Consider the following 115,343-nt stretch of genomic DNA (forward strand, 5'->3'; position numbering starts at 1 on the left):
TGCTCTTCATCGATGGAGCTCGACTTCCAGGTGAGCTTGCCCGAGGGGTCCAGCGCGATGGCGTAGGACTCCGCGCCGCGCCTGGCGATGAAGTCCGTCCTTGGAATCGGCTCCCCAGCCTTGCGTGCCGGGACCTTCGCCTTCCCCGCGTAGGGCTCCATCGAAACCCGGCCAATCATCCAGGCATCGGCGTCGAACGTCTCCGCCGTCCGCTCGTACTCGGCCATGGCGCGCGACGAGAGCTTCCAGCCCTTCGTGACGATGCGCCCATCCAGGGACGGCACCATGTGGCAAATCACGTAGGGGCGCTTCGCTCCGCTCATCTGCGGTCTCCTCGGAATGTTGACGGGCTCGACCGTGAGCCGGCCCGTATTGAACGCCAGTTGGGGCCTTCCCGCGACGGAATCCGCCTCCTGTGCTTCCTTACGGCCTGCTCCCGTACTGGGCGTCCGTGACCTTCTCCATCCACTCGACATTCTTGCCATCGAGCACCTCCTGGATGGCGATGTGGGTCATCGCCGTCTCTGGCGACGCGCCATGCCAGTGCTTCTGCCCTGGCGGAATCCGCACCACATCACCTGGGCGAATCTCCTCCATCGCGCTTCCCCAGAGTTGGACCCTTCCGAGGCCGGCGGTCACGATGAGCGTCTGGCCCAGCGGATGGGTGTGCCATGCCGTGCGGGCGCCGGGTTCGAACGTGACGTAGGCCCCAGAAGCGCGCGCCGGAGCGTTGGGTTGGAACAGCGGATCGACCCGCACGGAGCCCGTGAAGTTCGCGGCGGGTCCCTTGCTGGACGGCTGCGAGCCGTTCCGCTGGATGTCCAAGCGCCGCGAGCTCCCGCCAGGTTCCGCCGCGAGCGCGCTCGACACGACGGGGGTACCTCCCCGGCTCAAGTGGGAAATCGCCAGCACGAGCGCAGGAAGCGATACAGCGACAGCAATGGGCAGCTTCATGTTCAACCTCGATTTCTGTGGGATGGGTGTCCAGCGTGGCCACGTGGTTCAGGCACACGCCGTGTCGATGAGAAACCAGGCCACCTCAGCGGCCCGTGACCTTCTCCAGCGCTTCGGGGTAGCGGGCACCCTGAACGGTGACTTTCGACGCCGCGTCGTCGATTTCCCGGAGGTCTTGCGCGGTCAGTTCGATGTTGGCCGCGTCCAGGTTCTCCTCGAGTCGGCTCAGCTTCGTGGTGCCCGGAATCGGTACCATCCAGGGCTTCTGAGCGAGCAGCCACGCCAGGGCCACCTGCGCGGGCGTTGCCTCCTTCTTCAGGGCGACCTGGTTCAACAGCTCGACCAGTGACTGGTTCGCCTTCCGAGTCTCCGGCGTGAAGCGCGGGACGATGTTTCGGAAGTCGTTACTGGCGAAGGTGGTCGTCGCGTCGATCTTCCCCGTCAGGAAGCCCTTGCCCAGCGGGCTGAATGGAACGAAGCCGATGCCGAGCTCCTCGAGCGTCGGCAGCATCTCCTCCTCTGGCTTCCGCCACCACAGCGAGTACTCACTCTGCAACGCCGTCACCGGCTGGACCGCGTGCGCGCGACGCACGGTCTGCACACCTGCTTCGGAGAGGCCGAAGTGCTTGACCTTCCCTTCACGAATCAGGTCCTGCACCGCCCCCGCGACATCCTCGATGGGCACGTTCGGGTCCACACGGTGCTGATAGAAGAGGTCGATGGCGTCGACCTTGAGCCGCTTGAGCGAGGCCTCGGCGACCGCCTTGATGTGCTCGGGCCGGCTGTCGAAGCCGCTCCATCGTGCTTCGCCCGGCGTCGTGGGCGTGAAGCCGAACTTCGTGGCGATGACCACCTTCCCCCGGAACGGTGCCAGGGCCTCGCCCACCAGCTCCTCGTTCGTCCAGGGGCCATACACTTCGGCCGTGTCGAAGAAGGTGACACCTCGCTCCACTGCCGTACGGATGAGCTGAATCATCTCCTGCCGGTCCGCGGGCGGGCCGTAGCCGAAGCTCATGCCCATGCAGCCGAGTCCGATGGCGGAGACCTCGAGATTGCTCTTCCCAAGCTTGCGCATCTGCATGTCGGTTCCTTTCAAAGCTCCTGCTTCGTGGGCCCCAGCAGGATTTTGTTGATGTCCACATCGGCGGGTTGCTCGATGGCGAAGGCGATGGCCCTCATGGTGGCTGGGGAGGAGATGATGACCGTGCAGATGGCCCCAGCCGTCTGCTGCCTCAGTCCCTCGAAGAGGGCGGGCACCGCGAACCGGGCGCTCGCCCGTCCTCCTCCTCGCTCGACGTCCGCCACCCGGCGGCAAGGCCGTCCGTTCGCCGCACGCCGGGGAACAGCTTCGCCCTCCTGGCTTCGAGATGCTTCGCCCTGCATCCATGAAGAGAAGTACGCGCCTCCGCCGCCCGCGACTACAGGCCAATGCGGCGATAGGCCTTGAAGGCGCATTGAACAATCCGCTTCGCGCAGCCCGAAGCCCTGGTTGCCTGGCGAAGGGCGCGCGTCATGGATGCAGGTGGACCGTGGGCAATTCCACATCCGCGGCATCGCATGCGCCTGGAGACTCCGCGCAGTTCCTGCACGTGCAAGTGACGACTGGCGAGTTCCACTCAGCGTTCGTGCGGCGCGGCGACGGAGTCCAGGGGACTGGCGGCGCGCACAACGACATTCGAGCCGGCGCTGCTGACGCGGGTGAAGGACGGCTTGTTCCCGAGCCTGCGTCCGTGAGCCCATGCGGCCGCTGGTACCGTCGTACGCGAGGTGCCGCCACGACGCGAGAATCTGGCCGGCTTCAGCGGTCGGAAACCGAGCTGGCGAGTCCGAGTCCCTCCATTTCGAATGGACCGGGCACCGAAGCTTGTAGCCCTCCCCAAGTCGTGCCTCACAATCGCCGGCCAGAACGCCAGAGCTCGCCGTACGGGAGGTTCGGAATGCGTGCGCCATTGTCGATGAATGGGTCACGCGGGGACGTCGACCCCTGGCTGGGGTCCGAGATGCAACGGGCGGACTCGGCGCGGCGGCCGAGCAATGTGATGCCTACAGGAGCGTGGCGATGAGCAAGCAACCGCATGCGGTGGTGATTGCCGGTGGTGGTCCGACCGGAATGATGCTGGCGGGCGAGCTGGCGTTGGCGGGCGTCGACGTCGCCATCGTCGAGCGGCGTGCGAGCCCTGAGCTCATCGGCTCTCGCGCGGGGGGCTTGCACTCACGTACCATCGAGGTTCTCGATCAGCGCGGCATCGCCGATCGGTTCCTCTCGAAGGGCCAGGTGGCGCAGGTCGCTGGCTTCCACATGGTCCCGCTGGACATCAGCGACTTTCCAACCCGGCACAACTACGGCCTCGCACTCTGGCAGAACCACATCGAGCGCATCCTGTCCGAGTGGGTCGAAGAGCTGAACGTGAGGCTCTATCGCGCGCGGGAGGTGACCGGGTTCGTGCAGGACGACACTGGCGTCGACATCGCTCTCTCGGACGGGCAGTCGCTCCGGGCGAAGTACCTGGTCGGATGCGACGGCGGCCGCAGCCTGGTTCGAAAAGCTGCCGGCATCGAGTTTCCAGGGTGGGAGCCAACGACGAGCTGGCTGATCGCCGAAGTCGGAATGGCCGAGGAGCCGAAGTGGGGATTTCACAAGGATGCGCTCGGCATCCATGGCATCAGCCGGGTGGAGAACGGTGGGCCCGTGCGGGTCGTCCTGACCGAACGACACATCGGCCCCGCCAGCGAACCCACACTGCGCGACCTCAGGGAGGCACTCATCGCCGTCTACGGAACGGACTACGGAGTCCACACGCCCACCTGGCTCTCCAGGTTCACCGACATGACCCGGCAGGCCGCCGCCTACCGTGACCGACGGGTCCTGCTGGCCGGGGACGCTGCGCATGTGCATCCCCCGGTGGGTGGGCAGGGCCTCAATATCGGCGTGCAGGATGCGGTGAACCTGGGATGGAAGCTGGCCCAGGTGGTCAAGGGGACAGCACCCGAGAGCCTCCTCGACACCTATCACGCCGAGCGCCACCCGGTCGCGGCCCGCGTCCTGCGCACCACGATGGCGCAGATGGCCCTTCGGCGTCAGGACGAACGCACCAAGGCCCTGGGCGACACCGTCTCCGAGCTCCTCGGCATGGACGGACCTCGAAAACGTCTCGCCGCGGAGATGTCCGGTCTGGGCATTCATTACGACCTCGGCGAGGGGCACCCGCTGCTCGGTCGCCGGATGCCCGATCTCGACCTGGTCACCGACAACGGCCCGCTGCGGGTCTTCACGCTGCTGCACAGTGCCCGACCGGTGCTCCTCAACCTCGGTGAGCCCAGCGGCTTCGACATCACCCCGTGGGCAGATCGCGTTCAGTGGGTCGACGCCCGCTATGAGGGTCCATGGGAGCTCCCTGCAATCGGAGCGGTCACTGCGCCTACCGCTGTGTTGGTTCGGCCCGACGGCTATGTGGCCTGGGTGGGAAACCGAACCCATGTGGGGCTTGCTGACGCGCTGACCACCTGGTTCGGACCGCCTGCTGCGACGTAGCGCACCGGCTTCGAGCTCATTCTGTTCACAGCCTGGAGACACTTCCCAGGCGCCGGTGGCCACATTGGCATTGAAGCTGTACTGGATGTTCGGCTGCCGCCCCCGCATGTCAGGGACTCACGCGATGAAGACCGCGCTTCTTCCTCAGCTCCAGACCTTCCTCGTGGTAGCGCGCCTGCGCAACTTCAGCGCGGCGGCTCGTGAGCTGGGGCTTTCGACCTCCGCGGTCAGCCAGTCCGTGCGTCAGCTCGAAGCGCAGCTCCGCGTGGTGCTGCTGACCCGGACCACGCGTAGCGTGTCGTTGACCGAGGCGGGCAGGAGGCTGGTCGAGAAGGCGGGCCCCGCCCTGGGGCAGACGCTCGCGGCCCTTACCGAGGTCTCCGCGAGGCCGGGCGAACCCGTGGGTCAGCTCCGCCTGTCGGTACCCCGGTCCGCGGTGCCCTTCATCATCACGCCCGTGCTGCCGGCCTTTCGCGCACGTCACCCGCGTGTGCAGGTGGAGGTGGTCGTCGAGGACCGCTTCGTGGATGTTGTCGCCGAGGGCTACGACGCGGGCGTGCGGCTGAGCGAGGCTATCGAACGGGACATGGTGCAGGTGCGGCTCACGGACGCCTTCCGCTTCGTGGTGGTGGGCGGGCCCGGCTACCTCGAACGCGCGGGCACGCCACAGCGGCCCGAGGACCTGCTACGCCACGAGTGCATCACCTTCCGCATGCAGAGCACAGGGACGCTCTACGCCTGGGAGCTGGAGCGCGGCCGGAGGAACTGGCGTGTGCCGGTGCGCGGGGGAATCGTCACCAGCGACACCGAGCTGAGCGTCATCCTGGCGGAGCAGGACCTGGGCCTCGCCTACACCCTTGAACCGATGGTTGCCGAGCGGCTCCGTACCGGGCGGCTGCAATGCGTGCTCGAGCCCTATGCCCCCAAGGTACCCGGCTTCTTCCTCTACTACCCCAGCCGCGCCCAGCGCTCCGAGCCACTGCGCCTCTTCGTCGAAACGGCGAGGGAGATGGCCATGCGCACCTTTGGCTAACGCAGGGTGCCAGTGGGCGCCTGCGTCGTGTACCTGCCCACGGACAGCCCCGACTTCAATCCCATCGAGCTGTGGTGGGCGGACTTGAAGCGTCAGCTTCGAAGGCATGCTCCTCGCGCGCTCGCCGAGCTGGCCCGAACCGTGCGGCGACTCCGCTCGCGAAGCTCGCCGCATGGTTCCGCCACTGCCTCTGCTTCCTTCAGCTCAACTGCTTTCCGCGTCAAGGCACGGACGGCTTCGAACGCCCGGTTCTTGCTGCCGTGGTCGTTCGGGCGCATGCTGAAAAGGCGGAAACGCGAGCGCCAGAAAGCGAGAGAAAGCAGATGGCGACATCACTCTACGACCTCAGCGTGCCCACCTTCCTGCAGACCGTGAGGGCCGTCGCAGGCTTTCTCGACCGTGCGGCCAGGCACTGCGCTGAGACGGGTGCTGATCCCGACGACTTCGTGAACGCGCGCCTCTTCGACGACATGGCGCCCTTCCACTTTCAGGTCGAAGCCACATGGCACCATTCCGTGTGGGGGGTGGAAGCCCTCAAGACCGGAGTGTTCGCCCCGCCGGCCTTGGTCGGACCGGTCCCTTTCGCCGACCTGCAGGCGATGATCGGCAAAGCGGAAGCGGCGCTGGAGGCGTTCACGCCCGACGAGATCGACCAGTGCGCGGGCAAGGATCTGGACCTTCAGATCGGGCCGCGGAGGCTCGCCTTCACGTCGGAGACGTTCATTCTTTCGTTTTCCCTGCCGAACTTCCATTTCCACGCCGTCACTGCCTACGACATCCTCCGCTCGCGCGGTGTCCCGCTCGGCAAGCGTGATTACGAAGGCCAGCTGCGCATCAGATCAACCTGAGCCGGAAGTTCGTTGTGGAGGCTGGCGGCGGGTGTTGGCGTACGCCTCAGCTCCCGCCAGCCAACTCGCGAGCGAGTGCCACGGGCACCGCAGTCCCCCTGGCATCGCCAATCGCAGCCTGACTTCCCACGGTCAGCTCCTCACTTCGAAGCTCCCGCGGATGAGGAAGGATGGCCCGGTCAAGAGGCAATGTCTCTACCTCCCGGGGAGTACGGACTCCCCCGTTCTGTCGCCGCCGTCGGGCATGAGCGCCGAGAAGCGTTCCAGCGTACGGGTGGGGATGTCATCGAGCGCGGCGATGAGCGGCAGCGTGAATCGGTGCAAGCTCGCGTCATAGAGAGGCTCGGAGATGAACCGCGCGCCCATGTTCCGTGCGACGAGCGCCGGCGAGCGCGGCAGCCGCAACGTGTCCCACCACCCTTCCAGGGCGCGAGCCCGCTCCTCGGGCGCGTAGAAGGGAGCGCTCGAGACGACTGGCGTCACGAACGCACCCGGCGTCCTCACCCTCCAGAGTGGGCTCAGCCAGCCCCGGTGGGCGATGGCCTGCTGGATGAGCCGCGCATCCACCTCCGAGTCCGTCTCCAGGTTCGCGGCAGCCAACCAATGCGTGATGCCCCGGCGCCGGCTCTCCTCGTAAAAGGCTGCTTGCAGCCTCACCACGGCGTCGGTGTGTCGCCACGGCCGACGCACGCAGAAACGCGCAGCCTCCGCGACGACCTGCCCGGGCCCTGCCAGGTCGGACAGGTCCAGCCGCTGCTCCATCTCGACGCCCAGCTCGCCGCCGCTCGCATGCGCCACCTCTGGATTGGGCAACAGCACCCGCACGGTGGCCACCGGCTCGCTCGCGGCGTAGACCACCAGGTGGAAGGTGGTCGGCAAGGTATCGAAGCCGTTCACCTCCCGCTGGGTCGGCGGAGCCCGCCCGGGCATCAACTGCAACTCTTCTCCGAAGACAGCCCAGCGGACACGAAGCGCGTCATCCAGCTCGCGCTGGGTCGTGACAACACGGCAGTACATGGACGTCATGGGGCACCTCGTAGGTGGGGTTCGGCTCCGGCATCGCGCCGTCCTGTCCACACCATTCGCTGCCCAGGCTCCAAGTGCGCCGCAGCGTGTTCCAATCAGCGCCCCGCCACGCCAGACGTCGTGGAATGACGGCGGCGCCTGTGTGGCCTCTCGCCGGGAGCGGGCCCGGCGAGCGCAGCTGCACGTCGCGCTCCCTGGACGGCAACCTACTGGAGCGCGTTCATCAGCGCGGACTGGAGGGTCCTCCGGTTCTCGGGGAAGCCCTGGTTGGGATACGGCCGGGCTCCGTCCAGGAACGCCCGGTACTGCTGATACATCGGGTCCGAGAGCGCGGGCTCCTGCTGATAGAAGGCCTCGCTGGCCTGCAGGAGGTAGCGCGGCGACGTGCCCTGCGGGGCATCTCCGCTGAAGGCGATGAGGCTGCGCACCGCCGGGTCCTTCATGAAGTCGGTGAACGCCTGGGCATCCTCGGCACAAGTGCCCGTGCACCGCGCGCTGACCACCAGCGCGTCCACGAACACCGCCGGCGCGGAGCCCGTGCCCAACGGCACCGAGATGACCCCCGGAAGCGCCATGCTCGGGTTGGCCCTCCGGGCGAAGAAGAGGCGCTCCGTGTAGCCCATGAAGCCGTTGGCTTGCCCCGTGGCGAAAGCCTCCTCCGGCAGGGTGTTGTCCGCGAAGGTGCCATCCAGACAGGGGTTGGCCCCCGCGTGGAGCTCGCAGCTCTTCACCACCTCCTCGAAGGAGTCCAGGGCCGTCGCGTCCAGGGGCAGCGAAAGCGCCTGGGACAGCTCGCCCTCGGGATTCGTGTCCGCCCAGGCATCCAGGTACGACGAGGGCAGCGTCCAGCTCCCACTGTAGTTCGCGGCCAGCGGGCGCACGCCGGGCGCCACGTCACTGAGAACCTGGACCAGGGACGCGCCATCGCTGGCGAAAGCCAGGTTCGCGCTGTGTGAGTAGACGACATAGCTGCACAGGTAGGTTGGAACGCCGTAGCTCTGCCCGGAGATGGAGACGGCTTCTTCCGCCGCAGGATGCGCCGCGCCGGACTCCAGTGCCACCGGCTGTACCCAGCCCTTCGCGACAAGGGCTCCCAGAATCAACGTGTCAATCTCCACCACCTGGGCGGCCCCGGCGCCTTGTCCGAGGAGCTGGTTCAGCACCCCACCCTCTTCCAGGTCATAGACGTCCAGGTTGGCGTCGAACACGACGTCCAGGTCGATATCCGGGTGGTCTCGCTCGAAATCCGCTTCGAGCCGCTGCTCGAGGCTTGCGAACCCATCTCCCGCCGCGTCCGGAATGTAGGGAAAGAGGACGGCCTTCAAGGGCCTCCGGTCCTGCGGCTCAGGGTCCGAAGGCTCCGAACAAGCGCCCAGGCACAGGGCGAGGACGCAGGGCAACGCTCTCCAATCCATGACGTGACTCCAATGGGCTGAGGGGGACCGCCCCGCACGGGTGCGGGCGCGGCATGAATGAGCAGGCTACCACGCCACGCTCTCAGTCCGTGCTTCTCCGTTTCGCAGCCATTGGGATTCACCACCGCGTCTCACAGCCTCCGGGGACCGCCCGTGCACGTCAAACAACAGAGCCTCTGCCAACGTCGAAAGCCAGACAGGCAGAACTTGAGCCAGAATCAAAACAAGCCGCATAACAACAATGCCATCACCAAGCCGTATCAATCACCCGGGCCCCTGGATGGCGCACATCCACTCTTCTCACGAGTGACGGAGCGGAGTTCCAAGAAAAAGAGAGGGGCCACCCCAATAACAAACACACACCCATCACCTGGAGCAAAGTCATGCTTGGAGCCCTCACCCGAATCATGGGACTCGCCACCCTGCTCTTCGTGGCCAGCAACGCGGACGCCGCTGTCGAAAAGAAGGTCATCCACATGACCGTCTACAGCGAGACCGGCGAGAGCGCCGCGTTTCGCGCCATTGACGGCCAGCCCGTGAGCGCCACGAACGACACGCTGAAGCTGTCCTACCGGATCGTCCCGGAAGTCATCGGCGAAGACACGGTCCGCTACACCATCTACAACGGCTACGACCTCGAGTCCGCCGCCCCCATCGAGGTCATCGAAGCGCGGGCCGATGGCAAGGTCCACCACGGCCTCCGCGCGGCCTTCAAGGTGGCCGTGACGACCGTCGAGGCGCAGTCCCTGGACGTCAACCCGCTCGAAGCTCCGTCCGCCGACGACAAGGCCCGTTGTTGCGTGACGTGCGGTGGGTGGCGCTACTGCTGCACGCCCGCCTCCGGCTACTGCTGCACCATCACGACGTCCTGCCGCCGTTGCCGGGTCTGCAACTGAGGCCCGCTGCCGCACCTTCGAAGGACGAAGACCTCCGCGCGAGCGCCGTCGGCTCACGCGGAGGTCTGCCCTCGGCGCCGCCACCGGCCCCCTCGCGCCCCGAAGAAGCCCGTTCGCGCCTGCGACGGCGTCATGGTCAGGAAATCAGCGGCCATTTCGTCCGCGGCTCCGGACCGCGAGGAGAACACCGCCACATGGAGCTTTCCGCTAGCGAAGTCGAGCAGTTCGTCGAGGAGGGATTCGTTCGTGTGGACCACGCCTTTCCGCGCGAGCTCGCGGACGCGGGCCGAGCGTTGCTCTGGCGTGACACGGGCTGTGCCCCAGACGACCCCACGACGTGGAAACAGCCCGTCATCCGGCTCGGCGACTATTCACAGGAGCCCTTCCGGCTCGCGGCCAACACGCCTCGGCTGCGCGGCGTATACGACCAACTCGTGGGCGCCGGACGCTGGCTCCCACGCGGAAGCCTGGGCACCTTCCCCGTCCGCTTTCCCAGCGCGGACGCGCCCGGAGACGACGGCTGGCACGTCGATGCCAGCTTTCCGGGGGAGAACCCGAGCGACTTCTTCACCTATCGGGTGAACGTGGCCTCCCGAGGCCGCGCCCTGTTGATGCTGTTCCTGCTCTCGGACGTGGGCGAGGACGACGCTCCCACTCGCATCCGCGTGGGCTCGCACCAGGACATCGCGCGCGTCCTCGAACCCGAGGGCGAGGCCGGGCTGTCCTTCATGGAGCTCGCCAGGAAGCTGGACGTGTCCGCACACCGCCCGCTGGCCTTCGCCACGGGCGAGGCAGGCACCGTCTATCTGTGCCACCCCTTCCTGGTCCACGCCGCCCAGCCGCACCGGGGAACCCGGCCGCGCTTCATGGCCCAGCCGCCGCTGCTCCCTTCGGGCGCGTTCGAGCTCCAGCGCCCGGACGACAGCTACTCCCCGGTGGAGCGCGCCATCCGGCGGGCGCTGGGGCACGACAGCCGCCAGGGGTGAGCAAGCCCGCGGGCGCCGCCTGCAGCCGGACACGGAAGTTGGCTGGCTTTGCACCTTTCCGCTGGTAGAAGTCGGAGGAGCCCCCGGTCGTATCGATGCCCCGGCCCTGCGTGCTGGAACGGCAGCACGTCTGACATTCACGCCACGTCCAATCGTCAACGTTTGGGGCCGGACCAGGCTGCCAGCTTATTCCGGCTTTACCAATTCCCATACAGTCCTTGTGGCTCCGGGCTCCGGAGCCAGGCCTCCGCAAACCCTCTCGCGGAGCGCCCGCAATCCCCTCTTGCGCAAGGAGCAAGTCATGTCTGGCAGTTTCATATCCCGTGGTCTGACCCTGCTGGGAATCTGTGGTGGCCTGAGTCTTCTGGGCGGATGTGGTGACGCGGACCCCATGCCCGCCGCGCCCGAGCCGCTGGGCCAGGTGGAAGGCGCCGCCATCGTCAGCAACATCACCGAGGGCACCTATGTCATCCGCTCGGTGGCGACTCAGAAGTGCATCGACGTGGCCTCGTCGAGCACGGCGGATGGAGCCAAGGTGCAGCAATGGGACTGCAATGGCACCAATGCCCAGCGCTTCCGCATCACGCCCACGTCCGGTGGCTACTTCAGCATCATCAACGTGAACAGCAACAAGGGGCTCGACATCACCGGCGGGAGCACGGCGGAGAACGCGCGCGTCCAGCAGTGGACCTACAGCGGCGGCAACAACCAGCAGTTCCGCTTCCAGAACCGGGGCGGCACCGAGTTCAGCATCCACGCACGCCACACGGACATGGCCGTGGACCTGTACTGGGGCAACTCGGCGAACGGCACGGAGCTGGTGCAGTACCCCTATATCGGCGGCACGAACCAGCGGTGGACGTTCGACCGGATTGATGGCGGGGGCAATGGCGGCACGGGACTGGCTGCGATTCTCAGCGAGTCGATGTTCAACAGCATGTTCCCGAACCGGAACCCCTTCTACACCTACAGCGCCCTGATTGCCGCGGCGAACACCTTCCCCGCGTTCGCGAACACGGGCTCCCTGGACACGCGCAAGCGTGAGGTGGCGGCCTTCTTCGCCAACACCGCGCACGAGACGGGCAACTTCGTGTACGTGGAGGAGATCAACCGCGGCGAGTACTGCGGAAGCTGGGGCCCGCCGGGCTGCAACTGCGTCGCGGGCAAGCGCTACTACGGCCGTGGCCCCATCCAGCTCTCGTGGAACGGCAACTACTGCGCCGCCGGCACTGCCCTGGGCCTGCCGCTGCACACCAACCCGGACCTGCTGGCGCAGGACCCGAACGCGTCCTGGCGCTCCGCGTTCTGGTTCTGGACCACGCAGGCCGGTGCCGGCTCCATCCCCGCCCACCGCGCCATGGTGGAGGAGCGGGGCTTCGGTGAGACCATCCGCGCCATCAACGGCGCGCTGGAGTGCAATGGCAACAACCCGGGCCAGGTCCAAAGCCGCATCGACAACTATCTCCGGTTCACGAACATGCTGGGCGTGAGCCCCGGCGCCAACCTGGGCTGCTGAACCCATACGCAGGTGGGGAGGGATCGCACCTTCCCCAGGAGCCGGGCGGGCCTCGTGCCGCAGGCCCGCCCGGCTCCGCCACGCCATTCCCGCGCCCACGCCTCTGGAGCCGCGCAGTCTCCCGCGCCCGCTCGAGTCGTGATGCCAAGACGTCCCCCCCGAGCCGTCCTGGGGCGCTCCGGACCACGCCCGTCATTCCCTACGCAAGATGCCGCCTCGTGGATTCCCTGTCTTTACCACTGTGGGGGTATGGGCACTGGCCCTCATGGCGACACACGCCGCGCGTGGCATTCAGACGGACCGCGCCAATCAGCTCTCCCGTATGATCAACCGGCTCCGAACAAGGAGAGGCAGGTAGCGGCACGCCGACAAGCGAATCGCCTCGTCTTCCAAGGACAGGCGTTTACGTGAATTCAAGCTGCACAGACGTTCATTCCCATACCACTTGGGAGGTACAGACACTCGGATCGACTCGAAGGAACCATCTGGGGAGCTACAGAGGTGTGTCTCCGTCGAACTCGCCAGGATGGCTCCGAAGGAACACACAAGCGCACGTGAGCAAAGCGCGAATGGAAACTTCCGATGAGGAGTCAGGATGGGAATTCCAACGCCGGACGAGGAGAACGCACTGCATGCGCGCATCCTCCAGAAGGAGTCGGTGGCACATTCAGAGGCTTTTGAGGTCCTCATGGACCCAATCATCGCGGCGGTCACGCGTGCTCGAAGGTGCGCGTATGAAGAGGCGCGCGATGCAGCCATCGACGCAGTCATCGACTACCTCGAAGCTCCCGAGCGATTCGACCCTCAGCGGGGCCGCCTCCTTGCATACTTGACGCAATCCGCCAAGAACAGGGTCACCGACTGGCAGCGCTCCACCTTCAGGCGAGTCCTGCGCGAAGAAAAGTTCGGATGCCTGTTCGAACTTCTGGGGATGCCTCCGAAGGACAGTTTGGAGAACGCGTTGGAGGCGCGCCGCATCGTGGAACGCATCGAGAAATCCAACCTCGGGGTGGTCGATCGGGCATTCCTCGAACTCATGCTCCTCGGAGAGCGGTCCACCCAGCGGTTTGGTGAGGTACTCGGCTTAGGCCCTCTCCCGGCGGTCGATATCCAGCGCGAAGTGAAGCGCAACCGAGACCGCATCACGAAGTGGTTGGAGCGCTTTGGAAGGGAGGTCATCGGTGTCAAGTCATGACTGGCTCGAGGCTGCGGCGAAACGGAGCACAGGTGAAGCCTGGATGCTCGGTCATGCGCTTGAGCGCTACCGCACGATTGAACGCATCACCCCCACGGCACTCGCGACCGAACTGGGATGCACGCTTGAAGCACTGCAGTGGATGTCGTTGTGCCGGCGCCCCGTCGGCGCTTCGTTCGCCGAGCAGACCGCTGCCGTCGCACAGCGATTCTCCGTGGACCGACGATGCCTGGTCCGAGTGCTCCGTCGCGTCGAGGTCATTGATGCCCTGACGATGGAGTCCGAAGAAGAAATGGATTCGGAAGACAGCGCCATCCTGCTGGCGGCACGGGATCGCACCCGAGAAGACGAGAACGACTCATGATGGGCCACTGGCTGGATGTGGCAATGACCAGCAGCGGACTGCGACGGGACACAACCTTCCCTCGGGATATCGCGACCGAAGCGCAAGACGCGCTCTCCGTCGAACTGATCCCCATCCCCATGCTGACCACCAGCCACGTCACAGACTGGCTTCGGTACCGCGGGGTTCGTCGTTCGGCCTCGGACACGGAACGAGAACTCTACGGGTGCATGGTCGCACGGGCGGGCTCAGCGTTCCTGTTCCACGACACAGGAGACACGGAGGCCGAGCAGCGCTTCACCATCGCGCACGAAGTCGCGCACTTCGTGTTGGACCACCTCCTCCCCCGAGAGCGCGCCATCCATCATTTCGGCGAGGGAATCCTCCCTGTCATCAACGGGCAGCGGCGGGCCAGCCTCGAAGAGCGGCTGTCCTCCGTTCTCGGGCAGGTGCCACTTGGGGTCCAGATCAAGCTCATGGATCGAAACCCCTCGGGCCACCTCCCATCCGGAGCCATTGCAGAGGCCGAACGGCGCGCGGATCGACTGGCGTTCGAGTTGCTGGCCCCGGCGGAGCATGCCCGTCCCCTCCTGCAGTCCGCGCCTGATGAGGAGGGCCCAGCATTGCTGGCGCGACACTTCGGCATCCCTGAGGACAAAGCCCGTGGTTACGCCCGCTTGCTGAAACCACAGAAGCGGACACAACCATTCTCGATCATCCAGTTTCTCGGGGAGGAGAGGACATAGGTATGGCGGGAGGTTACGATGACCATGAGGGTGCTGACCTCTTTGGTGACGACGACTTCTTCGATGCATTTGGCGAAGACCTGCTGAGCACCCTCGACCTCGATACGTGGTCACAGGGGCTCGATCTCGCGAGCGTCATGGCGCGCTTTCGAAAGGAGATCGCCAATGCCGTGGACAAGGAGAGCGTCGTCAGGACGATCATCCGGCAGCAGGTGCTCCCCAAGATCTCGGCCAACTCAGGTGGCGGAGCCGAGGAGGCCGGAGTCTACAAGGCCACGCCTGAAGAACTGGCAACGGTTCATCAGAGCCTGTTGTTCTCCGGCAAGGTGGAGGCAGTCAACGGCATCTCCACGAGTCATGAGAGCCTGCCGCTAGGCATCACGCAAATCGGCATCGCGGCCGTCAGCTACGGAGGGACCACCGGCACGTTCTCCCAGCGGCTTTTCCGCAAGGAGATGTCGGACCAGAGCGCGGATCCAGTGCGGGATGCAATCGCGTGTATCAACCTCCGGATGGAGCGTTCCGCCAGCCCGCGCAAGGAATCGCTCTCCAAGCTGGCCCGTCGTGGCATCAGGACCTATGCGGAACGAGCCGTGCTGGTAGACAAGTCCGAAGCTGAATGGCGAATCGGACACGGCAACCCCTGTGCCCACGAACTGATTACGGGTTCAGGCTACATGAGTCTTCTTCGAGCATCACTCGCCGTACTCCGTCGCCTCATCCAACAGCACAAGAAGTTCGTCTTCGTCCCGAGCGCACTGGAAGAGCGAGGCATCCTGACCATCGGCCATGCACTCCAAGCGGGCGAGTACATCATCTTCGAAACGCTGGAGCGCTTCGGGAAACGCGTCGTCGAGCATTGGAAGTACGGTGACAGGAGCCATCGCCTCGCGGCCAATTTCGTACGGGAGTGCTGCCCAGACGTGATTTCGGGCGTATTCCGTGCCTCGGATCGCACACCTCCCCGCTCGTTCTATGCCCACCGCGAGCATGTCCACCTCGCCGCACGCATTGCGATGGCGGACAGCATTCTCCGGCCCGAGCGAGGCTTCCCCATGCTCCTCGACGTCGCGGAAGCATCTTGCCGCAGTGCCTTTGGCGAGGACGGATTCATGGGGCTGGTTCACGACGCCTATGCGCAGGCAGGCGCGAACCTCCAGTTCTTCAACGAGCACACCAAACGCCATTAGGTCAGGAGCGTCATGAGCATCACTGACGACGGCAGGGGCCATCGCTCGCCAGGGGCAGGAGCACTCCGGGGGCAACCTTCTTCACAGGGCCACGCTCCTACAAGGCCCCCTCACGCGGCGGAGGACCCAGGGAACTGGGGTGAACCTCCCCCTGGATATCGTGGAACGGGTCCAGGCCAGCCAAAGGCACCTGCTGGGGCAAATGGGCGGCCAGCAGCACCCGCCCGCTCCGGAAGCGCCAATCCTCATTCCACCCTGCCCGCTCCGGCGCAAACCGGTGAGGTCCGAGCGTCCCCGCCGCTGGGTGGGCCCAATACCTCCGCCCCCCCGCGTCATGCCGCCACGGTGAACATGACAGCGGGTAGGCCACCGCCAGCGGCCTCGGACCCACGTCCCGTCAACGGCAATGGGCATCCACCGGCGGGAAAGAACGGCCAGTACAGGCCCGTCCCTGTTTCAGCCGCGCCCATGATGAACGGCAAGGGGCATGGCCCCACGGGACCTCATGCTCCACGCAATGGGGTCGTGCAGCCGACACCAACATCCGCCCTGAACGAGCTGGACGCCCTGAGGCAGCAGGCGAAGTCCGGCCCCCAAGCGGACCCCGAATTGGAAGCTGCGGTGGGTTTCACGCACTTCGACGTGTCATCGAGCCAGGACAACCTCATCACGGTGCTGCTCACGCGCGACGACCTGCACCTGCTCGCGTCGCAGACACTGGTCCGGGTGAAGTCGAAGGAAGACCAGCGCGCCTACCTGGGCGTCGTCGTGCGTGGCCCCTTCGCCGAACCCAATGCCGTGCCCGCCAACTCCACCATGGCCATTGGTGTCGTCACGCATGGAAAGAAGCTGGCGTACACGTTCGACTACCACGGACGCGCGGAGATCGAGATTGTCGGAGAGGAAGTCGATGGCGCGCTGAAGCCGCCGCGCTTCCGGCCCCGTCCCCAGAGCCCTGTCTTCCTGCTCGATGACGAAGAGAGCGCACGCGTGCTGGGCACGGGAGGCGACCTCTGCCTGGGGCTCGTCGTCGGCTACGAGCAGATGGAGGCCCGGCTCAATCCCCGGGACAAGTCCATCCTTCCGCGCCACACCGGCATCATCGGAACGACGGGCGGCGGCAAGTCCACCACGGTGGCCACCCTCATCCACCGCGCACAGCAGCAGGGCATCGCCACCATCGTCTTCGACGTGGAGGGAGAATACACGCACGTGGACAAGCCCACGGACCAGGCCGCCATGCTCGAGGCGCTCCGACGCCGGGGCCAGAAGGCAGAAGGCGTCAGGGACCTTCACATCCACCATCTCATCGGCCGCGCCAGCCTCAATCCGCGCCACCGGAGCAAACACGCCTTCTCTCTCAAGTTCTCCAGCCTGTCGCCCTACGCGCTCGCCGAGATTCTCGACATGTCGGACGCGCAGCAGGAGCGATTCCTCAAGGCCTACGACGTCACCAAGCTCTTGCTGGAAGACTTCAACATCTACCCGCAGACCGAGCAGGAACGCCGCCAGGTCCTCGACGTGGACGAGCTGTCGACGGGCTATCCGCGCATGACGATCGACCACGTGCTCGATGTCGTCAGCGCGTACATCTACAGCCTCAGCGACGAGGGCAAGTCGGAGACGCGTGGCAAGTCGCGGGCAGTGCCCCGTAAGCAGGCCTCGCTGCTGGAGGACCCCGAAGAGCAGGAGGCCGATACGGACGCCACCGCCAAGGCGCCGTCGCGGGGCCTCGTGCTGCGCACCGAGTTCCGGAACAACTTCAGCCGGGTGATGGCCCGGGTCATGGCGCAGAGCAGCCGTAATGAAATCAGCTGGAAGGCCCTGGCCAGCAAGCTGCACCGGCTCCGGCGCCTGGGCATCTTCGACGTCGGAAACGCGGCGGGCGTGGACTATGACTCCATGCTCACGCCGGGCCGCGTCTCCGTCATCGACCTGTCGGACACGGACTCACCACAGCTCAACAACCTGGTCATCGCGGACATCCTCCGCGGTCTCCAGGAAGAGCAGGAAGCCCGCTACCAGCGGGCCAACGCACAGGACGCGGCCATCACCCCGGTGCTCATCATCATCGAAGAGGCCCACGAGTTCCTGTCCGCCAACCGCATCTCCCAGATGCCGGTGCTCTTCGAGCAGGTGGCGAAGATTGCCAAGCGGGGCCGCAAGCGGTGGATGGGGCTCGTCTTCGTCACCCAGCTTCCGCAGCACCTGCCCAACGAGGTGCTGGGCCTCATCAACAACTTCGTCATCCACAAAATCGCGGATAGCTCCGTCATCTCCCGCATGCAGAAGACGGCGGGCAGCATCGACGAGAGTCTGTGGAACCGGGTGTCGCGACTCGCCCCGGGCCAGGCGCTGGTGTCGTTCAGCAACTTCACCCGGCCGCTGATGGTCGCGGTGGACCCCGCACCGGTGAAACGGCTGCTGGTGGAATGACGCGTGCCCCGCCCTTCATCCCCCCTGCCCCTCGGGGGCGGGGGGACCGGGCGTATGAGACGCCTGCTCAGCGGGCCCGGGGGCGAACGGCGTCCCGGGCGTCTGCCAGGAACGGACGCGTCCGCTCCCTGGGGCCAACGGCCTACTTCTTCTCGTCGGAAGACTCCGACTTTCGCAGGCCCTCCTTCTTCCGGTAGCCCCAGGTGGAGCTCCACATGCCGGGCCCGGTGAAGAGCACCGTGATGAGCGTCATCACCGCGGCACCAATGAGAATCTCGATGAACATTCCGCGCACTCCCCTCCGCACACAAGCCGTGCGGTAGGCCAGGAACCCACCGCACGCCATGTCATGCCGTAACGAACCTCCAGAAGCAATGCGCGTCAGGCCATGAGCCCTTCCGCGAACACCGTGCTCGCCTGCCCGGCTGCGCGGACGCCGCGTTGGGGTAGTCTGCCGGCCGCATGCCTCCCGCCTCTCCTCCCGCGCCGTGGCGTTTCACCCGCGTCCGTGCTCTCGCGCTGCTGGGTGCCTTCCTGTCGCTGTCCGGCTGCGACGGGCGCGGGACGCCGCCAGAGGATGATGCCCCGTGCGTGGGCTCGGACTGCGGCGAGCCCAAGCCTCCCGATACGGCGGTCGAAGGCAGCGTGCGCATCGCGGCCTTCAACGTGCAGCGCTTCTTCGACACGGTGTGCGACTCCGGAGCCTGTGGCGGCAACAACTACGAGGCCCTCCCCACGCCCTCCGAGTTCGGCATGCAGGCCGACCGGCTCGCGTCCGCCATCTCGCGGCTGAATGCGGACGTGGTGCTGCTCGCGGAGGTGGAGACGCAGGCCTCGCTCGATGCGCTCACGTCCCGCCTCCCGCGCTTCGCCTATTCAGAGCTGGGCGAGACCGGAGCTCCCGCCTCGGTGGACGTGGCCGTCATCTCCGTCCACCCCATCACCCAGGTCCGAGGCCATCGCGACCGTGTGCTCCAGCGGCCGAACGGGACGCAGACGTACTTCTCCCGCGAGCTGCTGGAGGTCCACGTGGAGGTGAGCGGCAAGGAGGTCATCGTCTTCGCCGCGCACTTCCGCTCCAAGTCCAACGATGACCCTGGCCGCCGTTTCGCCGAAGCCGAGGCGACGCGTGAAATCGTCACGGCCGCGGCGCAGGCAGCCCCGGATGCCCTGGTGGTCCTGGGAGGAGACCTCAACGACGTGCCGGGCTCGGAGCCGATTGTGGCGCTGGAGCGCGGTGGCACGCTGCTGCGCGTCGCCAGCGACCGGCCGGACGACGAGACGTGGACCTACACGTTCTACGGTGAGCGTCAGGCCATCGACCACCTGTACCTGGCGCGGGGCGGCGGCACGTATGTGCCTGGCTCATTCCGCACCGCCAAGGACCCACGGGGCGGCTATGGCGGTTCCGACCACGCCGCCGTCTACGCGGACTTCATGCCCGCGCCCTGAGCGCGGAGCCCCACGCCGGGGCTCCGGCATCGGCAGCGGGGTTCAGGCCGCGGGGATGGCCTGGATATCCAGCTCGATGTCGATCTTCTCGCTGACGAGCCACCCGCCGTTGTCGAGCGTCTTGTTCCAGCGGATGCCGTAATCGGTGCGGTTGATGGTGGTGCGCGCCGAGTAGATGAGCCGCGTGTTGCCCCACGGGTCCTTCGATGTGGCGGTGTGCCGCGCCTCGAAGGCGACAGGCTGGGTGACGTTGCGGATGGTGAGGTCCCCCAGGAGCCGGAAGCTGGCGCCCCCCGTGGGTTCGACCTTGGTGCTCCGGAAGATGAGCTTGGGCGCGGCCTCGGCGTCGAGGAAGTCCGGGGAGCGCAGGTGCGCGTCCCGGTCCGGCGAGCCGGTGTAGATGCTCCCTGTTTCCACGGTCATGTCGACTTCGCCCTGCACGGGCTGCTCGGGATTGACTCGGAGCGTTCCAGAGAAGCGTTCGAAGCGGCCGTGGACGCGCGCCACCACCATGTGACGGGCAACGAAAAGGACGGAGGAATGGGAGGCGTCGATGTTCCAGGTGCTGACGGACATGAGAGGTCGCTCGGCGGAGAAGATGCGGGGGGGTCGAAGCGATGCGAGCTCGTGGATGGGGCAAGCAGGCCCTGAATAGATAATGACCCACTCACTGAAATTCCATGCACACGGCGTGACGAGGCCGAATGCACGGTGAGTGGCGTTCGAGGCCTGACAGTCTGGAACTCACGACGTCCGCTCCGGACACGAGGGTTGAGCATGAGATTCGCGGTTCGCGCCGCTGTCATGCTGCTCAAGCCGTGAAACCGGCGGAGCCGGAATCCAGGCGTTCCACGCGTCGCAGCTCCGCCTGGGCCCCAATGGCGGCGAAGATGTCCCTCGCGCGGGCCAGGAGTGCCGTGCGCCGATGCGGAAGCGCCGCCGCCGCGTCCAGGTAGGCCACCCCGGTCTCCCAGCGATTGGGCGTGGCCTCGAGCACGGCGAGCGCGCGGTCGAACAGCGGCTCCGCGGCCTTCGCCCCCCGCTTCAACGCCTTCGCGCGCGCCATCACCCGCATCGCCGGACCGCGCAGATACGGATAGAGCACCCCCAGGGCCCGCGCCTTGAGCGCGCAGCGGCGATAGAGGGCCCAGAGCTGCTCGCGCGGCACGGAGACGGCGCCCTGCTCCAGCGCGAACAGCGCCCCCTCCGCCGCGTCCACCAGGCCCACCTGAAGGAAGGGCACCAGCACGTGGTAGCGCCGCAGCGCCTCGTCGGCGCGCACCGCCAACCGCGCAGCCTCCTCCACCTGGTGCTCGCGCACCGCCACGTTGACCAGGTGGTTCAGGCTGGCGCACTGGTTGGCCAGGTCCTGCACCTCGATGCTGATGCGCAGGCCCTCCTCCAGCTCCGCGCAGAGCTCCCCCACGTCCCCATCGCCCCGCAGGTAGCGGCACAGGGGCACCCAGGCGTGGGACCACCCCTGATGCCTCCGTGCGTTCAGCTCGACGCCCACGCGCCCCATCTCCCGGTACGCGCGCTCTGCGTCCTCGAAGCGCGAGAGCAGGAACTGGCTGGTGGCCAGCATCATCAGCCCCGTCTGCACCTCCCACATGTCCCCGACCTGCCGCAGCAGCGGCACCGCCTGCTCTGCGTACACCATGGCCTTGGCCGGCGCGTTGGTGAAGATGGACTGGGCGGCCAGCCGGCTCAGGGCCACGCCCTCCGCGGCGGCGTCCCGTGAGCGGCGGGCATACGCCAGCGCGAGCTGGCACCAGTACCCGGAGCGCCCCACCAGGCCCGCGCCGAACAGCAGCGAGCCGTAGGAGCTGGTCGCCAGGCTCAGGCCATACTCGCTGCGCGAGCGCTCCGCGAGCATCCTGGCCACCAGCGTGGCCCAGGTGAGCTTCCCGAGGTCCGCGAAGTAGTAGATCTTGATGAGCGCGATGAGCGTGGACAACCGCATCTGGTACAGCGGCAGCCGGGCGCCCAGCGGGCGTGACTGCCAGGGGAACAGGCCGTAGAGCAGGTGCTGCCCCATGGCCAGCGCCGAGCGCACCGCCAGCGCCGGCAGGCCCCGCGGCATCCCGTGCCCCATGAGCTCCAGCGCCGTCTCCAGCTCCTGGATGGCGCGCTTGGACTCGCCCTTCTCCTGGTGGGCGCGGCCCAGCCCCAGGTGAATCTCCGCGCGGCGCGACACCTGCTCCTCGTCCGCCAGGCACTGCTCGAACATGTGGATGGCGCCCGCGTAGTGGCCCGCGTTGAGCAGCGTCTCCGCCAGCTCCTGCATCACCGCGCGCGTCTTGTGCAGCACCTCCTCGGGGTCCAGCGCCACCGTGCCCCCGAGAATCTCCATGGCGCGGTTGTAGTGGTGGATGGCGTCGTCGTTGGCGTACTGCTCGCGCGCGCTTCGCGCCGCCATCAGCGTGTACTCCAGGCCCTTCACCTCGTCGTTCCCGGCGAGCGAGTGATAGGCCAGGATGCCCGCGGACTTGACGGGGTTGTCGCCGGCGCGCGCCTCGATGAAGCGCGCCATCCGCCGGTGCAGGTCCTCGCGCGCGGACACGAGCAGCGTGGTGTACGCCACGTCACGGATGACGATGTGCTTGAAGATGCAGGTGAAGGGCTCCTCCATCTCCAGGAGGATGAGCCCCAGCCGGGTCAGCGTGTCGAGGGCCTCGCGGATGCGCTCGTGCGACACCGAGCCGGGCGCCAGCGCCGCCACGGCCTCCAGCGTGAAGATGCGCCCCACCACGGAGGCCACCCGCACCACCAGCTTCTCCGTCTCGGTGAGCAGGTCGATGCGCGCCAGCACCACGTCCTGGATGGAGTCCGGCAACTCCAGCCCCTGGAGTCCGCGCTTGAGCTCCATCCGTCCCGCGCCGGGCGCCACCGGCCCCAGGTAGCCCTTCTCCACCAGCCCCTGGACGATGGACTCGATGAAGAACGGGTTGCCTTGCACCTTGGCCAGGAGCAGCTCCTCCAGGGCCGTGTCTGGCGTTTCCATGCGCAGATGCAGCCGCAGCAGCGCCCGCGCCTCTTCGTCGTCCAGGCTGGACAGGTCCAGCCGGTGCAGCCCCGGCAGCCCCTTGAGGCTCTTGAGATGCTCGCCCGGCCGCATCGTCACCAGCAGCGCCAGCCGCAGCGGAGCCAGCCGCGCGGCGACGTACGCGATGAGGTCCACGGAGATCTTGTCCGCCCAGTGCAGGTCCTCGAAGAACAGCAGCACCGGCGTCTGTCGCGACCGCTTCTCCAGGAGCTGGAAGATGACCTCGAAGACGCGCTGATTCTTGCGCCGGGCATCCAGGTCGCGCGTGAGCGGGGACTCCTCCACGGGCAGGCCGAGGATTCCAGCGAGCACCGGCACCCACTCCGGGCCGGTGTCCTCCAGGCCCGTGAAGCCCTGACGCAGGCGCGACACCTGCGTCTCCACGTCGTCGCCTTCGTGAAGGTCGAAGAGCTGAACGAGCACCTCCTTCCACGGGAAGAAGGGGGTGAACATCTCGTACGAGTAGCAGACGCCGTACAGGATGCGCGCGCCCCGCGCCTCCGCGAGCTCCACCACCTTCGTGCCCAGGCGCGACTTGCCGATGCCCGCCTCGCCCGACACCACACAGGCGCGCCCCTTGCCCTCCAGCGACGCCTCCACCGCCTGCCGCAGCGTCTCCAGCTCGCGCTCGCGGCCGACGATGTCCCCCCTTCCTCGCAGGAAGAGCCTCCGGCGCACCTCCGCGGTGAGCCGGTAGACGGGGACGGCGCGAGAGACGCCCTTGAGCCGCGCATCCTCCACGAACTCGGTGGCGAAGCCGCCCTGGTGCAGCTTGCGCTCCGTCTGGGCGTCGATGTGGATGCCGCTGCCCTGCCCGTGCGTCATCAGGCGGGCAGCCATGTTCACCACCTCGCCCAGCGCGGAGTAGCCCTTGCGCCGGGGCGCGCCCATGTCCCCGCAGTAGGCCGGCCCGGTGGCGATTCCAATCTGCAGCGCGTTGACGAAGGGGAAGAACTCGCGCTCCCGCATGAGCTTGCACGCCAGCCGGCACGCCAGCACCTCCTTGCTCTGCAAGGCGGTGGGCGCGCCGAAGAGGACGTAGAGGACGTTCCCCTTGTCCGTGAAGTCCGTCATCAGCAGCACGCCGCCATGGTGCGCGCTCTCCCGCTGGACGTACTCGTAGAAGGCGTTCAGCTCGCGGGTGAAGTCCTCCGTGCTCCGCGAGGCGCCATCGGTGTCGAAGCGAAGGAAGAAGCAGGTGACGTCGCGGAAGTCACCGCTGAACTCCTGGTGCGCCGTCGTAATCTTGGTGAAGAGCACCGGGTGCAATAGCAGGGAGCACCGGGTCACCATGTCCGGCCCCGAGGGCAGCACGAAGATGGGCGCTGGCGGCGCGTGAAGCGGCGCGGACGGGTCCAGGTGCCAGGCGCCATCGCGATCCCCCCCCTGGCGGGAGGCCTCCGGCAGCGCGGCCCAGGCTTCCGGGCTGAGCCACACCTCGCCCCCGGCGGCGCGCTTCTCCGCCGCCACCGCCTGCGCCAGTGGCGGGCCGATGAGCGCGGGGTGCATCCACAGCCCCGTGGCGCCCAGCACCACGCGATGGGCCTCTCCAAAGCCAATGCCGATGCGCGACGACACGCTGAAGCGCTGGCCCAGCAGCTCCAGCCGGGAGAAGTGCGCCAGCCGCGCCTGGACATCCAGCGCACAGCGCGCCGCTCGCTGCACCGCGCCGCTGGCCCCCGTCTCCGCCTCTTCCTCGAAGCACGCGAGGATGGAGTCACCGGCGAACTGGTAGATGTCCGCGCCGTGGTCCTTCACGACGTCGACCATCTCCGTGTAGTAGCTCGTCAGCAGGCGCTGGAGCGCATCGATGCCCCGGGGCCCCGCGCCGCTCAGGCTGACGACGATGGGCGTGAAACCCGCGATGTCGAGCAGCAGGATGGCGCCACGCACCGCCTCCACGAGAGGCAGGGCATGCGCCTCCGTGTGCGCCAGGCGCCTAAGCACCGCGCCCGGAATGTAGGGCGCCAGCGTCGAGAGGATGGGGTCGAGGTCCACCGGAGGCATGGGGGAGGCTCAGGACAGGGCGTTGAAGCGAATCCTCAAGGAGAGGAGAGGACGCCTACCACCGCATCGAAGCCCACCGCCACCGTCTCCGCCACCGGCCGCGCCTTCTTCAAGGCGCCCCAGACGTGGCCCCCCACCTTCCCGCACGCGCCCAGCTGACGACGTCGACCATGGCGGGCCCTCGGACGGAGCGCGGCGCGCGTCGACGCAAGGGGGATGGCCAGCGCCACCGCCGCGCATGAGGGCAGCCAGGACGACGTGCCGCTGCCACGCCGCGACAAGACGGCACGGTCCGCGCAACGCAGCGTGGGGGGGCCAGCCGGGTGAAGTGCCTCCGCCATGACGCGCCAGGTCGGCAGCGTCCGCGGACCGCCGCGCGAGGAAGCCAGCCCGAGCGACACGTCGCCGCTACGGCGCGGTCACGCGGAGCGGCTCACGAACCGCCGCGCGGAGGAACTCGGCGACGCGCTCCAGCGAGTCCGTCCGCTCCAGCTCCGCCGGGAAGCGGCGGAAGGAGTCGGTGGGCCCGTAGAGGATGACGGGCTTGCCGTAGCGCAGGGCCAGCGCGGCCTCGGCCACGGTGCCCGCGCCTCCGGGCAGCGACACCAGCGCGTGCGGTGTGAGGACGTTGATGTGATTGCGGCTGAGCGGATCCGTGCCCTGCTCGCCGCTGAGCGGCAGGTGCGTGTAGATGGCCAGCTCCACGTTGGGGTTGGGATAGCCCGAGCGCGGCTTGTACTCCCCACCCTCCACTGTGCCGGGAACGATGCCAATGGAGATGCCGTGCCGGCCCTCCACCTGGACGAAGGCATCCGCCGCGGTCCGCATCACCCCACTGCCCGCGCCCGTGAGCAGGTCGAACCCCGCCTCGGCAATCCACCGCACCAGCGGGACGACCCGCTCCGCGTGGTCCTCCTTGCCAGAACCGAAGACGCCGATGATTCGCCGTTGCCTGCGCATGGGCTTCGCTCCTTCCCCCGGTAAGACGGGCCCCTCCACCAGCTTGCTCCAACCCCGCGCGCGCGTCTTGTCACCACGGTTCATTGCCCCACATTCCCCGCTCGGGACGTTCACGGATGGAAGCCTTCGCCACCGGAGCGTGACGGACTGGACGCTTGGCCTGTCAGACCCCTGCTCTACCTTCACTCGCATGCGCCTGGAGGTCGTCCATGTTCGACTGTTGTGGAGGATGTGAGCGCCGCGGGAGCGCCGGTGAGGTCTTCGACTGGTGCGCCAACTGCGAGCTGTCGCTGTGCCCCCGCTGCATGGAGCGCGGCTGCTGCGACAGCGAGCCGGCCGTGTCGGGGCACTCGGCGCCGCGGTGCCTCCCGGAGCCCCCGGAGGACGACGAAGCCGAGGCGCTGCCGGAGCACTTCGGTGGCCGGTGCTGCACCCAGGCGCGCGCCGTGGCCTGCTCCTGCGCCTTCCACTGGGTCTGCGCCCATCACGGCGATCAGCACATCGGCACGCACGACTGAGGTCCTCCGGAGCTGTCACACGCCGGCGTCCGCTGGGAACGGATCGCCCGGTGCCGCGCCCGGACACGTCGAAAACCTGACTTCGTGAAACGGAAGTTTCCGGGCCGAGGGTAATTGCTCAGTTCCTAAGAGGATGTGAGGATGTGCGTGAGACACGTTTTCGTGTCTCACCCTGGCCTTGCGTCCCTCCGAGGAGCCCCCCGTGAGTCCCCCCTTCGCGCGTCCCCGCGAGCTGGCTGTCACCGTGGAGGCATCGCTTCCCACCACCCTTCCCGCGCATGCCCTCGAGGTGGACGTGGGGGTGGCGCTGCCTGTCGCGTTCGGTGGATTGCGGAAGGTGCTCCGCGCCTGTGAGGACGCCGCCCCCGAGGCCGTGCGCGCCCTGTCTCTCGCGCATCCGTCCGAGTGGAACCGGCTCTTTCCCGGCGCCATCGACGGGGTGCCGGACCTGAGTGACCTGGCGCTAACGCCCTCCGAGCGGCGGCTCCACCGCGAGTCCGAGCAGATGTTCTGGGTCCTCAACGTGGCCGCGAAGGCCATCGTGGAGACGCTGCGCGCCAGCGGCCGCCCGCTGGTCCTCCACGGCGCCGGCGAGTGCGACCTGGTGAGCCTGCGCGCGGTGATGCGGGCCGCGGAGTGGAGCCGGCTGGAGGGACTGGACGGCACCCTGCTGCTGACCGGGTGGAACGTGCGCCGCCCTCACGGCGCGGTGGCGTTCGAGGCCCGGCGGCAGGCCTACCTGGACGCGCTCTGCGACCGGCTGCGCGCCCCGCGCGTGCCCACGCCGGGCCCCGTGTCCTCCCGGGCGCTGGAAGCCCCCGTGGACCTGGAGGGGCGCTACCTCCAGCTCGCCGTGGACCCGGCACAGGCGCCCGAGACGCGCGTGGCCGCGGCCATCCTCGCCATCCGGAGCTGCTTCTTCACCACGAACTACGAGGGCGCGATGCTGGCCGCCGAGCAGGGGCTGGCGGCGCTGGCGGAGGGCCAGGACGCGGCGCTGCCCGCGCGCGTGCTCCAGGCCTGGGACTCGCTGGACACGGGCTTCACCACCCCCGCCATCGAGATTGACCGCGCCAGCCTGGGAGACGCCGAGGAGCTGCGAGCCCTGTTCGCCCGCAGCATGGGCGTGGTCCACGTCTACACGGGCGCCCACGACGAGGCGATGGAGGCCTTCGGCCGGGGCCTGGCGTGCCGGATTCCGCCCGAGCTGGTGGCGCGGCTCCACATGTTCCGCGCCCTCACGCTGACGAAGCGCTTCGGGCAGCTCCCCAACGCACGGACCGAGGTGGAAGCCGGGCTCGCCGCCCTGGAGCGCAGCACCGCGGCTGACCGCGCGCTGCAGGAGGGCTGGCTCCGCAACGTCTGCGCGCTCACGTGGTTCCTGGAACGCAAGCTGGACAAGGCGCTGGTGGAGGAGAAGCTGGCCATGCGCTGCGTGGGCGACCTGCACGACGCCAGCGCCACGCACCTCAAAATCAACCTCATCTCCAACGCCAGCTATCTCCAGGAGACGGCGCGGCAGTACGGCGACGCCATCTCCACGTGGCGCCGGTTCGAGAAGATCAGCGAGAGCTGGGGCGTGAACTTCGCCAAGCACCACCGCTACCGGCTGGCGGGGCTGGAGCTGGCCGCGGGCGAGCGAGACGCCGCCGTGGCCCACTTCACCGAGGCCTTCGCGAACGCCGACGCGCTGGGGGACTCGTTCCACCGGCAGGTGATTGCCGCGGAGCTGGGTCGGTTGTTCCTGGACGAGCAGCAGCCCGCGTCCGCCATCGACTGGTTCGCCCGCGCCGAGGAACACGCCCGTGCGATTGGAGACCCGCTGAAGACGGCGGAGAGCCTGGCGGGGCAGGCCCTGGCCGCCGGGCGCTCGGACTGGACGCAGGCACTGCGCTGCGCCGAGGCGGGCACCACCTGGCCCCAGCAGACCGCGGCGCTGAGGGAGGCCCTGGCGCGGGGCGACGCGAAGGCCATCCACGGCGCGCTCCCCCGCGCCCGGACCAAGCTCAACCGCCCGTTCGACTCGGTGAACCTGTACTGACACGCGAGGGGGCAAAGGGCTCGGCGGCGGCGCTGTGGCCTCGCGCGACGAGCTCCGCGAGCAGCGCGCCCGTATGGGCACCGGTGAGGATGCCCTGGCCCCCCAGGCCCGTGGCGATGAACGTGCGCTGCATGTCCGGGTGGCGGCCGATGTACGGGCGACCATCCGGCGTGGCCGCGCGCAGCCCCGCCCAGGCCCGGACGAAGCGCGAGTCGCGCAGGCGCGGCGCCAGCTTCGCCACGGTGGCGCTGAGGTGGAGCAGCCCCGCGGGCGTCACCTGCTCCACGAAGCCCGCGTCCTCCTCCGTGGCCCCGACGACGATTTCGCCCGAGCGCCATGGCGCCAGGTACGTGGGCCCGGAGACCACGCGCGTGAGCCGAAGGCCCGGCTGGTGCACCACCAGCATCTGCCCGCGCACGGGCTTCAGCGGCAGCGTGGGCATCCCCGCCACGGTCGACGACCACGGCCCGGCGCATACCAGCAGTTGGTCCGCCCGGAGCGTCTCCGCTTCCGTCTGGACCTCGACGCCGGTGGAGGTCTCCGTCACGCCGCGCGCGGCCACGCCCCGCCGCACGCTCACGCCGACGCGCGCCGCGTCCTTCAGCAACGCGTCGACATATCCATCCGTGTCCACGAGGTGGCCTTGCCCCGTCTCGAAGGCGCCGAAGAGCGGCGTGCCCTCCAGCGCGGGCTCGATCGTCACGAGGCTGGCGGCGTCCCGCCACGTCCCGAGTCCCTCCGCGTCACCCTCCGCCTTCGCGGCCAGCGCGTCGCGGGCCTTCGCGTCGGGGACGATGCGGAGGATGCCGTTGCCACGCCGGAGCCGGTCTCCTTCCGGCAACGTGGCCAGGTCCTCCGCCAGCGTGGCACGGCCAGCCCGGGCGAACGCGAGCATCACCGGGTCATCGAACAGCCGCACCGAGGGAATGGCGACACCGGCGGCGGCTCGCGAGCCCCGGCCTCCGGGGTCCGCGGCGTCGAGCACGGTGACCTTCGCGCCCAAAGCAGAGAGCCGGCGCGCGGCCGACAGGCCAACGACACCGGCTCCGAGAATCAGGATGTCAGCCCCAGGCAACATGTCACGCGAGCCGGACGGCGACGATGTGGTAGCCGCTGTCCGCGTGGGTGAACCCAAGACGCTCGGCGCGCTTCACCACCGCGTCGAGCTGCGTGTAGCCCATCAACAACGTGAAGCCGAGCTTCTTGGCTTCCGCCATGATGGCCTTCACGACCAGGTCCAGGGCCTCGCTCCGCTCTTCCTTCGACAGCCCCGGCGCCGCCACCAGGTTCTCGATCATGGCGATGCAGCTGTCGGTCCGGTAGAGGAAGCCCACCGCCTTCCCAGGGATGATGAAGCCAGTCTGAGGGAGCGTCTCCGGCGGCATCGAGTCGTCGCGGACCTTCAGCCACGACTCGAACTGCGCGTAATGAACCGCCGGATCGTAGGGGATGGGCGTCATCCCACGAGCCTACTACGACAGCAGGTACTGGGACATGCGCTGCGCGGAGAGCTCGGCCGCGTTGTTCATGCCGAGCTGGCTCAGGCCCGTCTTCGCGGTGTTCTTCATCAGGTCGCCAATCACGTCGGTGACCTTGCTCTGGCCGGTGGCCAGGTTGAGCGCGCCGCTCAGCAGGCTGTTACCGCCAGCGCCGTCCATCAGGAAGTTGCCAGCGAACTTGCCCAGGGTGTTCTTGAAGGCGCCACCTCCCGGAATCAGGTCCGTCGCCGCGCCGAGCAGGGACTGCAGCGGGTTCTTGCCCTGCATCAGGTTGGTGGCAAAGCCGACGGCCGCACCCAGGAGCGGGTTCACCATCGACACGAACGGCTTGATGACGTTCAGGGCCTTGCTGACGAGGTTCTTGAGGCCACCCATGACGTATCCCCTTTCAAGCATGGCCGCAGCGCGGCCAGCGAATGTGTCTGATGTGGGAATTGTCGGGGAGGCGTGGCTTTTGTTTCCCTGCTACCCGAAAAAACCGGATGTCGGCGAAGCGCCCTTACAAATCAAGCGCTTAGGCCTCCTCGGGTCGCTGGGGAAATCCTGCGGGAAATTCCCCAGCAGCGGGACCGGGAGGATCAGGCCTTGCCCGGCGGGGGCTTCGAGCCGCGCAGGGACGAGCCGTCGGGGGCGGTGCCGGTGCGGCTCTCCGGCGCGCCGCGCTGGACGGCATCCGACGCGAGCGCCTCCTTGTAGCGGGCGTCGGCGTCGCGATCATTGAAGCCGTCCCGCTGGTGCGCGCGGCTGATGACGACGCGGCCGTCCACGATGGCCTCCAGGTGGTCCTGGATTTCCGCGACGGTGGGCGCGTTGGGGTCCTTGGCCTTCAGCTCCTCGTCCGGGACGATTTGAATCTGGGGTGGCTTCTCCGGGTTGAGGGCATAGTCGAGAATCTTCTCGACGTACTCCTCCACGGGCAGCTTGAGCAGGCGGGCCTGCTCCTTCACGTCCGCGTTGGCCAGCAGCTCCGCGCGGACCTCCTCCACCGGCCGCCGAAGCTTCTTGGCGGGGGGCGTGACGACGTTTTCACCGGACATGGACTGTCTCCTCAAAAAGGCCCGGAGTCCTGGCAACGCGGGAAGCGCCGCCAGACGGGGGAACGGGCCATTCTGGTCGCGGATGCGCCCCGGATGTCAAAGGGCGTCCGCCGTCTTGTCGCTCCAGCGGGTGAACTGCATTCGCAGCTCGCAGGTGTAGCGGCCCCGCTCGTCCCGCAGCCAGAGCTGCTCGGGTGCCGGGTACATCTCCTCGACGGACAGCCGCTCCGCATCTCTCGCCAGGTGAGACAGCAGGTCCACGGCGAAGGGGCTCGCGGTGTCGATGAGGTACGGCTTGCGCTCCTTCGAGCTGCGCATGAACACGAAACGCGGCCACCCGCCCGCGCGACGCTCCCGCTGGACGGTGAGGAAGAGCTCGAAGCCCGCGGGCCTCGCCAGTCGCTGCGCTGGCAGGTTCCACCGCTCGCGCTGGTACACGGCGCCGCCCACGCTCAGCCGGGGCAGGTGCTCTCCCTGGGTGCGCAGCGGCGCGTGCAGCACCTGGGGATGCGCCAGCGCCGCGAACGGGGGATAGGACGAGAAGTCGTCCAGCGGCAGGTACAGGTTCAACCGCGTCCCCTGCCCGTCCACCAGCACGGGCCCCTCGGGCGTCGGCAGCACCTTCACGTCACCGGGCGTGAGCGCCCCCTCCTCCACGTCCAGCACGTCCGACACGGCGTACACCAGCCGCCGCCCCGGGTAGACGTAGAAGCCCTTGTTGCGCCTGCGAATGGCCAGGCCCACCAGCCCCCGCGCGGAGGCGTCCTGCTCCAGCCAGCGTGAAGCCACGGCCGCGTAACGGGCGCGCTCGGGATGGAACGCGCTCAGCCAGCTCCACAGCAGCAGGTGGTGGTGGACGCGGGCCAGCATCACCTCGAAGCCACCGTCCGGCTTCGCGGCCAGGCACACGTCCGGCAGCGCGTAGCGCCCTCCGGGTGAGGACGTCCCCAGGAAATCCACCGGCACCGCGCGCGAGCGCGCGTCGTCCGGCTCCAGCATCACCGGGGGCACGGGCGAGAAGCGGCTCCCCGTCACGCTGTCCGGCCGCAGCCGGACGGCGTAGTCCAGCAGGTCCATGGAACCGGACTCGGGGCCCAGTGCGTCGCGCACCTGCTCGCGGAAGCCACGCTGCACCTTCTCGCCATAGGCAGCCGACAGCTCGAGGGCCCCGGTCAGCGCCGCCTCCAGCTCCGCTGTGAAACGCGCTCCGAAGCGCAGCCGGAAGGGAGAGCTGGCCTCCTCGTAGAGGATGAGCCGGTCCGCGTACACCTGTCCGTCGCCCCGGCGCGCCGGCTTGCCCGTGGCCTCGGTGAAGGCGGCCTCCAGCCGGAGCAGCAGCTCGCGGCGCCGGGGCAGGTCCGCGGCTTCGAAGTCCGCCTTGAGGCGGGCCAGCGCATCCAGCCGTTCCAGCCAGCGCGTGCGCGCCTCCAGCTCGGGGAGCGCGGCCACGGCGTCGCGCACGCTCTCGAAGGTGGCGAAGTCATTCGGACGGAACGGGAGCCCCCACAACAGCAGCGCCGTCTTCACCAGGGGAAGCGCCAGTCGCTCCACGTCCTCCACGGGGACGCCCAGCACCCGGGCCGCCTCCGAGGGCACGGCGTGCTCGCGCAGCACGGCCAGCAAGCGCTCCGCCTGTGGCGACAGGGCGACGTCCAGGTTCAACGGCGCACAGGTCGCGCGGCCCGGCGTCAGGGTGAACAGCGGGTTGAGGCGCAAGGGCAGGTGCGGGCGCAGCGTGCGCTCCCGCCCCACCGCGCGCGCCAGCTCCGTCACCGCCCAGAAGGAGAAGAACGTGCGGCGACGCGTATCGCCGCTGGGCACCGTGCGCACGTCATAGCCGTCATCCGGGGTGCGCTCGCCATAGGCGATGGGACCGAAGAAGCTGGTCGTCTCGTTCTTCGCGCAGAAGCGCTGGAGGTACGTGTAGACCTGCCGCTCCACCCTGCGCGCATCGGAGGTGTCCGGCCGCTCGCCGCCTCGGAGGTAGCGGACCCAGACGTTGTCGAACATTGCCGGGCTGGAGAGAAACACGGCCTCTTGAATCGCGGGGTCGGCGGCACGCTCGCGCAGGCGCCGACGCAGGGCCTTGCGCTCCTCGGCGTAACGGGCCTGGACGGACGCGCGGCGCTCCCGATAACGGGCCAGGGCGTCCTGGCACGTCGCGCTCAGGCGGGCATCCAGCCGGGGCTCCCGCCCCTGTGACAGGGCTTCGCGGATGGACTGCGCGCCTGGCTCACCGCCTTCGGCATGCACCGCGGCCACGAGCGCGTCCTCGGCCTCGAGCAACCGGGCGACGTCGTCCTGCACGGCCTCGGACACCCCGAGCGACTCCAGCCAGTCGAAGGGAAAGCCCGCGTGCCGCAATACGAACACCTCGCCCAACGTCCAGGGCTCGCTCATCCGTTCACCCTCATCAGCACCGCTCTGGCCACCAGTGTGTCCACCAGCTTCTCCCGCTGCGCTTCGGGTACGGCCCCCAGCACGCTGGCCACCTCCCGCGGACGCGTGAGACGGGACAGCGCCGGTGCCAGGCGCGCATCCATCGCGAGCACGCCCCCCGTGCGCAGGTTGGTCGCGTACCACGACGGACGTGGCGCGCCGTCCAGGCTGGCCGGCAGTTGAACCAGCGCGCAGTCGGCGTCGAGCACGATGGCACGCGGGCGCGCGTCCGCATTCCACGTCGGCGTGCCATCCGGAAGGCAGGCCGCGGCCACCCGGCCCGGGCTCAGAGGAGCGCGCGCCAGCAGGCGGTTCGCGAGCCCGGTGAGCACCTGCGGCAGCCGGCTCTCGGGAATGGCGCGGGCGTGCTCGAACGGCAGACTGCGGGCGAGGTCGCGGTCCTCCGGCGGCGCGCCGAGCCGCACGTCCCGCCAGAGAAACGGACGCTCCGCGCCCGCGGGCGCCCGGGTCCAGTGGAACGGACGGACACCCGCGACGTGGTCGAACCAGGGCTCCCTGTCGAGCGCGTCGAACGTCGCATCGAGCGCGGCCTCGTCGACACCGGGAGCGCCGAGCCACCACTCCGCGACGACACGGACACCGGCGTCCCGGAGCCGGCGCGTGCCTTGCGCCAGCGACGCATGAGCCACCCGTCCGCCCAAGGGGTCCAGCCAGGACGCGTCGCTGAAGGCACAGAAGCCCACGATGGCCACCTCGCAGCCACTGTCCACGAGCGCGTCCGGATGCAGGAGCGACTCGAGCGACACGTGCCCCGCCCACCGGTCGCCTCCGGTGAAGCCCCTGACCGCCTCCGGAACAAACGTGCCGGGCGCACCGTGGACGGGGTCAGCGGGCCCCCTGCCGCCGCGGTCTCCCCGCGGCAATCCGCCGGACGCACCGTCGTGGGAGTCCGCGGGCAACCCGCGGTCCCGCCCTCCCCGCTGGAGCTGCAGGCCCTCGGGAATCCAGACGAGCCGGGAGGGCTCATGGGACCTCACGTCCGTCGTCACACGCCAGCGCAGCGGCGCCGCGTCGACGAACACAGCCCGCTGGAAGACAGGCAGGCGCGCCAGCACCTCCCGATGCTGAGCGGCGAACGGGCCCGCGACCTCGAGCGGCACCTGCGCTGGGCATGCCCGCGCGAGCCAGGCCGCGGCAGGCAGCTGCAAGTCCCTTTCGAGCCAGAGGCGCACGTGCTCCGCTCCCGCGAGCTGCTCGACGGCCCGAGTCAGGTCGTCCGCGTAGGCCGCGGGCAGGTCCATGGCGCGCAGGACATCCACGCTCCGCTCGGTGGTGCCACCGTCCAGCGCCACGTCATCCAGCCGGAGGTGGACGCCACAGGGCGGTCCAGAGATGGCCGTCAGCACGGCGCCCTGCGCGCGCAGCGCCGTGTGCCTGCTGGAGCCCTCGCGGGCCCACAGTGACTGCGCCGAACGCAGCAGCAACAGCTCTCGCATGGACTGCGCCGTGGCGGGCGAATCCTCACGCTTCTTGGCGGCAGCCTCCACTTCATCCGCGGCGAAGACACGGCGGTAGAAGTCCCGCGCCACATCGACACAGTGCCACCCGTCGGGTGCCTCCGGGACGAGCGTCACGTCGCGATGCGGCGGCAGGACGAGGCACTTCATGGCCGCGCTTCCTCCGTGGGTTCGACGGGCTCCGCGCCCCACATCAGCGTGCAGCGCAGCTCCACCGTGTGGCGGCCCATCGGGCCTCGCAGCCAGAGCTGGTCTGGCGATGGGAGCATCTCCGACAGGACGACCTCCTCCTTCTGCTCCAGGAGGTTGAGGAAGACGCGCAGCAGCGGCGGGCTGCGCACGTCGACCAGCACCGGCTTGCGCTCGTCCTTGAACTTCGCGAAGACGCAGTCGGGCAGACCGCGTGCGCGCCATACGTCCACGGCCGCGCGCAGCCTCGCCGCGTCGTCCCGGCACGCCAGCAGTCGCTCCCGCTCCTCGGGGGCCAGCCGCCATTGCTCGCGCTGCACCACCACGCCGCCCAGGGTCAGCCGGGGCGTGTGGGCCCCCAGCGACACGCGCAGGGGCCGGATGCGTGGCAGGGAGAACGCCGTGTGGACCAGGCTCTCCAACTCGCCGTTGTAGAGGCACACCTCGGAGCCGAGCCGCTTCGACACCAGCCGCGCCTGGGTTCCGTCGCTCTCCACGAAGAGGTCGTCCAGCGGCAGCCGCCAGGCGGAGGCGCGGGCACTGACGCCCCCCAGCTCCACCACCGGCCCGGGGAACTCCGACGGCAGCAACCCCGTGCGCCGCGACGCCAGCACCGTCACCAGGGGCACGGGACGGCGCAAGGCCCCGAGCGCCCGCACCATGGCGCTCTCCACCCGGCCGCGCGCTTCATGGAACTGGAGCGCCCAGCCCCAGACCAGCGCCGTGTCGTGCACGTCCCCCATCACCAGCTCGTACTCGCCCCGGCTCCAGGCCTCCACGTCCCGGGCGCCCACGAGCAGGTCCACGGAGGTGACGAGCGGCAGCGCCTTGCCGTCTCCCGCCAGGGCGGGCGGCGGCACATGGCCCAGGTCCGCGCGGCGTGCGGAAGCATCCTCCAGGGCGCCCGCGAGCTCCTCCGCCACCGACGTGTCGAGCGGCACCGGGCGCTCCGCGTACGCGGCCGCCACCTTCCAGAAGGGCACCGTCCGCGCGCCCACCAGCCCCGCCACGGTGGCGCGTGCCGCCTCCCGCGTCCGCCGCGCCGCCGCCCCCATCCACGCCAGCGCGGGCTCCAGGCGTGTCACGAGCTCACGCGCGCGCTCGCCGCTCACGTCCAGCCGCAGGTCACCGCCGCACTCCTCACGAAGCGCGAGCCGGTCCTGGTAGAAGTTGTGCGACTCCGTCGCGGCCCCTCGCTCCACCGGAGGCACCACGCCCCACTGCGCCTTCGCGCGCTGGGCGAAGGCGGCCTGGAGCGTCATCTTCCCCGCCGCGTCCGCCGCGCCATACCCGCTCATCAACGTCAGCAGCGCGCTCAGCCCCTCGACATGGCGCCGGGCCGCGCGGCACGGCAGACCGGCGACCCGCTCGGCCAGGTCGTCCACCGGATGGTGCGTGGCCGCGGGCACTTCCAGTTGGTGCGTGAGCAAGCCCTTCTCGCAGCCCATCCGCGCCGCCTCGCGCGCCAGTCCCGGCGCCACCCCCAGCGACGAGGCCAGGCCCGCGAGCGTCCGCGTTCCGTCCACGGTCTCCACGAGCCGGGGGAGCAGCGCCTCCGCGCTCTCCGGCGCGGGCAGCGCCTTGCGCGAAGGCACTTCCGCGAAGGCCTTGCGGCGCAGCACCAGCCACGGGGCGACCTCGGGGTCGAAGGCGATGGCGCGGACCAGTCCCTGCACGAGCCACGACGCGGCGAAGGTGTTCCGTCCCGTCAGCACCTCCGGCCCGGACCAGCGAAGTGTCACGCCCGTGGGCGCGGCCGCATCCGCCCGGCCGTAGTTGATGGGACCGAAGAAGCCCATCGTCTCGTTCTTCGCACACAGGCGTTGCAGGTAGCTGGCCACCTGCCTGCGCAGCCGTGCTCCGTCACGCCCCTCCAGCAGGTCTCTCGCCACGGGCGGACTGGAGCTGGCCACCGCCTCCAGGAAGCGGGGCTCCTCGCGCAGGGCCCGGAGCGCGGCCTCGATGGCCTGGGATTCCTGCGCCATCGCCGCATCGAAGGCGGCCTCCGCGTCCTGGGCGGCCCGGGCCCGGGCGTTCCATTCCGCGAACACCTCGGGCGCGTCGAGCCCGTCGGTCTCCACCGGCCGGCCGGCCTTCAGCGCGGCCAGCACGGCGCGCGGGGGGCGCTTCACACGAGGGCCCTGGGCGCGCAGGGCCTCGAGTGCCCGTCGCTCCGTCGTCAGCCGCCGCGCGGCCTCAGCGGAGCGTGGGCAGCCCAGCCGCTCCAGCCAGTCGAAGGGAAAGCCGGTGGTGCGAACCACGAGGTGGGGGAAGAGGGTCCAGCCCGTCATGTGTTTCGCACCCTTCGTCCGGGACGTGGCCTCGCGCCCGGAAGCGAGCCGCTCAGTTTCGCGGCTGCGACTTCACTTCGATCTGCTGCCCGGGCACCGCCATCACCCACAGCTTGCTGACGCCGCTGGGACAGCGCACCAGGACCTCCAGCTCCCGGCCCGCCTCGATGCGCGCCTTCAACAGCGGCGTGCCACCCGGCATCAGTGCGCCACCCACGTGGACCTCGCAGCCCGGCGCGGCACCCGTCACGCTGAGCAGGCCCGTGGTGCCCGGCTCGGGCGAGGCGTCCGCCAGCGTGCGCACGTCGATGCCGGAGCGCTGCTGCGTCGTCCCGAAGCGCCGCAGCTTTCCATCCACCGCCGTGGAGATGAGCAGCGACCCGCCCGACGGGTCATGCACGTCCGTCCCCGGCTCGTAGCGCAGGCCACCGACGTAGACGTGCTCGTCCGGCCCCACGTTGACGAAGCTGGAGCCCGGGTCGCGCGCAATCACCACCGCGGCCACGGCCAGCACCAGCGCGCCGCCACCCGCGATGCCTACCCACTTCCAGGGGAACTTCTTTGCCTGACCGCCAGGACCTGCCTCGGCGGAACGCGCCACGGGGGCCGGCACCGGCCGCGCCTGGGGAACCTCCTGCGCGCGCGAACCGCTCGCGGGCGCGCCCTGGCTCATGGCCGGAAGCGGTCCCGACGCGCGAGGAGCCGTGGGCTGCGGCTGCGGCGCACGCGGCGTCGGCGCCACGGGCCGAGGCGGTGGCTCCGCGCGCGGCGGCGGCGGCGGCGCGCCGAAGTTCAGCGGCACCACCTCGGTCCGCTCGCCATCCTCCGTCACGGAGATGCCCGGGAACGAATCGTCGGCGGGAGGCGGCGCCGGAGGCCGCGGGGGCGGGCTCACGGCCCCAACGGGGCGCTGCGGGGGCGCCGCGGGCACGGGCGGCCCGGGCCTGGGAATCCCACCGCTGCCTCCCGTCGCGGGCCGGCCGCCCACCACGGACACGCTGCCGCGGCTCGGCGTGCGGCCATCGGTGGGCGCGGCCATCTCGCCGCTGCCGATATTGCCGCTCCCCGTGCCCGAGGACACGGGCCTGGGGTGGCTCCCGGTGCCCCCGACGGAGGACGGAGCGAACTCCACCAGCCGGTCTCCCAGCGTGTCCTTGAAGAACTGCGCCACCGCCGCGGGCGACGAGTTGAGCCGGTGGTGCGCCATCACCGCCTCGATTTCCTCGCGCAGCGCCGCGGCGGACGGCGTGCGGCGCGCCGGGTCCTTCACCAGCGCGCGGAGGATGAGGTCGGAGACGTCCTGCGGGATGTGGGGCTTGAGCTGCGACGGCACCGGCGCCGGGTCCCGGACGATGGCCTGCAGCGTCGCCGCGTCATGGTCCCTGCGGAACGGGAGCTGGCCGGTGAGCAACTCGAAGAGCACCACGCCCAGCGCGAACACGTCGTTGCGCGCGTCCAGCGTGCGGCCAGAGGCCGCCTCCGGGGAGATGTACGAGATCTTCCCCTTCAGCACGCCGGCCTGCGTGTGCTCCTCGCCCGCCACCTTGGCGATACCGAAGTCGCTCAGCTTGATGGCGCCATCCAGCGAGATGAGCACGTTGTGCGGGCTGACGTCCCGGTGCACCACCGGGTGCGGCGTGCCCGCCGGGTCCACGTAGGAGTGGGCGTAGTGCAGGCCCGCGGCCACCTCCGCGACGATGCGCAGCGCGTGCTCCAGCGGGAGCGCCAGGCCCTTGCGGCGCAGCTCGATGACCAGCTTCTTCAGGTCCGGTCCGCGCACGTACTCCATGAGGATGTACGCGACGCCGTCGGACACGCCCACGTCGAAGGTCTGCACGACGTTGGGGTGCGTCAGCCGCGCGTTGGCGCGGGCCTCCGCGAAGAGCATGTCGACGAACTCGGGGTTCTCCGCGAACTGCGGGAGAATCTTCTTCATCACCACGAACTTCTCGAAGCCCTTCACGCCCACCTGCCGGGCGAGGAAGACCTCCGCCATGCCGCCCTGCCCCAGCCGCCGGATGATGTTCAGCTTGGTGTTGCCCAGCGAGTTGGAGATGTCGGTGGACGCGCCCTGGCGAGCCGCCGGGTCGATGTTCGTGGCGCCGAAGAGGTACTGACTGAGGGCGCGCGTCTCCAGCGTCTCCATGTCCTCCAGCGGCCGGTCGGTCAGCTGCAACCGCGCCAGCAGCCCCTGGAGCTGGGGCATGTGCGGAACACGGGCGCTGCCCGCGCAGATGGGGCACGCGACCTCCACGCCGGACGCCTGCGCCCGCAGCTGCGCCAGGTAGTCCGCCGCCTGGAGGCGCTGGTGGCTCACCTGCCCGCAGTTGCGGCAGTCACACGGCAGCCACAGCGTGGCCAGCCGCACCGGCAGCACCTTCGCCGAGCGCGCCAGCACCGCCAGCGCGGGGGGCGGCACCCGGCACAGCACCACGTGCGCGCCCTGCGCGGCCGTCTCCAGCACCTGCTCCAGCTTGGGCAGGGCCTCGGGCTCCACCTTGCTGACGTGGCTGAAGTCGAAGCCGACGCGGCCCTCCAGGCCGGACGCCAGCCGGCGCACGTTGAGGTCGCCCTTCAACGCGCTGGCCAGGGTGATGTACGTGATGTCGTCCTGGACGATTTTCAGGTGCTGCGACAGCTCCGGCTGCACCGCCGGCATGCTGGCGCGCAGGTAGCGCATGACGACCGGGTCCACCTGGCCGAACTGCTGCCGCCGCGCGTAGTCGAAGAACTCGCCCGGCAGGTCCGCGAACTCCAGCGGCCCGGAGCAGACCGGGCAGGTGTGCTCCGGCGCACGGTCCTCGGAGATGACCTGCGCCTCGTCCAGCAGGTTCACCAGCCGCAGCCGGTCCTCGTTGCAGGCGCGGCAGGTGTAGGGCGCGAGCACGGAGAGGACGCGGGCGACGCCAGCGAAGCCCTCCACCATGTTGAGCTGGTCCACGATGACGGGCGGCGCGTGGACCACGTAGAGCCCCAGCGCCCCGGGCGGCAGCTTGGCGGCGAACTCAATCCACCGCCGCACCCCGAACGAGCTGATGCGCTCCACCTGCCCCAGGTCCACCACCAGCAGCCCGTTCAACTCCGGGCTGTTGGAGGTCAGCGGGAACGTTTCGTCGATGACGCCGGAGATCCGGACGTGGGTAATCGTCCCCACCCGGAGCCGGCTGATGATGGCGTTGGAAACCTGGCTATCCACCGGCCCTGACCTCATTGCAGACAGAACAGCAGCGACTTGGGTTGTGTGGCGCGGCGGCGGGCCTCCCCCAGGTCCACCACGCATAGGACTCGCGACTCACGGCCCGTGGCCACGCGGACGGCCACCGCATCGCTGTGCTCCAGGATGCGCCGCAGGCCCAGCCCCGCCCCTCCTCCGGACGCGTCCACCTGGACGCGCCCGCCCCACCCTTCGAGCGCCCGGGCGAAGGGCCCCGGACGCAGACCGCCGAAGCGGTCCACCACCTCCAGCCACATTCGGCGGTCCTCCACCACGTAGGACAGCTCGCACGCGTCCTCCGACGCCACCTCGCGGACCTCCGTGCGACGGTGCGCGTAGCGGTGCTGGCCCTGCGCGTCCACCGGCGCGTCCAGCATCGCGTTGGCGGCCAGCTCGTGCACCACGTCGCCCACCAGCGACGCCGCCGTACGGGCGCCGCCCGCCTGCGACACCGCCTTCGCGGCCGCGTCGGCCGTAGCGGAGATGTCCGCCACCGACTGGATGCGGTGCCGCACCGCCCCGGCCGGAAGCAGCGGCGCCCCGCGCAGCAGGTCTCCCAGGAGGCGGACCTCCCAGGCGGAGGGACGGCCATCAGCGCCCCGCGTCGCCAGCAGCAACGCGGGAGGCTCGCGGCGCAGTGACTCCGCGTGCGCGGGCGCCAGCTTGCCGTCGAAGAGCAGCAGGCGCCGGGGCCCCGAAGGCGACCCCGGCCCCTGGCACAACGCCATGCCGCCCTGCGCGAGGACGGGAGCCGCCTGCTCCACCAGCTCGGGAGGAAGCGACTCGTCGGCAATCAACAGGAGGCCGTCGGCCTCCAGGTGGGGAGCGGTACTCAAAGGTTAGTAACGAACCTTCACTTCGCTGAAGAACGACTGGGGCGGTGCCGGGAAGCCGTGGGACTCCTCGTACTGCGCGTTGAAGAGGTTGGAGCCGAGGAAGGACACGGAGATGCCGTCGTAGACGTTGAACCCCACGCGCGCGCTGGCCGTGACGTAGCTGGGCAGCTGCACGCGGGTGGTGGGCAGGCCCGTCTCCTCGTCCACCATGAAGCCCGGGTCATAGCGGGAGCCCACGAGCAGCGCATACAGCTCCACGAAGGCCACCTTGCCGATGTTGGTGCGGCCGCGCGCGTAGATGCGGTGGGCCGGCGCGTAGTCCAGCGGGGACGACGGGCCGTCGTTGTAGGGCAGCGCCTTGGCGTCCAGGAACTGGTAGGCGATGTCGAAGGACGAGTTGATGGACGGAATCTGCGCGGCCGCCTCCAGCTCGAAGCCCGCCACCCGGGCATCCCCCAGGTTCTGGAACTGGGAGACGGAGCCGAAGAGGAGCTGCTGGTTGATGAAGTTCTTGGCCAGGTTGTAGAAGCCCGTGCCCGTCAGGCGCACCCTCCGGTCGAAGGGCCAGAAATCCACCGAGGCCTCCAGGGTGTCCAGCGTCTCCGCGCGCAGATTCCCATTGCCCACCAGTGTGGCCGCGTACATCTGCTGGTTGATGGCCAGCTCCGCCAGGGTGGGCGCGCGGAAGGCGCGGCCGTAGTTGGTGCGAAGCGTCAGCAACTCCGGCACCGCGTGGAACACGATGCTGGCGCGGGGCGAAATCTGGTCCGTGCGGTTCTGCCAGACGCGCTCCGGAATCTGGTAGCGGTCGTAGCGAGCGCCCGCGCCAAGCACCAGCCGCTCGAAGAGGCGGTACTCCGCGTCGACGAAGCCACCGAAGATGGTCTGCTTCGTGTCATCCATGGTCAGCTCGGGCAGGACGTTGGGCACGTTGACCACGTCCGCCTTCACGTCACCGCCGAAGGTGACGCTGAGGTCGCCCACGGTCCACAGGGCGCGCGCCTCGCCGCCCAGCCGGCGCCGCTTGCCGAGCGCGCGCGTGGGCTCGCCGCCGAAGGCGTTCTCCATGAGCACGTCGCGCCGCTTGAAGAAGCCGTACGCCTGACCGAAGAGGCGCAGGTTGTCGGTGACCTGCTGGTCCACCTGCGCGGAGGCGTTGAAGTTCTGCACCGACTCGGAGTCGTTCGGCGTGTAGTGGCAGCGGCCGCAGTTGCCCACGGTGGAGATGTGCGTACCACCGGGCCGGCCAATCTCCGCGTCCGTGAAGTCCGCGTCCAGCGCCAGGGGGCCGATGCGCACCTTGCCGTTGACCTGGTGCACCAGCGAGTCCTGGTTGGTGTCCACCCGGCCCACGCGCGGGTCGTTGAAGAGCTGCGGGCCGTCCGAGCCGAAGCCGTAGTAGCCCAGCAGCGCCTCCACCGGGCCGCCGCGGCCGGCCACCGTGCCGTGCAGGCGCCACGTCTGGTCCTGGCCCGCGAGCACCCGGGCCTCGGCGCCCACGTTCTTCCCCTTCTCGATGAGGTCCGACGGCTGGCGCTGGATGATGTTGATGACACCGCTGAAGGCGTTGGAGCCGTACAGCGACGAACCAGGGCCGCGGATGACCTCCACCTGCTTGAGGTTGGTGAGCGGCGTCGTCTCGTCCGCGTAGAACTGGCCCGTCCACGGGTCCGTCAGCGGACGGCCGTCCTGGAGCAGCAGCAGGCGGTTGGACAGGTAGTTGGAGCCCAGGCCACGCGCGCTCACCGCCGCCTTGCGCATGGAGCCGCGGCGGCACTCCATGCCGGGGAAGTACTGGATGGCCTCACACAGCGTGAACTGGCCGGTGCCCTCCAGCTCGTCGGCGGGAATCCAGGACACGGTGAGGGGCACGTCGGAGATGCGCTGGTTGCGCTTGCCGGCGGTGGTCACCACCGCCTCGCTCAGCACGCGGTTGACGGACTCCTCCAGGCTGTCGGCGCCGCCCAGCGGGTCCGCCCCCAGGCCCGCCAGCCCCGAGGGCGGAGGCAGGGGTCGGTCCAGGGCGGGCTCGGCGAAGGGCGCGCTGATGGGGATGTTGGACGGAGCCTCCGTGGGCGTCGCGGGCAGCGTCGCGGTGGCGGGCGCCGGCGGGGTCAGCGGAGCGTCCGAGGGGTTGAAGTCCGGCCCCACGGAGGGCAGCGGCGTCGGCGCGGCGGGCTCGGCCGTCATGGGCGCGGGGGCCGTCATGGGCGAGGCCGGCGACACGGACGCGGGCGCGGGGGTCCCCGCTGGCGGATCATCCGTAGCCGGTCCGCTGCCGAGCACCGGAATCTCGGACGCCTCCAGCTCCTCGTCCGGCTTCGCCTCCGGCTCCGCGGCGGGCGGCGGCTTCGCGGCCTTGCGCGGCTTCTTCGCCGTCCTGGCGGGGCGCGTGGACTCGCGGGGCTTGACCACCCGCTTCCGACGCTTCGCCTTCGCGGGCGCCTCCGTCTGGGCAACCTCCTGCGCTGCCACGCTCGACGGAACGGCCAGGGACAGCACGCACAGCATCAGGGAAAGAGGCAGGCCGGCGCGCAGAGCGCGGCGTCCGGCAACCGCCTTCGCCGCGCCTCGCCGCGGCTCACCGAACACAGTCGTGTGCATCGTTCTCACATCCAAGGGTGGAGCATGGACACCCGAGGTCCTGTACGTACGACCTGGTGGCACGCGCGGCGTCTGGCCCTGCGTCCGGGGGAACGCAATTTCACCGCTGAACACCGACGCCATCATTTTCAAGCTACCCCAGAGCCAACGCCGGGCCAAGTCGCTGACTCTCATTCTCTAGAAACACGGGAAACCATCAGTCATCCGGCTGCTCCGCGGAGACGGCGAGGTCGCCGACGAAGGACGGCAGCGCGGGCCCCAGCTCCTCGGAGCGCACCAGCACCTCGGCGTCCACCCGCAGGTCCGGGCTCTCGGCGAGCACCGGCTGCCGCTTGGGCGGTCCGCGCGTGACGAGCCGGCGGAAGTCCTCGAAGTCCTTGTCGTTGAGCCGGGCGAAGGCGTCGAAGGGCGCCACCGCGCCCACCGTCCCCAGCACCCCCTGGAGCGCGGCTTCGTGGTTGCGCAGGTCCACCAGCACGGCGCCGGGCACACGGCCCGTGCGGAAGAGCACGCGCACCTCCTTGTCCTTGGGCACGTGCGCCAGCGGCACGAGCGCCGCGTCCGCGCCCTTGGCCTCCAGCATCTTCAGCGCGGACTCCACGTTCGGCACGGGGGACAGCTTGAAGTGGCGCTGCGCGTCCAGGTCTCCGCCGAGCACGACGTGGGTGACGAACTTCGGGTCGGAGGGACCGGCGCCCTTCACGTGCGCCAGGCGCTTGCCAGCGAGGTCCTTCACCGCGCCGCGTTGCAGCGACACGATGGCCCAGCGCTGCTGGGTGTCCCCGGAGCGGGAGGCCCACGCCACCGGCTTCGCCTTGGCGCCCAGCTGCACGGCGGCCCAGGCGTCCACCACCGCGAAGTCCACCAGGCCGCCCGCGACGGCGCGGGAGAAGTCCTCGTAGCGCCCGAAGCTCTTCGCGGCGACGGGAATGTCCAGGGCGTCCGTCAGCCGCGCGGCCAGGGCCTCCGCGTACTCGAAGCGCTCCTGGCCATCCGCCAGCGTGGTGGCGAGGAAGACGCCCAGCGTGGCCTTCTTCGGCGCCGCGGCCGCGGTGCTGGCCGCCAGGGTGCAGGCCAGCGCGAGGCCGGCCAGGAGGAAGCGAGGTGCCTTCATCACGGGGTCTCCTCCACGGTGGCGCTGGCCGGCGTGCCCACGGCGGCGGGCTCGGCGAGGCCGTGCAGACTCTGCAGGCGTTCCTTCCACTCGCGCACCTGCGCCAGGCGCGGCCCGGCGCCCGCGGCCAGGTAGCGCCGCCACGCCTCCACCGCATCGGCCGCGTCCTTGCGGCGCTCCTGTGCGTCGATGCCCAGGTTGAGCGAGGCCACGGGGACCGACGGCTCCAGCTTGCGCCACGCCTCCAGCGCGTTCGTCGCGCGGCCCCTGCGCCAGTCGACGCAGGCCAGGTTGTGCTGCACCAGCGCGTCGTCCGGGCTGCCTGCGAGCGCGGCCTTGAAGGCCTTCTCCGCCACGCGCATGTTGCCGGCGGCGTAGGCCAGCGAGGCCTCGCGCCGGTGCAGCGCGCCCGTCATGGCCGTCAGCCACTGCGGCTGTCCGGGCATCGGCTTCTTCGCCGCGGCGGTGAGCTGCCGGCGCGCGGCGGCGACCTGCCCCTTCTTGTAGAGCACGAAGGCGGTGGCCAGCGCGCGCGTGTTGGGCCACGCCCAGGGCTGCGCGGGCGTCAGGGCCTTGGTGATGGCGGTGCTCGCCTCCGCGTGGCGTCCCGCCTCCGCGCGCGCCAGGCCCCGCGTGAACTGGGCCAGCTTCACCAGGTCCTTGCGGTTGCCGGTGCCCAGCTTGTCCACCAGGTCCAGGTCGCGCTCCGCGGCCTCGGCGTCCCCGCTCTCCAGCCGCGTCAGCGCGCGGCGCACCAGGACCCGCGGAAGATTGGCGCCCGCCACCTGCGACGCGGCGCGCGACGGGCCCACCTCGGTGAGCCGCTGCACCGCCGCGTCCACCTGTCCCAGCTCGACCTCCGCCAGGGCGGCGCCCACGGAGGCCTCGGCCTGCTCGTCGGGCTCCTGCGTCTGCGCGCCCGCGCGGGTGAAGGCCTCCAGCGCCGCCTGCGCGTCATTCGTGGCCAGCCGCGCGTAGCCCAGCAGCAGGCCGTCACGCCACGTGGCGCCGGGCAGCGTCACGCCCTGCTCCAGCACCTTGCGCGCGTCGGCGTAGGCGCGCGTCTCCAGCAGCGCGGCGCCCAGCCGGCGGGCCATGGGCGCGGTTCGGTCCAGGTCATACGCGCGGCGCAGGTCCCGGACGGCGTCCTCCAGCCGCCCCGTTCCGGCTCGGTCCCGCGCCCGGTGCGCCAGGGCCCGGGCCAGCCACTGCTTCGCCCCGGCGTGCTCCGGCTCCACCTGCAGCGCGTTGGAGTAGTCCTCAATGGCCTGGTCCCACTGCCCGGTGGCGAAGTGGTCCGCGCCCAGCAGCACGTAGCCCAGGGCCTGGCGCGGCGCCATCTCCACCACGCGCCGGTGCACCTCCACCGCGCGCTGGAAGCGGCCCGCGCGCCGGTTGACCGAGCCGAGGTTGGCCCACAGCTCCAGGCTGTTGGCCCCCGAGCGCACCGCGCTCTCCAGGAACTGGATGGCCTCCTCGTGACGGCCCTGCGCCTGGAGCGCCTTGCCCACCGCCATCTGCCCCAGCACCAGGCCCGGCTGGAGCTGGAGCACCTTGCGGTACTCCGCCTCGGCGGCGGCCGCGTTCTTCTGCGCGAAGCGCACGTCACCCAGCAGCAGGTGCGCGGCGGGCGAGCTGCCCAGCTTCACCAGCGCCTGCGCCTGCACGTCCGCCTTCGCGACGTCCCCGGCGCCCAGGTACAGGCGCGCCAGCTTCTCCCGCGCGTCGGCCGCCTTCGGGAAGCGGGTGGTGACGCCCTCCAGCAGGGTGCGCGCCTCCACCAGCTTGCCCTCCAGCTCCAGCACCTGCGCCAGGCCCAGCTGGATGGACGGCGACTCGGCCCGCCCCGCCTGCGCCTGTTGGAAGGACGCGCGCGCCGCCGCCACGTCCCGTCGCAGCACGTGCGCGCGGCCCAGCAGCTCGTGAATCTGGTAGTCGTTGCCCGCCACGGCCTGCGGGCGCAGCGCCAGGTAGCGCTTCAGCCGCGTCGCCGCCGCGTCGCCCTGCTGGACGTAGAGGTAGTAGCTGGCCAGGTAGTAGTGGACGATGAGGTGCTCGGCCTGGTCGGCGACGGCCACCTGCTCCATGAGCGGAATGGCCTCCTGGAAGCGGCGCAGCTTGAAGAGGGCCACGCTCACCGGATACGCCAGGGACAGCTCGGTGGGGTTCGCCGTCAGCACCGGCTGCACGCGGTCGACGGTGCGCTGCCAGTCATTGAGCGCGTTGGCGCTGGCGGCGAGCCCCGCGGCGGCGGCCACGGACGCGGGCTCGGCGGTCAGCGCCTGCTCGAAGAGGCCCAGCGCCTTGCGGTACTTCTCCTCCGCCTCCTTCTTGTCGCCCTTGGCGGTGGCGGCGCTGGCGGCCAGCTGTGCCGTCTCGCCGTCCTTCACCAGCCGCTGCGATTCGGACATGGGTGGAGGCCGGTACTGCGCGAGCGCGGGCGGCGCGCACAGGGTGGTCAGCAGCGCGAGCGCCGGCGTGAGACGGCGTGACCGAGGATGGCGTGGGGAGCGTCGCATGCGTGTGGAGTCCCGGGAGAAAGTCAGGCGGCGGGGCTGAACTCGGCCACGACGACGGTGATGTCGTCCCGCTGCGGCTGGCCGGCGCTGAAGGCGCGAGCGTCCGCGAGCACCGCGTCGCGCAGCGCCTCCGCGGACAGGTGGGCGTGGGCCTGGACGGCGGCGGCCAGGCGCTGGGTGCCATACAGCTTGCCCGCGCCGTCGCGCGCCTCGGTGAGTCCGTCCGTGTACCAGACCACCACGTCGCCGGGCCGCAGCTGCGCCTGGCGCGAGGTGAACTGGGAGGAGACGGAGGCCCCCAGCAGCGGGCCGCGCGCGGGCAGCGAGGCAATCTGGCCGCTGTGCTTGTTGAACACCAGCGGGCTGGGGTGCGCGCCGGCCGCGTAGTCGATATAGCCGTTGGACACGTCGATGAGGGCCAGCGCGCTGGACATCTGGTGCTCGCCGCGGCCCACGTTGGCCAGCGTCACGTTGAGCGCGGTGATGAGCATCTGCGCGTTCACCTGCGACGGCTCGCGCAGCGTCATGGCGGAGGCGAAGCCGCTGGTGGCGCTGGTGGCCACCAGCGAGGTGGACAGGCCGTGGCCCGTCACGTCGCCGATGCCGATGACCACGCGCCGGTCATCCAGCGCGGCGCGGAACCACCAGTCGCCGCCGCACGCGTCCGCGGTGACGACGAGCCCGGCGATGCGCAGCGGCCCCACCTGCACGGCCTCGCGCCCGGGCAGCAGCGTCTCCTGCACGGTGCGCGCGAGCGACACCTCGCGCTCCAGCTGCGCCTTGGCGCGCACGTCCTCCAGCAGCACCTTGATGCGCTCGGCCATGTGGTTGAACACCACGCCCAGCGTGACCACCTCGCGGCCCGCGCCCTGCGCCGTCTCCGCCCGCGCGCTCAGGTTGCCGGCGGCCAGCTGCATCACCTTGCTGGTCAGCATGCCCAGCGGCCGGGTGATGCGCCGGCTCTGGAAGGCCACCAGCACGCCCGCCAGCACCACGAAGCCCAGCCCCAGCCCCAGCATGCGCAGGGTGTTGGCGCGCACCGTGGCGCGCTTGTCCTGCTCCAGCGCCTCCAGCTGCTTCTGGAGCCCGCCCAGCGAGTAGCTGATGACCACCAGCCCCTTGCCGCTGCTGGAGCCATAGTCGATGGGCTCCTGGATTTCGGAGATGGGCTGCCCCTGGTAGAAGGCGCTCACCAGGCGGCGCTCGGCGCGCCGGACCGGGGCCGCGTCTTCCTTCTCCGCGCCGCCGCCCTCGCTGTCCGCCATCCGCACCCCGTCCGGGTCGAAGATCTGCACCCGGAGGATGTTGGGGTTCGTCTTGACGATGGAGCCCGCCACCTCCTCGAGGAAGGCGTAGTTGTTGTCGCGCAGGTTGGTGGCGGACGTCAGCGCGATGGTCTGCCCCACCGTCTGGCCCAGCTCGCGCGCCTGCTCCTGGATGCGCTCCTTGGAGACGAGCGCCGTCTCCTCGAACTGGGACTGCGTGGACGCGACGGACAGCGCGGCCAGCAGGCCCACGATGAGCACCACCAGCAGGCCGGTGGTGAGCAGGAGAATCTGGTCCAACCGCAGCCCCTTGATGAGGGCCACGTTGGGCAGCTCGCCCGCCTCCAGCGGGGCGATGAGGGTGCGCGTCCCCTCGGGCTGTCCCATGCCCAGGGGGCCTGTCAGCCGGGTCGCGGTGGACTCGCGTGCGCCAGTGACTTCCTGGGTCCCCGTCCGCTCGGACGGCGGGAGCGCGGCGTCATCCGATGGCGCGTCGGACGGGGGCGCGGACTTCAGTCGCGTATTCGTGCTGGACAAGGGCGGGCCGGGGTGGGGACGCGCGGGGGCGCGCGGAAAACAGGGGTGATTGAGACTCTATCTCACTTCTCGTGCTTCGCGAGGCCCTGTCCCCACATCCACGCGCTCAGGGGAAGCCGCCACGGACGGCATGTCACTGGAGGAATGTCATCCCAGTGTCATGGCGCCCTGCTGAAGCCCTGCGTCATTCACCATGGGTGCGATGCCCTCGCCCGTCGCCGGGCGGCGTTCCGCCGTGGCGGTTAGATTCGAAGGCCCATGCGGCCCCACTTCCACGTGGCCGGCTTCCCGGTCCGGCTCCACCCGCTCTTCTTCCTCGTCTCCCTGGCGACGGGCTGGACGCTCATCTCCGAGCCGGCGCGGCTCGCCCTGTGGGTCGGCATCGTCTTCGTGTCCGTGCTGCTCCACGAGCTGGGGCACGCGCTGGCCTTCCGCCGCTTTGGCTGTCCCGCCCACATCGAGCTGCACGGCATGGGCGGCACCACCCTCTCCGAGGACGCCGCGCACCTCACCCACCGCCAGTCGGCCTGGGTGAGCTTCGCCGGGCCGGGCATCGGCTTCGTGGCGGGAGGGCTCGTCTGGGCCGCGTCGCGCCTGCTGCCCCCGGCGGCGCCGGGCGGGCTGGTGGACCAGGGGCTCCAGCAGTTCCTGTGGGTGAACATCGGCTGGGGGCTCTTCAACCTGTTGCCCGTGCAGCCGCTGGACGGCGGCCACCTGCTGGCGGACCTGGTGCGCGCGCGCAGCGGCTACCGGTATGAGCGGTGGGTGCTGGGCATTGGCGTCGCCACCGCGGTGGCGGTGCTGGGCCTGGCCATCTGGTGGAAGCAGCTCTGGCTGGGTCTGCTCGCGATGATGCTGGGGATGATGAACCTCGAGCAGCTTCGCCGGACGCCGAGGGTGCGCCTCGCCGGGCCGCCACGGCCCCTGCTCCCGCGCAAGAGCAAGGCGCGCCGGGCCCCCGGGCGCGGTGCCACGGGCGCCGTCTCCGTCGAGGGGCTGCTGGGCGAGCTGCGGGGCACGGCCGCCCCCGTCGGGTGGCCGGAGGACGACGAGCCCGAGCTCCCGCACGACCCCGCCCTGGTGGGCGAGATGTTCCTGCACAGTGGGCTGCCGGAGCTGGCGGTACAGCCGCTCCAGATGGCCTTCACCCAGGCGCCCCTGCCGGGTACCGGCCACTTGCTGGTGCTGGCGCTCCTGCGCACGGAGCGACTTCAGGAGCTGGCCGCCCTGCTGGAGAGCTCACACGCCCGCCAGCTGACCGAGGAGACCCTGGCCCTCATCTCCGAGCACGCCGGCGCGGCGAGCCAGACGACTTTGGCCGAGCGCGTCACCGCGCTGCGACACGGCCGGGCTCCTGCCCCGGATGAGCCCCGCTGATTGCCGCGCCGCGCCAGAAGGTGCTCTCCGCCTGACGTCCCGGCAGGCGGCCCATCAACTGCCTTGAGCGGAAGCGGCCCATCCGGGTTATAGGGGCCTCCCCTTCAGCCAGAGGAAGGTCGCGCGTGTCTCGTCCACGACTCATCAAAGAATCCTCAGAAGCGTCCGCGCCGCTCGAGCGGGAGCTGCTGGTCCGCATCCATGACCTGATGGTCAAGACGCGCGTCCTCGAGGAACGCCTCATCCAGATGTACAAACAGGGCCACGGCTACTTCTGGATTGGCGGCCCCGGTGAGGAGGCGTTCAACGTCTCCCTGGGGCTGCTGATGAAGAAGGGCCAGGGCCCCGACTACGACTATCTGCACGCCCACTACCGCCAGTCCGGCACCCTGCTGGCCCTGGGGGAGGACCCCATCGGCTCGCTGCGGCAGATGAAGAACACGGCCACGGACCCGTACTCGGGCGGCCGCAACTTCGCGGGCCACTACTCCGCCCGGAAGTACAACGTGGCGCCGGTGTCCTCGCCCATCGAGGTCCAGTACGCCATCGCCCCGGGCACGGCCATGGTGCAGAAGCGCCACGGCGGTGACGGCATCACCATCGTCACCGGCGGTGACGCGGGCACGGCCGAGGGCGATTTCGCCTCGTGCCTGGTGTGGAGCAGCCGCCCCGCCAACCCGCTGCCCATCCTCATCATCGTCACCAACAACCGGTGGGGCATCTCCACGTCCGCGGAGGGCCAGCACGGCGAGCAGCGCATCAGCGACCGCGGCAAGGCCTTCGGCATGCGCACGAAGACCATCAACGGCAACGACCCCATCGAGGCCTATACCGAGCTGCGCGACGCCATGGCGTACGTGCGCACGGAGCGCAAGCCGTTCCTGCTGGAGGCGAACGTGTCGCGCCTCTACGGGCACTCCTCGGCGTCCGGCGCCAACTACGTGGGCAACGAGGTCGACTGCCTCAAGGAGTTCGAGGCGAAGCTGGAGAAGGACGGCGTCCTGACGCGCCAGCAGATGGACGACCTGCGCAGCCGCTACACCGAAGAGATGGCCGCCGCCGCCCGTCAGGTGCGCGACGAGCCGCAGCCCGACCCGGATTCCATCTGGAAGCACATCTACGCGGAGGACAAGTAACCCATGGCCAACATGGCACAGGCCATCCGCATGGCCCTGCACTACGCCGAGGAGCACCTGGGCGTCACCGACATCTTCGGCGAGGACGTGGGTGCCCCCCTGGGCGGCGTCTTCACCTGCACGCAGGGCCTGAAGACGACGTGGAACTCGCCCCTGGACGAGCGCGGCATCATCGGCGCGGCCATGGGCATCGCCATGGCCGGCGGACGGCCGGTGGCGGAGATCCAGTTCTGCGACTACGTCTACAACACCATCGACCTGCTGAAGCTGGCGGGCAACACCTGCTGGTCCACCAACGGTGACTGGAACCTGCCCATGGTGGTGCGCACGCCGGTGGGCAGCGGCATCCGCGGGTCCATCTACCACTCGCACTCCTTCGACGCGACGATGACCCACATCGCCGGGTGGAAGGTGGTGATGCCCTCCACGCCGCTGGACGCGTACGGGCTGCTCATCACCGCGTGCCAGGAAAAGAACCCCGTCATGTTCCTGGAGCCCAAGGCGCTGCTGCGCGTGAAGGGCGAGGAGCGGATTCCCGGCGAGCCGGACGACGACCGCGCCCTGTCCAAGCTCATCGACGCGCCGCTGGGGGACCGCTCCCAGTGGAAGCCCCAGTGGCCGGAAGGGCTCCAGGCGTACGCGGTGCCCTTCGGGAAGGGCAAGCTCGTGCGCGAGGGCACGCAGCTCACGGTGGTGAGCTACGGCCGCACCCTGCCCCTGTGCGCGAAGGCCGCCGAGACGCTGGCCGCCGACGGCATCAGCGCGGAGGTCATCGACCTGCGCTCGCTGTGGCCCTACGACTGGGAGCTCATCAAGGCCTCCGTCCAGAAGACGGGCCGCGTGCTCTTCGTCAACGAGGACACCGAGGTGACCAACTTCGGCGAGCACCTGGTGCGCCGCACGGTGGAAGAGCTCTTCTACTCGCTGCTGGCCCCGCCGCGGCTGCTGGCCGGCAAGTTCCTGCCGGGCATCGGCCTGGCGGACGCGCTGGAGATGGCGTCGGTGCCGCAGCTGAGCGACATCACCACCGCCATGCGCTCGCTCGCGGCGGAACAGCCGTAAGCGCGGCACCCACACATCCCTGCCCGTGAGCCCCCTGTCTCACGCGGCCAGTGCCCGGGCCGCCGTTCCTCTTTGGAGGGACGGCGGCCCATTCGTTAGACTGGCAGGGCCTTGTCACAGCCAATCGTCCGGACAGTCACTCCCGCCGCTGGCGCCGACGCGCCGGCCTTCCGTATCCGCCGCGCCCGTCGGGGCGACGCCGAGGCCATGGCGTCGCTCCTGAAGGAGCTGGGCTACCCCCAGGGGACGGACCAGCAGACGGTCCACTGGGTCGTCAGCCATCCGGAGATTGAAATCTTCGTGGCCGGCGACCCGCAGGACCGGCCCGTGGGCATGGTGTCCTTCTCCCACCGGCCCCAGCTCCGGCTGCGCGGCCGCGTGGCCACCATCGACGAGCTGGTGGTGACGGAGACGTGGCGCCGCCGCGGCGTGGGCAAAGCGCTCATCCGCCAGATTCTGGAGCGCTGCAAGGTGCTGAGCGCGAAGCAGCTCCAGCTCGTCTCGCCCATGGCGACGACGCCGGAGACGCGCAGCTTCTACACGGCGTGCGGCTTCTCCGAAGTCGACTCGGGAGTGTTCCGCCACCTGGAGACGGAGTCCCAGCGCTAGGGGCCCGCCGGGGCTCCGGCCCCGGCCCTACCGCTTGAAGCTGTCCACCACGCGCTGGAGCCGGGCCCGGTCCTCGTCGCTCATGTCGGTGAAGCGCACGCCAATGGCCTCGGCCTCGTCGCGCACCCACGCGATGACGCCGGTGAGGTGGAACTCCTCGCCTTCAATGGCCATGGACAGCCGGACGTGGGAGCCCACGTCATAGGACTTCCGCGTCTTCAGGCACAGCCCGCCCGCGGAGATGTTGACGGAGTACGCGCGCAGCGCGCGCGCCGCGTCCTGCGTCTGGGCGAAGCGAACCTCGAAGCGTGCCGCCACGCGCTCATCAGCGCGCCGGTTCGCGTATGCGGCAGGATTCTCGCTTTCCATGTCGTCCGCCGCCTTGGTTGTCATACGCACCCGATAACCCCCACGTTCGACGCTGATGGCGAAACCCCGCGGCTCCCACACCGACAGTCACACAAGGTGACGCGCCGGGCCAACCGCGAAGCTCCGGGCGTCCACCAAGTGTCCGCTGCTTTCCACGCCCGATTCAAGGGGCCCCCTCTATCGAATTCGGGTGCCTAAGTCCTCGAAGACTTCCCTGGGAGAGCTCTGGCATGCGTGCGTACCGCCTCTTTGTGTTGACTGGAACCCTTGCCCTGGCCCTGTGGGCCGCCAGCTGCAATGGCGACAATGACCCAGGGCCCGGAGGAACCAGCGACGCGGGCGTGGATGGAGGGAGCCTTCCGCGGCCGGATGGGGGCGGCACCGATGGCGGGGGCAGCCAGGACTTCGCCTGCAACGTGGCGAGGCAGGAGGGCTGCGCCGAGGGCCAGAGCTGCCACTTCGCGGACCTCGCGGACGGCGGCACCGGCAGCCGCTGCTTCGAGGCCGAATGCGACGTGGTGGCGCAGGACTGCGCCGAGGGACAGCGCTGCACGTACGCCACCGAGGACGGGGTGACGCGGCGCCGGTGCGTGGCGCCGGGGACCGTGGGAGAAGGCGCGCCCTGCACGCTGGCCCCGTCCGAGGGCGGCCTCGCCTACGACACCTGCCAGCAGGGGCTTTTCTGCCGTCAGGCACCCGAGGGGCAAGGCAGTGGCTTCACGTGCCAGCGGCTGTGCCATGCCACGACCCAGTGTGGGAACTCCGGTGAGTGCAACACGGTGCTTCGGCTGGAGGGCACGGATGAGCTGCCGCTGCTCTGCGGCCCGCCGTCTCCGTCATGCAATCCCTTCGGGCAGGACTGCACGGCGCCGCTGAGCTGCTACCCCTCCAGCAGCGGGCCTGTCTGCGCGGGCAGCGGCACTCGCACCGAAGGCCAGTCTTGCGAGTTCAGCAACCAGTGCACGCCGGGGAGCGCCTGTGTGAATGCGGGAGGCGGCCTCACCTGCCGCGCGCTCTGCCAGCCTGGCGGCGAGCCTGCCTGCTCCTCGGGCAGCTGCCGTGCGCTGGACGGCAACCCGGGCGTGGGGGCTTGCGTGCCCTAGCGCGAGCACCGCGCGTTCCCGCAGGCCCCCCGCAGGGCGGCCAGGCGGACGAAGCCTGAAGGGGGGCGGGTTCCCAGACGACCGGCTGGCAGGGCACCGTGTGGTGTGCATCCTGCAATGCCGGGAGGGATGGGAATGGGAAAGAAGCCGGGGTGGCGGACGGTCCTCGTGTTCGCGGGAGGTGTGCTGCTGGCATGCGCCGGCAGCGTCGACTCACCTGACTGGGACGTGCCGCCGGAGGACACCAACCACACCGCCACCATCGAGAGCAGCGCGCCCGATGCATCACTGGAAGTGGCGCCGGTGCTGGTGTTGAACGACGGGAGACAGGTGCAGGCCACGCCGCCCGCGCCCCCCGCCGCGACCTCGTTCCAGCCCGGCTTCCATCAGGCGCTCCGCACGTCGCACAGCGTGGGCAGCACCACGACGTTCCGCATGCGCGTGCCCGTGGCGCGCGAGGGCGGGCGCATCCGCGTGACGTTCCGCTCGGGCGACGGAACCATGACGCTGGTACGGGCCACCGTGGCGCACGCGGGCACGGCGGGTGAGCTCGCGTCCGCGCCCGTCACGCTCACCTTCGACGGCAAGGACGGCTTCACGGTGCCCGCGCGCACGCGGAAGACGTCGGACCCGGTGGACTTCCCGGTGTCCTTCCGCGACGAGTTGGCGATTACGTTCGAGGCGCGCGGCGCGCTGGCGTCCAGCACCATCAGCGCCTTCCCGGACAGCTACTCGCGCGCGGGCAACCATGCGCTCGTCACGGGCGCGCTGGGGGGCACGGTGTTCGACCACGCCATCGGCGTGGCCACGGTGGACGTGGAGGGCCCCACCGGACGCGCCTTCGTCGCCATCGGCGACAGCATCACCGAGGGCTACATCGACACGAAGAACGACACGCGCAACGCGTGGCCCGCGCTGGTGGAGACCGCGCTGGGCGTGCCCGTGGTCAACGCGGGGGTGAGCGGCCAGGGCTTCTACGACGCGCTGGCGCAGCTCGACGGCGAGGTGCTCGCGCTCCAGGGCATCACCGACTGCGTGGTGCTGCTGGGCACCAACGACCTGGGGGACAAGGAGTCGGTGGCGACGATTCAAGCGCGCATGACGACGCTGCTGAGCCGGCTGGCGCCCTTCTGCCGCACCTGGGTCAGCACCCTGCTGCCCAAGGAGAAGTCGAACTACGCGCCCTACGAGGCGGTGAAGGCGCAGCGGCTGGAGTTCAACGCCTGGGTGCGCGGCGGCGGCACCGGCCCGGACGTCATCGACCTGGAGGCGGTGACGCGCCAGCCCGGTGACGTGCACCTGTTCCTGGACGGGCTGGAGGTGGACGGCATCCACCCCAGCCAGGAAGGCCACCGGGTGATGGCGGACGAGGTGGCGCGCGTGCTGCGGGAGCAGGGCGGCGTCTAGGCCCCACGCTCAGCCCTGGCGTGCGCCGAGCACGCCGTGGAGCACCAGCAGCTCCGCCAGCCCCGGAGGGGCCAGAATCCAGTCGTCCTCCGTGGGCACCCAGCGCACCGGGGCTCCGGCGCCCTCCAGCAGGCCGTTCACCTGGAGGAGCAGCGGCTCGAAGGTGGCGGTGGGGGCCTCGCGGCTGCCCTCCGGCGCGGGCACCTCCAGGCCGCCGGGCTCCAGGCGGAAGGCGGCGCGGCCCGCCTGGGGCGTCACCTCGAAGCCGGGCAGGTACGGCTGCATCGCGGCCTGGAGCCGTTCGAGCAGCGCGCCGTCCTCGTAGGGGTGGGCCAGCTCCCAGTCGAAGAAGGTGGGCAGCTGCGCGAGCAGCTCCTGGTGCAGCGGGTCCGCCCGGCTCCGCCGCCAGTGGTGCTCGGCCAGGTCATAGGCCGTGGCGGGCACGCGCAGCTCGAAGCCCTCCAGCTTCGCGAGCAACTCGCCCATGCGCTCCACCAGGTCCGCCGGCGGCTCGGCGCGGGACACCCAGCCCCAGTCCGACACCGACTGCCCGCGCCGCAGCCCCTCCACCCGGTCGCCTTCGCGAAGCTGGAGCGGCGGCTCGGGGGACTCCTCGTCCGGGTACAGCGCCGCGTGCAGCAGGGCGCCGCCCGACTCGGGACGCAGCCGCGCGAAGCGGTGCGCCGGGTTGACCTCCACCACGCTGAACGTCTCCCTGGCCATGGCCTCCTCCTCGCTGCGCTCGTGGGCGGGGAGCCTACCCGGTGTTGCGCATGCCGGCGGCGATGCCGTTGAGGCTGAGCAACAGTGGACGGTCCACCTCCGCCTGGCCCTCGCGCTTGCGCTTGAGCAGCTCCACCTGGAGGAAGGACATGGGGTCCACGTAGGGGTTGCGCAAGGAGATGCTGCGCTGGAGCTGCGGGTTGTTGTCGAGCAGCTTCGACTCCCCCGTCAGTCGCTTCACCTGCTTGCGCGTGCGCCGGTGCTCCTGCTGGATGCGCCGCCACAGCGCGCGGGTGCTCGCGGGCGCCAGCGTCGCGTAGCGCCCGGCGATGGCCATGTCCGACTTGGCCAGCACCATGGTGACGTTGTCGATGACGGCGCGGAAGAAGGGCCACTCCCGGTACATGCGCTTGAGCAGCGCCGCCCCACCCTCCTGCTTCGAGAACGCCTCCAGCGCCGAGCCCACGCCGTACCACCCCGGGAGGATGGCGCGGTTCTGCGTCCAGGCGAACACCCACGGAATCGCGCGCAGCGTCTCCAGTCCGCCCGCCTTGCGCTTGCTGGGGCGCGAGCCGATGGGCAGCGAGGCAATCTCCTCCACCGGCGTCGCCGCGGTGAAGAACTCCAGGAAGCGCGGGTCCTCCCACACCAGCGAGCGGTACGCCTGGCGTCCCGTCTCCGCCAGGGTGTCGAACGCCGTGCGGAAGGTGCGCTCGGCCTCCACCTCCGGTCGCGGCTGCGCGTCCAGCGTGTGCAGCAGCACGCCGCCCAGGATGAGCTCCAGCGTGCGCCGGGCCAGCTCCGGACGCGCGTACTTGTGGTCCAGCGCCTCGCCCTGCTCCGTGGCCTTGTAGCCCCCCGCCACCGCGCCGGGCGGCAGCGCGAGGATGGCCTCCTGGGCGGGGCCGCCGCCGCGCGCCACGGACTCGCCGCGGCCGTGGAACAGGCGCAGCGGCACGCCCGCCTCGCGCGACACCTCCGTGAGCGCCACCTGCGCGCGGTAGAGCGCCGCGCTCGCCGCCAGGAGCCCCACCTCCTTGCCGGAGTCGCTGTAGCCCACCATCACTTCCTGGCCACCGCGCACGTCCACGTGCCGGCGGTACTCCGCGTTCGAGAACAGCGTGCGCAGCACGTCCGGCCCCGAGTCCAGCGCCCCGAGCTGCTCGAACAGCGGCACCACGTCCACGGTGGCGCAGCCGCGCTGCGCGTCCCACAGCCCCGCGTGCTTCAGACACTTGAAGGCCGCGAGCACGTCCTCGGCCGTGCTGGCCATGCTGAGGATGAGCGTCCGGCAGGCGGGCTCACCCGACTCGGACTGCGCCTCCTTCAAGCGCGACAGCACCTCCAGCAGCCGCCGGCCGCCTTCCGTGGGCGCCGGGCCTCCGTCGAGCGAGGCCGCCGCGCTCACCGCGTCCTCCGCCGGCGCCCGCACCTCCAGCTCCGCCAGTGACAGGCCCAGCGCCAGCACCCGCTGCCGCACCTGGCGCACGTCCCGGAGGCCGGCGTGCGTGCCCTTCGACGCCTCCAGCGCGCGCGCCAGCACGTCCAGGTCCGCCAGCAGCGCCTCGGGCGTGCGGTAGGCCCCGGACGGCATGGCGATGCTCGCTCCGGCGCGCTGCTGCGTCACGTAGTGGAGCGCGCGGTGGAGCCGCTCTTCCATGAAGCGCAGCTTGTGGCGCCACGGCTCGCCCGGCGTGCGGGGCCCGTAGCGGCGCTCGGCCTCGGGCAGCTCCTGGGCGTCCTTCTCCACCGAGCGCAGCAGCTCCTCGGAGGGCTTCGCGTGCCGCTCGGCTTGGGACAGCCGGCCGCCCAGGCGCTCCATGTCCTGGAGCAGGCGCCGCAGCCCGCGGGCGCGGTGCGCGCGCAGCGTGTCCGCGAAGACGTCGGGAGTGACCAGCGGGTTGCCGTCCATGTCGCCGCCCACCCACGAGTGGACGCGCACGGGCGTCTCCACCGGGCCCAGCGGCTCGCCGTAGGCACGCTCGAAGGCCCAGTCCAGCAGGTCGGGCAGCAGCGACAGCTCCTCCGCGAGCACCTCCTCCACGTACCAGAGGACGTTCTTCACCTCGTCGCCCACGGTGGGGCGCTCGCGGCGCAGCTCGTCCGTCTGCCACAGGAGGGTGATTTCCTCGCGCAGCAGCTCCAGGTTCGTGGCGGCCTCGCGCGGCGTCAGCTCGAAGCGGTCCCGCTGCTCCAGCAGCTCCGCCATGCGGTAGAGCTTCTCCAGCAGCGTGCGGCGCACCGCCTGCGTGGGGTGCGCGGTGAGCGTCAGCGTCACCCGCATGGCGCCAATGGCCTCACGCACCCGCTGCGCGGGGACACCGGCTTCCTTGAGCAGCAGCAGCGTGGCCTCCAGCGAGCCGCGCTGGGGCTTCGCGGACGCGGCCTCCGCGTGGGTGCGGGCGCGGCGGATGCGGTGGTGCTGCTCCGCCAGGTTCACCAGCTGGAAGTAGACGGAGAAGGCGCGCAGCACCGGCTCGGCCTGGGACAGCGGCAGGCGCTGGAGCACCTCCGCCAGCTCGGCCGCCACCGCGCGCCGGCCGGCCACGGGGCCGCGGCGGCGCTGGATGGCGAGGCGGCGCACCTCCTCTTCCAGGTCGAAGAGCGCCTGCCCTTCCTGTTCGACGAGCACTTCTCCCAGGAGCCGGCCAAGCAGGCGGACATCCCGGCGCAGCGGCTGATCCACGGCACGCAGTCGGGCCATATGGTGCGACGGTAGTCGCTGCGTGGCGTCATGGCCCGCATTTCCGCGCGGGAAAATGAATGACGCCCGTGTATCACGGTGGGTTGTCTGCCATTCCCGACAGGTGGAGCCCATTGCGCCACTGCGGCCTCCAGGCCACACGAGCGCCCGGTCCAGGCCTTGCACAACACCCCATCCGTGGGCCGCGAACGACACCGCGGCCGGGGAGCTTGTCGCGATGTGGACGATGCGGGGATGGAAGGTGACGTTGCTGTGTGGCTGGCTGGCCGCGCCCGTGGCCCTGGCCGAGGCGCCGGAGCTCGACGGGGTGCCGTCCGAGGCGAGGGCCGCGCGCGGTGGGGAGGTCTTCGCCGAGGAGCCGCTCTTCCCGGACGCCGGCCCGGGCGAGCTCGACGGCCCCGTCCTGCGCTACGCGGAGCCGCTGTCCTGCCCCGCGGTGCCCGAAGGCCGCGTGTGGCTCGCGGAGACGGAGACGTGCGACGCATCCGGGTGCGAGGCCCGCACGACGGTGTGGGCGGGCGCGTGGACCGTCGAGGACGCGGGCCTGGAGGTGCGCTGCGAGACGGACCGCGTCGTCCTGAGCGCGGGCGCGTGGCGCATGGTGCTCACGCCTGGCGCGGGCGGCGGGCTCGACGTGGCCGAGCTGACGCCCCCGGAGCCGGAAGCCATCTCGGCCTCGCGCCCCACGGAGGCCCCCGCCTCCGAGGGCTGAGGCCGGACTACACGCCGATGCGGCGGAGCATCAGGATGGGCCCGTCATCCAGGCGCCGGTCGCGCAGGTCGATCTCGCAGTCGAGCATCCAGTCGCCGTGCCCTTCCGGGTCGATGATGCGCTGCTGGGTCTCCCACAGGCGCGGGCCCGTCTCCTTGAGGAAGGTGTTGGCGGGCTTGCGCGCCTGGGGCGTGAGCACCACGACCTTGTGCTCCTCGAAGTACGGCGCCATGGCCTGCTCCAGCTTGGGAGCGGTCCACTCGCCCAGCGCGTTGTCGAGCATGGCCAGCGCGTCCATGTAGCGCTTCTGTCCCAGCGCCTTGAGCAGCCGGTGCAGCTCCTCGCGCACGCGCGCGGCGAAGGCCTTCGGGTCGTCGGTGAGCTCCTTGGGCTTGAGCTCCACCACCGGCTTCGCCGCGACGACGGCGTCCGGGTTGCGCATGCGCTCCCACTCGTCCAGCAGGCTGGAGTCCACCTGACGGAGCGTGGCGCGCAGGTGGTCGATGAAGTCCTCCACCTCCTCCGTGCGGAAGCGCTCCGGCACCGTCTGCACCAGCGTCTTGTACGTGTCGTTCACGTAGCGCAGCAGCACGCCCTCGCTGCGCTGGAGGCCGTACTCGCGGATGTAGTCCGGGAAGGACATGAAGCGCTCGAACATGTCCCGGACAATGGACTTGGGCCGGATGTTCTCCTCCCCCACCCACGGGTGCTTCTGCGCGAACTTGTTGAAGGTGCCGTAGATGAAGTCGCGGTTGGGCTTGGGCCACTCGAGCTTCTCGAGCTCCGCCATGCGGTCGTCGTACTCGACGCCCTGCGCCTTCAGCTCGTTGATCTTCTCGCCCTTGAGCTGGTTGAGCTGCGCGTAGAGCACCACCTCCGGGTTCTCCAGGATGGACTCCACCAGCGTCACCACGTCCAGCGCGTAGGCGTCCGTGGTCGGGTCGAGCAGCTCCAGCGTGTCCAGCAGGTACAGCGACAGCGTGTGGTTGAGGCTGAAGTCCTGCTGCATCTCCCCCGCCACCTTCACCGTGGCGCCCGAGCCGCCCTGCCCCTTCACCACCTCGATGATCTCCGCCTCGCGCAGCGTGCGGAAGTCCCGCGCGGCCTGCTTGAGGTGCCGGCGCTTGAGGTAGTCCGAGTCGTGGCAGCGCTGCACCAGCTTCACCAGGCGCTTGTACCCGGCGTTGCCCTCCGTCTGGTGGTCGCTCTGGAGCAGGTTGAGGATCATGCCGTGCGACACCGCGAAGCGGGACTCCAGCGGCTCGGGCATGCCGTTCTGGAGCCGCTCGAAGGTGCTCCGGTCGTACTGGACGAAGTTCTTCTGCGGCGGCTTGGCCTTGGGCGTCTTCTTCTTGCCCGCGGCCTCCTTGGCGGCCAGCTTGATGTTCTCGATGACATACTCGGGCGCCTGGGCGACGACGCTGCCCTGCGTGTCGAAGCCCTTGCGGCCCGCGCGGCCGGCAATCTGCTGGAAGTCGCGCACGCTCAGCGTGGCCAGCTTCTCGCCGTTGAACTTGAAGAGCTGCGTGAAGAGCACCGTGCGGATGGGGATGTTCACGCCCACGCCCAGCGTGTCCGTGCCGCTGATGACCTTGAGGTGCCCGCCCTGGGCCAGCTTCTCCACCAGCAGGCGGTACTTGGGCAGCAGGCCGGCGTGGTGCATGCCGATGCCGTGGCGGAGGAAGCGCTGGAACTCCTTGCCGTAGGGCGTGTCGAAGGGCGCGTCCTGGAGCGCGAGCCGGATGGCCTCCTTCTCCTCCTTGGTGGAGAAGTCCACGCTCATCAGGTTCTGCGCCTGCTCGGCGGCGGCGCGCTGGGTGAAGTTGACCAGGTAGATGGGGTACTTCCCGCGCGCGACCAGGTCCTCAATCGTCTCGTGCAGCGGCGTCTCGCGGTAGTCGAAGTCCAGCGGCACGGGACGCTGGGCGCTGCGCACGGTGGCCACTTCCCGGCCGGTGAGCTTCGTCAGGCTCTCCTCGATGACGTGGGTGGGGCCCAGCGTGGCGGACATCAGCAGGAAGGTGGTGTCCGGCAGCGCGATGAGCGGCAGCTGCCACGCGACGCCGCGCTCGCGGTCCGAGTAGTAGTGGAACTCGTCCATGACGACGTAGTCCACGCGGGCGCTCGCGTCGCGCAGGGCCAGGTTGGCGAGGATTTCGGCGGTGCAGCAGATGATGGGCGCGTCGCGGTTGATGCTCGCGTCGCCGGTGAGCATGCCCACGTTCTCCGCGCCGAAGGCGTCGCAGAGGGCGAAGAACTTCTCGTTCACCAGGGCCTTGATGGGGCAGGTGTAGAAGGAGACCTTGCCCTCGGCCATGGCCTTGAAGTGGAGCGCCGTCGCGACCAGCGACTTGCCGGAGCCGGTGGGCGTCTTGAGGAACAGGTGCTTGCCCGCCAGGAGCTCCAGGATGGCCTCTTCCTGGGCCGGGTAGAGGCTCAAGCCATTGGCCGCCACATAGCCGACGAAGCGATTGAGGATTTCATCCGCGTCCAGGGCGGGTTCGCCCTTCCTGGGGAGCAGCGCGGCGAGCGGAGCTTGGGTTTCAGGGGTGGCCATCACCCGCGGACAATAGGCGGCGCGACCGGGCCTCACCGGGAAAATCGCAATCGGCTGCACGGTGGGTGAAGCCGGAGGCCCCCCTCCCGGTCGGTGGGACGGCGTAACGGACCTGCCCGCCGAGACGTGTCAGCGAGTGCCCAGGTTCAAGGCCCAGGGGCGCAATACCCGGGACCGGAAGCATTCCGCACCGTTGCGGTGGGCTCGGTCCGAGGGGTGGGGATGCGGAGAACCGTCGAAAAGCGGATGAGGCGGCTGAAGCGGGCGGCGCTGCTGGGAGGCCTGGTCTCCGTGCCCTGGCTTGGCGCCGGGTGCGAGCAACGCCATGGGCCGACAGTGGATGCCGAGGGCAGCCCGGGCGCTTCCGCCGAGGGCCCCCCAGGCGCTCCCGGGGTCGGTGGCCTGGAGAGTGGCCCACCGGACACTGCCCTTCCGCCTGGCGGCCCGAGCGGAAGCGGCCCCGGCTCTGCCCCGACAGTGGCTCCCCCCGGTCCACCGGGTGCCGGGGCCGGGGTCCACGGCAGCACGAGCGGCGGCAGCGGCCCAAGCGGTCCCCCGGGGACAGCCCACGGCGCCCTGGGCGGTGAAGGCCGGGGAACGGGCGCCGCGCACGGCAGGGAGCGAGGTGGCGGCGGGGGGCGCGGCGGCGGCCTTGGCGGCTTCGGTGGGGGGAGCAGCAGGACGGGAGGAAGCAGCACCACCGGAGGCACCAGCCGGTCGAGCGGCAACAGCGTGACGGGCGGGACCAGCACGACGGGTGGCGGCAGCAGCACCGGCCATGAAGGCGCCTCGGGCGGCGGTATCATCGGCGGTGGGAGTACGACCGGCGGCTCCTCGGGCCATGGCGGAGGAAGAGATGGCCCAAGCAGTGGCGTTGTCGGCGGTGGGAGTCCGGCCGGCGGTGCCACGAACCTCGGGCGAGGCGAAAGCAGTTCGGGCGGTGGCGAAAGAGACGGTGTTGGAACCCGCGGAAGTTCGGCCTACGACGGCGCCGGTCCCTGAAGCTCGCGACCACGCGGGCGCTTCACCCCCAGACGATGCTGGTGGGCCCGGGCCCCGCTGCGCACCAGCGCCAACGCACGGAGGCCCATCCCCCGACGAACGGGACATGGGCCTCTGAGCACGACTCGAAACTGCGCGGACGGCGCCGCCGGGGCTCAGGTCGCCTGAGGCGCCTGCGTGGCCGCCGACTCTCGCGCGCTCTCCTGCTGGATGTTCTCCAGGACCTCGTCCATTGAGGCCATGAGCGCGTGAGGACCGGCACCCGTCCACGTTCCCGCTTCCCGCAGCATCGCCGCGACGCCGCCGCGGGCGCCGGCCACGAGCACCCGCCCGCCGCGCACGGCCAGCACATCCGACAGCTCGCGGATGGTGCGCAGACCCGCGGCGTCCATGTACTTCACGTCGGACAGGTCCAGCACGAGGTGACGCGGCCAGGGCGGCCCCTGGAGCGCGGCGCTCAGGTTCGCGCACGAGCGGACATCCAGGTCACCGCGAACCCGAAGGACCTGCACCGGAGGCCGCGCGTCGGGGTCCCCGCCATCCGCGCCGAGGCTGCGGAACAGCGGGCGGCCATCGGTGCGGAGCAGGAGGCTGCGCACGTTGGCCTTCGGCGGCGAGAAGAAGCTCCGCGCCAGCGAGATGAGCACACCCGCGGCCAGCCCCGGCAGGAAGCCGATGGACGCGATGAGCAGCGCGGTGGCGACGGACACCGCGGCCTTGCCCGCGTTCTCCGTCCACAGCGCCCGCAGGCCGCGGAGGTCCAGGAGCCGCGTTCCCACGACCACCAGGATGGCGGCCAGGGCGGCCATGGGAATCCGGGCCACCAGCGAGCCGGCGAGGATGCAGGCCGCGAGCAGCATCACCGCATGCAGCACGGAAGCAGCGCGCGTGCGCCCGCCCGCCTGCACCGATACAGAGGAGCGGACGATGGCCCCCATCACCGGCATGCCGCCGAACATCGCCGAGGCCAGGTTCGCGATGCCCTGGGCCGCCAGCTCCTGGTCGCCGTCGGTGCGGTGGTCCGTCAGGCCGGGCAGCTGGTCCAGCGCCCGCGCGGCGAGCAGCGAGCCCAGTGACGCCAGCACCGTCAGCGCCAGCACATCCGGCAGGAGCGCCTGGAGGTCCAGCCCCGCGAAGGAAGGCATCACGGGCGCGGGCAGTCCGCTGGGCAGCGCGCCCACGCGAGCCAGCCCTTCGGAGAGCCCGCCCAGCATCGACGCCACCGTCGCCAGCACGAGCCCCACCAGCACGGCGGGAATGGAGCGGTGGAGCTTGGGCAGCGCCAGCATGCAGGCCACCACCAGGGCCCCCACCGCCAGGGACGCCCAGTGCACGGACCAGGTGGGCCAGGCTGCCGGCTGGACGAGCGCGCGCGCGGAGGCCGTGCCTTCCGTCACTGCGCCGAGCAGCCGGGGAATCTGTCCATCCAGCAGCAGCAGACCGATGCCGGCGGTAAAGCCGCGCGTCACCTCGGAAGGCATCCATTGCGCCAGCCGCCCCGCGCGCGCGACCCCGAGCACCACCTGGAGCGCGCCGCACATCAACGTGGCCACCACCACGCCCGCCACGCCGTGCTTCGTGGCGATGAGCAGCACGGTGGGCACCAGCGCGGCCTCCGGTCCCGTGACGCCCAGCCTGGCGCCGCCAAGCAACGCCGCTATCACGCCGGCGACCGCGCCACTCACCAGCCCCACTTCCGGAGGAAGGCCGGAGGCGACCGCCAGCGCCAGGTTCAGCGGCAGAGCAACACACGCCACCGTCAGCGCGGCACCCGCGTCACCGGGAAGCGTCCGCGGAGACGCCATCTGCTTCCACTCCGCCCACAACCGCTTGGGGCGCTCGGTCCATCCCTGATGCGTCTTGAGCGTAGGTGTCTCGACCATGCCCGGGCTGGTTTCATGGAACGTGCCGACGCCCTTTCCCCTCTGAAGCCTGATTCACCTGTCGGCCCATGCCGACGCCCCTTCGTCGTTGGTGTCCCGACACCTGTCTGTTCGCGCCGACACGAACCATCCACCAGCGCAACATTCGCTCGAAATTGCTGCGCGCGGTCCGCAACCTCAGTAGAGGTGTCTTCCGGAACGAGCGCGCCCCCACGTGCGTTCTGCCTCCGGCCCATGCGACTCGCTCACCGCCTGCTCATCTCCCACGCGCTCCTGACAGCAGCTCTGCTGGGAGCAGCCGCTTTCTCGGTGGTGGCCATCGTCCGGATGACGTCGCTGCTCACCGAGGTCCGCGAAGAACAGCTCGGTGGAATCATCAAGGAAGAGGCCGTGCACCAGGCCGCCTGGGGTGTCGAGGTGGCCGCGCGCCAGGGACTGTTTGCTTGTGAGCACAGCGCCCAGGAGGTGCCGGCCGCCGCGGACAAGCTGAGGGAACGGCTCACCCACCTGGACGCGCTCCTCACGCGCTACGGAGCATCGACCCAACCGCTGCTCCTGCGCGCCGCCGAAGGTTATCGAACCTACGCACGGCACATCCTCGCGGGTAACACCTGCGAGCGGCTCCAGAACGGCCCCCTGCGCAACGAGCGCCTCTTCCTGGCGGAGCAGCTCACCGACGCGTGGATCAACACCACGCTCGCGCTCCACTCCGCCATCCGGCAGCGGGAGGAGCGGGCCCGCGACATCGGCTCGTCCGCCATCGCGGTGGGGCTCATCCTGGGTGCGATGGCGGTGGTCGCCGCCTGGGCCGTGGCGCGGTGGGTGGCGCAAGGGGTGACGCGGCCGCTGGGTCAGCTCTCCGCGCTGGCGCACCGGGTGGGTGACGGCAACTTCGCGCCCCTTCCCGCCGTCACCGGCCCCAGCGAGATTCGCGCCCTCTGGGCGGACCTGGACCGGATGCGGGGCCGGCTGTCGGAGCTGGACCAGCTCAAGGACGCCTTCGTGGCGTCGGCGTCGCATGACCTGCGCACCCCGCTGGCGCGGCTGCGGACGGCCATTGGCCTGCTGGCGGATGGGACCGCGGGCCCCTTGACGGCGCAGCAGCGGCGCGTGGTGGAGCTGGCGCGCGTGGCCTGCGAGCGGGAGATTCGACTCGTCACCGCGCTGTTGGACCTGACGCGCGTGCAGGCCGGAAAGACGGTGCGCCGGGACGAAGGGTGCAGGCTGGATGACCTCATCGAGCGCGCCGTGGAAGAGGTGTCCGAGCTGGCGCAGGAGAAAGGCACGGAGCTGGTGGTCATCGCCGAGGGCACCACGCCTCCCGCCTCGCTCGACGCCGCCCTGGTGGAGCGCTCGCTGGTGAGCTTGATGACCAACGCCGTGCGCGTATCGGCCCCCGGCCAGCGCGTCTACATCACCCGCACGCTCTCTCCCCACGGCCCGGACGGGAAGCCCGGGACGTGGGCCCGGGTGGAGGTGCGGGACGAAGGCCCGGGGGTCCCCGAGGACGCACGCCCGCGCGTCTTCGAGCCCTTCTTCACCCGCGCGGTGGGGGCCGCCAACGCGGACGGCCTCGGGCTGGGGCTGCCGCTGGCGCAGCGGATGATGCGGGCACTCGGAGGAGATGTGTTGCTGCTGGAGAACGCGAACCCCGGCGCGCGCTTCGCGCTGGTGCTCCCGCTGGGGCTGGGCGTACCAGCCTCGACGACGGAACCGACGGCCAGGAGGAGCGACGCATGACGCGCGCCCGTGGCGGACATGTGCTGGTGGTGGACGACGACGCGGAGCTCTGCGAGCTCATCTCGCTGCGGCTGGAGGCGCGTGGGATGCGCGTCACCACCGCCCTCACCGCGGCGCGCGGTCTGCAACTGCTGGACCAGGAAGAAGTGGACGCCGTCGTGCTCGACCTCCGGCTGGAGGGGGCTGACGGGCTGGAGGTGCTGGCCCAGATGCGGGCCCGCTCGCCGGATCTGCCCGTCGTCATCCTCACCGCGCACGGCACCATTGAAACCGCCGTCGAGGCCATGCAGCGCGGCGCATACGGCTTCCTCACCAAGCCCTTCCAGGACCACGAGCTCTTCCAGAAGCTGCTGCACGCGACGGAGCGCAGCGACCTGCAACGCGAGCTGGCCGACCTGCGCCGCATCGTCGCGGGCACCTCGCCCGAGCGGCTCTTGGGGACCAGCCCCGCCATCGCCGAGGTGCGCGACCGCATCGCACGCGTGGCACCGTCGGAGGCCACGGTGCTCATCCTGGGCGAGTCCGGCACCGGCAAGGAGCTGGCGGCGCGGCAGGTCCACGCCCTGTCCCGCCGAGCGAGCGGTCCCTTCATCGCCGTCAACTGCGGCGCGCTGCCGCCGGAGCTGCTGGAGAGCGAGCTGTTCGGCCATGTCCGCGGCGCCTTCACCGGGGCCACCCAGACGCGCGAGGGCCTCTTCGGCGCGGCCCGCGGCGGCACGCTCTTCCTCGACGAGGTGGGCGAGGCCACCCCCCGCGTCCAGGTGAAGCTGCTGCGCGTGCTCCAGGAGCGGCGCTTCGCCCGGGTGGGCAGCGCGGTGGAGGAGGAGGCGGACGTGCGCGTGGTGGCGGCCACCAACCGCGACCTGCGCGAGGAGGTCGAGGAGCGCCGCTTCCGCGAGGACCTCTACTACCGGCTGGCGGTGCTACCCATCGTCATGCCGCCGCTGCGGGAGCGCGTCGAGGACATCCCGATTCTGGCCACGCGGTTCCTGGAGCAGGCCGCCGCGCGCAACGGCTTGCGCATGCCCCGCCTGGCGCCGGATGCCCTGGCGCTGCTGAAGGCGCACGCCTGGCCGGGCAACGTGCGCGAGCTGGTCAACACCATGGAGGCGCTGGTGCTGCTGGCGCCCGAGGACGACGTCCGCTCCGAGCACGTGGCCCGCATGCTCGACCCGCCCACCTCCGCGCGCACGGTGCCGGACACCACGCGCGAGGGGGAGTCTGACCTGCTGAGCGCGTCGGGTGAGCTGCCCACGCTGCGCGAGGCGAGAGACCGCTTCGAGCGGCGCTACCTGTGCGAGGTGCTCCGCCGCTCCAAGGGCAACGTGGCCGCCGCCGCGCGCATGGCCAGCCGCAACCGCACGGACTTCTACGAGCTGCTGCGCCGTCACGGCCTGTCTCCCGCTGACTTCAAGTAGTCGACGCCTGCTTTGCCCGGGCAGGGGCAGAAGGCCTGCCTGGGCACGAGCGAGCGGCGTCGCGCGGATTCGTCACCGCGCACACAAAGGCCCCGTGCTTTCCGCCCATGGCGGTGTGCTTTTCAACTGCCCAACCTTCCGCTGAACATCAGATGGAGGGGGAAACAGTCATGCGAGTCACACGGGCGATGTTGGGCATTGCGATGGTGGGGGCGGCGATGATGTTCGCCGGTTGTGGGGAGAGCGCCGCGAGTGAGGGCGAGCTGGGACCGCAGCAGTCGGCCGCGGCCCCGGGGCTGATGCTGACCGACGGCCAGATTCTCGGGGTGTTGCTGGTGGCCAACGCGGGCGAGGTGATGCTGGGCAAGATGGGCCAGGCGCACGCGACCGACCCGACGGCGCGCGACTTCAACGCGCGCATGGTCACCATGCACACCGAGGTCATCCAGCGCCTGGAGCAGCTGGCCCAGGCCCAGGGCATCGCGCCCGCGGAGAGCCCTGTGTCGCAGCATCTCCAGATGACGGCGCAGAAGACGGTCGACGTGCTCGGCGCGGCGGTGCAGAGCCCCACGTTCGACCTGTCGACGATGGATGCCCAGGTCGCCGCCCATGCCGGCACGGCCATGCTGGGTGACGCCCTGCTCGCGCCGCAGGTGCAGAACCCCGCGCTCAAGCAGGAGCTGATGGCCATCCGGAAGACGGTGCAGAACCACCTGCAGGAGGCCTCCAACATCCAGGTCACCCTCTACAACGCGTACAACACGCAGCAGCCGTAGCCGCGCCCCCGTCCGCCCGGGGTGCTCGAAGCCCCGGGCGTGACGGGCTCCGCCGCAGAGGCCCCGACCTCGCGGCCCCGCCGGCACCGAGCGCGTGCGACGCTCGGGTCAGAGCACCTTCACGGCCTTGACCATGTCCGGCGCCAGCTCCTCGTGCTGGAGGATGGAGAAACCCAGCTTCCGGCTGATGGTCTGCATGGCGCGGTTGCCCGCGAGGATGTCCGCGACGATGCGCTCCATTCCCCAGGCCCGGCCGATTTCCACCAGTCGCTTCAACATCTCCGCCCCCAGCCCCTGCCGCTGCACCGGGTCGCTGATGAGGATGGCGAACTCCGCGTCCCGCGTCCCGCGCAGCCGCGTGAGCCGGCCCACGCCGAGCAGCTCTCCGTCCTTGCGCTCCGCCACCAGCGCCATCTCCCGCGCGTAGTCGTTGAAGCAGATGCGCGACAGCCGCTCGTGCGCCACGCGGGTGCTCAGCTGCATCAGGCCCGCGTAGCGCAGGAACACCGTCTGCTCCGACAGCGTGCGGTGGAACTCCGCCATCCTGGGCTCGTCCTCCGGACGGATGGGCCGCAGCAGCACTTCCTCGCCGTTGCGCAGCCGGAAGGGCGCCACGTACTGGTTCGGGTACGGCTCGATGGCCAGCTTCGGCAGCTCCGCCTCCGTCACCGATGCCGGGTGCAGCACCACGCGCGCGTCCAGGGCCAGCAGGCGCTCGGGCGAGGCCAGCAGCGGGTTGATGTCCACCTCCTTCACGAAGCGCTGCTCCACCACCAGCTGGCTGAAGCGCACCATGAGCTGCTCCAGCGCTTTCAGATCCACCGGCGCGCGTCCCCGGACGCCCTTCAGTGCCTCGTAGATGCGCGTCTGCTCCATCATCCGCCGCGCTAGCGTCGTGTTGAGCGGCGGCAGCCCCAGCGCCCTGTCCCGGAACACCTCCACCAGCGTCCCGCCCGCGCCGAAGAGCAGCACCGGCCCGAACTGCGCGTCCACGCTGCTGCCGACGATGAGCTCGTAGCCATCCAGGCGCACCATGGGCTGCACCGTGACACCGTTGAACGCGCTCCCCTGGCCCCGTGCCTCCATCCGCGCGCGGATGTCCCGGAAGGCCGCGCGCACCGCCTCCGCGTCCTGGAGGTTCAACCGGACGCCGCCCACGTCCGACTTGTGCGTCACCGTGAGCGAGTGCAGCTTCACCACCACCGGAAAGCCCAGGGCCGCCGCCTCCGCCACCGCGGCGTCCTCCGTCTCCGCCAGCCGCGTCTCCACCGTGGGGATGCCATACGCGGCGAGCAGCCTCTTGGACTCGTACTCCGTCAGCAGCGTGCGTCCCGCCGCGCGCGCCGCCTCCACCCACCGGCGCACGTCGTCCCGGGCGGTGCCCACCGGCTGCGCCAGCGAGGGCGTCTCGTACAGGCCCGCGAGGTTGTAGGCGTAGCGCCACATGTAATTGAAGATGCGCGCCGCCGTGTCCGGATAGCCGAAGGTGGGGATGCCCGCGTCGTTGAGGATGCGCTCCCCCGCGGCCACCTCGGAGCCGCCCATCCAGCTGGCCAGCACCGGCTTGCCCTGCAGCTTCGCGAAGGGTTTCAGCCGGTCCGCCGTCTGGGTGGGCTCCGTCATGTCCTGTGGCGTGAGGATGACGAGCAGGCCGTCGCTGGCCTCGTCGCGGCTGGTGACCTCCAGCGCCTTCGCGTAGCGCTCCGGGTCGGCGTCGCCCAGGATGTCCACCGGGTTGCCGTGGCTCCACTGCGGCGGGAGGAAGGCGTCCAGCGCCTTGCGCGTGTCCTCGCCCAGCACCGCCAGCTCACCACCGCCCGTCACCAGCGCATCCGTGGCGAGCACGCCAGGGCCGCCCGCGTTGGTGAGCACGGTGAGGCGCCGCCCCGCCGGGCTCGGCTGCCGGGCCAGCGTCTCCGCCATGTAGAAGAGGTCCGCGATGGAGTCCACGCGCAGCACGCCCGAGCGGCGGAAGGCGGCGCTGAGCACCTCGTCGCTGCCCGTCAGCGAGCCCGTGTGGGACGCCGCCGCCTGCGCGGCCTGCGCCGTGCGCCCCGCCTTGATGACGATGATGGGCTTGGTGAGCGCCACCTCGCGCGCGGCGGAGAGGAAGGCCCGCGCGTCGCCGATGGACTCCATGTACAGCAGGATGGAGCGCGTCATCGGGTCGTCGGCGAGGAAGTCGATGAGGTCCCCCCACCCCACGTCCAGCATCGAGCCCACGGACACGAAGGCGCTGAAGCCCACCGCCTCCCGCAGGCTCCAGTCGAGGATGGACGTGAGCAGCGCGCCGCTCTGGCTGATGAAGGCCACGTTGCCCGGCCGGGCCATGGCCCCGGCGAACGTGGCGTTGAAGCCGGTGGGGGGCCGCATCACCCCCAGACAGTTGGGACCGATGATGCGCACCTGCGCCGCCTGGGCGATGCGGAGGATGTCCTGCTCCAGGCGCACGCCCTCCTCCCCAATCTCCTTGAAGCCCGCGGAGAGGATGATGGCGCCACGGATACCCAGCGCCGCGCACTCCTGGATGACGCCGGGCACCGCCTGCGCGGGCGTGACGACGACGGCCAGGTCCACCCGCTCCGGCAGGGCCCCCAGGGACGGCCACGCCTTGATACCCAGCACGTTGGGCCGCTTCGGGTTGACGGGGTAGACGGTGCCGCCGAAGGGGTTGCTGATGAGGTTCCACAGCACGGTGCGCCCCACGCTGCCCGGCCGCTCCGTGGCCCCCACGACGGCCACGCTGCGCGGCGCGAAGAGCACGTCCAGCGGCAGCCGCGTCCGCTGCTGGTGGAGCACGTCATAGGACGGGTCCGTCTTCGAGGGGCCAGGGGCACGCGTGTCCATGACTCCGTCAATGCGGCGCGCCTCGCCCGGGTGCAATGGGCTTCGCGTGCCCCCTCCGCAGCCGCCCACAAATGGGATAGAACCGAATTAGCAGCACTCCTTGAAGGCATGGAGCGGGAGGCACACCGGGCGCATGTCGCACCCATGTCGTACAGACAGCCAGTACGTGACACAGGCCGTTCTGACACTCGCGGACAGTTCCACTGAACGAACTTTCACCAGTAGGCAAGCATCCCACGGCCCGCTCGGTGTATACGGGGCGCCTCTATGACTTCTTCCGAGAAGCTTGTGTTCACCCAAACCGTCGAGGCGCTCTTCGTTCGCGCCCTCGAGAACCGGCTCACCCCTGCGTGCCGCGAGCATCTGCGCCGGGCGGGGCTGGACCTCGACCAGAAGCTGGAGCGGGCCTACACCCTGGAGCAGTGGAAGGAGTTCCTCCGCATTGCCGCCGGCCACGTCTACGGCGGCGTCCCCGCCGAGGCGGCCTACTACTCGCTGGGCGAGCGGTTCATGGACGCGTACTTCGGCACCTTCTTCGGCCGGGCCCTTCTGGGCGTCGTCCGGCTGGCCGGCCCGCGCCGGATGCTGCTGCGCTCGGGCATGGGCTTTCGCGCCGGTAACAACTTCAGTGTCGTCGAAATCGTTGAGCGCGGCCCGACTTCGCTGGAGCTGCGGATGAACGACGTGCTGGCGGACCTGCCCACCTTCGCGGCGGGGCTGCTGGCGCGCGCGGTGGAGCTGTGCGGTGGCGCGCGGGTGGTGTCCATCCCCGAGGAGTTCGACGGCACCGCGGCCACGTTCCACATCCGCTGGTCGGAGACCCCGGCCGAGGCCGCCCTCACCGCCACGGACGACGACTCGGGCGCCTCCCGGCCCCGCGCGTAGCCGCCTTCCGCGCGCCGTGGCGCTTCGCCACGGCGCGTCCCGCGGTACGCCACGCTCGCTGGGCAGGCGGGCGTGCCCTCGGGACCTCAGGACGGACCGTGCTTCAGAGGGACGTGCGAGGCAGTCCGGCCACGCGCATCCCCTGGCATCGCGCCTGCAATTCCATGCGCATCCCTCGGAGGATGGACGCATGAGCAACCCTGAAGAAGTGGAGACGAATCCCCAGCGCCGGCTGCACTGGGGCGTTGGCGTGGCGGCGGTGGTGCTGGTGTTCGGTGGCCTGGGCACGTGGCTGGTGCTTCGTCAGTCCTCGTCGGACCTGCCGCCGCCGTCGCAGGTGGTGATTCCCAAGCCGTCCCATCCCGGGTTGGCGCCTCGCGCCGAACCCCGAATGCCCTCCTCGGCGGAGATGGACGCGCTGATGCGCGCCCGGCTCGCGGGGGCCTCGGGCCTGCCGGAGCTCGCCGCGTGGCTGCGCGAGCAGGACCTGCTGCGCCGCTTCGTCACCGTCGTCGGAAACATCGCCTCCGGCGACAGCCCCCGCGAGGTCGTGAGCTTCCTCGCCCCGAGCGGCGCCTTCGAGGCGCGCTACAAGGCCGGCAAGCACGTCATCGAGAAGAAGAGCTACGCGCGCTACGACGTCATCGGCAAGGTGGTGGGCTCGCTCGACCTGGGCGTGCTGGTGTCCACCTACCGGGAGGTGCGGCACCTGGCCGAGCGCCTCCACAAGGAGAACGCCCGCCCTGGCAGCACCTTCGACGCGACGCTCCACCTCGCCTTCGAGCAGGTGCTGGCCGTGCCCGTCATCGACGGCGACGTGGAAGTGGTCCCCCGGGGCGCCGTCTACGTCTACGCGGACCCGAACCTCGAGTCGCTGACGGCCGCGCAGAAGCACCTGCTGCGGATGGGGCCCGAGAACCTCCGCCGCATCCAGGCCAAGGTGCGTGAGGCGTCCCAGCACCTCACCCAGCAGGCGTCCCGCCGCTGAGCGCCTTCCCTCCTGGCCGCCCGCTGCCGCCGGGGCGCGTCATCCGCTTGGCCGCCCTGGCAGGATGCAACGACGGCCATGCAGATTGCGGCGGTGTTCCGAGTTGTTCCACCGCCACACCGAGGAGCGGGCCAGGGGCACGGGCGTTGCTACCAGCGCGGTCTTCCACCGGGCTGAAGCGCTGCCAGGCGGCGTGAGGGTCCGGCAGGCCCCGGCCTCCGTCCGGGGTGGAGCATCCGGCACCCTTGTTCATGCGTCTGTCCGTCCTGCCCGTGCTGCTGCTGTGCCTGGTGCTCTCCGGCACCATCGCCAGCGTCCTGCACTTCATGCAGCGGGACCGGCAGGCGCTGGTGGACCAGATGGCGCGCGAGCGCCAGGCCCAGTTGCAGGAGGCCGTGCGCGGCGTGTCCGCCGCCCTGGAGAACGCGGAGGAGGACCTGCGCTTCGCCGGCGAGCTGCTCGCCCAGCCGGGCACCGCCGAGGAGCACCGGCGGGAGATGCGCGCCCTGCTGGAGGCGGTGGGCCAGTACAAGGCCATCCTCGTCTTCGACACGGATGGCCGCGAGCGACTGCGGCTGGTGGACCGCCGCAGCGCGGCTGCCATGACGCACCAGTTCACCGCGGAGGACCTCGCCGTCACCGTGGAGCAGGCCCGGCAGCAGCCGGGGCACATCGTCTCGTCCCCGCCCCTGCCCCGCTCCCGCACCGGCTGGCTGCGCGCCTTCGCCTCCACGCTGCCCGAAGACGCGCCGGAGGGGGGCGGCGTGGTGGTGGTGCTGGTGGACGCAGAGCCCCTGTTCTCGCCGCTGAAGCTGCTCGCCTCGGACACGGAGACGCGGCTGCTGGTGCTGGGCGTCCACGGCACGCCGACGGCGCTCACCCACCCCCACCTGTCCGAATGGTACGGCCGTCTCGCCACCGAAGGGCACCTGACGCCTGGCCTGGCGGTGCTGGTGCGGCGGATGCGCGCGGGGGAGTCGGGCACGCTCGTCATCGAGCGCGAGGAGTCCGCCCGGCTCGGCCTGGGCGACTCGGAGGTGGTGGCCACCTTCAGCCCCGTCCGCTTCAAGAATGGCGCGGCGTGGCCGGTGGCGACGCTGGCGTCCACGCGGGTGCTGCGCTCGCACGAGCGAAGCCTCGTCCTGCGCCTGTCGCTGGCCGCGGTGCTCGTCTCCGGGTTCCTCATCGCCTTCGGGGTGTACGTCGTGCTCGCGCGCAGCCGGGCGGCGGCCCTGCGGGAGAGCCAGGAGCATGCGCGGCGGCTGGCCCACCTGCATGACAAGACGCAGAAGATTCTCGACCACATCCCCACGGGCGTGCTGGCGCTGTCCGCCTCCCGGCACATCTCCGCCGCCAACCGCGCGCTGAGCGCCCGCATGCCCGCGGACGCCGTGGGCCAGACGCTGGCCGCGGCCTTCCCCCACGCCCAGGCCCCCGTCATCCAGCGCCTGGAAGACCTGGTCCACGCCGCCACGCTCGACGGCCGGGTCCGCAGCCTCCACGGCGAGCCGCTCTGCCTCTTCGAGGAGCCCGGCCAGTACAACGTCCACGCGGTGCCGCTGGAGCCGCCCTCCGCCGACGTCCACACCCTGGTCGTCCTCGAGGACCTGAGCAACCTGCGCGCGCTGGAGGGACAGTTGCTGCGCGCGGAGAAGCTCGCCACCGTGGGCGTCCTGGCCGCGGGCATCGCCCACGAGATTGGCACGCCGCTGGGCATCGTCCGGGGCCGGGCCGAATACGTGCAGGAGAAGCTGGGCCCTGACCACCCGCAGGGCGCCGGATTGGGCACCATCGTCGAGCAGATTGACCGGGTGAGCCGGACGCTGCGCCAGCTCCTCGACTTCTCGCGGCTCCAGCCCGCGGACGCACAGGCGGTGGCGCTGGCGCCGCTGGTGCACAGCGTCCGGGAGCTCCTGTGGATGGAGGCCGAGCGCCGGCGCCTGAAGTTGGAGGTGGCCGTCGCCGATGCGATGCCCGCGGTGGCGGCCGACCCGGACCAGTTCCAGCAGGTGCTCATCAACCTGGTGCTCAACGCCTGTGACGCATGCGAGCCCGGGGGCCGCGTCCGGCTGAGCGCGAGCCTGGATGTGGAGAACGCGCCGGGCGCCTGGGACATGGTGCGCGTGGACGTGGAGGACAACGGCTGCGGCATCTCCCCCCGCCACGTCCACCAGGTCTTCGACCCCTTTTTCACCACCAAGAAGCGCGGCCAGGGCACCGGGCTGGGCCTGACGATGGTGGCGCACATCGTGCGCAACCACGGCGGACGCATCGAGCTGGACAGCACGCCAGAGCGAGGCACCCGCGTCACCGTGCGCTGGCCCGTGGCCGCGCCCGCCGGAGAGGAGCGACATGTCGTCTAGAGCCAGGGTCCTCGTCGTGGACGACCACGTCGAGATGGGGCAGATGTTGAAGGAGCCGCTGACGGACGACGGCTACAAGGTCGACATCGCCACCGGCGGCGCGGACGCCATCGCCCAGCTGCGCGCGCGTGTCTACGACGCGGTGCTGTGCGACCTGCGCATGCAGGAGGTGGACGGCTTCGACGTACTGGACGCCGCGCGCAAGCTCGACCCGGAGCTGCCCGTCCTGATGATGACGGCCTTTGGCGGCGTGGAGAGCGCCGTGGAGGCGATGAAGCGCGGCGCGTTCCACTACTTCACCAAGCCCTTCCGGCTGGACGAGGTCCGGCTGTCCCTGGAGCGCGCGCTGGAGCAGCGCCGCCTGCGCACCGAGCACCGCGCCCTCAAGCAGCAGGCCGCCGACCGCGGAGGCCTGGGCGCCCTGGTGGGCAGCAGCGCCGCCATGCGCGACCTCTACGCGCTCATCGAGCGGGTGGCCTGGTCCAGCGCCCCGGTGCTGGTGCGCGGCGAGAGCGGCAGCGGCAAGGAGCTGGTCGCCCGGGCCCTGCACTTCGAGGGCACGCGGAAGGCGGGGCCCTTCGTCGCCGTCAACTGCACCGCGCTCCCCCACGCCTTGCTGGAGAGCGAGCTGTTCGGGCACGTGAAGGGTGCCTTCACCGGCGCCACCACGGCGCGGCGCGGCCTCTTCGTGGAGGCGGACGGCGGCACGTTGTTCCTGGACGAGATTGGCGACATGGCGCCCGAGCTCCAGGCCCGGCTGCTGCGCGTCCTGGAGGACGGCGAGGTCCGCGCGGTGGGCGCGGATGGCTCGCGCACGGTGGACGTGCGGGTGGTCGCCGCGACGCATCAGGACCTGGAGACCCGGGTGAAGGAAGGCCGCTTCCGTGCGGACCTCTTCTACCGGCTCAACGTCGTCACCCTGCGGCTTCCGCCCTTGCGGGAGCGCCGCGAGGACATCCCCGCGCTCGTCGAGCACTTCCTCGTCCAGGCCAAGGCGCGCAACCCGCGCTCGGTGGTGCAGCGCTTCTCGCCGGAGACGCTCGCCGCGCTGGGCGCGCTGCCCTGGGTCGGCAACGTGCGCGAGCTGGAGAACCTGGTGCAGCGACTGGTGGTGCTCGGCTCGACGGAGGTCGTGGACCTATCCCAGCTGCGGCCACACCTGCCGGCGGATACCGGCAACGAGTCCCACCCGCTGGTGGCGGCGCAGCGCAACATCATCCCGTTGCGGCAGCTCGAGTCGGAGTACATCGCCTGGGCCGTTGCTCGCTGCGGGGGCAACAAGACGAAGGCGGCCGAGCTGCTGGGCATCGACGTCTCCACCATCCACCGGCGGGAGCGCGCGGAAGGCAATCCGCAACGCTGAGCTGGGCGCGCTGCAACGGTGGACGTGTCACGGCCTGGGCGTCTCAGAGGGACGAAGCCTCGGCACGGGCCTTGAAATGACAGGCGGCATGACCCGAACCCTCCTGTCTCTCCTTGCCGCGGTCAGTCTGGCTGGTTGCGCCTCCAAGCCCAAGACCTCTTCCGTGACGGCCCCTCTGCCGGACTCGCACCGGAACCGCGGCTCCGAGGCCGTGGCGACGGCGCCTCGAACATCACTCGAGGATGACGAGGACGCGCTGCGACGCATGAGCCCACTGTCCGCCGACCCGGTGTACTTCGAGCTCGACTCGGCCACGCTGCGCCCCGAGTCTCGCGACATGCTCGCCCAGCTCGCCACGGCGCTGCGGGAGCGTCCACAGACGCGGGTGACGGTGTCCGGCCACACCTGCGAGCTGGGCACCACCGAGTACAACATCGCCCTGGGCCACCGGCGCGCGGCCGTGGTGCGCGATTACCTGCGGAACCTGGGCGTGGAGCCCTCGCAGCTCTCCATCATCTCCTACGGCGAGGAACGGCCCCTGTCGGACGCCCACACGGAGGAGGCGCTCCGCCAGAACCGCCGCGCCGAGTTCACGTTCTCCTCGCCGGAGCACGCGACGCGCGGACAGGCCCACTGACCCGCTGGACGGCGGCCCGCGCGACGAGCATTCCACCCGCCCAGGCGCATCAACGCGCGGCCAGTGCCGCGTCGCGAATCGATTCCTGACCGTCGAGGAACGTGAGGATGCGCTGTGCACACAGCTCGGGCTGTTCCAATGGAAAGAGGTGCCCCGTGCCAGGCAGTTCCTCGGTGTGGCTGTCAGGCACGGTGAGCCGGGCCCGCTCCAGTGCCTCGCTCGTCAGCGTGTCGGAGTCGCCGCCGCGAATCACCAGCGTCGGCACGCTCACCGTGCCCAGGGCCTGCCAGACGTCGCGCGGAGACGTCTCGAAGATGCGCGCCTCCCAGGCCTTGGGGATGGTCAGCCGGAAGCCGCCGCCGGGGGACTCCGTGAGCCCATGGGTGATGTAGTCCTGGAAGCACTCGGGGTCGAAGCGCGCGAACAGCGGCTTCTTGCCGTAGCTCCGAGCGGCTTCTTCCCGAGCGCCCCACGACTCACGCCGCCGCCGGGCCAGGCTCGCGGGAGGCACGCGGCTCCGCAGCCCGAGCAGCGTCAAGGCACGCAGCGCCCAGGCGCGCGCGCCCGTGAACAGCACCGGGTCCAACGCCACCACGGCCCGGAACAGCGCGGGCGCCTTCGCGGAGGCGAGCAGCGTCGCCACACCGCCCATGCTGTGTCCCACGCCCACGATTCCCTGCACGCCCTGCGCACGGAGCGCATCAATCAGGTCATCCGCCATGTCATCCCAGGTCCGCATCGCCTGCGGGTCGGAGCCCGGCACGAGACAGCGGGTGCGCAAGGTGAACACGTGGTAGCGCGGCTTCAGGTGCTCGATGAGCTTCCGATAGCAGCCCGGTGGAAATCCGTTGGCGTGGGCCAGGTGCAGCACCGGTCCGGTGCCGCCCCAGTCCTCCATCTGAAGTGCGTCGCGCATGCCCAGTCGATTACCCCGGACCGCATCGGAAGTCTTGCCTCAGGAGGCGACAGGAACGCGGCCTCGCTCGGCCGCCTCGGGTCGGCCATCCACACGCCGCCGGCAGGCACCTTGGCGAAGGGAATCCCCATGGTACCGAGCATGCACGGCGCCGGAAGTGCCTCCATGCAGCACGGGTCCACGCCAGTTCATCGAGGGCGTAGGCCATGCCCACGCCCACCGCGCTGACGCTCCAGCATCACGCTGCCCGTGAGCCCGACACCGCTCGTGCGTATGAGCGAGCAGCCGGTGTCCCAAACCTCGCAGGGCTCCGAGCCTCGCATCCCTCTGCGCGCGCCATCACTTCCACTGCGGGTGCGCCAGCACGCGCGCCTCGACCTCCGGCGTGAGCTCCGCGCCGTGCGGCGCCCGCGATGAGGAGCGCGTCCACCGCTCCAGCCACCGCGCACCGAGCGGCGCCTCCAACGACGCCAGCCGGGTCGCTCCCACCGTGGTCTCGCCCTTCGTCCCCGTCGACACGCCGGCCCCCACATAGAAGCCAGCCAGCAGCAGTGTCACGCGCGTGGGCGTGGCCGCGCTGTACGTGAGCAGCAGCGTGCCCTCGCCGTCCTCACGGCAATGCCGGCGCACCCGCGCCAGCACCGCCTCCGTCCACATGTCCGGATTGGACGCCGGGGAGAACGGGTCGAAGTACACGAGGTCCGCCGTCGGCAGTGTGCCGTCCAGATGCGGAACCGCATCCCCCAGCAGCAAGCGCCACCTCAGGCCCTCCGCCTCCCAGACGCCGTCGCGCATCAGCGACTCCGCCGCCTCACGGAAGGGCTGGAGGAAGGGAAAGCCCGCCGCGTCCGCCAGCGCCAGCCGCAGCGGCGCCAGGTCCACCTCGAAGCTGACCACCTCCAGCGTCCGGCGCTGCTCCGCGCCCAGGCTCCTCGCGCAGGTGAGCGCGGCCACCGCGTTGGTGGCGGCCCCCAGGCCCACGTCGTGAATCACCACCGGAGGCCCCGGCTGCCGGAGCCGCTCGGCCAAGCGAGGCTGCTCCACGTAGAGCCGCAGCGCCTCCTGCCATGGCCCCACGGAGGGGTGCATCACCTCGCCATGGCCCAGGTGCCGCACGGCCCGCGCGCCATTGCGCAGGGTGATGAGCTCGAAGTCGCCGTCGCGCGGATTCGGCTCGGAGACCTCCGTACTCACCCGACCTCCTTCAGCGTCACCTCACGCGCGTTCGCCTCGTCCTTCAGGTCCTTGGGCGTGGCGATGGCCGCCTTCAGCTCGCGGTACACCTGCGCATACGTACCGCTGAGGATGCCCTCGCGGATGCGCCCCATCAGCTTCTGGTAGTGCCGCACGTTGTGCACCGACAGGAAGCGCGAGCCCAGATGGTGCTTGCCCCGCATCAGGTGCTGCAGGTAGCCGCGCGTGTAGCGCTTGCACACGTAGCAGTCGCACTCCGCGTCCAGCGGCTCGTCGGACAGGCGGAACACGCTGCGGGAGATGCGGACGAGGCCGCTGAACGTGTACGCATACCCCTGCTGCGCCATCTTCGTGGGGATGATGCAGTCGAACATGTCCACGCCGCGCAGCACCGCCTCCACCAGGTCCGTGGGCGTGCCCACGCCCATCAGGTAGCGGGGCTTGTCCTGCGGCAGGGATGCGGTGGTGCGCAACGTCATGGACTCGCGCTCCACCTTCGTCTCCCCCACCGCCAGCCCGCCGATGGCGAAGCCGTCGAAGGGCAGCTTCGTCAGGAAGGCGGCGCTCTCGTCGCGCAGGTGCGGAAACACGCCCCCCTGGACGATTCCGAACATCGCCTGCCCGGTGTCCCGGGCCGCCTTGGCCTCCAGGCTGCGCACCGCCCAGCGGTGGGTGCGCTCCATGGCCTCGCGGGTGCCCGCCTCGTCGGTCCGCGAGTCGATGCAAACATCCAGCACCATCATGATTTCCGAGTTGATGGCCTGCTGCATGGCGATGCTCGACTCGGGGCTGAGGAGCTGCCGGCTGTTGTCGTAGAAGCTGCGGAAGTGGGCCCCCTTCTCCGTGATGAGCCGGTCCTCCGGCAGGGAGAAGATCTGAAAGCCACCCGAGTCCGTGAGCACGCCCCCGTCCCACTGCATGAAGGGGTGGATGCCGCCGAAGCGCTTGAAGACCTCGGCGCCAGGCCGGAGCATCAGGTGGTAGGTGTTGGCCAGCAGGATGCTGGCGCCCGTCTCCTTCACCTCCTCCATGGCCAGGTGGCGAAAGCCAGCGTGGGTGGCCACCGGCATGAACATGGGGGTTTTGAAGGAACCCCGGCGTGTGTGCAGGATGCCTGCACGGGCGCCCGTGGGGTCGGTGGTGAGGAGCTCGAAACGAACGGCCATGGGCCGGCCCTTATACCCGTCACGCCCGGCAGGCACCGCATCCATCTGCCCTGCCCGCTCCCCCACCCGCCGTGCCGTGCCCCGGGCCTCCCTTCCTCCTGGACAGCCGTGCAGGCATTCCGGCATTCCGCTCGAGGCGGAACGCCCCCTGGGCCCCGGGCATCTCACCTCTTCCGCCGCTCCCGCCGGGCCGGACCCGAGACGGAGGCGGCATTCTCCAGGCGCCCGAGCGGTTACATAGGGTCACCGCGGTCACTGGAGAACGCGAAACACCGCGCCGCTTTGGCCCACCGCACCATTTCCGCTACAACGCCGCCGCCATGTTCAACGTCATCAACGTCTCCAAGGCCTACGGGCCCAAGAAGCTCTTCGAGGACGTCAACGTCACGTTCTCCCCGGGCCGTCGCTACGGCCTGACCGGTCCGAACGGGGCCGGGAAGTCCACGTTCATGAAGATCCTCGCCGGGGACGAGGAAGCGGACATGGGCAACATCGTCCGTCCTCGAAAGCTGGGCATCCTCCGCCAGGACCACTTCCGCTACGAAGAGAACCGCGTCCTCGACGTGGTGCTCATGGGCAACGGCCCCCTCTGGGCGGCCATGTCCGAGAAGAACGAGCTGCTGGCCAAGTCGGACATCACCGAGGAGGACGGCAACCGGCTGGGCGACCTGGAAGGCATCATCGCCGAGGAGGATGGCTACTCGGCGGAGAGCGACGCGGCCACGCTGCTGGCGGGCCTCGGCATCGACCAGGCCTTCCACGAAGGGCCGATGAAGCAGCTCACCGGCGGCCTCAAGCTCCGCGTGCTGCTCGCGCAGGCGCTGTTCGGCAAGCCGGAAGGGCTGCTGCTCGACGAGCCCACGAACAACCTGGACATCGACTCCATCCGCTGGCTGGAGAGCTTCCTCCACGAGTACGAGGGCGTGCTCATCACCATCAGCCACGACCGGCACTTCCTCAACGCCATCTGCACGCACATCGCGGACATCGACTACGAGACCATCATCCAGTACCCGGGCGGGTATGACGACATGGTCCGGCAGAAGGCGCAGGTGCGCAGCCGCGTCGAGTCCGAGACGGCGGAGAAGAAGAAGAAGATCGCCCAGCTCCAGGACTTCGTCGCCCGCTTCCACGCCGGTACGCGCGCTTCGCAGGTGCAGAGCCGCATCAAGCAGATCGAGAAGCTGAAGACCGAGGACCTGAAGCGCTCCAACATCGCGCGTCCGTTCATCCGCTTCGACCAGAAGGTGGCCAGCGGCAAGCAGACGCTGATGATCGAAGGCATCCACAAGTCCTTCGACGGGCAGGAGGTCATCAAGCCCTTCAACGCCCTGGTCTGTAAGGGCGAGAAGGTCTGCGTCATCGGCCGCAACGGCGTGGGCAAGTCCACGCTGGTGAAGATGATCGCCGGCCAGCTGGAGCCGGACGGCGGGAAGATTGGCTGGGGCCACCAGGCCTCCGTGGGCTACCTGCCGCAGGACCACCACGGCGTCGTGCGCAAGGGCACCACCTGCTTCGGCTGGCTGCGTGATTTGCACGACAAGCTCACCAACGAGGAGATCTCCGGCGTGCTGGGCCGGATGCTCTTCTCCGGTGAGGAGCGGATGAAGAACACCGACACCCTCTCCGGTGGTGAGACGGTGCGGCTGCTCCTGTCCAAGCTGATGATCATGCAGGACAACGTGCTGGTGCTCGACGAGCCCACCAACCACCTGGACCTCGAGTCCATCGCCGCGCTGGCCGAAGGCCTCCAGAAGTACGAGGGCACCGTCATCGTCGTCACACACGACCAGGAGCTCATCTCCGAGGTGGCCACCCGCATCTGGTCGCTCCAGGCGGGCAAGGAGGTGCTCGACTTCAACGGGCCCTACTCGGAGTTCGTGGAGAAGCACTCCGACGTCGCCGCTCGCCGTCGGTAGTCCGTCTCCGTCACGACTCGGAAACACGAATCGCCGCCCGGCCCGGGGGAACGCTCCCGGGACGAGGCGGCGATTGTCGTTTCACGTCACTGCGCGCTACGGGTTGGGAACGCCGAGCGAACCGAAGCCGACAGCCCACTCCGCACTCGAGTTCGCTTCGGACGTGACGATCCGGTGCATCGACCTGTCCCGCCCCTGCACGAGGAAGAGCCAGGACCAGTCGACGGAAACGTCCCAGGCGGTTGGCACGGAGCGATAGGTGCAGAGCACGCCGCCACAGCTCGCTGGCCGCCAATGTCCTTCTGCCTGAAGCGCCTGGAGCCGGGTAAGGAAGTACGGAAATTCACTTCGAGGACGAATGACGGCAACCGCGTCCTGGGTATCCCCGAAAAAATCGACGACGCGAAAGGTCCGGCTGGCATCGCCAAGGCTCACGTTCTCCCCATGGAAGTCCCAGGCGGTATCGAAGTTCCAGCCATACGTCGACTGGGGATATTCGCTCTTGCCAAGCGTCTCCGACGCCGGAGCATCCGCGCCGGGCCTCGAGCGGTCGGGCCTCAGGTGGATGACGATGATGTCGCCAGCGGCCACCTCCACGTCCGGGAGCCTTGCCAGCGGCCGCGTGGACGCGTCTTCATCCATCAGCGAGATACCCCGCGTGGAGCCCCCCGTGACGGCGACCAACTCCACCAGCTCCCGCCCTTCGTAGACGTTGGGTACGATTTCCGAGAGGCGGAGGACCGCGCGTTGGAAGTGCCCGATGAACGAGGCCGTGGCCGCCTCCGGGTCCACGCCCGTTCCAAGTTCATCCCGAACCGAGCCATCCACCTCCACCTGATACGTGACACGCGCCGTCTGGACCGTGGTCTGAAGCATGACGTCCCTTCCCCCCAGGTGTGTGGCCTCCGTCACGGTCAACCCGGGAATGGAGAACTGACTGCCATCTCGCCGGAGCGTCGAGGCATCGATGCGACGGTCGAAGCGCACCACGACGGTTTGACTGCCCCGTCCCTCTGCAAGCAGAACACGAGGTGCCGGGCACGAATTGACTGTCAGCTGGTCACGAGTCCACACGGAAGGTTGGACAGTGGGCCAGACGCTGTCGGGAGACCTGTATAGCCAGAGCGGTGAGACGACCGTGACGTTGCATCCCGCTGCCAGGTCCAGCATGTCATGCAGCGGCTCCACCACGCGAAGCCGCAGACGCTCGGCGGGGTACGAACCGACAGGCACGCCCGCCGTCGTCAGTGGTGCCTGGACATGGCCGGGTCCGGCACTCACGAAGGTGCTCGTGCCGCTGGTGCCTATCGTTCCGGTGATGGAGATATATTGGGACTCGTACTGATACTCGACCGTGGGCAGGTTGATGTCACTCACGTCCTCGATCAGGTCATCCAGGGCGTGTCCGGCGCTGAGGACCTCGTAGCTGGAGATGCGGAAGAACCGCATGCCGTTCCTGTAGAGCTTCTCGGAAACCATGACACGAACCCGGGCCCCCGCCTCCGGCGCGGGCGAGAGACTGACCGGGTCCGCCTCGACGAAGAGCGCGGGCCCCGCCTGCTCGGCCTGGAGGAAGAAGCCCGCGGGGTCGCTCGAAGGACTGCCGACCAACGGTTTGACAAACGTGATGCGCGCCCCATCGACAGGCAGGCTCATCGGCCCCGTGGGCGCGGAAATCACCGCACGAATCTGCGCCGAGGTCTCCGCGGCCGTCGTCGGCAGCGCGTACACCTCCTGCCGAGGTGTCTCCATGTTGCCGGCATGGTCCACCGAGGCGAACTGGAGCGTCGTCGATTTCTCCAGGGTGATGGGGCCTTCGTAGAGCGGCGAGCCGGCCCCGGGCGTGGAGCCGTCCACGGTGTAGCGCGTCTCCCGGCACCCCGTGCCCGAGTCGCTGCACGCCAACGTCACTGTGACAGGTGCCTCGTATGTACCACCCGCGGGCATGGCCGCCGTCATCGGCGCCACCGTATCCACGGTGTACTGTTCCATCATCACCTGCTCGGCGTTGCCCACTGCATCCACGGAGAAGAAGCGCAGCGTGGCGGAGTCTGAGATGACCAGCGGCCCCGTATAGCGAGGACTCGCCGTCGTCGGCTCACTCCCGTCGAGCGTATAGTACGTCCCTGCGCACCCACTGCCGCCTGCTTCGTCCGTGCAGGTCAGCACGACCGACGGCTCGACACGGTAGACGCCCCCCGCCGGTGTCACCGTCGTCACCGGCGCCGTGATGTCCAGGGAGATGGCGTAAGCCTCCAGGACCACTGCGCTGGCGTTCCCCGCGGCATCCATAGCAAGGAAGCGCAGCTGGGTGTCCGCCGACAAGGTCAGCGGCGACACGTAGCGAGGCGAGTGAGGTCCCGGGATGCTACCGTCCGTCGTGAAGTGGATGGCCGCACACCCGGTGCCCGCATCCGCGCAGGTCAGCGTCACCGTCTGCGCGGCATGGTAGGTACCGCCTCGCGGACTGGCCTCGACGGCAGGTGCCACGCTGTCGATGACGTAGGTCTCCGACTTCACGGGCTCGGCATTACCCACCGCATCCACGGAGTAGTAGCGCAGCCGCGTCTCCCCCGATACGAGCAGCGGCCCGGTGTACAGATGGAAGCTGCTGACCGGCGCCTCGCTTTCGGTGGAGTAGCGGATGGCCGCACACCCCGCGCCCGCGCCGTCAGCACAGGTCAGCGCCACCTGCTGCGCTTGGCGGTAGATGCCACTCGCGGGGGAAGCAGTGGTGGAGGGGGCCACTGTGTCGATGATGAATGGCACACGCTGGATGTCTTCGGCGTTACCCGCCGCGTCTACGGAGAAGTAGTGCAGCGTCGAGCTGGAGCTGATTCGCAGGGGTGACACGTACCGGGGAGAAGCGGTGGTAGGGATGGAGCCATCCAACGTGTAGTACGTGGCCAAGCAACCACTCCCACCGCCGTCGTCACATGACAACGTGACCGCCTGCTCGGAGCCGTACGCACCACCCGGCAGGCTCGCGACCGTCACAGGGGCTGTGCCATCCACCACGTACATCTCCGATACCACCGCACCATCATTCCCAGCGGCGTCCACGGAGAAGAAGCGCATCATGGTGGTGCGCGACACGATGATGGGGAGCGCGTAACGCGTTGAGGCCCGCGTCGGTATTTCACCGTTGGTGGTGAAGTACGTGGCCTGGCATCCCTGACCTGCACCATCGTCACAGGCCAGGCTGACCGTGAGCTGCGCGCGGAAGAAGCCTCCCGGAGGATTCGCAATGGTGGTGGGCCCCTCTCCATCCCGGGAGTACTGCTCGGAGACCACTGCCGAGGTATTTCCAGCCCAATCCACCGCGATGAAGCGCACCCTCGTGGTGGCTGTCAGCACGAGGGGCACTTGGTACCTGGGTGAGGCTTGCGAAGGAATCGAGTTGTCCAGGGTGTAATGGATGGCCGCACAGCCGGAGCCGTCACCATCGTCACACCTCAGCGTGACGGTGCGCGTTGAGGTGAAGACGCTGCCGCCGGGCGTCGCCGACACCCGAGGCGCCTCCATGTCCACTGTGAAATGCGCCTGGCGCACGGGCTCGATGTTGCCGGCTGCGTCCACGGAGAAGTAACGCAGCGTGGTGGAGGCGGAGATGGTGAGCGCCGCCATGTAGCGCGGCGAGCTCTGTGTGGGCACGCTACCGTCCAACGTGTAATACGTCCCCGCGCAGCCACTCCCCTCCCCGTCATCGCACGTCAAGGTCACGCTCCGAGGGCTGTTGAACGAGCCGCTCGCAGGGGTGGCCACCGTGGTGGGTGGAGCCGTGTCCGGAGACGCCCTCCGCGTGAACGTCACGGACTGGGGCGCCTCCGCGTTGCCAGCCACATCCACGGAGAAGAAACGCACCGTGGTGGTACCAACCAGCGTGAAGGGCCCGGTATATTGAATGGAACCGGTGCTGGGCGTGGAGCCATCCAGTGTGTAGTACGAGGCCGCGCAGCCAGCCCCCTGCCTGTCATCGCACACCAGCGCCACACCCACGGCGCCGTCGAACTCCCCTCCCTCTGGAGAGATGCTCGTGGTGGGCGGCGCGACGTCGGCCGCCGGTGGAGGAACAGGTGGCGGCTCTCCGCCGCCGCCACCACAAGCAAGGGCAAGCTGTGCCGCGAGCGCCAATACGGTACGGCGCAACGGCCAATGACACCTCAAAGACATGACAAACCCCAGGACGCACGGGCTCCGCCCTGCGCCAGAGCAATAGACGTTCAGGAAAAGGCCTGGCTTGTGTTCGAGGTCCTCGTGGACCCGGCACCCGCCCGAGAGCGGATTGGACGAGGCTCGGCCCGCCTGCCAATCACAAGCATTACAACCCTACAGGCTCAGCGTGCGAGACAGTAGACACAGTCCTTCACTCGCAGCGGCGGCACACTTGCCTCGGTGACTCCCCTGAAAGACGAATCGCCGCCGGCCCCGGGAATTCGCTCCCGGGACGCGACGGCGATCGTCATTTCACCCTGCCTTGAAAGCGCTACGGGTTGGGCGCTCCAAACGAAGCCGGGCCCACCCCCCAGTCCTCCCGGGTGTCAGTGTCCGCCATCCCGAACCGCTGCACCGTCGTATCGCGCGTCTGGACGTGAAAGGCCTGGCTCCAGTCAACGGAGACATCCCAGGCGCTCGGATAGGACGTATAGGTACACGGTATGCCGCCACAGTTCGACGGGAGCCACTGGCCGAGGTCCTGGATGGACTGGAGGAGCGCGGGGTAGCCCGCGAAGGTGTTCCCGACGACGGTGGCGGCGACGGCGTCCTGGGTGAATCCCAGCCCGTCCAGGATGCGCAGGGTGCGGTTGCCCGTGCCAAGCCCCACGCTGCCGCCCTGGAAGTCCCAGGCCGTGTCGAAGTTCGAGGAATAGACCGACTGGGAGTACTGGCTCTTGCCGAGCGTCTCGGACGCGGGCGCATCCGTTCCAGGCGTGGTGCGGTCCGGGTTCAGGTGGATGACGATGAAGTCACCGGTGGACACCTCCACCTCAGGGAGCGTCGCCAGGGGCGAGCCGACGCTGTTGCCGTCCACGAGGAGGGCCCCCAGCGTGGTGCCTCCCTGCACGACGTAGAGCTCCACCAGGTCCCGCCCCATCGCGACATTGGGCGCAATCTCCGTGATGCGAAGCTGGGCAGGCCGCTGGAAGCCCGAGAAGGTGGCGGAGGCTGCCGCGGCATCCACGGGGGTCCCCCGCACGTCGCGGACCGTACGCGCCACCGTCACCGAATATGGCTGCCGCGGCGCCTGGTTGCCGGTGGACAGCCAGACCTCGCCATGCCCCAGCGCGAGCGCCCCCGTGACGCTCAGCCCGGGGATGGTGAACTGGCTGCCGCTGCGGTCCACGGATGCCTCATCGAGCGGCCGGCTGAACCGGACCATGACCGAGTTACGGTCCGTCGCCTGTGCACTCACCACCCGAGGCGCGGGGCACGCGCTGGCGGTGACCTGGGCCTCGGTCCACACGGAGGGCTGGAGGGTGTGCCGCACCTGCCCCGCCGCCCGGTAGAGCCACAGCGGCGAGACGACGGTGACGGAGCACCCTGGCGTCAGGCTCAGGAGCTCGTGCAGCGGCTCCACGACGCGCAGCCGCAGGTAGGCCGCCGCGCCCGAGCCCTCCGGTACACCCGCCGTCGTGAGCGGCGCCTGGACATGGCCGAGCCCCGCGTTGGAGAAGCCTGTTCCGCCAAGCGTGCCCGTGATGGAGATGTACTGGGACTCGTACCGGGGCGGGTCCCCCTCCGTCACGTCCACACCGCTGACGTCCTGAACCAGGTCCGACAGCGAGTGGCCCAGGCTGAGAACGGAGTAGCTCGAGAGGCTCGCAGCCCGTGCCTGGCCGTTCACCACGCTCTTCTGGGAGACGGTGACGCGCACCCGGGCCCCCGCCTGCGGTCTGGGCGAGAGCGTGTCCGGGTCCACCGCCACGAAGAGGGCAGGCCCGGCCTGCTCCGCCTGAAGGAAGAAGCCCGCCGGGTCATTCACGGCATTGCCCACCGCCGCCTTGACGTAGGTGATTCGCGCGCCGTTGATGACGAGCGCCACCGGGCCCTCCGCCGCGTCACGCACGGCCTGGATCTGCGTCGACGCCACGGCATCCATCGAGAGAATCGAGTACGACTCCTGCTTCGGCTGCTCCACGTTGCCCGCCTGGTCCACGGAGGCGAAGCGCAGCGTCGCGCTGGCAGACAGGGTGAAGGGCGCTGTGTACAGCGGCGAACCGGTCTCCGGCGCCGAACCATCCAGCGTATAGCGTGTCTCACGGCAGCCCGTGCCGGAGTCGCTGCAGGTCAGCGTCACGGTGACGGCTTCCGTGTAGGAGCCACCCGCGGGCGTGGCGGTCGTCACCGGAGCGACCGTATCCACCGTGTACTGCTCGGACTTCGCCGCCTCGGCGTTGCCCGCCTGGTCCACCGAGAAGAAGCGCAACGTGGACGTCGCGCTGACGGAGATGGCGCCCGTGTAGCGCGGGCTGGACGTCGTCGGCGCGCTCCCGTCGAGCGTGTAGTAGGTCGCCGCGCAGCCACTGCCGCCGACGTGGTCCGCGCAGGCCAGCACCACCGACTGGGCGCTCCGGTAGATGCCTCCCGCGGGGTTCGCCACCGTCGCCGGGGCCTCGCGGTCCTCGGGCGGGGCATCGCGCGTGTACAGCTCCGACACCACCTCCGAGACGTTGCCCGCCCAGTCCACGGCGATGAAGCGCACCCGCGTGGTGGCCGTCAGCACGAGGGGCTCGCCGTAGACGGGGGACTCCAGCGAGGGAATCGCATCGTTCGTGGTGTAGTGGATGGCCGCGCAGCCGGCGCCGTCTCCGTCATCACACGCCAGCGTGACCACGCGCGTCGTGGTGAACGTGCCCCCCCGTGGCGTCGCAGCCACCTGGGGTGCCTCCGTGTCCACCACGTAGCGCGCCTGACGCACAGCCTCGATGTTGCCCACCCGATCCACCGAGAAGAAGCGCAGCGTGACGGACGCGGCGATGGACAACGGCGCGGTGTAGCGCGGCGAGGCCTGCGTGGGCACGCTCCCGTCCAGCGTGTAGTACGTCGCCGCGCAGCCGCTTCCCGCCCCGTCGTCACACGTCAGCGCCACGCTCCGGGGGCTGCTGAACGAACCGCTCGCCGGGTTCGCCACCGTCGCTGGCGGCTCTACGTCCGGTGCGCCCGCCAGCGTGTACGTCACGGACTTGGGCGCCTCCGCGTTGCCCGCCGTGTCCACGGAGTAGAAGCGCACCGTGGTGGTGCTGCCCAGCGTGAAGGGCTCCCGGTACTGCGTGGAGCCGGTGCCGGGCGTGGAGCCATCCAGCGTGTAGTACGTCGCCGCGCAGCCGCTGCCCTGCCCGTCATCGCAGGCCAGCGTCACCACCACCGCGCCAGAGAAGTCACCGCCGTCCGGCGTGGCCCGCGTCGTGGGCGGTGTGAGGTCGGCGGCTGGAGGCGGCTGCGGCTCCCCGCCACCACCTCCACCGCAAGCGAGGACGAGTTGTGTCGTGAGCGCCAGCGCGGCATAGCGCAGCGGCCAGGAGGATATCGAACGCATTGGAGCTCCGAGGCGCGCGGTGCGCCGGGGCAAGCTGGGGTGCGAGGGGGGATGTCCGGGGGACTGCCGGTGGCCCAAAGCCACTGTTGACCCGCCGACGGTGGCGCACGCTGGCACCGGGCACCACCGGTCCGCAAGCCCCTTCCGTTCCCGCCACCCGCGCCTGGATGAGGTCCCGAGTCACGACGCACCCGTGTCCCAATGGCCCGGCGCGCACGATGCAGACGAGCCCGGGCTCCCCCTCGCCGGCGGCACGGAGGGAAGGCCCGGGCTCGACCCCTGCTCAAGCGATGCGTGGCGCGGACGCCGTTAGCGAGGCGACGTCCTGCGCAACAAGAACAACCCCAATCCCACACCAGCCGCCCACTTGAAGGCCGCGGCGAGCGGCGTGTCGCGCAGCCGCGGTGGCTCCGAAGGCGGACCGTCCAGGGGCTGGCCCGTCACCGGGTCCACCGTGGGACGGAAGTCCGGCGAGCCCGGCAGCGCCGCCCCACCCGCCTCCAGCTCCGACTTCGTCGCGACCAGCGCCTTGCCCTGCTCGGGAAGCTTCTGGCCCGGCGCCTTCCCCTCCGGGGAACGGTGCTCGAGGATGGCATTGATTTCAGCGCCCAGCAGGATGACCTGCGCGGAGATCCACATCCACAGCAGCATCACGATGACACCGCCGATGGCGCCATAGTTGACGTCATAGCTGCCGAAGTTGGCCACGTACTGGGAGAAGCCCCACGAGGCCAGCACCCAGATGAGCACCCCCACCACGGAGCCCGGGGTGATGAACTTGAACTTCTGCTTCACGTCCGGGAGCACGAAGTAGAGCACCGCCCACAGGAACATCATCAGCAGGCCCGCGACCGGGAGCCGCAGCCACATGAGCACCGTGCCCAGGGCTCCGGGCAGCTTGCCGGCCACCACGGGCGTGACGACGACCGCGAACGCCGCGACGATAGCGACCACCGCGCCGCCCAGCGTCACCAGCAACGCGATACCGCGCTGCTTCCAGAGGGGCCGGGACTCATGCACGCCGTAGACCTTGTTGAGCGCGTTCATCAGCGCCACCACGCCAGCGGAAGCCGCCCAGACCGCGCCGACACCACCCACCGTCAGCAAGCCCACCGGCCGGCTGGCGGCCAGTGACTGGATGCGCTCGCTCAGGATGCTGGTCACTTCCTTGGGCGCCACGCGCGCCAGCTCCTGGATGAGCACCTGCGCCTGTGCGGGCTCGATGAGGAGCCCCGCCAGCGACACCAGGAACAGCAGGAACGGGAACAGCGCCAGAATCACCCGGAACGTGAGCGCCCCCGCGACATCCCCTACCTCGTCGCGGGTCCACTCGTTCTTCAGGGACATGAAGAACGTCTTCCAGCTCATTCCCTTGCCAGGGAGAACCATTCCGCCTCCTCGGAGGTGTTGCGACCGGGGAAACGATGCGCATTCCCCACACCCCAGGCGACCTCCAATCCCCAGCTTCCCTGCATGCGCCCGAGGAGCAGGCGAGCAGGGATGGCCCTGAAGGAGATTTCTCAGAAGCCCTCCGCCCCAGCCCGCCCCCCAGGCAGGAGAGCGTCGTCAGCCGCGTTCGAGAATCGGCGCCAAGACATCAATCATGGTGGCCCAGCCCTTCTCGGTCCGGCTCGCGTAGTCCGCCCACTTCGCGTCCATCTCGTGCGTCAGTGTCAGCTCGCAGCCAGTGTCGCGCGGCGTGACTTCCACCGTCACCCGGCTGAGCTCATCCGCTTCCGTGTCGACATGCCAGGTGAAGACGAGCCGGCGGGGCCGGTCGATCTCCAGGTAGGTCCCCACGTGGTCGATCTCCACGCCGCCTCGCCGCACGAAGAACGAGAACTTGCCGCCCACGCGCGCGTCGATGGCGACCCGCAGAACCTCCTCGTCCCGGACGTTCGACCCCAACATCCACTGGCCCACCGTCTCCGGCGTGAGCCAGGCGTCGAAGACCCGCTCGGGCGAGGCATTGAACTGCCGTGTGACGCGAACCTGGACATTCTGCGCGGCGCTCATCGCTTTCGCTCCTTTTGTAAACCACCTGGTTCAACATAGCGGTAGAGCCATCCATGCACAACCGCTTGGTTGAGCTTCATGGGCCTTCACGGTAGACAGCGCGCACGGCATGCCGGGTGGATCCACTCCGGCACGTGCGTGAGTCCCGGGCTCACCCCACCCTGCGTCCGCCGATGTGCGCGCCGGCATTGGGCGACAGCCGGCGGAACAGCGGGCCGGCCAGCGACGAGACGAGGCCCACCGCGATGAACGGCAGCACGAAGCGGTCCGGCGTCAGCGGCGCCTCGCCGGGTCCGCGCGCCAGGTGCAGCATCAGCCCACCGAAGCTGATCCCCAGCCCCAGCGCCATCTGCTGCGTCACCACCGACAACGTGGACGCATTGCTCACCGTGGCCGCTGGGATGTCCGCGTAGGCCACGGCATTGGTGGCCGTGAACTGCAGCGAGCGCATGAACCCGCTGACGATGAGCGCCAGGATGATGAGCGGAATCGGCGTGCTCTGCCGGAAGAACGCCGGCAGCGAGGTGAGCACGGCCGACGCGAGATTGGCGAAGATGAGCGTCTGCCGGAAGCCCACCCGTCGGATGATGAAGGGCGCCACGGGTTTGCACGTCAGCGCCCCTATCCCGCTGCCAATCGTCACCAGGCCCGCCTCGACGGGCGTCCAGCCCAGGCCCACCTGGAACAGCAGCGGCAGCAGGAACGGCGTCGCCCCCAGCCCCATGCGCACCAGCGTCCCACCCATGAGGCTGGCCCGGAACGTGTCGATGCGAAGCAACCGGATGTTCAGCACGGGACGCTCCACGCGCAGCGCGTGCCACACGTAGGCCGCCAGCGTGGAGAGCGCGACGGTCGCCAGGCCCAGCTGCAGGGGCAGCGGCATCAGCCCGATACCCACCGTCTCCGCCGCGCCAATCAGCGTGGTGATGGCGATGGACGACAGCACGAAGCCGCGCGTGTCGAAGGGGCCGGGGTCCGGCTGGCGCAGCGGCGGGACGAAGCGCGCCACCGCGAGCATGCCCAGCAGGCCCACGGGCACGTTGATGAAGAAGATCCACGGCCAGTCCGCCACGCCGAGGATGAGCCCGGCCAGCGGCGGACCGACCAGCGGCCCCACGAGCGCGGGCATGGTGAACCAGCTCAGCGCGGCGACCAGCCGCTCCCTGGGCGCCGAGCTCACCACGATGATGCGCCCCACGGGCGTCATCAGCGCACCGCCCAGTCCCTGGAGCGTGCGGAAGATGACGAGCTGGGTCAGCGACTGCGAGAAGCCGCAGAGCACCGAGCCCGCGAGGAACACGCACATCGCCAGCATGAAGACGCGCCGGGGACCGAACCGGTCCGCGATCCAGCCGCTCGCCGGTGCGAGCACGGCCAGCGCGAGGATGTACGACGTGAGCGCCAGCTTCAGGTGGATGGGGTCCGTGCCGAACACCAGCGACAGGCGGGGCAGCGCGGTGGACAGCGCGGTGGAGTCCACGAACTCCATGAACAGCGCGCTCGCCACGGCAATCGAGGCCAGCCGCGAGCCTCGGGGAGCGCCACCGCCGGTTTCCATCTCACTGGGAGCCGAGCGCCCCGCCACGGCTCAGCCCACGTACTCCGGCAACACCGGTGCGTCCTGGAGCCTCGGCGCGCGAGCATCCTTCGGAGACAGCAACGGCGCGCTCACCGGCCAGGGAATCGCCAGGTCGGGGTCGTTCCACGCGATGCCCCGCTCCGTCTCCGGCGCGTAGAGCGCGGTGCACTTGTAATGGAAGTCCGCGGAGTCGCTCACCACGCAGAAGCCATGGGCGAAGCCGGGCGGCACCCAGAGCTGCCGCCGGTTCTCCGCGGACAGCTCGGCCGCCACCCACTTGCCGAAGGTGGGCGAGCCACGCCGCACATCCACCGCGACGTCATACACGGCGCCCGAGAGCACCTGCACCAGCTTCCCCTGGGCCTGCGGCTCCTGGAAGTGCAGGCCGCGAAGCGTTCCCTTCGCCGAGCGGGAGTAGTTGTCCTGCACGAAGGGACCGGCGATGCCCGCCTCCGCGTACCGGGACGCATGGAACATCTCCATGAAGAAGCCGCGGTCGTCGCCGAACACCTTCGGCTCCAGCAGCAGCACCTCCGGAAGCGCCAGCGGCGTCACCTTCACGACACCGCCCCCCGGTTCTCCGCGAGCGCCAGCAGGTACTGTCCGTACTCGTTCTTGAGCATCGGCTCGGCCAGCGCCATCAACTCCTTCGCGCCGATGTAGCCCATGCGGAACGCAATCTCCTCCGGGCACGCCACCTTGAGGCCCTGACGGCGCTCGATGATTTCGATGAAGTTCGACGCCTGCATCAGCGACTCGTGCGTGCCGGTGTCCAGCCACGCGTAGCCGCGCCCCATGAGCTCCACGTCGAGCTGTCCACGGCGCAGGTACTCCGCGTTCACGTCGGTAATCTCCAGCTCGCCCCGCTTGCTCGGCTTGAGCCCCGCCGCGATGTCCAGCACCTGGTTGTCGTAGAAGTACAACCCGGTGACGGCGTAGTTGGACTTCGGCTTCAGCGGCTTCTCTTCCAGGCTGACCGCGCGGTTCTTCGCGTCCAGCTCCACCACGCCGTACCGCTCCGGGTCCTTCACGTAGTAGCCAAACACCGTGGCCCCCGAGTTGCGCGCCGCCGCGCGCTGCACCAGCTCGCGCAGCCCGTGGCCGTAGAAGATGTTGTCGCCCAGCACCAGCGACACGCTGTCGGTGCCCACGAAATCACGGCCGATGATGAAGGCCTGCGCCAGCCCCTCCGGCCGGGGCTGCTCCGCGTAGCGGAAGTGCATGCCCCATTGCTCGCCGCTGCCCAGCAGGTCATGGAAGCGCGGCAGGTCCTGCGGCGTGGAGATGACCAGCACGTCGCGGATGCCCGCCAGCATCAGCGTGCTCAGCGGGTAGTAGATCATCGGCTTGTCGTGCACGGGCAGCAGCTGCTTGCTGACCACGCGCGTCAATGGATACAGCCGCGTTCCCGAGCCACCGGCGAGGATGATGCCCTTCATGTGCACCTCGGTACGTTAGTGCCCGCGGGCCGAACGCCAGGCCGCGTGGAAGCGCGTCAGGGATTCCGCCAGCGACAGGGGCGGAACGGAGAGCTCCGTCCGGACCTTGTCCGTCCGCAGGCCACTCTTGAGTGGACGCGGGCTGGCGAGCTTCAGATCCGCCATGCGGGTGGGAACGACCAGCTTCGCATCGAAGCCGAACACCTCGCACAGCGCGCGGCCGAAGGCCACCCGGTCGATGACCGTGCCGCCGCACGTGTTCCACACGCCACCCAGGCGCCGCGTGCCCAGCTCCACCAGCATCTCGGCCACATTGTCCGCGAAGCTGGGTGAGACAATCTGGTCCTCGAAGAGGCGCACCGGCTGCCCCTGCTCCAGCGCCGTCACCAGCCAGGCGCCGAAGTTGAGGCGGCCCTCCACGGGGGGCCAGCCGTACACCACGGCCGTGCGCGCAATCGCACAGCCCGGCGCGAGCACGCGCGCGGCCTGCTCGCCCATGTGCTTCGTGATGGAATAGACGCCGCGGGGGTTGGGCACCGCGGCCTCGTCATAGGGACCGGCCTCGCCGTCGAAGACGTAGTCGGTGGACACGTGCACCAGGTGCGCGCCAGCCTTGCGAGCGCTCCGCGCCACGAAGGCGGCGGCGTTGACGTTGCCCGCGTACGCGGCCTCCGGGTCCTTCTCACAGGCATCCACCTCCGTCATGGAGGCGCAGTGGATGATGACCTCCGGTGCGGCGGCCTCCACCGCGGCGGAGACCTCCGGCTCGCGCGTCAGGTCCACGCTCGCGTAGCCGTACTCGCCGCCCGTGCGCCGCGCGCCGCGCCCCAGCCCCACCACTGCGTGCCCGCCCTGGTGGAGCAACGCGCACACGCGGCTGCCCACCAGCCCGTTGGACCCCGTGACGAGGAAACGCATGACTCAGGCCCTCCCCTGCAGCCGCGTGCGGTACTGGGTCTCGAAGTACTGGCGGTAGGCGCCGCTGGTCACCCGCTCCCACCAGGCCGGGTTGTCCACGAACCAACGCACCGTCTCCGCCAGCCCCTGCTCGAACGTGTGCGCTGGCGACCAGCCCAGCTCCGCGCGAATCTTCGACGGGTCGATGGCATAGCGCCGGTCATGCCCCGGGCGGTCCTTCACGTATTGGATGAGCGACTCCGGCTTGCCCAGGAGGGCGAGGATGGCCTTCACGATGTCGATGTTCCGCCGCTCCGCCCCACCGCCGATGTTGTAGACCTCGCCCGCACGGCCCTTCTCCAGCGCCAGCAGCAACGCCTGGCAGTGGTCCTCGACATGGAGCCAGTCGCGCACGTTGCCTCCATCGCCGTACACCGGCAACGGCTTGTCGTGCAGTGCGTTCACCACCATCAAAGGAATCAACTTCTCCGGGAACTGATAGCGCCCGTAGTTGTTCGAGCAACGCGTCACCACGACGTCCATCTTGAAGGTGTGGTGGTACGCGAGGGCGATCAGGTCGGCGCTCGTCTTGCTGGCCGAGTACGGGCTGGAGGGCTGCAGGGGTGAGGTCTCGGTGAAGGCGCCCGTGGGGCCGAGCGAGCCGTAGACCTCGTCGGTGGACACCATGAGGAAGCGCTTCACGCCGCGCGCGCGACTGGCCTCCAGGAGCTGCTGCGTGCCGAGCACGTTGGTGGTGACGAACACCTCCGGACCGAGGATGGAGCGGTCGACGTGGCTCTCCGCCGCCAGGTGCATCACCGCGTCGATGGCGTGCACGGACATCAGGTGCTCCACCAGCTCGCGGTTGCCGATATCGCCTCGGATGAAGACGTGCTGGGGGTCGCCCTCCAGCTCGGACAGGTTCTCGAGGTTGCCGGCGTACGTGAGCTTGTCGAGGTTGACCACTGTCCAGGCGGGCCGCTCGCGACGCAGATACTTCACGAGGTTGGAGCCGATGAAGCCGCAGCCGCCTGTCACCAGTACGTTCATGTCCCGTGGACCTCGTGCGCTCGGAGCGTGCGCCTGCGTATCGAAGGGGTCTACGACCGTCAAGGCGAGAGGGAGGCCAGGCTTGTGCGGTAGCCCGGCACGGCGGTAAGGGAGCCGGTCGTGAGCGCTCCGAGACCCCCTTCCCGACGGACCGGGCTCCCCGCCATCCACCAGGTGCTCCCTCGGCTCGCCTGGGGTGATGCCGTGGGCAACCAGGTACGATACCTCCAGGGCCTGCTGCGCCGCTGGGGCCACGTCTCGGAAGTCTATGCCGATGCCTGGGACGATGCCTGCAAGGACCAGGTCCGCCCCGCGCGTGAGCTGGCGCGGGACTCCGACCGCGACTCGGTCCTGGTCATCCACCACAGCTTCGAGTCGCGCCTGGTTCCGCGCATCGCGCGCAGCCCGGGCCGCAAGGTGCTCGTCTACCACAACGTGACGCCCGCGCGGCTGTTCGAGGGCTTCGAGCGGAAGGTGGCCGCCGCGTGCGACGCCGCGCGAGACGAGCTGCTCGCGCTGCGGCCCCATGTGGAGGCGGCCTTCGCCTACTCGCGCTTCAGCGCGGAGGAGCTGGTGGCCGCGGGCTATCCCCGCGTCGCGCTCCTGCCCTTCGCCATCGACTGGGCGGCGTTCGATGCGCCGGCGGACCCGGCGCTCCGGGCCGAGCTGGAGGATGGCTTCTCCAACATCCTCTTCGTGGGCCGCGCGGTGCCGAGCAAGAAGGTGGATGACGTGTTGCGCGTCTTCACCGCGTACCAGCGGCTGTACCAACCCCGCAGCCGGCTCGTCATCGCCGGCGCCTTGCACCGGGACGGGCCGTATGGCGCCTATCTGCACGGGCTGAAGGACGTGTTGGGCGCCGAGCGTGTCCTCTTCCTGGGCCGCGTCAGCGCCGCGCAGCTGTCAGCATGCTTCGCCACCGCGTCCGCATACCTGTCCATGAGCCGGCACGAGGGCTTCGGCGTGCCGCTGCTGGAGGCGATGTACCGGGGCGTACCCGTCGTGGCCTACGGCGCGGCCGCCGTGCCGGAGACGATGGGCGGCGCGGGGCTCGCGACGCGCTTGAATGACCCGCGCGAGGTCGCGAAGCTGCTCGCCGTGCTTGACCGGAACGCCGGGATGCGCGCCCAGGTAATTGCCGCGCAGCGTGAACGCATCGCGGCGTTGTCACAGGAGGCCGTGGCCGAGCAGGTCCGCCGGGCCTTCAAGGGCATCTGCGCCGGCGCGTCGCTGGAGCGTCCAGCTGACGCCCGCCCAGCCGCCACCGTGGAACTGGTCTGTCCGGGCTTCACTGTGCGGCCCGAGGAGCCGGCCTCGCGTCTGGCCCGCCAGCTGGCGGAGCGGCTGCCTGGGGCCCGGGTGCTTGCCCTGCGCCCGTGGGGTGAGGACGCGGCCTTGACGCCGCACCCTGTCAGCGTCGAGGGCGTCACGGTGATGCACTTCACGCCAGACCAGCCCGTGGTGCCTGACGTCGGAGCCCCCCTGCCGGGGTCCTCTTCGCTGGAGACGGCAGTGCGGACTTCCACCGCGCCCGTGGTGCTGCTGAGCGCGGACACAGTGACAGCGCAGGCGCTGCTTTCCCGTGTCGCGGCACGCGCCTGGGGCGCATGCGCCCCCTCGGCGCGACCTGACCTGCTCGCATTCGCACGGGAGCACCTGGGCGACAAGCTGGTGATGGAGGAGGCGGCTCGCATCGAGACAACACTGCAGGCACTGATTACGACACTGGCATCCACGGGAGTCGCCCCACGTGCGAACTGAAGACCTCATCACGCGCAACCCCACGGCCGAGGCAGTGACACGCGAGACACGGCATCTGCCCACCCCTTCCGAAGAAGCCCAGGAGGCACTCCGCCAGACGCTGGAGGCCGCAGCCCGTCGCCCCACGCCCGCGCCCTGGCCCGCGCTGCTCCAGGAAGCGCGAGGGAAGATGGACAGTCGCTACGCCGAGCCGGCGACATCGCACCGTGGGGGCCTCCCGGGGACAGCGCTCGTCCTGGCCAAGCGCGCCTTCCGCCTTGCCTTCCAGCCCTTCATCAACGAAGTGCTCCGCAAGCAGGTGGAGTTCAACGAGTCCATTCTCGACGCACTGGCCACGCTGCACGACGTGCAGCGCGAACAGGCTCGCGCCCAGGCCGTCTGGCGCAAGGAACTGGAGCGCCGACTGGTAAAGCTCGAAGCCGCATCAAGCATCCGCACCGAAGCTGCGATGGCCGAGCGCCCGGAGCCCGCTCCTGCCGCGCCTCCCAGGCGCACGCGCAAACGAGGTCGGTGACGATCAGGGATTGGGAACCCATCCCCATACTCTCGCGTCCTCTTGGAGGATGCACGGCCTGAGCGGGTGACACCGAGGCAGCATTGAGGATGACGGTCATTCGGGTGTATTCCCCGTCCGCTCGACACTCCCCTCAGCTCAAGGTCCGGTCCATTGCGCGTCTGTCTCGTCTCCAAAGAACTCGCCCCCTTCGACAGAGGCAGCATTGCGAACTACGTGGCGGCCATGAGCCGGGCACTGGTCGGGGCAGGCCATGAAGTCCACGTTCTGACAGCGGCACGCGCCGACTGGCAGCGTGCGATTCCCCACCATCCCGGCGCACACCTCCATGCCGTAGATGAGCGTGAAGTCGAGCTCAAGGGTGCGTTCCCACATGCGCCACTTCGTCATGCGTGGGCGGCGTACCAAAGCTTGCTGGCGCTGCACTCGCGGCATCCCTTCGACGTCATCGAGTTCTCCAGTGACGCTGGCGAGGGTTATTTCGCGATGCGCGCCCGGCGGACTCTGGGGCGTTTCGAACCAGCGGTCCTCGCGGTGCGATTGCACGACACACTCCACGACCGCTTGCTTCTCAACAGAGTGGCCACGCTGGATATGGACACCGCCCAACAGGAACACATGGAGGACACGTCCATCCGCGAAGCGGATCTCGTCCTGTCTTCCTCCGGTCCAGCCCTGGAACGAATCCGCACCCGACTCGAGCTAGCGCGCGGCGGTGTCGTGGTTCCGCCCCCGTTCGATCTGGCTCGAACACACCCCACTGTGCCAGCTCGCCGCGACGGGCCTCCTCAGGTGCTGTACTTCGCAGACCTGGAGTATCGAATGGGGGCCCACCTCCTCGTTGAAGCCATGCAGGTGCTCTTCGAGCGAGGTGTCGTCGCCGATGTACGTCTCATCGGAGAGGACACCCGCACCGGCCCATTCGGCCGCTCCCTGAGAACATGGCTGGACCAGCGCATCGCGCCCGCATGGCGCAACAGGTTCCACTTCACAGCGCTAAACAAGGGGACAGACCTCTCCTTGGCACTCACAGAAGCAACCGTATGCTGCATTCCCTCTCGCTGGGAGCACTTCTCCGACGTCTGCGTGGAAGCGATGGCCGCCGGAGTCCTGGTGGTGGCCAGCGATGGAGGTGGAATGGCCGAGCTCATCGAGGACGGCGGCAGCGGCCTGCTGTTCCGGAGTGACGACGCCCAGCAGCTCGCCAGCGCATTGGAGCGGGCCCTGTCCACGCCCTCTCTGCACGAAGCTGTCCGCGAGGCGGCACCCGTCCGAATCGCTTCGTACTGTGCCCCCGCTGGCGTCGTCAGTCGGTTCGAAGCGGCCGTGGCCGACGCGAGGCGCCACCGTCACCCCGGCCCCCGCAGCCCCTCGCCGAGGACGACAGCCCCAGCGGGACCGTACGTGTCCGTCCTGGTGCCGTATTACAACATGGGGCGCTTTCTCCCTGAGACACTCCGGTCCATTCGCGCCCAGACCTTCACGGATTATGAGATCATTCTCATAGACGACGGCTCCACCGAGCCGGAGAGCCGAGCGCTGCTGGAGACGCTTCGTGCGCCAGGCCTCCACATCCTCCACAAACCCAATGGAGGACTCAGTTCGGCACGGAATGTGGGGCTGAACGCGGCGCGGGGCCGGTACATCCTGCCCCTGGATCCGGACGATCTCATCCATCCCACTTTCCTGGAGAAGACGGTCGCGGTGCTGGACAGCACTCCAGGGCTGGCCTACGTCACGTCGCTCGTCTCCTACTTCGTCGAATCTCCGGACGAGCCCGTGGGCGGCTGGATTCCCTGGGGTATCGAGCGTGACGCGCTCCTGGCGGAAAACGTGGCGTCCACCTGCACCGCGCTGATGGAGCGGCAACGCGTCGTGGAAGCCGGAGGCTACGACGAATGGCTCACGGCGTATGAAGACTGGGACGTCTTCTGCTCCTTGGCCGAGCGAGGCCTCGCTGGCTCCGTCATCCCGGAACCGCTCTTCCATTACCGACTGCGCCCAGACTCGATGACCCGCAGTATGCGAGCGGATGACCGCTATGCGCTCATGGCATATCTGTGCAATAAGCATCCCTCACTGCCACTCCACATGGAGCGCACACTCCGAATTCAGCTTGGACGCGCGCGCAAGCAAGAAGCGAGCATCCGCGCAAGCAGCGCCGCGGTCCCTCCACTCCTGACTCACGTCGCTGACAGGGTCAATAGCACGCTCAAGCGATTCGATTCTGCGCATCGCTTGGTTCGCCGCGCAGCCCAGCGGCTGCTCAACGCCCCGGATGACCCCAGGCCGCTTCGCCATCAAATCCTATCCAAACTTCGGTTCCGGGGCCGCTCCGGGAACTCGTGATCCTACTCCAAGCGATGCGCACTCATTCCACCCTCAAGTCCATCTATATGAAATGGTCCGCGATGTTCCTTGGGTCGTGTCCCTATAAGTGTGTAGGAGGCCGGCTCCGAGTATTCGCAGAGCCGGCGGGGGGGGGGGGGGCCTGGCCCCCCCCCCCCCCCCCCCCCCCCCGGGGGGGCCCGGGGGGGGGGCCCCCCCCCCCCCAGGGGGGGGGGGGGGGGCGCCCCCCCCCCCGCCGGGGGGGCGGGGGGGGGGGGGGGGGGGGGGGGGGGGGGGGGGGGGGGGGGGGGGGGGGGGGGGGGGGGGGGGGGGGGGGGGGGGGGGGGGGGGGGGGGGGGGGGCCCCCCCCCCCCTGTTCCTTGTCGATGAGTCATCACGGAATCGGGTCCTTTGGATGAGTATCATGGTCTGGACGGTGGTGCTCTATGCCGCGTTCCAGCCGGGACTGATGTCTTCCGACACCATCGACCAGTACACGCAAGGACTGACCGGAATCTATAACGATGTCCATCCGCCTCTGGGCTCATGGATTCTGGGCATCAGCGGAAGACTGGCCGGCTCTCCCTGGCCAGTATTTACAGGTCAGTTACTTGGCCTGGGCATCGCCATGTCGCACCTTGTCAAATCCCCCAATCCGGCCCGGGGCCAGTGGGGCTTGGTGCTCATGGCGGCATTCCTGCTTACTCCCACGGTCTGGGCGCTCGCTGTCGTCTTGTGGAAAGACGTGATGATGGCCACGGCACTGCTCGGGGCAGTCGCCGCGCTCAAGGCGCGCCGCCCACTCCTTGCACTGTCGCTCATCCTGGCAAGCGTGGCCCTTCGTCACAACGCAATCATCGCAGCGGTTCCTTTGGCAATCCCAACCGTGGCGCAGCTCGCGCCACCAAGCTGGCGTTGGAACTTGAAGGCACCTGCCCTGGCCGTAACGATTGGGGCCCTTTTCCTTGCACCAGCCCTGCCCAACCGTTTGCTGAATGCCCATCGGGACTGGGCGGCAGGACAGCTGTTCCTGTTCGATCTCGCAGGCATCTATACCGCCCACCCGGAGCTGCTACCGCGTTCGCTGCTGGCAGACAAAACGTCCGCGAAGGAACTGGCAATCAGCTACAGGCCCACCCATGTGTGGCCGCTTATTGGAGGCGAAGAAGGCGCACGCCCCATTCCATTCTATACATTGGCTCTCCAGCGCCAGGAATTTGTGAAAGAGTGGTTTCGGGTCGTCCGGGCCCATCCTGCAGCCTGGATGAAGCATCGCGTCGCGTCGTTCCGGCATCTGATGGGGGCATTCGCAGGTCCCATTCCCTTTCTCATCCACCAGGATATCGACGCGAACCCTTTTCAACTTCGCACCGCTAAAGAAGGCTTGATGAATCAGTGGGCACGCGCCGTTGAAGTCTGGGCAGGCAGAACGATTTTCTTCCGCGGTTGGGCGTGGGTCCTCGTGCTGAGCGTGCTGGCGATCATCGCGCTGCGGCGCATCCGAAGGACGCCCCTCGCGTGCTGTACGGCGCTCTCTGGGCTCGGCTACGCACTCACCTATCTCCTCATCGGCATTGGCAACGACTTCCGCTTCATCTACTGGTCGGTCATCGCCACCTTCGCCACACTGGCACTGTTCGTTACCGAGGAACCCCCGAAGCTGGCCCCTGGCTCCGGGGCTGGCGCTCCTCCTGAGCACACAGCCCGGGGGGCTTGAGCGCACAGGGAGGCCAAAGGGCGAGGTCCATGGTGGCGTCCCAGCGCTCGGAGAGCATGAGGGAGTGGAACTCAAGCCAGACTGGGTGGATTGCGCTTTCTAGCGGTTACCGGGCGTAAGGACGACCACGTGCAAGCAGGGCACTTGCCCCAGGATGGCCTTCACGTCGAGCGCCAGCCACGGGCCAACTGCTTGCCCCGTTTGGCCAGCCCGCGCATCCACCAGCGGACGTGCCCTATCAGCCCTTTGGTCTTCGCGTCCGCGCCCTCCGCCTGACGCACCCGGATGCGAGGGCATGCGGTGCCAACAGCCCAATCGCCCCGCATCACTCCTTCGGTCGCCCTGGATACACCGACGCTCAGGTCAGCCAACTGACGGACTGCTTGAGCGCGCGGTGAAGGACAGGCACCCGCTTGACGAGCATGTTCGCGTGGTCCACCAGGACGTAGCGAAGTGGAGGCATCTCCACTGGAGCCGCCCCCCCCATCTCCGCATTGGAGGGTTCGGGCCTGCCCACGACAGCCTGCTTGAGCAATGGGTGCACGAGGGGCAGCCGCTTCAAGGCCGCGTTCATGATGTCGACTACGTCATAACGCAGGGGACGCACGGCCCCGGTCAGTGCCTGCGCGGACTCCAGGGTACCAGATGCCGAGGAGGGCGACGTCGAGTGGGGGCTGAGCGCGCCATGGGGGTCGACCATGGCCTCTCGGGAGTGCGCGAGTAACGCGAAAAGCCGCGTCGACGGATGAGGTGGCACAGGCAGGCCTTCGAGCAGCCGCACCAGCCAGCGGAAGTGCTGGCGCTGATCTGGCCGCACCGGGAAGAGTTCCTGCCCACGTCGAGAGTAGAAGTGGACCTGGTTCGTCACCAGGAACCGGTGCCCCTCCTGCACAAGCCGCAAGAAGAAGTCCCAATTCGCATAGCCTGATAGAGCCTCGTTGTAGGGATTCTGCTCCAGGACGGCGCGGCGCAGGAAGAACGTCGGGGCGGAAATCTGATTGGCCGCCAGCGCATACGTCGGGCAGTCGCCCAGGTACGTCATGAACCCCTTGAACTGGCGGTTGGCCAGTTCCTCGCTGGAGTGGAAACAGCCCCCGGTAGGAACCACCCCCGCAAACTCAGGTCGCTCCTCAAGCGCGGACACTGCGTGCTGGATGAACTCAGGTGACAAACTGTCGTCCGACTCCAGGAACACAACATATTCGCCGTTCGCGGCGCGAAGGCCGAGATTGCGAGCCCCCGCGAACCCACGGTGAACCGGCGAGCGGACGACACGGAAACCCGGGCCTTCGGCCGAGGACCGCTCGAGGCGCTGCAATACCAACATGTCGAATGCGCTCGTGGACCCGTCGTCCACGATGACGACTTCCACTTCCGGGTACGTGCTGGCGGCGAGCCCTTGAAGTGCGATGGGCAAGAAGATGCCTTGGTCATGGTTGATGATGACCACGCTGACCAGCGGGGACCGCGAGGCTCGTGTTGGCGGTGCCGGCCGCACGAGGCGCTCCCAATAGGGGCGGTCCACGGTCCACCGAACGGGAGTCAGCGCCGGGCCTTCCAGCGCCTTGCGCATGGCCCCCACCAGTGAGTCCAAGCCACCGTCATACTTGTGGCAGTGGACCCCATCCACGAAAGGACTGTCAGCACCAAACGCAAGGCACGCCGAGTTGAGCACCAGCCGAGCGCCCGCGACGGAGGCCTCGTAGGCCGTCAGATTCAGCGACTCATAGCTAGAGGTGATGACCACCACGCCCGCGCGCATATAGGCTTCACGGTCGGGCCCCGGCTTGATGAAGACAAAGCGGTCTGTCAGATCCGAGGGGATGAGCCCCTTGACCTCGGCGAGAAAATCCGGGTCGAAGGCATGGCACGCCAGGATGGCCTTGCCCTGATACTCAGGCCACGTGCGCATCAACAGCACGGCCCCTCGAACGAACACGTCCGGCTGCTTGAAGTGCTGAATCTTGGTGACGAACACCAGGTTGCGCTGATTGGCGGGTACGTCCAACGGCAGGGGAGGCTCCGCTGGGGACTCCATGACCACCGGGGGAAACTCCACCCGCACCTTCCGCATCCACGCGTCATCGAAGCCGTAGAAGCGCCGGTTGAACTCGGCGATGCAGGGAAGATGGCCCACGACGAGATCGGCGTCGAGCAACGACTTCCGCTCGATTTCGAAGCGCCCAAGGTTCTCCACCTCAAGGGTGTTGGGCTCGTGGTGCATGATGGTGCCGTAGCTCGAGTGCAGTCGAACCGAGATGGTGGTCTGCCCGAAAGCCAGGCCCAGGTGCTTCTCCTGCAGCGCGGCGAAGGCCCAGCCGCGGAAATCCGCGAACTCGATGACGTCGAAGCGCAGTCCCTCCGCTTCTCGCGCTTTCAAGTAGCGCATCATCTCCAACGACTCACCATGCCAGCGCGAGTCCCTGAAGGCCCCTGTTGGCGGATAGAGGCCGTGGGCATCCGCGGTGGTCTGGCACGCCTCCCGGAAGTCGCACACATGAGCCTTCACCTGTCCCCCAAAGAAGAGCTCCACATGGGCCTTCTGCACGGAGACGGTGGGCGGGAACAGGAGATGGAACTCTACGTTCGCGCCGTGACGCAGCGAGTCCATGATGAGGTTGTGCGCGACGCGGCCGATCCCCCCCGGAGTAAAGGGGTAGAGCTCATCGGTCACCAAGCATACACGGGTCATGCTCATGGCTGTGCGAACTCGAGATAGTGGTTGATCGCGTGGGCACAGAGCGTCTGGGTATAGTCTTCCAGCATCTGCGCGTACTCCTCCGGCGAACGCTCCCGGAGACCGACGACCCGCTCCAGTGCCAAGCGAATTTGTCCGAGCGAGCCGGTGCCCATGACCTGAACCAACCGCTGAAAGGGATGTTCATCCAGTGCCCCCAGGGTCAGAGGCCCCGTCAGGCACGCCACACCGTGAGCAAGCCCCTCCAAGGCGGTCATCGGCTGGCACTCGGCGAGCGTCACATTGAGGACGACATCCGTCTCCCGGATGAGGTTGAACAACTCCGACCGGTTGAGCGGCCCCACGTTGATGACGGAAGCACGCAGGGGCAGCTCCGGGCGGGCCGTGAACGGACTGGTGACGAAGACACGCTCCATCCCCGGCAGTGAGGCGGCGACGAAGACGTTGGAATAGAAGTTCTTCCACCAGTTGTTGGGAGTGGGAACGAACGCGGCTCGCGTCAGCGGAGCGCGGTGACGTTGGTCCGCATGCGCGATACGCGGGGGAAGGTTGAGCAGAACCTTCTGGAATAGCAGCGGCGACATCAAGTGCATCTCAGGCTTGACACAAGCCAAGGCATCGAGGAGCCCCTGCTGCCGGAGCGCGAGCAGACGACTGAACGTCTCCAATTCGAAGTCGAAGTGGAACTGGGCCGTGGAGCCGTGCCAAACGCAGCACAGCTTCAGCGTGCTGCCGAAGACGCGGCGAAGCATGTGCATGACTTCCATGGCACTGGGCGAAAATCCCTGGAAGATGATGGACCGTGCGCCCAGTTTTTCGCATGTCTCGGCGATTCGCTGGTGGTCTGCGGCGGTCAATTGGCGGTTTGCGGTAATGCCAATTTTATGTCCCGGCGCATAGCCAGACGCAGCGCGAATGCCATACCATTCCTGGTGAAAGATATGCACCACTCGGGAGAGCCGCGGGTCACTTTGGGCCCACGTCGTATCCAGCGGAGCATCGACGACAACGGCTTCCGCCACCGTGTCTTGACCATAGCGCGGCGCCGGTGCTGCGACAGGCGACCGGGCACGTTCCACTGTCCCAGCGCGAAGGCGGACCAGTTCATCCGAAAGCGATAACAAGCGCTGCCGCCGCTCCGAGCGCTTCAGCTCGACGGCCAGGCGCTCCGTGAGTTCGGAAACCCGCATCCCCGTCAGGCCATCCCCAGCCCGGAGCACCTCGCCCGCGTGCTCCGTCCACGCCCGCAGCCGCGGCAGGGATTGAACGTGCAGAGACTCCAACGATACCTCCTGGCTCTCGTCCCGAGGCCGGTCGATGGAGTGGAGCTGGAAGAAGCGGCGTCGCCGTTCTGCGGACGCGTTGCGCTTGAAGACGTAGACATCATGCGTGGCCAGGAGACCACCGCCATGGTGCAGGTCCCATCCAGCGGGCGTCAGCTCGGCGTACGGGTGAAGCCAGCATCCCTGGTGCCAGGCGTTCTCCCAGACGCCGAATGGGACGAGCTGGTTTTCGACCAGACACAGTAATCCACCAGGGCGGACAAGCTTGCCCAGCGCATCCAGCAAGCCAGGCAGCCGCTCCGGGGGGTTGTGGATGAGAACGGACACGGTGAACACCACGTCGAACGTCCTGTCACCCACCGCAGCCAGGGCATCCGGTCCACAGAATAGCCGCTCCTCCAGCGGCTCAAGCCCCGCTGGCGGCGCGTGCCGCAGCGGCTCCATCATCGCCTCGGAGAAGTCGTAACCGTGGTAGCGGATGCCTTCGAGTGACGCCAGATAACCGGCGTGCCGCCCGAAGCCGCAACCAAACTCCAGAACCTCCAGCGGCCGCCCCAGGACACGCTGCTCGGCCTGCATCAACTTTGTGAGCAACGCCTCTTGCTGGCCATACCCGAGATTGCCCGCGTCCTGGCGGGTGCGAATCATCTCCCGGTAGGTGTAACCGCTCGTCGCCTTCCAATATTGACTGCTGGCCGCCTCTTCCGCCTGCGGCTCCGGTGGAGCGCTCGGCTCCGGCGACGACATGCTTTGAAGTTGGGTGTCATCCCGCATGGTGGAGATTCCTTCTGCCGCGGCCCACTGGGCCATTGTTCAACCGCCAGCCCTCCCCCTGCTCAGCCAACCTGCTCCAAGGATTTCGCCCGGTCAGCCAGTCTCGGCGCTGGGCGCCCCCCTGTGTTCAGCAAGCCCTCCATGACTCGGTCCACCTCGGCCTCCCACGTCGTCCGGCTGACCCGCTCCGCGGCATTCGCGCCGATGCGCTGCCGGAGCGCGCCATCTGCCACGGCATGACGAAGCCGGGCCAGTACGCCACTCGGGGTCGGCTCGGCAAGCAGGCAGTTGGTCCCCGGTTCAAGCAGCCATCGATTCGTGGGGTTGTCATTGGTCACGACTGTCACCCCGCAGGCCATCATCTCCAACGGCAGGTACGAGGGGTGCCGCGTGAACATGAAACACAGCCCGACGTCGCATTCACGGTACAGCGCGGCCGTGCGTTCCGCCGGTAACATTCCCAGATTGGTGACAAGCCCCCTGACGCCATATGCCTCGGGGTCCCACTCCGCGCCCGCGGCGAGCACCTCCACCGCCGGGCCCAGCTCCCGCTTGAGGCGCGTCAGCGCCGCGAGCCCCAGCTCGAAGCCGTTGCGCTCATTTCCCGGCCGTCCGTAGAAGAACACACGCACAGGCCCCTGGCGCGGTGGCCGACGGGCGTGGAACACCGTTTGATCCACGGCGGGCTCGAACCAGACGCCCTCCATGCCGTGGAGCCCCACGACGTGCTCGTAGAGCCCCGGGGTGTTGAAGATACCGTAGAAGCCCAGGCCATACGTCTGCTCGGCCAGCGCGGAGGGAGTGCCCGCAGCGTGGAACAAGGGCTCGTAGTCCTGAACGAAGTATCCACGGACGCCCGCGCGCGGGTGGTGCAATACGCGATAGGCGGAGGTCCACGCGGTGGCCAGCGCCAGATCGCAATTGGGCAGCTCCGCCACCTCCTCCGGCCTGCGCAGCACGCGGACCGCGCCCACCGCTCCCGGGCAGATGGACGCCACGCGCGCTTCGATGTCTCCCGGCCGTGCGTTCGGCTGGTCGTAGATGACGAAGTCGCTGCGCACGCCATGGCGGCGCTGCATCAGGTCCGCGAAGCGGAAAATGGTGTGGATGCCCGCGTAGACATGGCCAAAGGCGGGGACGAACCAGGTGGCCGTCTCCACCCTGCCCTTCGCTCGAAGTGCCGCCAGCGCGGCTGGCGCCGACTCGCGCGAGGCCTGGGCTTGCTCGGGCGTGAAGTCCCAGGCATCCAGGTGCTCGATGAGATGACGCTGAGCCCTCGCCCGCTGGTCGCTCCGGACATCGCGCGCGCTTGGCACGTCGCGGCCGAGCGTCCGTACCGCGAGCTGCTCGCCATCCTCGAGGTGGCGGCGCAAGCCACAATCGGTGGAGGTCAGCGTGAGGTTCGGGTTGTAGTAGGGGTCGCCCTTCGGCCCCAGCCAGGGTCGGTACGCCGCGTAGGACAGCCAGTAGTCCGCCTCGGGAATGGCGTCCGCGCGGCGGCTGGCGGACTCGTGGTGGATGAGCCGGGCGTGGGCCGTGCTGATGACGCGCAGACCCTTCGCATTCAGCCGCAGCCCCAGCTCCACGTCGCTGCCGCACACCTGGAAGCGCTCGTCGAAGCCCCCCACTTGCTCGAAGACGTCCCTGCGGAGGATGACACACGCGCTGGTGACGGCCAGCCAGTTGCGCGTCCATTCCGTATGGCCGAAGGGCGTGGCGATGGGGCCATCCGGCAGCCGCCAGAACGGGTGGCCCGCGAAGCCGGTCATCCCCAGCACCACGCCCGCGTGCTGCACGGTGCCCTCGGGGAAGAGCAGCTTGCAACCCACCGCGCCCACCTCGGGCCGCTGGGCCTGGGACACCAGCTCATCCAGCCAGCCTGGGTCCACGACCTCCATGTCGTTGTTGAGGAAGAGCAACAGCTCCCCGGTGGCCTGCTTCGCCGCCCAGTTGTTGATGGCCGGGTAGTTGAAGGGGTGGTTCCACTCCAGCTTCACCAGCCGCGGATCCACCCATTGCTCCAGCAGGGCGAACGTCTCCGGCCGCGTGCTGTTGTTGGAGACCAGCAGCACCTCGAAGTGGGGATAGCGTGTGTGCGCCAGCAGGCTGTCCACCAGGGTGCGCAACAGGTCCGGCCGGTCCTTGAAGGGAACGATGATGGAAACCTTCGGCGTGCCCCGCACCGGGTAGCGGACCCGGTACTGCCAGGGCGCGGGACTCGTCACCTCGGCCTCCTCGCCCTGGCGGGCCAGGTGCTCCGTCAGCGCCCGCCGGCCCGCGTCCGTGTCGCGTCCGGGGGCCTGACTGGCGCCAGACGTGGGATACACGCGCCCGTGGTACAGCGGCTCCGCCACGTGGCCGATGCGGGAGGTGACCTCGCTCAGCCGCAACAGCAGGTCATGGCCCTCGGCGCCGTCGAAACCCTCGCGCAGCCCCCCTACCTGCGCCAGAGTCGAGCGGCGAACGAGCAGGAAATGGCGGATGTAGTTCGCAGAGCGCAGCAGGTCAGGCGACCAGTCCGGCTTGAAGAAAGGCGCTGCGCGGCGGCCCTCTGCATCCAGGCAGTCCTCGTCGGTATAGAGGACCTCCAGGTCCGGCTGCTCCGCAAAGGCCAGCGCCACCTCGGCCAGCGCATGGGGTGCCAGCGTATCTCCAGCGTCGAGGAAGCCCACGAGCTCCCCTCGCGCCGCTGACAAGCCGGCATTGGTGGCCCGGGCGCGGCCGCCGTGGGAAGACAGGGTGATGACCCGGATGCGCGGTTCGTGGGCCGCCACTTCCCGGAGGACGTGCGCCACGTGCGGCGCCGTGCTGGCATCATCCACCAGCACCCATTCCCAGTCGGCATGGACCTGGGACGCCACCGAGGCAAGGCTTTCACGCAGGAACGCCTCGGGCGTGTCGTCGACCGGCGTGACGAGCGACACCAACGGCCGCTGCGGCAGCTTCGCCATGGCGGCGCGAGCCGTCTCGATGCGCACAGGCTCGCGCGCCGCGCACCATGAGGGGTAGTCCGCCAGCGAAGGCGGTTGCGGCGGCGCGGTCCGCGTCCCCAGCAGATTGGCGAGCGCGAGCACGGCTTCCGCGTTGAAGCGGGTCTGGCGGCGCAGCACCTCGCCCCACAAGGCCTGGGTGACACGCAGGGCGCCAGGAAGCTTACGCCCCGCCAGCGGCTCCCGCAGCGCATCCACGGTGGTCACCACGCGACGGGCCTCTGCCTCCCCGGGCGCCTGGAGCTTCGATGCAGCGCGGACGGCCTCCACCATGGCGAGGTTCCATCGCGCTTGTCCCTCCAGCACGGCCTCCAGCACGGGCCCCAACGTGAAGAGATAGCCCCGCTTGGCGAAGCCCACGAGCGTCCCCGCCACTCGCCCCCGGTGCGAGCCCACGGCCCAGCGGGTGGGAACCGCGAGCGGCTCCAACTGGGACACCGCCCAGTCAGTCAGGTCCTCGCGAAGGCCCAGCGCACGGTGGACGGTCAGGTGCTCCAGCACCCGCACCAGCGCGCGGTTGAACTGGCCCTGCGGCCGCAGCGTCTCGATGTGAAACGGCTCCAGCCCGTTGACGAAGGCGCGCTTGGCCGTCGTCACCAGCTTGCCACCACGCGCGCGGTGTGAAGGCGGCACGGCGAACGTCGCCGGGTCCGCCAGCCGTGCGGCCTCCTGGAGCGACGACAGGCCCTGGCCCCCGTCCGGAAGCGCGCGGTGGAGCTGCTCCGTCGCCAAACGCAGCGCACCTTCCAGGGCGCTGCGCTCGTCGCACTGCTCCGGAGGGCATGGCCGTCGCTCCTCCAGCACCTTCCGGAGGACGGCCACCATCTGCGCGAAGTCCCCCGGCCCGGGTGGCTCCACGGGCCCCTGGGACACTTCAGCCCACTTCTGCCACATGGCTCACCCTTCTCCGTGGCTACTGCCCCGCGCGCCGCCCCTCATCCCACCTCCACCCGCGGTGCCGTCCCCGGTGCGAATGCAACGCCCACCTGGGCTCCAGTGCTGGCCTCCACCAGCCACCGGTGTGGCGGCCGGAACACGCCCTCGTCCTCCGACGCGGAGACCACCCGGAACGCGCACCGCGCGGCCGAGCTCCCCTTCCCGGCGCGGGCCGTCACCACCAACGAATAGTCCCCCCCTAGCACGCCCAGCCGCTCGACGACGAAGCGCAGCACGCCATGCGAAGGCATCGGGGAGAGCACCACCGCCTCGCGGCGGGTGCTCGTCTCATAGAGCGCCCGGCCATCCGAGGCCTGGAGCCGGACCTCGAAGTCCACATCCTCGCAGCCCCCTTCCACCTCGAACTCCGCGTGGACCTCCACCCCCTGCTCCGGAGACAGGACGTCCACCGGCGCGCCGTGGGTGTCCATCAGCTGTACCCGGCGGATCCGCACCGGGCCCTCGGCGGGAAGCGTCACGGCGGGCACCTGGGGCAGCGCGCCGCCGCCCTCCGTGAGCGCTGGCGGCGTGAAGGCCACGGACTGGGCCTCCGCCAGGGAAATCGCCTCGCGGTACTCCGCGGCAATCTCCGACGGCTTGCCCACACGGCGGACGTACCCCCCGTCAATCCACGCCGCGAGGTCGCACCAGCGCTCCACGGTGCCCAGGTCGTGGGTCACCAGGACGATGGTCTTCCCCTGGCGCTTGAAGTCCATCATCTTGGCGAGGCTCTTCTTGCTGAAGTGCTCGTCCCCCACGGCGAGGATTTCATCGATGATGAGGATGTCCGGGTCCACGTGGGTGGCCACCGCGAACGCCAGGCGCATGTACATGCCGCTGGAGTAGGTGCGCACCGGCTCGTCGATGAACTCGCCCAACTCGCTGAAGGCGATGATCTCATCCATCCGCGCGCGGACCTCGGCGCGCGTCATCCCGAGGATGATGCCGTTGATGAGGATGTTCTCCCGACCGGAAAAGTCCGGGTGGAAGCCCGCGCCCAGGTCCAGCAACGCGGAGATGCGGCCGTTGATCTCCAGCGACCCGGAGGTAGGCGTGTAGATGCCGGTGATGAGCTTGAGCAGCGTGCTCTTCCCCGAACCGTTCCGCCCGATGACCCCCACCGTCTTCCCCTTGGGAATGGTGAGGTTGATGCCCCTCAGGGCGGTGATGAGCGACGCCTCGCGCGCCTCGCGCTTGCCGCGGAGCCAGCGCAGGAGCTCGGATTTGAATGTCGTGTACTCGCCCCGGATGGTCCGCTTCCGGAAGCTCTTCACGACGTCCTTCAGGATGATGGCATCCATGGATTCAGTCATGCCGACGCTCAGATGGACTCCGCGAACTCTTCGCGGCGGGCTTCGAAGATGGCCGAGGCGCCCCACAGCAGCACCACGGAAACGGCCGCCAACGCCATCAGCGGCCCCGCATCCGGAAGACGGTGCTCGTAGAAGATGGCCTGGTACGACGTCATGAAGCCGACCATCGGGTTCAGTGCCAGCATCAGCGTGCGGACCTGCTCGTCCTGGATGGTGGTGAACGGATAGAGCACGGGCGAGGCGAAGAACCACAACGTCAACAGGTTGCCCACGATGTGCTGAAGGTCGCGGAACGTCACGTTGATGGCGGCCAGGATGTACGCCAACGCCAGCGTGAAGGTGAGCTGGATGAGCACCACCACCGGGAACGCGACGACGTGCCAGGTGGGCCACTGTCCATAGGCCATTCCCAGCACCAGCATCAGCGGCAGCGAGAGCACGAAGTTGCAGAGGTTCGTCACCACGACCGTCGTCGGAAGCACCTGGGCCGGGA

General features: G+C 69.4%; 82 protein-coding genes (2 of these 82 cut by a window edge). 35 read left to right on the forward strand and 47 right to left on the reverse strand.

The window, feature by feature from the left end; all coding sequences use genetic code 11:
* From VZL07_RS38365 to VZL07_RS38380, 4 genes are all read right to left on the reverse strand, one after another.
* Positions 1 to 323 carry the start of a RibD family protein gene (locus VZL07_RS38365; RefSeq protein WP_426752936.1) on the reverse strand. It extends 385 nt beyond the left edge of the window, so only the first 323 of its 708 coding nucleotides appear in the window; its start codon is at positions 321 to 323; its stop codon lies off the left edge, out of view.
* Between the two features lie 100 nt (positions 324 to 423).
* Positions 424 to 954, reverse strand: coding sequence for a (R)-mandelonitrile lyase (locus VZL07_RS38370; RefSeq protein WP_426752937.1), 531 nt, complete (start codon positions 952 to 954; stop codon positions 424 to 426).
* Between the two features lie 85 nt (positions 955 to 1,039).
* Positions 1,040 to 2,035 carry an aldo/keto reductase gene (locus tag VZL07_RS38375; RefSeq protein WP_426752938.1) on the reverse strand — a complete coding sequence of 332 codons (996 nt, stop codon included), beginning with the start codon at positions 2,033 to 2,035 and terminating at the stop codon, positions 1,040 to 1,042.
* Between the two features lie 11 nt (positions 2,036 to 2,046).
* The gene (locus VZL07_RS38380; RefSeq protein WP_426752939.1) at positions 2,047 to 2,259 is read right to left on the reverse strand and encodes a hypothetical protein; all 213 of its coding nucleotides are present in this window, start codon (positions 2,257 to 2,259) and stop codon (positions 2,047 to 2,049) included.
* 754 nt (positions 2,260 to 3,013) lie between these two features.
* On the opposite strand from VZL07_RS38380, the gene VZL07_RS38385 reads away from it, so the two are divergent.
* The 4 genes from VZL07_RS38385 (at position 3,014) to VZL07_RS38400 (ending at position 6,367) form a co-directional block, all read left to right on the forward strand.
* Positions 3,014 to 4,486 carry an FAD-dependent monooxygenase gene (locus VZL07_RS38385; RefSeq protein WP_426752940.1) on the forward strand — a complete coding sequence of 491 codons (1,473 nt, stop codon included), beginning with the start codon at positions 3,014 to 3,016 and terminating at the stop codon, positions 4,484 to 4,486.
* A gap of 124 nt (positions 4,487 to 4,610) precedes the next feature.
* Entirely contained in the window at positions 4,611 to 5,519 is a 909-nt protein-coding gene (locus VZL07_RS38390; RefSeq protein ID WP_426752941.1) for a LysR family transcriptional regulator, read from the forward strand.
* Between the two features lie 27 nt (positions 5,520 to 5,546).
* Positions 5,547 to 5,894, forward strand: a complete 348-nt coding sequence (locus VZL07_RS38395; RefSeq protein ID WP_426752942.1) for a transposase — start codon at positions 5,547 to 5,549, stop codon at positions 5,892 to 5,894.
* Entirely contained in the window at positions 5,843 to 6,367 is a 525-nt protein-coding gene (locus VZL07_RS38400) for a DUF1993 domain-containing protein (protein WP_426752943.1), read from the forward strand. Before VZL07_RS38395 ends, VZL07_RS38400 begins: the two co-directional genes overlap by 52 nt.
* A 195-nt stretch (positions 6,368 to 6,562) precedes the next feature.
* On the opposite strand, the gene VZL07_RS38405 is transcribed toward VZL07_RS38400, so the two are convergent.
* Both VZL07_RS38405 and VZL07_RS38410 read right to left on the reverse strand, forming a co-directional pair.
* The gene (locus tag VZL07_RS38405) at positions 6,563 to 7,393 is read right to left on the reverse strand and encodes a GNAT family N-acyltransferase (protein ID WP_426752944.1); all 831 of its coding nucleotides are present in this window, start codon (positions 7,391 to 7,393) and stop codon (positions 6,563 to 6,565) included.
* A 206-nt stretch (positions 7,394 to 7,599) separates the two neighbouring features.
* Complete coding sequence (locus VZL07_RS38410; protein ID WP_426752945.1) at positions 7,600 to 8,808, reverse strand: extracellular solute-binding protein; 1,209 nt, start codon at positions 8,806 to 8,808, stop codon at positions 7,600 to 7,602.
* 407 nt (positions 8,809 to 9,215) lie between these two features.
* Between VZL07_RS38410 and VZL07_RS38415 the strand changes: the two genes are divergently transcribed.
* The 8 genes from VZL07_RS38415 to VZL07_RS38450 all read left to right on the forward strand — a co-directional run bounded on the left by VZL07_RS38415 (position 9,216) and on the right by VZL07_RS38450 (position 18,116).
* On the forward strand, positions 9,216 to 9,704 hold the full coding sequence (locus VZL07_RS38415) for a hypothetical protein (protein WP_426752946.1): 489 nt from the start codon (positions 9,216 to 9,218) through the stop codon (positions 9,702 to 9,704).
* 194 nt (positions 9,705 to 9,898) lie between these two features.
* A complete protein-coding gene (locus VZL07_RS38420; RefSeq protein ID WP_426752947.1) occupies positions 9,899 to 10,690 on the forward strand; it encodes a phytanoyl-CoA dioxygenase family protein in 792 nt (263 codons plus the stop codon).
* Positions 10,691 to 10,991: 301 nt separating this feature from the next.
* Entirely contained in the window at positions 10,992 to 12,206 is a 1,215-nt protein-coding gene (locus VZL07_RS38425) for an RICIN domain-containing protein (RefSeq protein ID WP_426752948.1), read from the forward strand.
* Between the two features lie 595 nt (positions 12,207 to 12,801).
* Entirely contained in the window at positions 12,802 to 13,401 is a 600-nt protein-coding gene (locus tag VZL07_RS38430) for an RNA polymerase sigma factor (protein WP_426752949.1), read from the forward strand.
* Between the two features lie 43 nt (positions 13,402 to 13,444).
* Positions 13,445 to 13,765 carry a hypothetical protein gene (locus VZL07_RS38435; protein ID WP_426752951.1) on the forward strand — a complete coding sequence of 107 codons (321 nt, stop codon included), beginning with the start codon at positions 13,445 to 13,447 and terminating at the stop codon, positions 13,763 to 13,765.
* Positions 13,762 to 14,490: an ImmA/IrrE family metallo-endopeptidase gene (locus VZL07_RS38440; RefSeq protein ID WP_426752952.1), complete on the forward strand. Its 729-nt coding sequence runs from the start codon at positions 13,762 to 13,764 to the stop codon at positions 14,488 to 14,490. Before VZL07_RS38435 ends, VZL07_RS38440 begins: the two co-directional genes overlap by 4 nt.
* Before the next feature lie 2 nt (positions 14,491 to 14,492).
* Entirely contained in the window at positions 14,493 to 15,680 is a 1,188-nt protein-coding gene (locus VZL07_RS38445; RefSeq protein ID WP_426752953.1) for a hypothetical protein, read from the forward strand.
* A gap of 12 nt (positions 15,681 to 15,692) precedes the next feature.
* Entirely contained in the window at positions 15,693 to 18,116 is a 2,424-nt protein-coding gene (locus VZL07_RS38450) for a helicase HerA domain-containing protein (protein ID WP_426752954.1), read from the forward strand.
* A 142-nt stretch (positions 18,117 to 18,258) separates the two neighbouring features.
* On the opposite strand, the gene VZL07_RS38455 is transcribed toward VZL07_RS38450, so the two are convergent.
* On the reverse strand, positions 18,259 to 18,402 hold the full coding sequence (locus VZL07_RS38455; RefSeq protein WP_426752955.1) for a hypothetical protein: 144 nt from the start codon (positions 18,400 to 18,402) through the stop codon (positions 18,259 to 18,261).
* A gap of 176 nt (positions 18,403 to 18,578) precedes the next feature.
* Between VZL07_RS38455 and VZL07_RS38460 the strand changes: the two genes are divergently transcribed.
* Positions 18,579 to 19,568 (forward strand): endonuclease/exonuclease/phosphatase family protein, encoded by a 990-nt coding sequence (locus VZL07_RS38460; protein ID WP_426752956.1) that lies wholly within the window; start codon positions 18,579 to 18,581, stop codon positions 19,566 to 19,568.
* Between the two features lie 42 nt (positions 19,569 to 19,610).
* Here the strand turns inward: VZL07_RS38460 and VZL07_RS38465 are convergent, their stop codons facing one another.
* The 4 genes from VZL07_RS38465 to VZL07_RS38480 form a co-directional block, all read right to left on the reverse strand.
* Positions 19,611 to 20,144, reverse strand: coding sequence for a YceI family protein (locus tag VZL07_RS38465; protein ID WP_426752957.1), 534 nt, complete (start codon positions 20,142 to 20,144; stop codon positions 19,611 to 19,613).
* Positions 20,145 to 20,379: 235 nt separating this feature from the next.
* Positions 20,380 to 24,621: an AAA family ATPase gene (locus tag VZL07_RS38470; protein WP_426752958.1), complete on the reverse strand. Its 4,242-nt coding sequence runs from the start codon at positions 24,619 to 24,621 to the stop codon at positions 20,380 to 20,382.
* A 35-nt stretch (positions 24,622 to 24,656) separates the two neighbouring features.
* Positions 24,657 to 24,902, reverse strand: a complete 246-nt coding sequence (locus VZL07_RS38475; RefSeq protein ID WP_426752960.1) for a hypothetical protein — start codon at positions 24,900 to 24,902, stop codon at positions 24,657 to 24,659.
* A gap of 127 nt (positions 24,903 to 25,029) precedes the next feature.
* Positions 25,030 to 25,581, reverse strand: coding sequence for a molybdenum cofactor carrier protein (locus VZL07_RS38480; RefSeq protein ID WP_426752961.1), 552 nt, complete (start codon positions 25,579 to 25,581; stop codon positions 25,030 to 25,032).
* Between the two features lie 209 nt (positions 25,582 to 25,790).
* Between VZL07_RS38480 and VZL07_RS38485 the strand changes: the two genes are divergently transcribed.
* Entirely contained in the window at positions 25,791 to 26,099 is a 309-nt protein-coding gene (locus VZL07_RS38485) for a hypothetical protein (protein ID WP_426752962.1), read from the forward strand.
* A gap of 202 nt (positions 26,100 to 26,301) precedes the next feature.
* Positions 26,302 to 28,140 (forward strand): tetratricopeptide repeat protein, encoded by a 1,839-nt coding sequence (locus VZL07_RS38490; protein ID WP_426752963.1) that lies wholly within the window; start codon positions 26,302 to 26,304, stop codon positions 28,138 to 28,140.
* Here VZL07_RS38490 and VZL07_RS38495 read toward each other — a convergent pair.
* The 13 genes from VZL07_RS38495 to VZL07_RS38555 form a co-directional block, all read right to left on the reverse strand.
* Positions 28,106 to 29,218: an NAD(P)/FAD-dependent oxidoreductase gene (locus VZL07_RS38495; protein WP_426752964.1), complete on the reverse strand. Its 1,113-nt coding sequence runs from the start codon at positions 29,216 to 29,218 to the stop codon at positions 28,106 to 28,108. The genes VZL07_RS38490 and VZL07_RS38495 overlap by 35 nt on opposite strands.
* Before the next feature lies 1 nt (position 29,219).
* A complete protein-coding gene (locus tag VZL07_RS38500) occupies positions 29,220 to 29,600 on the reverse strand; it encodes a hypothetical protein (protein WP_426752965.1) in 381 nt (126 codons plus the stop codon).
* Positions 29,601 to 29,612: 12 nt separating this feature from the next.
* Positions 29,613 to 30,014: a hypothetical protein gene (locus tag VZL07_RS38505; protein ID WP_426752966.1), complete on the reverse strand. Its 402-nt coding sequence runs from the start codon at positions 30,012 to 30,014 to the stop codon at positions 29,613 to 29,615.
* Positions 30,015 to 30,217: 203 nt separating this feature from the next.
* Entirely contained in the window at positions 30,218 to 30,676 is a 459-nt protein-coding gene (locus VZL07_RS38510) for a hypothetical protein (protein ID WP_426752967.1), read from the reverse strand.
* 96 nt (positions 30,677 to 30,772) lie between these two features.
* Complete coding sequence (locus VZL07_RS38515) at positions 30,773 to 33,076, reverse strand: lantibiotic dehydratase (protein ID WP_426752968.1); 2,304 nt, start codon at positions 33,074 to 33,076, stop codon at positions 30,773 to 30,775.
* Positions 33,073 to 34,743 carry a hypothetical protein gene (locus tag VZL07_RS38520; protein ID WP_426752969.1) on the reverse strand — a complete coding sequence of 557 codons (1,671 nt, stop codon included), beginning with the start codon at positions 34,741 to 34,743 and terminating at the stop codon, positions 33,073 to 33,075. The genes VZL07_RS38515 and VZL07_RS38520 overlap by 4 nt, the downstream gene beginning before the upstream one ends.
* Positions 34,740 to 37,073 (reverse strand): lantibiotic dehydratase, encoded by a 2,334-nt coding sequence (locus VZL07_RS38525; protein WP_426752970.1) that lies wholly within the window; start codon positions 37,071 to 37,073, stop codon positions 34,740 to 34,742. Before VZL07_RS38525 ends, VZL07_RS38520 begins: the two co-directional genes overlap by 4 nt.
* Positions 37,074 to 37,125: 52 nt before the next feature.
* Complete coding sequence (locus VZL07_RS38530) at positions 37,126 to 40,269, reverse strand: protein kinase domain-containing protein (RefSeq protein WP_426752971.1); 3,144 nt, start codon at positions 40,267 to 40,269, stop codon at positions 37,126 to 37,128.
* An 11-nt stretch (positions 40,270 to 40,280) separates the two neighbouring features.
* The gene (locus VZL07_RS38535; protein WP_426752972.1) at positions 40,281 to 41,123 is read right to left on the reverse strand and encodes a hypothetical protein; all 843 of its coding nucleotides are present in this window, start codon (positions 41,121 to 41,123) and stop codon (positions 40,281 to 40,283) included.
* Positions 41,124 to 41,126: 3 nt separating this feature from the next.
* Positions 41,127 to 43,901 carry a TonB-dependent receptor domain-containing protein gene (locus tag VZL07_RS38540; RefSeq protein WP_426752973.1) on the reverse strand — a complete coding sequence of 925 codons (2,775 nt, stop codon included), beginning with the start codon at positions 43,899 to 43,901 and terminating at the stop codon, positions 41,127 to 41,129.
* A 22-nt stretch (positions 43,902 to 43,923) separates the two neighbouring features.
* The gene (locus VZL07_RS38545) at positions 43,924 to 44,844 is read right to left on the reverse strand and encodes a PhnD/SsuA/transferrin family substrate-binding protein (protein WP_426752974.1); all 921 of its coding nucleotides are present in this window, start codon (positions 44,842 to 44,844) and stop codon (positions 43,924 to 43,926) included.
* Positions 44,841 to 47,360 (reverse strand): tetratricopeptide repeat protein, encoded by a 2,520-nt coding sequence (locus tag VZL07_RS38550; protein ID WP_426752975.1) that lies wholly within the window; start codon positions 47,358 to 47,360, stop codon positions 44,841 to 44,843. The genes VZL07_RS38545 and VZL07_RS38550 overlap by 4 nt, the downstream gene beginning before the upstream one ends.
* A 23-nt stretch (positions 47,361 to 47,383) precedes the next feature.
* The gene (locus VZL07_RS38555) at positions 47,384 to 49,162 is read right to left on the reverse strand and encodes a PP2C family protein-serine/threonine phosphatase (protein WP_426752976.1); all 1,779 of its coding nucleotides are present in this window, start codon (positions 49,160 to 49,162) and stop codon (positions 47,384 to 47,386) included.
* Positions 49,163 to 49,420: 258 nt separating this feature from the next.
* Here VZL07_RS38555 and VZL07_RS38560 point away from each other — a divergent pair, with 258 nt between their 5' ends.
* The 4 genes from VZL07_RS38560 (at position 49,421) to VZL07_RS38575 (ending at position 53,346) form a co-directional block, all read left to right on the forward strand.
* Positions 49,421 to 50,539 (forward strand): M50 family metallopeptidase, encoded by a 1,119-nt coding sequence (locus VZL07_RS38560; RefSeq protein ID WP_426752977.1) that lies wholly within the window; start codon positions 49,421 to 49,423, stop codon positions 50,537 to 50,539.
* Between the two features lie 125 nt (positions 50,540 to 50,664).
* Entirely contained in the window at positions 50,665 to 51,675 is a 1,011-nt protein-coding gene (locus VZL07_RS38565) for a thiamine pyrophosphate-dependent dehydrogenase E1 component subunit alpha (protein WP_426752978.1), read from the forward strand.
* 3 nt (positions 51,676 to 51,678) lie between these two features.
* Positions 51,679 to 52,737 carry an alpha-ketoacid dehydrogenase subunit beta gene (locus tag VZL07_RS38570; RefSeq protein ID WP_426752979.1) on the forward strand — a complete coding sequence of 353 codons (1,059 nt, stop codon included), beginning with the start codon at positions 51,679 to 51,681 and terminating at the stop codon, positions 52,735 to 52,737.
* 207 nt (positions 52,738 to 52,944) lie between these two features.
* Positions 52,945 to 53,346, forward strand: a complete 402-nt coding sequence (locus VZL07_RS38575; RefSeq protein WP_426752980.1) for a GNAT family N-acetyltransferase — start codon at positions 52,945 to 52,947, stop codon at positions 53,344 to 53,346.
* 27 nt (positions 53,347 to 53,373) lie between these two features.
* On the opposite strand, the gene VZL07_RS38580 is transcribed toward VZL07_RS38575, so the two are convergent.
* On the reverse strand, positions 53,374 to 53,715 hold the full coding sequence (locus VZL07_RS38580) for a TIGR02266 family protein (RefSeq protein ID WP_426752981.1): 342 nt from the start codon (positions 53,713 to 53,715) through the stop codon (positions 53,374 to 53,376).
* A 230-nt stretch (positions 53,716 to 53,945) separates the two neighbouring features.
* On the opposite strand from VZL07_RS38580, the gene VZL07_RS38585 reads away from it, so the two are divergent.
* Positions 53,946 to 54,818: a hypothetical protein gene (locus tag VZL07_RS38585; protein ID WP_426752982.1), complete on the forward strand. Its 873-nt coding sequence runs from the start codon at positions 53,946 to 53,948 to the stop codon at positions 54,816 to 54,818.
* 135 nt (positions 54,819 to 54,953) lie between these two features.
* Complete coding sequence (locus VZL07_RS38590; RefSeq protein ID WP_426752983.1) at positions 54,954 to 56,225, forward strand: SGNH/GDSL hydrolase family protein; 1,272 nt, start codon at positions 54,954 to 54,956, stop codon at positions 56,223 to 56,225.
* Positions 56,226 to 56,234: 9 nt separating this feature from the next.
* Here VZL07_RS38590 and VZL07_RS38595 read toward each other — a convergent pair whose 3' ends face one another.
* Both VZL07_RS38595 and VZL07_RS38600 read right to left on the reverse strand, forming a co-directional pair.
* Complete coding sequence (locus VZL07_RS38595; RefSeq protein ID WP_426752985.1) at positions 56,235 to 56,948, reverse strand: hypothetical protein; 714 nt, start codon at positions 56,946 to 56,948, stop codon at positions 56,235 to 56,237.
* Positions 56,949 to 56,982: 34 nt separating this feature from the next.
* On the reverse strand, positions 56,983 to 59,652 hold the full coding sequence (locus VZL07_RS38600) for a phosphoenolpyruvate carboxylase (RefSeq protein WP_426752986.1): 2,670 nt from the start codon (positions 59,650 to 59,652) through the stop codon (positions 56,983 to 56,985).
* A gap of 217 nt (positions 59,653 to 59,869) precedes the next feature.
* Here VZL07_RS38600 and VZL07_RS38605 point away from each other — a divergent pair, with 217 nt between their 5' ends.
* A complete protein-coding gene (locus VZL07_RS38605) occupies positions 59,870 to 60,364 on the forward strand; it encodes a hypothetical protein (RefSeq protein ID WP_426752987.1) in 495 nt (164 codons plus the stop codon).
* A gap of 7 nt (positions 60,365 to 60,371) precedes the next feature.
* Here VZL07_RS38605 and VZL07_RS38610 read toward each other — a convergent pair whose 3' ends face one another.
* On the reverse strand, positions 60,372 to 62,921 hold the full coding sequence (locus VZL07_RS38610) for a DEAD/DEAH box helicase (protein WP_426752988.1): 2,550 nt from the start codon (positions 62,919 to 62,921) through the stop codon (positions 60,372 to 60,374).
* Positions 62,922 to 64,078: 1,157 nt separating this feature from the next.
* Positions 64,079 to 65,806, reverse strand: a complete 1,728-nt coding sequence (locus VZL07_RS38615; RefSeq protein WP_426752989.1) for a SulP family inorganic anion transporter — start codon at positions 65,804 to 65,806, stop codon at positions 64,079 to 64,081.
* 234 nt (positions 65,807 to 66,040) lie between these two features.
* On the opposite strand from VZL07_RS38615, the gene VZL07_RS38620 reads away from it, so the two are divergent.
* The 3 genes from VZL07_RS38620 (at position 66,041) to VZL07_RS38630 (ending at position 69,740) form a co-directional block, all read left to right on the forward strand.
* Positions 66,041 to 67,546, forward strand: coding sequence for a HAMP domain-containing sensor histidine kinase (locus VZL07_RS38620; protein ID WP_426752990.1), 1,506 nt, complete (start codon positions 66,041 to 66,043; stop codon positions 67,544 to 67,546).
* The gene (locus tag VZL07_RS38625) at positions 67,543 to 68,964 is read left to right on the forward strand and encodes a sigma-54-dependent transcriptional regulator (protein ID WP_426752991.1); all 1,422 of its coding nucleotides are present in this window, start codon (positions 67,543 to 67,545) and stop codon (positions 68,962 to 68,964) included. Before VZL07_RS38620 ends, VZL07_RS38625 begins: the two co-directional genes overlap by 4 nt.
* A gap of 170 nt (positions 68,965 to 69,134) precedes the next feature.
* Positions 69,135 to 69,740, forward strand: a complete 606-nt coding sequence (locus VZL07_RS38630) for a DUF4142 domain-containing protein (RefSeq protein WP_426752992.1) — start codon at positions 69,135 to 69,137, stop codon at positions 69,738 to 69,740.
* Positions 69,741 to 69,848: 108 nt separating this feature from the next.
* Here the strand turns inward: VZL07_RS38630 and VZL07_RS38635 are convergent, their stop codons facing one another.
* Positions 69,849 to 72,587, reverse strand: a complete 2,739-nt coding sequence (locus VZL07_RS38635) for a bifunctional acetate--CoA ligase family protein/GNAT family N-acetyltransferase (RefSeq protein ID WP_426752994.1) — start codon at positions 72,585 to 72,587, stop codon at positions 69,849 to 69,851.
* A 267-nt stretch (positions 72,588 to 72,854) separates the two neighbouring features.
* Here VZL07_RS38635 and VZL07_RS38640 point away from each other — a divergent pair, with 267 nt between their 5' ends.
* The 5 genes from VZL07_RS38640 (at position 72,855) to VZL07_RS38660 (ending at position 78,823) form a co-directional block, all read left to right on the forward strand.
* The gene (locus VZL07_RS38640; protein WP_426752995.1) at positions 72,855 to 73,472 is read left to right on the forward strand and encodes a DUF2378 family protein; all 618 of its coding nucleotides are present in this window, start codon (positions 72,855 to 72,857) and stop codon (positions 73,470 to 73,472) included.
* A 190-nt stretch (positions 73,473 to 73,662) separates the two neighbouring features.
* Positions 73,663 to 74,460, forward strand: coding sequence for a DUF3014 domain-containing protein (locus VZL07_RS38645; RefSeq protein ID WP_426752996.1), 798 nt, complete (start codon positions 73,663 to 73,665; stop codon positions 74,458 to 74,460).
* 251 nt (positions 74,461 to 74,711) lie between these two features.
* Complete coding sequence (locus VZL07_RS38650; RefSeq protein WP_426752997.1) at positions 74,712 to 76,823, forward strand: two-component system sensor histidine kinase NtrB; 2,112 nt, start codon at positions 74,712 to 74,714, stop codon at positions 76,821 to 76,823.
* Entirely contained in the window at positions 76,813 to 78,186 is a 1,374-nt protein-coding gene (locus VZL07_RS38655; protein ID WP_426752998.1) for a sigma-54-dependent transcriptional regulator, read from the forward strand. Before VZL07_RS38650 ends, VZL07_RS38655 begins: the two co-directional genes overlap by 11 nt.
* Positions 78,187 to 78,451: 265 nt before the next feature.
* Positions 78,452 to 78,823: an OmpA family protein gene (locus VZL07_RS38660; RefSeq protein WP_426752999.1), complete on the forward strand. Its 372-nt coding sequence runs from the start codon at positions 78,452 to 78,454 to the stop codon at positions 78,821 to 78,823.
* Between the two features lie 49 nt (positions 78,824 to 78,872).
* On the opposite strand, the gene VZL07_RS38665 is transcribed toward VZL07_RS38660, so the two are convergent.
* From VZL07_RS38665 to tgt, 3 genes are all read right to left on the reverse strand, one after another.
* A complete protein-coding gene (locus VZL07_RS38665) occupies positions 78,873 to 79,739 on the reverse strand; it encodes an alpha/beta fold hydrolase (RefSeq protein WP_426753000.1) in 867 nt (288 codons plus the stop codon).
* A 339-nt stretch (positions 79,740 to 80,078) separates the two neighbouring features.
* The gene (locus VZL07_RS38670; RefSeq protein ID WP_426753001.1) at positions 80,079 to 80,933 is read right to left on the reverse strand and encodes a tRNA (5-methylaminomethyl-2-thiouridine)(34)-methyltransferase MnmD; all 855 of its coding nucleotides are present in this window, start codon (positions 80,931 to 80,933) and stop codon (positions 80,079 to 80,081) included.
* Positions 80,930 to 82,099, reverse strand: a complete 1,170-nt coding sequence (tgt, locus tag VZL07_RS38675; RefSeq protein WP_426753003.1) for a tRNA guanosine(34) transglycosylase Tgt — start codon at positions 82,097 to 82,099, stop codon at positions 80,930 to 80,932. Before tgt ends, VZL07_RS38670 begins: the two co-directional genes overlap by 4 nt.
* A 320-nt stretch (positions 82,100 to 82,419) precedes the next feature.
* On the opposite strand from tgt, the gene VZL07_RS38680 reads away from it, so the two are divergent.
* Positions 82,420 to 84,018 carry an ABC-F family ATP-binding cassette domain-containing protein gene (locus VZL07_RS38680; RefSeq protein WP_426753004.1) on the forward strand — a complete coding sequence of 533 codons (1,599 nt, stop codon included), beginning with the start codon at positions 82,420 to 82,422 and terminating at the stop codon, positions 84,016 to 84,018.
* Between the two features lie 96 nt (positions 84,019 to 84,114).
* On the opposite strand, the gene VZL07_RS38685 is transcribed toward VZL07_RS38680, so the two are convergent.
* From VZL07_RS38685 to rfbB, 9 genes are all read right to left on the reverse strand, one after another.
* Positions 84,115 to 88,167: a chitobiase/beta-hexosaminidase C-terminal domain-containing protein gene (locus VZL07_RS38685; protein ID WP_426753005.1), complete on the reverse strand. Its 4,053-nt coding sequence runs from the start codon at positions 88,165 to 88,167 to the stop codon at positions 84,115 to 84,117.
* Positions 88,168 to 88,504: 337 nt separating this feature from the next.
* Positions 88,505 to 91,555 carry a chitobiase/beta-hexosaminidase C-terminal domain-containing protein gene (locus tag VZL07_RS38690; protein WP_426753006.1) on the reverse strand — a complete coding sequence of 1,017 codons (3,051 nt, stop codon included), beginning with the start codon at positions 91,553 to 91,555 and terminating at the stop codon, positions 88,505 to 88,507.
* Positions 91,556 to 91,864: 309 nt separating this feature from the next.
* Positions 91,865 to 92,944, reverse strand: a complete 1,080-nt coding sequence (locus VZL07_RS38695) for a YihY/virulence factor BrkB family protein (protein ID WP_426753007.1) — start codon at positions 92,942 to 92,944, stop codon at positions 91,865 to 91,867.
* Between the two features lie 177 nt (positions 92,945 to 93,121).
* Positions 93,122 to 93,571 carry an SRPBCC family protein gene (locus VZL07_RS38700; protein ID WP_426753008.1) on the reverse strand — a complete coding sequence of 150 codons (450 nt, stop codon included), beginning with the start codon at positions 93,569 to 93,571 and terminating at the stop codon, positions 93,122 to 93,124.
* A gap of 151 nt (positions 93,572 to 93,722) precedes the next feature.
* On the reverse strand, positions 93,723 to 95,129 hold the full coding sequence (locus tag VZL07_RS38705; protein WP_426753009.1) for a DHA2 family efflux MFS transporter permease subunit: 1,407 nt from the start codon (positions 95,127 to 95,129) through the stop codon (positions 93,723 to 93,725).
* A gap of 30 nt (positions 95,130 to 95,159) precedes the next feature.
* Entirely contained in the window at positions 95,160 to 95,711 is a 552-nt protein-coding gene (gene rfbC, locus VZL07_RS38710) for a dTDP-4-dehydrorhamnose 3,5-epimerase (protein ID WP_426753010.1), read from the reverse strand.
* Positions 95,708 to 96,589 carry a glucose-1-phosphate thymidylyltransferase RfbA gene (gene rfbA, locus VZL07_RS38715; RefSeq protein ID WP_426753011.1) on the reverse strand — a complete coding sequence of 294 codons (882 nt, stop codon included), beginning with the start codon at positions 96,587 to 96,589 and terminating at the stop codon, positions 95,708 to 95,710. The genes rfbC and rfbA overlap by 4 nt, the downstream gene beginning before the upstream one ends.
* A gap of 15 nt (positions 96,590 to 96,604) precedes the next feature.
* Positions 96,605 to 97,507 (reverse strand): SDR family oxidoreductase, encoded by a 903-nt coding sequence (locus VZL07_RS38720; protein ID WP_426753012.1) that lies wholly within the window; start codon positions 97,505 to 97,507, stop codon positions 96,605 to 96,607.
* 3 nt (positions 97,508 to 97,510) lie between these two features.
* Entirely contained in the window at positions 97,511 to 98,536 is a 1,026-nt protein-coding gene (gene rfbB, locus VZL07_RS38725) for a dTDP-glucose 4,6-dehydratase (RefSeq protein ID WP_426753013.1), read from the reverse strand.
* 120 nt (positions 98,537 to 98,656) lie between these two features.
* On the opposite strand from rfbB, the gene VZL07_RS38730 reads away from it, so the two are divergent.
* The 4 genes from VZL07_RS38730 to VZL07_RS38745 all read left to right on the forward strand — a co-directional run bounded on the left by VZL07_RS38730 (position 98,657) and on the right by VZL07_RS38745 (position 104,856).
* The gene (locus VZL07_RS38730) at positions 98,657 to 100,297 is read left to right on the forward strand and encodes a glycosyltransferase (protein WP_426753014.1); all 1,641 of its coding nucleotides are present in this window, start codon (positions 98,657 to 98,659) and stop codon (positions 100,295 to 100,297) included.
* Positions 100,287 to 100,811 carry a hypothetical protein gene (locus tag VZL07_RS38735; RefSeq protein WP_426753015.1) on the forward strand — a complete coding sequence of 175 codons (525 nt, stop codon included), beginning with the start codon at positions 100,287 to 100,289 and terminating at the stop codon, positions 100,809 to 100,811. The genes VZL07_RS38730 and VZL07_RS38735 overlap by 11 nt, the downstream gene beginning before the upstream one ends.
* Positions 100,812 to 101,036: 225 nt before the next feature.
* Entirely contained in the window at positions 101,037 to 103,160 is a 2,124-nt protein-coding gene (locus VZL07_RS38740; protein ID WP_426753016.1) for a glycosyltransferase, read from the forward strand.
* Positions 103,161 to 103,563: 403 nt separating this feature from the next.
* Entirely contained in the window at positions 103,564 to 104,856 is a 1,293-nt protein-coding gene (locus tag VZL07_RS38745) for a hypothetical protein (RefSeq protein ID WP_426753017.1), read from the forward strand.
* A gap of 358 nt (positions 104,857 to 105,214) precedes the next feature.
* Here the strand turns inward: VZL07_RS38745 and VZL07_RS38750 are convergent, their stop codons facing one another.
* From VZL07_RS38750 to VZL07_RS38770, 5 genes are all read right to left on the reverse strand, one after another.
* A complete protein-coding gene (locus tag VZL07_RS38750) occupies positions 105,215 to 107,554 on the reverse strand; it encodes a glycosyltransferase (RefSeq protein WP_426753018.1) in 2,340 nt (779 codons plus the stop codon).
* Positions 107,551 to 109,611 carry a methyltransferase gene (locus tag VZL07_RS38755; RefSeq protein WP_426753019.1) on the reverse strand — a complete coding sequence of 687 codons (2,061 nt, stop codon included), beginning with the start codon at positions 109,609 to 109,611 and terminating at the stop codon, positions 107,551 to 107,553. The genes VZL07_RS38750 and VZL07_RS38755 overlap by 4 nt, the downstream gene beginning before the upstream one ends.
* Positions 109,612 to 109,673: 62 nt before the next feature.
* Positions 109,674 to 113,495, reverse strand: a complete 3,822-nt coding sequence (locus tag VZL07_RS38760) for a glycosyltransferase (RefSeq protein WP_426753021.1) — start codon at positions 113,493 to 113,495, stop codon at positions 109,674 to 109,676.
* A 41-nt stretch (positions 113,496 to 113,536) separates the two neighbouring features.
* Positions 113,537 to 114,850, reverse strand: a complete 1,314-nt coding sequence (locus tag VZL07_RS38765; RefSeq protein WP_426753022.1) for an ABC transporter ATP-binding protein — start codon at positions 114,848 to 114,850, stop codon at positions 113,537 to 113,539.
* A gap of 8 nt (positions 114,851 to 114,858) precedes the next feature.
* On the reverse strand, positions 114,859 to 115,343 hold the 3' portion of the coding sequence (locus VZL07_RS38770; RefSeq protein ID WP_426753023.1) for an ABC transporter permease. Its footprint extends 298 nt past the window's final position; 485 of the gene's 783 nt are visible here — the last part of the coding sequence; the start codon falls outside the window, past its right edge; its stop codon occupies positions 114,859 to 114,861.

The organism is Pseudomyxococcus flavus, assembly GCF_050038885.1.
In the GTDB taxonomy this organism is placed as follows: Bacteria; Myxococcota; Myxococcia; order Myxococcales; family Myxococcaceae; genus Myxococcus; species Myxococcus flavus.

Bases quoted from the DNA above. Each gene is read 5' to 3' on its own strand.
- VZL07_RS38400 (WP_426752943.1), top strand. From the start codon at position 5,843: ATGGCGACATCACTCTACGACCTCAGCGTGCCCACCTTCCTGCAGACC.
- VZL07_RS38470 (WP_426752958.1), bottom strand. From the start codon at position 24,621: ATGCCTCCGGTGGACCTCGACCCCATCCTCTCGACGCTGGCGCCCTAC.
- rfbB (WP_426753013.1), bottom strand. From the start codon at position 98,536: ATGAACGTACTGGTGACAGGCGGCTGCGGCTTCATCGGCTCCAACCTC.
- VZL07_RS38655 (WP_426752998.1), top strand. From the start codon at position 76,813: ATGTCGTCTAGAGCCAGGGTCCTCGTCGTGGACGACCACGTCGAGATG.
- VZL07_RS38435 (WP_426752951.1), top strand. From the start codon at position 13,445: ATGCTCGGTCATGCGCTTGAGCGCTACCGCACGATTGAACGCATCACC.
- VZL07_RS38620 (WP_426752990.1), top strand. From the start codon at position 66,041: ATGCGACTCGCTCACCGCCTGCTCATCTCCCACGCGCTCCTGACAGCA.
- VZL07_RS38610 (WP_426752988.1), bottom strand. From the start codon at position 62,921: ATGGCCACCCCTGAAACCCAAGCTCCGCTCGCCGCGCTGCTCCCCAGG.
- VZL07_RS38755 (WP_426753019.1), bottom strand. From the start codon at position 109,611: ATGCGGGATGACACCCAACTTCAAAGCATGTCGTCGCCGGAGCCGAGC.
- VZL07_RS38575 (WP_426752980.1), top strand. From the start codon at position 52,945: ATGGCGTCGCTCCTGAAGGAGCTGGGCTACCCCCAGGGGACGGACCAG.
- VZL07_RS38515 (WP_426752968.1), bottom strand. From the start codon at position 33,076: ATGAGCGAGCCCTGGACGTTGGGCGAGGTGTTCGTATTGCGGCACGCG.
- VZL07_RS38500 (WP_426752965.1), bottom strand. From the start codon at position 29,600: ATGACGCCCATCCCCTACGATCCGGCGGTTCATTACGCGCAGTTCGAG.
- VZL07_RS38480 (WP_426752961.1), bottom strand. From the start codon at position 25,581: ATGCGCAGGCAACGGCGAATCATCGGCGTCTTCGGTTCTGGCAAGGAG.
- VZL07_RS38705 (WP_426753009.1), bottom strand. From the start codon at position 95,129: ATGGAAACCGGCGGTGGCGCTCCCCGAGGCTCGCGGCTGGCCTCGATT.
- VZL07_RS38600 (WP_426752986.1), bottom strand. From the start codon at position 59,652: ATGGCCCGACTGCGTGCCGTGGATCAGCCGCTGCGCCGGGATGTCCGC.
- VZL07_RS38585 (WP_426752982.1), top strand. From the start codon at position 53,946: ATGCGTGCGTACCGCCTCTTTGTGTTGACTGGAACCCTTGCCCTGGCC.
- tgt (WP_426753003.1), bottom strand. From the start codon at position 82,099: ATGGCCGTTCGTTTCGAGCTCCTCACCACCGACCCCACGGGCGCCCGT.
- VZL07_RS38660 (WP_426752999.1), top strand. From the start codon at position 78,452: ATGAGCCCACTGTCCGCCGACCCGGTGTACTTCGAGCTCGACTCGGCC.
- VZL07_RS38690 (WP_426753006.1), bottom strand. From the start codon at position 91,555: ATGCGTTCGATATCCTCCTGGCCGCTGCGCTATGCCGCGCTGGCGCTC.
- VZL07_RS38465 (WP_426752957.1), bottom strand. From the start codon at position 20,144: ATGTCCGTCAGCACCTGGAACATCGACGCCTCCCATTCCTCCGTCCTT.
- VZL07_RS38440 (WP_426752952.1), top strand. From the start codon at position 13,762: ATGATGGGCCACTGGCTGGATGTGGCAATGACCAGCAGCGGACTGCGA.
- VZL07_RS38590 (WP_426752983.1), top strand. From the start codon at position 54,954: ATGGGAAAGAAGCCGGGGTGGCGGACGGTCCTCGTGTTCGCGGGAGGT.
- VZL07_RS38405 (WP_426752944.1), bottom strand. From the start codon at position 7,393: ATGACGTCCATGTACTGCCGTGTTGTCACGACCCAGCGCGAGCTGGAT.
- VZL07_RS38615 (WP_426752989.1), bottom strand. From the start codon at position 65,806: ATGGTCGAGACACCTACGCTCAAGACGCATCAGGGATGGACCGAGCGC.
- VZL07_RS38720 (WP_426753012.1), bottom strand. From the start codon at position 97,507: ATGCGTTTCCTCGTCACGGGGTCCAACGGGCTGGTGGGCAGCCGCGTG.
- VZL07_RS38570 (WP_426752979.1), top strand. From the start codon at position 51,679: ATGGCCAACATGGCACAGGCCATCCGCATGGCCCTGCACTACGCCGAG.
- VZL07_RS38630 (WP_426752992.1), top strand. From the start codon at position 69,135: ATGCGAGTCACACGGGCGATGTTGGGCATTGCGATGGTGGGGGCGGCG.
- VZL07_RS38485 (WP_426752962.1), top strand. From the start codon at position 25,791: ATGTTCGACTGTTGTGGAGGATGTGAGCGCCGCGGGAGCGCCGGTGAG.
- VZL07_RS38510 (WP_426752967.1), bottom strand. From the start codon at position 30,676: ATGTCCGGTGAAAACGTCGTCACGCCCCCCGCCAAGAAGCTTCGGCGG.
- VZL07_RS38525 (WP_426752970.1), bottom strand. From the start codon at position 37,073: ATGACGGGCTGGACCCTCTTCCCCCACCTCGTGGTTCGCACCACCGGC.
- VZL07_RS38680 (WP_426753004.1), top strand. From the start codon at position 82,420: ATGTTCAACGTCATCAACGTCTCCAAGGCCTACGGGCCCAAGAAGCTC.
- VZL07_RS38635 (WP_426752994.1), bottom strand. From the start codon at position 72,587: ATGGACACGCGTGCCCCTGGCCCCTCGAAGACGGACCCGTCCTATGAC.
- VZL07_RS38450 (WP_426752954.1), top strand. From the start codon at position 15,693: ATGAGCATCACTGACGACGGCAGGGGCCATCGCTCGCCAGGGGCAGGA.
- VZL07_RS38765 (WP_426753022.1), bottom strand. From the start codon at position 114,850: ATGACTGAATCCATGGATGCCATCATCCTGAAGGACGTCGTGAAGAGC.
- VZL07_RS38455 (WP_426752955.1), bottom strand. From the start codon at position 18,402: ATGTTCATCGAGATTCTCATTGGTGCCGCGGTGATGACGCTCATCACG.
- VZL07_RS38445 (WP_426752953.1), top strand. From the start codon at position 14,493: ATGGCGGGAGGTTACGATGACCATGAGGGTGCTGACCTCTTTGGTGAC.
- VZL07_RS38750 (WP_426753018.1), bottom strand. From the start codon at position 107,554: ATGAGCATGACCCGTGTATGCTTGGTGACCGATGAGCTCTACCCCTTT.
- VZL07_RS38760 (WP_426753021.1), bottom strand. From the start codon at position 113,495: ATGTGGCAGAAGTGGGCTGAAGTGTCCCAGGGGCCCGTGGAGCCACCC.
- VZL07_RS38430 (WP_426752949.1), top strand. From the start codon at position 12,802: ATGGGAATTCCAACGCCGGACGAGGAGAACGCACTGCATGCGCGCATC.
- VZL07_RS38595 (WP_426752985.1), bottom strand. From the start codon at position 56,948: ATGGCCAGGGAGACGTTCAGCGTGGTGGAGGTCAACCCGGCGCACCGC.
- VZL07_RS38640 (WP_426752995.1), top strand. From the start codon at position 72,855: ATGACTTCTTCCGAGAAGCTTGTGTTCACCCAAACCGTCGAGGCGCTC.
- VZL07_RS38415 (WP_426752946.1), top strand. From the start codon at position 9,216: ATGGGACTCGCCACCCTGCTCTTCGTGGCCAGCAACGCGGACGCCGCT.
- VZL07_RS38375 (WP_426752938.1), bottom strand. From the start codon at position 2,035: ATGCAGATGCGCAAGCTTGGGAAGAGCAATCTCGAGGTCTCCGCCATC.
- VZL07_RS38460 (WP_426752956.1), top strand. From the start codon at position 18,579: ATGCCTCCCGCCTCTCCTCCCGCGCCGTGGCGTTTCACCCGCGTCCGT.
- VZL07_RS38495 (WP_426752964.1), bottom strand. From the start codon at position 29,218: ATGTTGCCTGGGGCTGACATCCTGATTCTCGGAGCCGGTGTCGTTGGC.
- VZL07_RS38540 (WP_426752973.1), bottom strand. From the start codon at position 43,901: ATGAGAGTCAGCGACTTGGCCCGGCGTTGGCTCTGGGGTAGCTTGAAA.
- rfbA (WP_426753011.1), bottom strand. From the start codon at position 96,589: ATGAAGGGCATCATCCTCGCCGGTGGCTCGGGAACGCGGCTGTATCCA.
- VZL07_RS38740 (WP_426753016.1), top strand. From the start codon at position 101,037: ATGAGCCGGGCACTGGTCGGGGCAGGCCATGAAGTCCACGTTCTGACA.
- VZL07_RS38695 (WP_426753007.1), bottom strand. From the start codon at position 92,944: ATGGTTCTCCCTGGCAAGGGAATGAGCTGGAAGACGTTCTTCATGTCC.
- VZL07_RS38665 (WP_426753000.1), bottom strand. From the start codon at position 79,739: ATGCGCGACGCACTTCAGATGGAGGACTGGGGCGGCACCGGACCGGTG.
- VZL07_RS38370 (WP_426752937.1), bottom strand. From the start codon at position 954: ATGAAGCTGCCCATTGCTGTCGCTGTATCGCTTCCTGCGCTCGTGCTG.
- VZL07_RS38390 (WP_426752941.1), top strand. From the start codon at position 4,611: ATGAAGACCGCGCTTCTTCCTCAGCTCCAGACCTTCCTCGTGGTAGCG.
- VZL07_RS38580 (WP_426752981.1), bottom strand. From the start codon at position 53,715: ATGGAAAGCGAGAATCCTGCCGCATACGCGAACCGGCGCGCTGATGAG.
- VZL07_RS38520 (WP_426752969.1), bottom strand. From the start codon at position 34,743: ATGAAGTGCCTCGTCCTGCCGCCGCATCGCGACGTGACGCTCGTCCCG.
- VZL07_RS38385 (WP_426752940.1), top strand. From the start codon at position 3,014: ATGAGCAAGCAACCGCATGCGGTGGTGATTGCCGGTGGTGGTCCGACC.
- VZL07_RS38420 (WP_426752947.1), top strand. From the start codon at position 9,899: ATGGAGCTTTCCGCTAGCGAAGTCGAGCAGTTCGTCGAGGAGGGATTC.
- VZL07_RS38560 (WP_426752977.1), top strand. From the start codon at position 49,421: ATGCGGCCCCACTTCCACGTGGCCGGCTTCCCGGTCCGGCTCCACCCG.
- VZL07_RS38745 (WP_426753017.1), top strand. From the start codon at position 103,564: ATGGTCTGGACGGTGGTGCTCTATGCCGCGTTCCAGCCGGGACTGATG.
- VZL07_RS38645 (WP_426752996.1), top strand. From the start codon at position 73,663: ATGAGCAACCCTGAAGAAGTGGAGACGAATCCCCAGCGCCGGCTGCAC.
- VZL07_RS38425 (WP_426752948.1), top strand. From the start codon at position 10,992: ATGTCTGGCAGTTTCATATCCCGTGGTCTGACCCTGCTGGGAATCTGT.
- VZL07_RS38700 (WP_426753008.1), bottom strand. From the start codon at position 93,571: ATGAGCGCCGCGCAGAATGTCCAGGTTCGCGTCACACGGCAGTTCAAT.
- VZL07_RS38410 (WP_426752945.1), bottom strand. From the start codon at position 8,808: ATGGATTGGAGAGCGTTGCCCTGCGTCCTCGCCCTGTGCCTGGGCGCT.
- VZL07_RS38605 (WP_426752987.1), top strand. From the start codon at position 59,870: ATGTGGACGATGCGGGGATGGAAGGTGACGTTGCTGTGTGGCTGGCTG.
- VZL07_RS38625 (WP_426752991.1), top strand. From the start codon at position 67,543: ATGACGCGCGCCCGTGGCGGACATGTGCTGGTGGTGGACGACGACGCG.
- VZL07_RS38550 (WP_426752975.1), bottom strand. From the start codon at position 47,360: ATGCGACGCTCCCCACGCCATCCTCGGTCACGCCGTCTCACGCCGGCG.
- VZL07_RS38505 (WP_426752966.1), bottom strand. From the start codon at position 30,014: ATGGGTGGCCTCAAGAACCTCGTCAGCAAGGCCCTGAACGTCATCAAG.
- VZL07_RS38650 (WP_426752997.1), top strand. From the start codon at position 74,712: ATGCGTCTGTCCGTCCTGCCCGTGCTGCTGCTGTGCCTGGTGCTCTCC.